Source organism: Pseudohalioglobus lutimaris (assembly GCF_002866825.1).
In the GTDB taxonomy this organism is placed as follows: Bacteria; Pseudomonadota; Gammaproteobacteria; order Pseudomonadales; family Halieaceae; genus Halioglobus; species Halioglobus lutimaris.
The window spans coordinates 114,545-229,887 of the sequence record NZ_PKUS01000008.1; the positions used below are offsets into that span (position 1 = coordinate 114,545).

Genomic DNA, 115,343 nt, shown 5'->3' on the forward strand with positions numbered 1-115,343 from the left:
TGCTTGAGCACCATGCCGATGGAGTAGCGGGCAACCTCGTAACCGAGATGAACCGACTTGTGGAACACTTCTACCTGCTTGCCGCGTTCGGTCAGGTATTCAGCGACACAGGGTGTTTCGTAGTAATCTTCCTGGGAGATGATGGCGACGCGGTCGCCGGTGCTGGCCTTGCCCTGCATCACATCCCAGCCCTGTACCACGTGGGGTAGGTCGATACCGGGAATGTCCTCGGGTACGCGGGGTGTCGACCCCGTGGCGATAACCACTGCATCCGGCTCCAGCGCTTTGATCCCTTCAATTTCTACAGACGTTTCCAGGCGCACATCAACGCCCACACGCTGCATTTCGTTCTCTTCAAAATAAACCTGGTCTTCAAAATCATCGCGCCCCGGGGACCTGGCGGCGATCAACAGTTGCCCGCCCAGGCGCTTGTTCTGGTCCAGCAATATCACCTCGTGGCCGCGCATGGCGGCGATACGCGCAGCTTCACAGCCGGCGAGTCCGCCACCGACCACGACCACGCGCTTGGCCTGCTCTGCCGGCTGGTACTTCTCGCGCCACAGTAATTCCTTGCCGATCACCGGGTTGATGGAGCAGGTGGGTGTATACGGCACCGTTACCGGCTCCGAGGCCTCGTCTATACAACGGGTGCAGCTGATACAGCGGCGAATCTCGCTGAGGCGACCCTCGCGCGCCTTGTTGGCAAATTCGGGATCGGCGATACCGGCACGTACCATACCCACCAGATCGCAGATTCCATCTCTCAGTAGCTCCTCCGCCAACACCGGGTCATTGCAGCGGCCGGTAAAAAGCACTGCCGGACGAGGCTCCATTTCCGCAAGGTCGGCCATCGCCGCCTTGCCAAATTCGCGGAACTGGGCGTGGGCGTAGTAAGAATTAGGCACGTAGGAGGGCGCACCCCAGCAGTGGCCGGCGTCGATGTCGACGAAATCAAGCAGTCCGGCTTCAGCGATGCAATAGAGCATCTCGCGCAGTTCCATATTGTCGTAGCCCTGGTGCCGGAATTCAGCTCCGGCAATCCGGATGCCCAGGGCCATGGAGTCGCCCACCCGTTCGCGTACTCTTCGAAGTGCTTCCAGCACAAAGCGTACGCGATCGGCAGGACCGCCGCCCCAGTGGTCATCGCGGCGATTGGTCACCGGTGAGAGGAAGCTGTAGGCAAGGGTTTCATGGGCGCAATGTATTTCAATTCCATCGGCACCCGCCTTCATTGCCACTTCTGCGGCATCGGCGTAGGTATTGAGGCAGAACTCGATTTCTTCCTCGCCCATGATGTGTGGAGTGTAGTCCTGGGCCGCGATGATCGGTACCGGGGAGGGCGCCCAGATCGCGTTGAGGTGTGTCAACTGTACAACAGCTACCGACCCATGCCCGTGTATCTCCTCGCAGAACCTGGCCATGTCTTCGGCGAAACCAGGGTCCTGATAAGTTGCGTAGTGAGAGGAGAAGCCGACGCCAAGGCCGATCTCATCGGGGCATTCAGGAGGGAACGGCAGGTTGAGCAACCATGTTTCACTGCCAATCCAGCCCGTACCGCCTCTTGCTTTGGCGCCGTGGTGCTCAATAAAGTGCTCGTCCAGTCGGCCTGGCGTCATCGAGGAGTTGATTGTATTGGTGGTCTCGCAGATGCGATTGGGGACCCGCATTGGTCCCACCTGCAAGGGTTCGAACAGGTGTTCGAATTTCACGTTGCTCATGGCGGTCTTCTCCTGATTATCTCGATGATCACGTGCTAACAGCGCATAGACAGTCTAGAAACTATACTTGGGATAGAACAAAGGCGAGTTTATTCATTTCGGGCCTAAAGCGTTCCTTTTGCGGACAGCTGCGACGGCGCCGGGTTACAGAGGGCATGTGGCCGCACGCAGATGGTCCGGCAGCGGCGGCGCGCGCGGCGGGTGAAGCCGTGCGCGCAGCACTGCATCAGCTTGCTACTCTGGCGGTTAACTCAAAGCCTCGGCCGGGCCCGTGGGGGTCAGGATTTTCACCGCAAAGGGCCTGTCGGTCTGAGACTGGAAGTAGCCCCACGGAGGGAACATGGCAATCAGCTTTGGCCAGAGGGCCTCGCGTTCCTCGTCGCTTGCGTCGCGGCTGGTCGCGGTCATTCTGTTGGCATCGCATTGCACGATGCACTCCGGTGTGGCGTTCAGGTTGAGCACCCAGGCCGGGTGTTCGTCATAGCCAGCCAGCGAGCCTACTACGACCATCTCCTCGCCGTGTTGCAGGAATACCAATGGCGTGGTGCGCTCCTGTCCGGTCTTGCGCCCGACCACGGTCAGCAACAGTGTGGGCAGCCCTGAGGGCCCTGCGCCAGTGGCACGGCCCTCGGGGTTGGCCAGGTAATCGGCCACGTCTGCCTTGGCATCGCCGATAATACGGTCCATTGATGCAGTTGCGCTTTTCAGGTTTTCCCAGTCTTCATCGGACATAAAGTCCGGCTTCACCATTGCGTTGCGATTCTTTGTTGCCATCGTCAGCCCTTCCATCTGTGATTTGGTGGATAACTGAAAACGAGTCTAGGCAGTCTTGCGTTTCATCTCAACCGGCCTATGCGCTGTCCACCGTGCCGTCAAACGCGGGCATAATGCTAAAACGCTTTTAACAGCAATGGCTTGCGGCGCATTTGTGATTTCTGCCGCGCACTCCCTGTCCGAAAAAGAGATGTTGAAGGCCAGCATTGATTCTATGCAAGCTGGTGAGGGTGGCGATTAGTCATTAGACTTTTCCCAAGATTGGCCGTCTCTGCTGTGGCGTTCAATACCGGGAGCAATGCGCGGTAACGGTATAGTTTTTTATGAGCAATCGCCTTATTCGTGGGTGCATTGATGCAGACAGCATAGGTGCCCGCACGAGGCGACGGCAATCGAGTCCGCCTGGCGTATAATCCGGGCAACAGCAGGGCTGGGGAGTGACGCCCCCACCGGATAAGAATCAGCCGAATGATATGGGGAGACCCGATGAAACCCGCACCATTTGATTATTACGCTCCCGAGACTCTGGAAGACGCAGTCGCGCTTCTCGAGAAGCTTGAGGACGACGACGTCGAGGCCAAGATCCTGGCGGGCGGACAAAGCCTGATGCCGATGCTCAGTCTGCGCATGGCCAGGCCGGAAGCGCTGGTTGATCTGGGTAAAATCAAGTCCCTGGACTATATTCGCGAGGAAGGCGGCAATATCAGTATTGGTGCGATGACCAGTAAACGAGCAGTAGAAGACTCTGCGCTGATTCGTGAGAAACAGCCACTTTTGCACGCGGCTACCCTGCACATTGGTCATCGCCAGATTCGCAACCAGGGCACGGTGGGCGGCTCTTTTGCCCACGCGGACCCCGCGGCGGAATATGGCGCTATCGCCCAGGCGTTGGGTATGGAGATGGTCGTGGTCGGGCCTGACGGCGAGCGTGTGGTAGTGGCGGATGATTTTTACATTTCGTTTCTGACTGCCGATATCGATAGCACGGAGGTGCTCACAGAAGTGCGCGCTCCGGTTATGGCAGCGGGCACCGGATGGGCATTTCAAGAGATCTGTCGCCGCCAGGGTGACCTGGCGATTGCCGGCACGGCTGTCACCCTGCGCCTGGAGAACGGCAATTGTACCGACGTGGTCATCGCCGTTTTCGGAGTTAACGCCATCGCGGCTCGCCTGGGTGATGCCGAGCAATTGCTCAATGGCAAGGCACCGTCAGAGGCGCTTTTCCGTGAGGCCGGCAGGGTGGCATCCGCCGAACTCGACGAACCGATCAGTGATGTGCATGCCTCCGGGGAATATCGTCGTGACCTGGTTGCAACGCTGGTCAGACGTTGTCTGCTGGAGGCGGTCGAGCGGGTCGGGTAGTTTAACGCGGTAACAGGTTCAACAGTTTAAGAGGTCTTTTCGATGACGGCACCACAACAACAAGTACAAGTCACTGTTAACAGTGTCAGCTACGAGCGCGTGATTGATCCGCGCACCACTCTGGTCGATTTTCTGCGCCACGAACTGGGGTTGACCGGAACGCATGTGGGATGCGAGCACGGCGTATGTGGTGCCTGCACAATTCTCAAGGACGGTCAGGCAGTGCGTTCCTGTCTTATGCTGGCTGCCCAGGCAGACGGTGCGAACCTGCAAACAGTGGAGAGTTTGCGCAATGTCGAGACCGGGGAACTGCACCCAATCCAGCAGGCGTTCATTGATGAGCACGGTCTGCAGTGTGGTTTCTGTACCCCCGGGTTTCTGATGAGTACGCTGGACTTACTGGCGGAAAACCCGGATCCCAGCGACGAACAAATCAAGGATGCCCTGGATGGCAACCTGTGTCGCTGTACCGGATACCAATCGATAATTCGCTCGGTACGCCTGGCAGCTGCCAGGGTCCGGGGCGGAAAAGTTGCCGGTGCGCATGGCAGCGCCTGATACACAAGAATGCTTACGAGGCTAGATATGGCGATTACAATTCCAGGCTCGCCCCAGGACATGCCGACCACTGCGCCGCGCTACGTCGGGAAAGAGGTCAAAAGGATCGAGGATCCCGCGCTGGTAACCGGCACGGCGGAGTTCATTGACAATTTCGCCCTACCCGGAATGGCCCATGCGGCCATCCTGCGCAGTCCACATCCGCATGCAAAAATTCTACGCGTTGATACGTCAGCTGCGGAACAGATGCCCGGCGTGGTGGCGGTATTGACCGGCGCGGATATTAAGCGCTGGTGCAATGTAGGCACCACCGCCCCCGAGGGTTGGGGCAGTACGCCGATGGCGGTGGACAAGGTGCGCTTTGTCGGTGAGCCGGTCGCTGCTGTAGCGGCCACCAGTCGTTACGTCGCCGAAGACGCCCTGGAACTTATCGAGGTTGAGTACGAGAGCTTGCCAACGGTCAGAAATCCGCAGGATGCCGTGGCGGCGGATGCCCCCCTGATTTTCGACAATCAGCCCAGCAATGTGATTCAGGACCGCACCTACACCTGGGGAGAGGTGGACCAGGTTTTTGATGACGCGGATCATGTATACACGGAGAAGTTTCGCTGGAATCGAGTCGGCGCCAACCCGATGGAGACCTTTGGGTGTATCTGTCACTGGGATGTGGTCAACAACAGCCTGACCTGTTACGGGTCGTACCAGACACCGAGTTTTATCGCCCTTGGACGTGCAGCCTCGTTGAACCTGCCCTCCAACAGAGTGCGGGTTGTTTCTCACCCTCATGGTGGCAGCTTTGGCGGCAAGGGTGGACCTCGTGGAACCGACATCGCGGCTCTGTTGTCGCGCAAGGCCAACGGGAAACCGGTGAAGTATATCGAGGACCGCGTAGAGTACCTGCTCGCGGGCGCGGGACAATCCTGGGATCGCTATTACCAGGCCTCTCTGGCGGTGACGGCGGATGGTAAGCTGACGGGTTTCAAGGTCGACCTGGTGGATGACCAGGGCGCGGGTGCTGAGGGTTATGGCACTATTTCTGCCGCCAAACCACTGGCGGCTTTCACTGGCTGTTACACCATCGAGGCCGCCCAGTATCATATGAAACTGGTGGCAACTAATCGTGCGCCCACCTATGCCTATCGCGGTTACGGACCGCCTCCTCACAATGTTGTGCTGGAGTCGATGGTCGATATTGCTGCGCGCGATCTGGGCATGGATCCGGTTGATATCCGGCGACGCAATTATATTCAGCCGGATCAGTTTCCCTATACGATTCCCAGCGGCAATGAATATGACAGCGGCAGTTACGCAGCCGTTCTCGATAAAGTCATCAACATGTCTGAGTATCAGGCCATGCGCCAGCAACAGCGTGAGGCCCGCGAGCAGGGGCGCTTGCTGGGCATAGGGGTGGTGAATACCGTAGAGCCAGGCGTGTTCGACTGGAATGCCTACTCGACGGTGGGCGTTCCCGGCGTCGGCGTCCCCGAGGGTGTCAAAGTCGCTATCGATATTCTTGGTCATATCACCGTGACGCTGGGCTTTACCCTGGAGGGGCAGGGTCAATACACCCTCGCAGCGCAACTGGTGGCGGACTACTTTGGTGTGGAGATGGATTCCGTGCGTGTGACCTATGCCTCTACGGACGTCGCCCCGCCTCACTTCGGTCATGGCGGCAGCCGTCTCGGGGTGGCCCTTAGCGGCGCCATTATGGGCGCCTGCAAGAAGATTGAAGAGAAGTTTCGACTGGTGGTGGCAGGCCTGATGCAATGTGAGCCTGACCACGTGGAATTGATGGACGGACATATGCGGGTGCAGGGCATGCCCGGGGCGGAGATGCCGGTTGCCCAGGTTGCCGGGACCATGCTCGGCCGCAGCGATCTGCTGCCCCCCGGTATGGAGCCCAGCCCTGAAGCGACCTACGTATGGACTGCAGATGATCGCAACGAGCCTGACGACCAGGGGCGCTGCAAGAGCTACCTTACCGCAGCTAACGCCTGTCATATCGCCCTGGTGGAAGTTGACCGAGACACGGGCATCACGCAGATACTCAAATATTTCATAGTCGATGATTGTGGTACGCGGCTCAATCCCGCCAATGTAGAAGGACAAATTCAGGGTAGTGTGGCGCAGGGAGTGGGTGCTGTGCTTTACGAGGAGTATGTGTATTCCGAAGCAGATGGACAGCCGCTGGTTTCGCTTTTTTCAGACTACCTGTTGCCGGGGATACACGAAGTACCGATGACCGAAAAGGCGTTTATAGAAACACCCTCGCCAGTCGCGCCGCTGGGCGCTAAAGGCTGTGGTGAGGGAGCGATTCATACGACACCAGCGACTATTGTTTGCGCAGTTAACGATGCTATCGCGCACCTGGGTGTGCAAACCAGGGAGACGCCGATTTCTCCCAATCGATTGTGGAAGCTGTTGCAGGATGTCGTAGAAGAAAACTGAAATCGTGTCCCGTGCAGGCGGGGCCGAAACAAATAAACCTATCCGTTATGGGGCGTTAAATGGCTATAGAGCTGGAAGAAGTATTTGAAATTGCGGCACCGATAGACCAGGTGTGGATGTTTCTCATGGATCCGGAGCGAATGATTCCCTGTTTGCCGGGGGCTTCGGTGACAGAGATCGTCAGTAAGGAGCAGTTTGTCGGCACCGTCAAGTTGAAGATAGGGGCCATCACCGCGAAGTACGACGGTACGATCACCTACACCACCGCTGACCAGGGCACGTATACCTGTGTGATGCTGGCCGAGGCAAAAGAAAAGGGCGGCGGCACGGTGTCTGGCACCATTACTACCCAACTTGTGGAAAAGGACGGCGTGGTGCAGACGACGGTAAGATCCAATATCGATATGACCGGGCGCGTGGTGCAAGTAGGTCGCGGCATGATCGAGGGCGTCGCCTCGCAGATTATTGGCAAGTTTGTAAAGAACATTAAGAAAACTCTGGAGGTGGTCCCCGCAGTCGAGGGAGAGGAGGGTGGGCCCCAGGTCCCTGGGGCTGCAGTTCAGTCCCCCCCGGAATTCCACCGCGACGCCGAGGACGAATCGATCAATGTCCTGGCGGTGGTGTTCAAGGTTATGTGGCAGGGCATCGTCAACTTCTTCAAGCGACTGTTTGGTAAAGCCAAGTAGGTCAATAGCGGCCTGAATCTGGCCAGCGCGCCAGCTGGCCTGGATTCACTCGGGTGAGCCGCTTACCTGCGGCTCAATCAACCGTAGAATCAATTGCATCAATCAAGCCCCACTCCAGTGCGGTTGTCGCTCTGATGCGCCTGGCGGAAAGGGCCAGGTAGGCCATACGCTGGCGGCCAATCCTCTTTAGAATACTCACCGTACCCCCCGCACCGGGTATCAGGCCCATGGTGATCTCCGGCAGGTGGAAAAAGGTGTTCGGTTTGGCGATGACGCTGCCGGCAAAGGCCGGCAACTCAATACCTGACCCGATGCAGGCCTTGTGCAGTCGGTATTCAACCCGTTCCGCCAGGGCAGCTACCAGACCGCCTACATGGCGTGAGGAGCGGACTGCATGCGCTTCACTCATATCCGTTGCCAGACCGAATTCCTCCAGAGCGCCACCGCTGCAGAAGCAGTCTCCGGCACCACGAACTATGGTCTTGCTGATCGAGTCGTCCGCGGCCTGCAATTGCAGGCCCTCAAACAGGGCATCACGCATGGCGATCGACCAGGCATTGTGTTGCTGCGGCCGATTGAGGGTAAGGTGCAGTTGGTTGCCCTGGCGAGCCACCAGCACGGCCGGTTCCGGGTTTGGCGGTGGCTCTGGCGGAGAGGGCCTGGTCGCCAGATAGTGGCGGAACTCTCCGCCCGCCTGCAGCGTCGCATAGGCCAGCGATTCGGCCAGCAGTCCATCCTGTACGTTTGCGCGGTCGTTGTGACGAAGCAGTTGTACCAGGGTCATGGCCGCCAGCGGGTGGCGGCTGATATTCCTGATCAGTGGTTCGGCCTCTTGCCGCGATGACACCACTACATCGACCTTGTCTGTCAATTGGCAGCGTTGTCCAGTCGGCGCGACTGCGATTACCGGACAGGACATGTGGGTCAGGGCCAGGCCCAGTGGTTCTCGTTGCTGTTCGGTAACCGGACTGTCTTCGAGCAGGTCCAGCAATACCAGCGGGCAACCTGTGAGTGTGGAGTACTGCGCCGCACTGGCGGGTTGTCGGCACAGTTCTTCCAGCGCTGCGGGGGACAGGGTGTGCGGTGATCTTGGCATGGTTTTCCGTCGCTGGCGGCTGCTTTGAAGGCTGTTTATCCAGTGTCTACACTACACTAATACGCACCTGTCCGGGATCCTTGGAGCGAGCAATTTAGCTGTCCAAAAAAGAGATGTTGTAGGCCGGAATTGATGCCATGCAGGATGGAGGCAGTTGCGCGAAGCCATTAGACTCGAAGCAGATTGGAAGTGTGTGATGGCGAAAACCCGCCAGGTTGCCTTTCCCCGGTCCCACCGTGACTGATGTATGAGGAGATAAGATGAATGCAGCGTTAGATGATGTCATTGTGCTGGACCTGACATCCCGTTTCTCGTCTTCCCTGACCGCGGCGTTTCTAGCGGATTTTGGTGGGAACGTTATCCGTGTTGAATTAGCGACCAGCCCGCAGGAGCGTGGACAGGCGAAGGCCGGCTGGAACCACGAGGCCGACCTGATTCACCGCAACAAACAAAGTGTCCTGATTGACCCGGGCAAGACCCGCGGGCGAGAGTTGCTGGTGGAGCTTGCCAACCAAGCAGATGTCATCATCACCGACTGGCAAACACCCGACCTGGAACAACTGTGCCTGGACTACGCCAGTGTGGCAGCAACTAATCCGGGTGTTGTTTTTGGGCGCACTTCAGGCTTTGGCCCCGTAGGTCCAGACAGCGACCTCCCTGCCATCGACGAACTCGCCGCCTGCCGTGCCGGTGCCATGCCCACCCTGCAACAGCCGGGCGAACCCCCCGTGTATACCGGTGCCGGGGCGATGCATGCGACGGTGTTACTGGCCTTTGGCGTGGTTACCGCGCTGGTACACCGCCAGGCGACGGGTGAAGGCCAGGAGGTGGATACCTCGCTGTTTGCGGCCAATATGTATGGAGCCAGCCTGGATTTACAGGCTTTTCTGGCGATAGACGAGAAGCAGCGGGAACGCCTGATGCACCCCATCTCACGCCTGGATGTTTCCAACCCGATATCTGGCGCCCTTTATCCGAGTTCCGACGGCCGCTGGGTTACTCTGACCATGCCGGACACCGATCGGTGGTGGCCGCTGCTGGCACCCGCAGTGGGAATCGATGTCGATGACGAACGTTTCGACAGCCATGATAAACGCTGTGAAATTAACCGGCTGGAATTGATCCATGAACTGGAGGCAAGGTTCCAGCAGCATCCCGGGGCGCATTGGCGTGCATTGTTCGCTGAGCAGCAGATGTCTGCCGACGTCATCGAACAGTTTGACTACCCTGCGCAGGACCCCCAGGTAGCAGCCAACGGGTACATTATGGAGTTGGACCACCCCAGTTTCGGCAAGCTCAATAGCCTCGGCTTTCCCATTTACATGAGCGACAGCCCGGCGCGCCTGCGCAGTCTGGCGCCCTGTATTGGCCAACACACAGCGGGCGTGTTGCACGATCTGCTTGGTTATTCTGAAGATGACATCTATCAACTCACGACCGATGGCGTGATCTAGGAGGTTTCCCGTGGCAAAAGCATTGGAAGGTATTCGGGTTATCGACTTTACGGTCTGGTTCCAGGGCCCGGTTTCAGCGCAATACCTGGCCGATTTCGGCGCAGAAGTGATCAAAGTCGAAAACCCCAAGGGCGGAGACCAGGGGCGCGGTGTACGCAGCATGAAATCCCTCGCGATTGGTGACTGGAACCAGTACTTCCTGGTCATCAACCGCAACAAGAAAAGTATCGCCATTGACTTGAAGAAACCGGAAGGGCAGGAAATCCTGTATCGGATGGTGGAGAAGTCCGATGTATTTCTGTCCAACTTGTCACCCGCGCTGCTGGCCAAAATGAACCTCTCGTTTGACCAGCTCTCTGCCATTAATCCGCGCTTGGTATATGCCACCAACACCGGGTATGGGCGTTTTGGTGGGGTTTCCAAGCCCAGCTTCGATATGACCGTGCAGGCCCTGACGGGCGCTATGGCCCGACTGGGTGAACCCGGTCAGCCACCTATTTATATGGGTATGGGGTCCGGTGATGCCTACGGAGGAATTATGTCTGCGATGGGTATCGCCATGGCCATATACCAACGCAACCGAACCGGGAAGGGTCAGTGTATTGATGCGTCGCTGTACGGTGCGCAACTGTATCTGGCAGCGCCTTACCTGCAGGCCTACCTGGCGGGTGATAAAAAGAGCGCACTGCAACAGTCGCGCAAGGAAGTTGAAAACCCGCTGTGGAATCTCTATCCGACGGCAGGCAAGTGGCTATACCTGTGCGAGGAAAACACGGATCAGCGTTTTGCTTTGCTATGCAATGCGCTGGGTGATGATGGGCTGGCCAGCGATGCGCGCTTCGCCAGTGCGCAGGCACGCAGTGAGAATAATGTCGCGCTGATTGCCGCTATTGATGCCATCACCTCTGGTCGTAGCGATGACCAACTGTTGGCGGAGTTTGAGCGCAACGGTCTGGTCCACAGCCCGGTCAACAGTTACGCCGATGTGGTTGAGGACGAGCAGGCCTGGCAGAACAACTACTTCATGAAGGCATACTGTGAAGAGGTGAAACGTGAGGTGGACGTTCGTGGCTTGCCGGTTACCCTGTCGAAAACACCCGGTGAGGTGAATACATTGGGTCCACAGTTGGGCCAGGACACTGAGTTATTGATGATGGATCTGCTGGAGTATGAATGGGAGCAGATTGAAGAATTCAAAGCCAAAGGCGCTATCCCCTGAGCCCCGGCTCACCTGAGGCAGTAGCGACGTAAACAGAGGTTAGATAGATGGCATGGACTGAATGGAATACCGTGGATGGCGACGGGCTCGATAACTTTGAGCTGATCGCCTATGAGAAAAAGATGCACACTGAACTGGGTGGCGGTATCGCCCGTGTCTCGCTGAACACCCCGGAAAAAATGAATACGCTCACCACGGACACGGTGGACGAAATGTTTCGGGCGTTTTACGACGCCAACCATGACCCAATGATAGGCGTTATCGTGATCGCAGCCCGCGGCAAGCATTTCGGTGCCGGTGGTGACGTGGACTGGGAGCGCTGGGGTCTACGCGAGGCATTTTATAATCGCTATCCGCACAATCGGCTGATGCGAATGTCGCGCAAGCCGATAATTGCCCAGGTGCAGGGCTACTGTATTGCCGGACATAACCATATGGCCTACTGCTGTGACTTCACGATAGCAGCTGATAACGCGATTTTCGGTCAGGCGGGTCCCAAGGTGAGCTCTCCCGCTGACGGCTTTTTCGTGCCTTACCTGACCAAGGTGGTAGGGGCGAAGAAAGCCAGGGAGATGTGGATGCTATGCCGCAAGTACCCCGCCGCCGAGGCACTGCAGATGGGTCTGGTTAACACGGTGGTAGCGCCGGAGGACCTGGAAGCGGAGGTGGACCAGTGGTGTGAGGAAATGCTGGCCAAGAGCCCCGGTTGCCTGGAGGTACTCAAGGCATCGTTTGACCAGGAGATGGACGGGTACAAGGAGTCCTGTGTTACCTCAGCGTCCATGTACCCCGGCTGGTTCGATATGCCCGAGGGTAAAGAGGGCGGCGAGGCCTTTGTAAACAAGCGTCCGCCTAATTTCTGGGCTATTCGTAAACGTGAGGCCGAGATGCGCGAGCAATTACTGGCGGAGTATGACGCCGAACTCGAAAAAACCAGAGAGTAACGTTATGCGCGGGGTGCCGTGAGAGACGGCGCCATACATGAGGTTAAAAAGTGTTTAAAGACATTGCATGTATTGTAGGAATTGGTGAGACGGGATATTGCCGTAAACCAGGTTCGGGAATGAGTGAGGAGCGCCTGCAGTTGCAGGCATCGGTTGCCGCCCTGCACGATGCGGGGCTCAAGGGAAAAGAAATCGACGGTATTCTTGCTTTCCCTAATCTGGGCAAGTCGGAAGCATTTGCGGCGAGCCTGGGTAGCGAAAATTTGCGTTTCGCGGCGACTATACATATGGGGGGCGCTTCGCCGGTTGCCTCATTGAGAATGGCGGCGATGGCGGTAACGCAGGGGGCGGCCAATCATGTACTGATACCCGGCGCATGGAACGGTTACTCCGGGGCCCGGGTGCGGGAGACGGTGACTACTGACAAGAATTCCATTCCCGGCGGTGCGATTGCCTGGGACTATTACCTGCCCCAGGGGCTCACAGTCCCGCCCCAGTGGTACGCCCTGATGTGTAGGCGGCACATGCACGAGTACGGCACCACCCATGAACAGATGGGCGCCGTGGCAGTAGCCATGCGCAAGCATGCCCAGCTCAATCCCGGAGCGTTAATGTGTGGTAAGCCGCTGACCCTGGAGCAGTATATGGCGTCGCCCATGTTGGCGGATCCCTATCGTGTGAACGACTGCTGTCTTGAAACCGACGGTGGTGCGGCCTTCATTGTCACCACCGTGGAGCGCGCTCGTGATCTGGGCAAGACGCCGATCTACATTATGGGGGCCGCGTCAGGACAGCCGTATCCGGCGGATGAGTTCACCACGCGCAAGGACTTTCATCAGACCGGGCTGAGTATCGCCGCGCCGGAGGCGTTTCGCATGGCCGGGGTGACGCCGGCGGATATGGACTTTGCGCAAATTTATGACTGTTTCACCTTTGAAGTGATTCAACAGCTGGAGGAGGCCGGATTTTGTCAACGCGGCGAGGGCGGTTCCTTTGTCGAAGATGGCGGTATCGAGTTGGGCGGTAAGCTTCCGGTTAACACCTCTGGCGGTTTGCTTTCGGAAGCCCACTCTCTTGGCCTGGGGCACGTTGTCGAGGCAGTAAAACAGCTGCGTGGAGAGGCGGGCGACCGCCAGGTTGCCGGCGCTGAGTTGGGCGTGGTAACCGGGTGGGGTGATTTTGGTGATGGCAGTATCGCCATCCTGCGCAGATAAGCTGAAGGAGACGGTGATGAGTGAATACAAAAAGCCTCTGCCCGGGCTCGATGGTTTGACCGGAGAGTTCTATGACTTCTGTAAGCAGGAGGCTCTGCACTTCCAGCGGTGCAGCGCCTGCAATACGTTTCGTCACGTGCCGCGGGAAATGTGCGCAGAATGTAATTCCTTCGAATGGGAGTGGGTCAAGTCCAGTGGCAAGGGCACTATTTTTAGTTGGGTAGTGGTAAACCGCGCCCTGCATCCGGCTTTTTACGACCCGGCGCCGGATGCGGTTCCCATGGCGCCCGTAGTGGTCGAAATGGAAGAAGGTGTGCGCCTGACAAGCAATATGGTGGATTGCCTGCCTGCAGAGCTGGAGATGGATATGCCCGTGGAAGTGGTCTACGAGGTGGTGACCGATACCGTCACCCTGCCACGTTTCCGGCGCATCAAGAACTGAAAACAGCAGCGAAACTATGACAACAGGACGTGAACATGAGCTTACAGATGCCAGAAACATTCAAATACGAGAAGCGTGGCAAGATAGCCATCATGACGGTGAATCGCCCGGACGCAATGAATGCGTTCACCGAGGAAATGCTGTCGGCGATGGACGCGGCCTTCGAGGATTTCCAGAAAGACGATGACCTGTGGGTGGCCATACTCACTGGCGCCGGCGATAAGTCCTTCTGCTCCGGTATGGATCTCGGTGAAGCGATTCCGAAACTCAATGCCGGCGAGCAAATGGGCTACGAGGATCACACCAAGCGGCCGTTCTCCGATGTTTTCAAGCCGATCATCACCGCGGTAAACGGTTTCTGCATTGCCGGTGGTATGGAGTTTATGCAGGGTACCGATATCCGCATCGCGGCGGAGCATGCCACGTTTGGCCTCGGTGAGGTGCGTTTTGGCCTGGTGCCTGCAGGTGGCACACATGTGCGCCTTCCGCGGCAGATACCCTGGGCAGTCGCCATGGAGTTGTTGCTCACGGGTGAAAACCTGGACGCGAAGCGCGCCTATGATATCGGTCTGATTAACAAAATCGTGCCCAAAGAGGAACTGATGGAAGAGGCGATGAAATTGGCGGAAAAGATCTGCATGAACAGCCCGCTTGCGGTGCGCACTGCCAAGGAAATCGCGGTGCGCCAGGCGTCTCTGGAAGCAGGTTTCGTACTGGAGAAGGCGTTGGCGGCGAGGGTTTTCGGTTCCCACGATGCCCAGGAGGGTCCCAAAGCCTTCATGGAACGACGCAAGCCGAACTTTACCGGTAAGTAAGACCGATGCGGGTAGAGACTGTCATGCTGGGACCGGAAAAGTCCCACTATGCGGGTACCGTCCAGAACGTTAGTGAACTGGCCCGCATTGCTGAATCTGCTCGGCAGCTGGAAGCTGTTGGCTTTGATGGCATCACCACTCCGGAAGCGGGTCACGATCCCTATCTGCCCTTGATGATCGCGGCGGAGCACACGCAAACAGTTCGCCTGGGCACCAATATCGCGGTGTCTTTTCCGCGCAGCCCGATGGTCACTGCCCAGGCGGCCTGGGATTTACAGAACTACTCATCCGGGCGTTTTGCACTGGGCCTTGGAACCCAGGTAAAAGCCCATAACGAGCGCCGTTATGCGACCCCGTGGCCGGGTGCACCGGGCCCGCGTATGCGCGAGTATATTCTCTGCCTGCAGTCCATATTCCGGTCCTTCCAGAATCCCAAAGAGCCGTGTTATTTCGAGGGGGAGTTTTACCAGTTCACTCTGCTGCCTACGTTCTTCAACCCCGGGCCGATTGTCCATCCCGATATCCCCATTTACCTGGCCGTGGTCAATAAGTACATGGCCAGGCTGGCGGGCGAGTTGTGCCAGGGTATCCGGCTGCACCCCATCGCTACTTTCGGCTATACCCGTGATGTCATTATTCCGGCCTTGGAGGAAGGTGCCCGGAGCACTGGACGAGCGCGCGAGCAGTTGGATCTGCTGGGCGCACCCTTCCTTGCCGTTGGGCGTGATGAGGAGGCAGTGGACACCGCCGTGAAGGGCTTGCGCCAGCAGATCGCTTTTTATGCTTCCACACCTGCTTATCACCCGGTCCTGCGCTTCCATGGGTGGGAGGATATTGGGCTGGAATTGAATCGCAGGATTAGCGATGGCAAGATCAACACAATCGCTTCACTGATCACTGACGATATGCTCGACGAATGGGCGATTGTTTGCACTTGTGACCAGTTTGCCGACCAGGTGAAAAAGAAGTCGGCCGGTCTCTTCGATAGTATATTGCTGGATCTGCCCCCTGAAGTCCGGGCAGACCAGGACTGGATGCGGCAGATGATCGGGCTGATTCAATCATAGCTCCCCGGGAGTGGGGCGCGTGAAATGCAAAGTTTAATCGACATCGCCCTGCCGCTTGCAGGGCGCCACATCACTGCGCCAGCCACAGATACCGCCGCTGCCTATATGTCACGGGTGTTGCGGTCACTGGGGGCAGAGATCGCAGTGCCCACTGTTTTTTCCTCCCTGGATGTGGCCCGTGACTGGGCAGCATCCGGCCTGGTGCCGTTAACGGGTGGAAATGCCGCGCCACTGCAGGGGCCTGCCGCAATTCCCTCGTCTGCACGGGGTGCGCTGCAGGCCCTGAAGCTACTGCTGAAAGACCCTTCGCGCCTGGATTCCCTGAACGGCGCCAGTCTGCTGAGTGAACGCGCCGCGTTGCTCGACCTGCAGGCAGGTGACCAGGTTTCCGCCAACGGCAGTTGCCGTTTACTAGCCACCGCCGACGGCTGGCTCGCTCTCAACCTGGCCAGAGACGAAGATCGTGAATTACTGCCCGCCTGGCTGCAAGTCGCCGTGGACCCCTCTGACTGGGATGCGGTGGCTGCGCAGGTTGCCATGCAATCCACTGTGGCGCTGGTGGAGCGCGGCAGGTTGATGGGGCTGCCCGTCGCCGATGCCGAATCACGCCGCACTTCTGCTGAAGCCTGGTTTTCCGTTGCCGCGCAGGTGGTGCCGGCTGAGGCCCGCTCCTCATCCGCTCCTCTGGTTGTTGATCTTTCATCCCTTTGGGCTGGTCCTCTGTGTACGCATTTGCTGGAACTTGCGGGGGCGAGGGTGATCAAGGTGGAAAGCAATGCCCGGCTGGACGGTGCTCGCGGGGGTAATCCGGTTTTCTACGACCTGCTTAATGGCAATAAAGAGAGCGTGGTGCTCAACCTGGGCACACCCCTGGGCAGAGAGCAACTTAAAGCACTGATAGCCCGGGCTGACATTGTCGTCGAAGCGTCCCGGCCGCGCGCCCTCAGGCAACTGGGTATTGAGGCCGAACAGATGCTTGCCTCGGTTCCGGGTTTGACCTGGGTGAGTATCACCGGGTATGGCCGAGGCGATCCGGCCGCTGGCTGGGTGGCATTCGGTGATGATGCCGCGGTGGCGGCCGGCGTGGCCATGGCTACCGCGAATCCGCCGCAATTCTGTGGTGATGCGTTGGCAGACCCGCTGGCGGGAATACACGCCGCGCTCGCGGCACAGGCGTTCTGGATGGCGGGTGGTGGTGCCCTGGTTGATATTTCACTTACCGGGGTCACCGCGTATTGCCTGGATTTCTGCCTTGGTATTGACCGCGCAATGGCGGTAAAAGGTGATACTGAAAAAGGCGATGACGGCTGGGCAATGCGTCTTGGGCGGCATACGCTGGCGATAGCAAAACCCGAATATCGGCAGGGGCAAGCCCGTGCTGCGTCCGCTGGTTGCGATACGCGACGTATATTGCAGGAGTTTGGCATCAGATGCTGATACAGAATGCGGAACTGGGTGGGACGCGTGTCGTAGACGTGCGCTGTGATAACGGTCGAGTGACTCGCATTGGTGAACGGCTTGCTGCGTCCCCTGGCGAGCTGTGTATCGATGCCGCTGGTGGTGCGCTGCTGCCGGGCCTTCATGATCATCACTTGCACCTGTTAGCTCTCGCTGCTGCGGAGTCGTCAGTGGTATGCGGCCCGCCCCGGGTCACCACTATGAGGCAATTGGCGCAAGTGCTCAGAGCGCAGGCCGGCAGCGGCTGGATTCGCGGAATCGCCTATCATGAATCGGTAGCAGGCGACATAGACCGCCGGGTGCTGGACCAGTTGGTGGCAGATCGCCCCGTCCGCATTCAGCATCGCAGCGGTAAGCTGTGGATGGTCAATTCGGCGGCAGCGGAGTTGCTGCAGATAGACCGCTATCGACATCTGGAGGGCGTAGAGTGTGATGCCACCGGCGTCGCCAACGGCAGGCTGTTTCGCCTCGATCACTGGCTCAGGACAATGCTCCCCAATGAGGACGCACCGACCCTGGCCAGAGTTTCCAGGCAGTTGGCGAGCTACGGAGTGACGGGCATCACTGATGCCACACCCTCCAATTCGGAGCACAACGCTTCCATCTATACCCGTGCCGTTGACAGCGGGCAACTGCTGCAGCGTTTGTTGCTTATGGGGGACCTGGCACTGAAGAAACCGGATCACCCCGATGTCGGGTTGGGTGCCTGTAAAATACTGCTGGATGAGAATCGGCTTCCACAGTTGGATAGCCTGACCGGGCTTATCCGCGCCGCGCATGATCAACAACGGCCCGTTGCTATCCACAGTGTCACGCGTACCGAACTGATATTCGCGCTGTCTTCACTGATCGCTGCGGGGAAATTTCCCGGCGACCGTATTGAGCATGCGTCGGTGACGCCGGATGAGGCGTTGCCGCTTATGCAGCAGGCGGGTGTCGCGGTGGTTACACAGTTCGGCTTTATCCGTGAACGGGGTGATCAGTATCTCGACGACGTGGAACCTGAATACCAGCAACTGCTTTATCGAGGACAGTCTTTCCTTGGCGCCGGGGTGCCTTTGGCGGGCAGTAGTGATGCGCCTTACGGGTCGCATGATCCCTGGTTTGTGATGCGCGCAGCGGTGGAGCGAACTACTGCCAGCGGACGTCGCGTGGCAGCGAAAGAGGTACTTTCGCCTGAACAGGCACTGGCATTATTTACCACGGATCCGCGAAAGCCGGGGAGTGGTACGCTGGTAGTGGAGCAAGGCGTAGTGGCCGACTTCTGTTTGCTTGATCGCCCGTGGATCAGCGCCAGGGGCCGACTGGACTGCGCTGATGTGCTCGCCACGGTTCGTGGCGGTGAGCTGATATACGAGCGCCCGGCTTAGGGGCGTGACTGAAACAGGCGCAGTAGGCTCAGCTGTCGATTATGGTGATCTTTTCAGCCACCAGTTCTGCCACATCGAATACCTTGCGCTCTTCGGTATGCTTGCTGCTGCTGGAGGTGAGCATCAGATTACAGAATGAACAGGAAGTGGCGATTTTGTCAGCGCCTGTATCGAAGGCTTCCTGCATGCGCACATCACTGACGCGTGCTGTGCCGCCCTGTCCACCCCAGTAGTTGCCACCGCCGGCACCGCAGCAGAAGCTCTCTTTTTTGCTGCGTGGCATTTCGATCAGCTCGCCAACAGAGGCGATAACGTTGCGAGGCGCGTCGACAATGTTGTTATGGCGAGCGAGGTAGCAGGGATCGTGGAAGGTTATCTTCTCGTCGCTTTTCGCAGCCATGACCAGTTTCCCCTGGGCCTGCAGGTCTTCAATAAATACCGAGTGTGGAATGGTCTGCCAGTCAGCTCCCAACTCCGGATAGTAGCGGTCAAAGCTGTTGTAGCAGTGAGCGCACATGGTGATCACTTTCTGGATCTGCTTGTCTTTAAATTCCTCGATGTTGGTCTCGGCGATCTCCACGAACTGCATTTCATTGCCCATCATTTTCGCTGGATCGCCGGTGCAGCCCGCCTCCTCGAAAATACCGTAGGAGACACCAGCTGCCTCGAGTATTTTCACCATTGCCCGGGCAATTTCCTGAGCGCGCTCCTCGTAGGCGACGGAACAGCCTATCCACAGTAGATACTCGGTTATGCCGGGTTGGAAAAATGGCACGTCCAGCCCTTTACGCCAATCCTCGGGGTTGGAGGCGGTGCCGACGAAGGGGTGCCCGCGCGATTCCAGATTGCGGTTGGCTGCGGCCATGGTCTCCGGCATTTCGGAGCGGTCCATCACGAAATGCCTGCGAAACTCAACGATAACCTCCGCCGGGTTGTTACTGACCGGGCATACTTCCACGCAGGCAGCGCAGGTGGTGCAGGCGAACATTGCCTCCTGCCCGAGAACATCTATCAGTGAGTCATCGTCGAATTTATCCTCTTCCATGAATTCGGCGCATACGGCCATTACCCGCTTCGGCGACAGGTCCTTACCCGTTTGTGCTGCCGGGCAAACCTCGTGACAGCGCCCGCACCACAGGCAGGCGGAAGCGTCCAGGAGGTTCTTCTGGGTGAGGTCTGCGAGCTTCGCCGCGCCGAAGCTCATCTCTTCCTCACCATCATCGTCTTCATCGAAGTCGAAGTTGATGGGGGGGAGGTTAATACCCGGCAGTTTGTGGGCGAAAGCGGAGTTGGTTGGCCCCAATAGCATATGAGAAAAAGGGCTATGGGCTATCATGGCGATGAAAGCACAACCCATGAGGCCGTGAACCCACCACATGATCTGCATGCCGAGCATGCTGCCTTCTTCGCCAAAAGTCCTGGACAGAACAGCGCCTATGGCACTGCCCAGAAACTCGCCGTTGCCCGGGGAGACCTCGAAAGCAAGGCGGAAGCCTTCGGTGATAAAACCCGCTATGACTATTACCAGTAGAAACGCTTCCCCGCGCTCAAAGCCCGATCGGGTCTTGCCCCCTGCGGTGAGCCGGTCGGGCGGATTCAGGCGACGAATCAGGAAAAAAGCCACTCCTGTGAACAACAGGATGCCACCTACTTCCCTGCCGAGTTGCAGGAACAGGTAACCGAACCAGCCCTGGTACACATCGATGCCAACGAAATCCAGCATAAACACGGCGTGACCAAAGATGAGTAAAAGAGCACCTATAAACATGATGCCGTGGAAGCTGCCGGCTACAGGGCGCTGCTTCAGGCGGGATGTCATCAACCCGCGCTTGATAAAGGTTGCCGCATTGAAGCGTGCTCTGGCGCCATCCAGCGTAAGCTTTTCACCGAACCAGGGCCTGCCTTGTTCCACGCGTCGCAGGTATTTCCGCAGCCCCAGGTACAGGCTGTAGAGTGCGCCCAGCAGTAGTGCCGCGAGGATGAAGTAGTTGTAGGTTGGAATGATATCCATCGTAAGCTATGCCTTGTTGGAGAACTGGCGCCTGCGGGGTGAGACTGAACCGCCACATCAGCGTGGCTCCAGTTTACTTACATTAAGCCCCCGGTCCAGAGGGGACACAGGATGCCCCGGGGTTGCCCCGGGGCGTGTATGCCGTCGCGCTACCTTTTGAGTATTGCTGCAGTTGCGTTTCCGCCCAGGCCCAGAGTCTGGGCGAGGCCGACTTTTGCATCCGGCACCTGCCGCCCGCCCGCCTGTCCGCGCAACTGCCAGGTGAGCTCGGCGATCTGGAATACGCCCATTGCCGTAGTGGCCTCACCAAATGAAACGAATCCGCCGGAGGGGTTGATTGGCATGCTTCCTGTGGGCGTGGTCTCCCCGGCCATCAGCAGTCGCTCCGATTCGCCCGGTTTGCACAGTCCCCATTCTTCGGGGAAGGCCAGTTCGTAGTAACAGGTATTGTCCTGTAACTCGGTAAAGCTGATGTCCCCGGGGCCGATGGCGGACCTTTCGAAGGCACTTGTTACCGCGTTCTGCGCTTCAGTATGCAGATTGGGGCAGTCGGTTATCGGGTCTGCAAGCCCTCGCGGCAGCATGTCATCAAAGGTCATGGTGGCGACGGTGCTGGTGGCGACGGTGATGGGCTTGCTGGTGAATTGTCTGGCCACTTCCGCAGAACAGATAATCGCGGCGGCGGCACCATTGGATACCGGGCAAATCTGGAACAGCCGCAATGGATTGCTGACGTAAGGCGAGTTCATAACATCTTCCAGACTGATCGCTTTCTGGAATCGCGCGTTGGGATTGTGTACCGAACACTGCCGGGCCTTGACCGCCACCTGCGAGAACTGCTCCTCGGTAGTGCCGTACTCAAACATACGGCGGCGGGCCAGCGTAGACCAGAAAGACGGCCCGGGCATGCCGATACAGCGCTGGCGCAGGAACTCCGGGTCGGTGGCCTCCTCAACACCGGAGGTCTGGATCATCCCCTTGGGCATGACTTCGCCACCGACTACCAGCATGATGTCGTAAACGCCGCCGGCAACCATGGAATAGCCCACGTTGAACGCGTTGCCTCCGGCCGCGCAACCCGCTGACATATTGTAGACCGGGACGCCTGTGGATCCCAGGTCTTCCACCACGTCATTGCCATTGAGCCCCCAGCCCTTGCCGCCAGAAAATCGGGAGCTGGCCGCGGCAACGGCCTGTATCTGTTTCCATTTGACCCCCGCATCTTTCAGTGCGGCATCAACCGCAGTGCGGCACAGTTCGCCAACGGATTTGGTTCCGACGATGTCATCTCCGGTCTTTCCGAAGCGGTGCATTCCCACACCGATTACTGCAACTTCGCGCATGTTGTGCTCTCCTCGTCAGATTTAGATCTGCTTGAACTTCCAGGTAGTTAAGGCTTTGCCGTCTTCGTGGTAAAGGGTGTCGATGATCAGTTGGACCTGGGCATCAACCTTGACTTCCTCGGGTTTCTCTACCATCTGCGCAATCAGGCGCAGGCCGCAATCCAGGTCCACAACGCCCATCACATAGGGTACGAAGGGTTGATCGAACTTGTGCGGGGGCGGGGGAGGGAAGTCAGCAACGGAATAGCTCCAAAGAACACCTTTGCCGCCGAAGTCGAAATCCTCCATGTTTGAATCATCGCAGTCTGGATTGTGGCAGGCTGCGGACCTGGGGAAATAAGGGGTCTGACAGTTGCTGCATTTTGATCCATGCAATACCGCCACACCGTTTTCCTCGCTGAACAAGCCTTCTACGCAGGGGACTCTTTCTTCAGACATTGATAACCACTCCTGTTGTGTGCGGGCCGCCGCTACAGTCGGCCCGTGCGATTTATGCTTTTGCAGCTTTGATAACTTCGGGCAGGATCTCTACACAGTCGCCGACAATGCCATAGCGTGCATAGCGGAAGATCGATGCGTCCGGGTCCTTGTTGATGGCGACAATGGTCTTCGCTGCGGAGCAGCCGGCCATGTGCTGGCTGGCCCCTGATATTCCTGCCGCGAGATAAAGACCCGGTCGGGTGATTTTTCCGGTAAGGCCGACCTGGTGAGAAGAATCCACCCAGCCGTCGTCGACGATTGCGCGGCTGGCACCCGGAAGGCCACCCAGCGCTGCCGCCAGCTCCTTAATGAGAGTATAGTTTTCGGCGGCGCCCAGCCCGCGCCCGCCGGACACTACAACGTCGGCGTCCTCCAGCCTCGGGCCCTCAGTTCTGGGCGACTCGGTGATCTTGAAGCGTTCATCGGTGGCGCTCAGGTCGATACTGAAGGTACGGTTATCGGGGCTGCCAGGCTGTGCAGCTGCCTCGGCGACCACGGTTGTCGTAACGACCGAAACGACGTTGGCTGGACCGCTCAATTGGTAAACACGGTGTGTGTCTCCACCAAATGCCGTGGCCGTCACCTCGAGGCCGTGATCATTGGTGCGGAGATCGAAAGCGTTAGTGACTATGGGCATGCCAAGGCGTCCGGCCAGCCTCGGTGCGATCAGTCGCGCACTGACGCTCTGGTTGAACAGGATGGTTTGCGGGCTTGTCTGCTGACAGTACTGTGCCATTGCTTCAACCAGGCAGTCAGGCCCGAACTGCTGCAGCTTTTCGTCACTGACCCTGTCGATGTGCGCTACACCATATTTCGCCGCGATGTCATTGGCTGAATCTGCCGCCGCACCAATCACCAGCCAGTTTAATTCGACAGCTTTGCTGTTGCTGAGTTTGTGCGCCAGAGACAGTGCTTCCTCGGTGCCGCCCTCTATCGTGTTACCCCATGTGCACAACACTACGCTCATCTTCAAAGGTCCTTGCCAGGTGATTTTGCATTCAGTCTAAAGGCAAAGTAATGCGCCCTCCATAGCGCAGCAGATCATATCCGGCCTACAGGATTTCATTTTTGGACATTCCCTCACTTCCGCTTCCGAAGGTGGGCTTCAGGAACGTGTTTTTCACAGGGAAAATAAGATTAAATGCTTATAATACAGATAGATAGGGTGTTCTCTGCAGGCTCGTAAGGCTGCCCGGGGTGAAATTGCCGGGGCCTTGGATTTGGGTATATGATGGTTTCGACATCGCCGCTTTAGCGTCACGTTGGCCTAGCGGTAAATTTTGGTTGGACCGAATTCAAGTCGCCAAACCCGTTTCAGGATCAAGAGGAAATAGTCATGGCTGAGCAGGATTATTTTGTAGCACTCACGGAATTCCATTTCATGAATCCCCAGACAATGTCGGAGATTGATTACTTCCCGCAAATGCACCGCTTTGGCGAAAGTGTTAGCGGTGTGTTGAAGGCCTGGGCAGGACGCAGCCTGGATGATGAATGGCCTTCACCAACGGCGGAGGCGCTGATTCAATACATGGACGAAGCAGGCTGCGACGTGGCTTTCTGTCTGCGTGAGCCAATGATGGACATCTCCGGCGGCACGGTCTCCATGTCTACCAACGGCTTTATGATGCAGCAGATCGCCCCGTATCCGGAGCGTATGTATCTGGAGGCGAACTGCGGACCCATTATTAAGCGTGGACTGGATAACGCGATCTGGGAGATGGAATACCTGGTCAAGGAGCGCGATGCCAAGCTGTGCAAGATCTACCAGCCTGAAGATGACGGGCCGATCAACGACCGGCGCCTCTGGCCCTATTACGAAAAGGCACAGGAGCTTGGCGTGCCGTTGACTATTCACACCGGTGCGGCCTATGTAAATCCGCAGCCAGGCAGTCATTGTGAAGTGCGTCAACTTGACGACGTGCTTCTGGATTTCCCTGACCTGAACATCATTGCCTATCACGCGGGCTGGCCCAACACTGAGGAACTGATCGGGTTGTGTGGCAAGCACAAGAACCTCTACATGAGCATCTCCGGCATCATTGGCTGGTACGAGCGTGCGCCCTACCGAGGGTATCACGCCATTGGTACCGCGCTGCAGTGGATGCCTTCCGAGCAGATTGTGCTTGGCTTCGACCTGCCCTTCGATGACCTGCCGCGCGTGGTAGATTACATTCGCAACTTCGACATGCCGGAAGAGTTGCAGAAGAACTGGGGCTACCAGCAATTGAGCAATGCGGACAAGGCCAACATCCTGGGCCTGAACCTGGCGAGGCTTACGGGTATTGAACCCACCAAGCGAGTCTAAATAATTGTAACGAGGTTAGTGAGACAAAGATGGCCGAATTAAAAGCGGGAACGCGAATGAAGAGCGCTGTGTGCGCCACGGAAGTCATGGTGATAGCAGCACCAGCGGGTAGTCTCGACATCACCTGCGGTGGTGCTGCGATGGTGGGTAGCGCTGAGGAAGCCGGGGGCGGGTCAGTCGATGCGGCGTTTGCCGAGGGCACCCTGCTCGGCAAGCGGTATGTCAACCAGGCGGGCGACCTGGAGTTGCTGTGCGTTAAACCTGGGGATGGGTCACTGGCCCTTGACGGAGAGACACTGGTATTGAAAGAAGCCAAGGCCTTGCCTTCCTCAGACTGATCAACTGTGGGCGACGCGATATGCGGCGGGTCTGACGCGCACGCTGCTACCGTCTCGTCCCGTCTTTAAGCCGGGATTTATGCAATGAACGTAATGATGCTGCTGGAGATGGCGTCGCAGGGTTTTGGTGACCGTGTGGCTTTCACCAACGGGGATGATTCACTCACTTATCAGGAATTGTTTGACGCCGCCGGCGCAGCCGCCGCTGAAATAAAGAAGTCCGGATGTGATTATGTAGCGATGCTGGATGTCAGTAGCCTGGCGATGCCGGTTGCACTGTTCGCCAGCGCCTGGGCAGGCGTTCCCTATGTGCCCATCAATTACCGATTGACTGGCCACGAGATCAAGGGTCTGCTGGCGCGGGTTGAGCCCTGCATGTTGATTACTGAGTCTGACCGGGCAAAGGATTTCAGTGGCCACGATGAGGTAAGTGTCTGTACCCGCGATGACTTTCTGGCCACGGCGCGCAATGGCGACCCGTTGCAAGAGCCCTGGTCGATGGAGCAGGAAGATACCGGTGTGCTGCTTTTCACCAGCGGCACTACCGGGGCGCCCAAAGCGGCCGTGTTGCGACAGAAACATCTCGTTTCCTACATTCTGGGCTCGGTGGAGTTCATGTCCGCAGGGGAAGACGATGCCGCGTTGGGGTGTGTTCCCCCCTATCATATTGCCGGAATATCTGCGGTAATCAGCTCGGTCTATTCGGGTCGTCGTATGGTGCAGTTGCCCAATTTTGACGCCGCAGACTGGATTGCGCTGGTTAACGAGGAGAAGATTACCAACGCGTTTGTTGTGCCCACTATGCTCGCGCGTATTGTCGAGGCAGTAGCCGACGACCCCGGTATGGAGATGCCCAGCCTGAAGGCGCTGGCCTATGGCGGCGGCAAGATGCCGCTGTCGGTGATCGAACGCGCCATGCAGTTATTTCCCAATGCCGATTTTACCAACGCCTACGGGCTCACGGAAACGAGCTCAACTATCGCCGTGCTCGGTCCGCAGGATCACCGTGATGCCGCCGCCAGTAAGGATGAGGCGGTGCGCCGCAGGCTGGTCTCGGTGGGCCGCCCGTTGCCCGGGGTAGAGGTCGAAATACGTGACGAGGAGGGCAAGCCACTGCCCGCTGGTTCCCGCGGAGAGATTTATGTGCGCGGTGAGCAGGTATCCGGTGAATATGTAGGTCGTGGTAGCCTGCTCGATAGCGCGGGCTGGTTTCCCACTCGCGATGCAGGTTCCATTGATGAAGAGGGTTTCCTGTTCCTCGAGGGCCGGGCTGACGATGTGATTGTGCGCGGTGGGGAGAATATGTCTCCCGGAGAGATAGAGGATCTGCTGCTAGAGCACGATGCCGTCGCTGACGTGGCGGTGGTCGGTGTAGCGGATGAACAGTGGGGTGAAGCCGTTGCCGCGGCCATTGTCCTTAAAGACGGCCACACTGGGGATATCCCGGCCCTGCAGGCCTGGGTCAGGGATAGAATGCGCAGTTCGCGGGTGCCGCAGCTGATTGAATTCTGGAATGAGTTACCCTATAACGAAACGGGCAAGCTGCTGCGCCGGGAGGTTAAGGCCAGGCTGGGCTCCTGACCCGGTGTCCTGGAAAAGCCTTTGGAATATTTTCCTGACCGCCTGATTTTCATATAGAATTTCACGACTATGCCCGAAAATTATCTAAAGACAAATAACAAGTTTTGCTTTTACCTGGAGCGCATGGAAAGCCGGGGCTTCAGTGCTGAGCAGGTGCTGGAAGATACGGGCCTGGATCAGTCGCAAATCAATAGCGACGCATTCTCCCCTACGCCGGACCAGTATCGTGCAGTGATAAACAACATTATCACCCTGACGGGCGATGCGCATATTGGTTTCAAACTTGGAGATGAGTTCAAGGTAAGCAACCTGGGTGTGCTCGGGTACGCTGCGCTCAGCGCCTCCAACCTGTCTCATTCCAGAGAGTTGTTTTCACGATACGACGCCCTTGTCGAGCATATCCTGCTGCCTGCGACAGTGGTAACCGCCGAGCGATGGTGTACCGAGCTCAAGGAGATCTTTCCGCTGGGCGACCTGGTTGTGTTCGCGGTAGAGGAATTTGTCAGCCGCACCTGCGGTCTCGCCCGCGATTTGACCAATAAGCCTTTTCCGGTTTTGGAGATCAGGGTGACCTACCCCGAGCCGGAAGATGTCGAGGTGTACAGAGAGCGCTTCGACTGTCCTATCTATTTTGACCAGCCGCGCACCATGATTCTCTGGGATGTTCACAGTCAGGATAACCGCATAAGCCTGGCCAACGAAGAGGTGTGCAAGCTCTGTGAAAAACAGTGCAAGGCCATCATCGACCAGATGGCTGACGCCGATCTCCTGTCCAGTAAAATTCGTAATGCCCTGGTGAAAAACCCCGGTGAATTTCCGACCCTGGAAGAAATGTCCCGGCGCTTGAACATGGGCTCGCGAACGCTGCGCCGTCGCCTGGTGCAGGAAAACCTGACCTACCAACAGATTCTTGATGAAACGCGTAAAGATCTTGCCCTGCAGTATCTGAAGCATACTCACCTCACGCCCAAAGAGATCGGTTATCTACTTGGTTACAATAGCGTCAGTAACTTCCGTCGGGCATTCAAGGGTTGGACCGGCAATAAGCTGACCGACTATCGGGAATGAGCAATGGACCCGATGCAACTGCCCTGAGTCGCATCCGTGTGCTTGAGCTCTGTGATGACAAGGGCGACTACTGCGGCAAGTTGTTTGCCGATATGGGTGCCGAGGTTGTCAAGATTGAGCCCCCCGGAGGCGATCACGGAAGGATGCTGCCGCCGCGCTGGTCCGGCGGCACAGCTGCTTCGGCGGGCCTCGGCTATCTTTATAGAAACACCAGCAAAAAGAGCATCACTCTGGATATTGGGTGTGCCGATGCGCAAGGCATAATTCGGGAGCTTGCCCGGGGTTGTGACCTGATAATAGAAAGCCTTGCTCCAGGTAAGCTGGCGGCCTGCGGGTTGTCGGTGGAAACCCTGCTGGCGGACAACCCCGCACTGGTGATTACGTCCATTACTGGCTTTGGGCAGTCGGGGCCACATCGAGACTATAAAACATCTGACCTGGTTGCCAGCGCCCTGGGTGGCGCTGCCGCGGTGACCGGGTTTCCCGAGGACCCGCCGGTCAGGCTGGCCGGTTCGCAGTCTTATGTCATGGCATCAACCATGGCGGCTGCCAGCAGCATGATTGCCCTGCGGCACAGTCGACGCACCGGCGTGGGCCAGCACGTGGATATTTCCATCCAGAAATCCATGCTCGCGGTTACCAGTATCTGTGGCGTAGGCAAGTGGCTGGAAGATGGCATCATATCCAATCGTTTCGGGACCAGCCTGTTTGCCTCGGTCCCCTCCGGTACCTATGCCTGTCAGGACGGAAGTGTCTATATCATGGTCAATCGTCCGCTACATTGGCAGGCGCTGGCGCGTTGGGTGCATGAAGTCAGCGGCAATAAAGAAGTACTGGACCCAATGTTTGACGGTCCGTCTTCTGTGCGACAACCCTACCGTGAACTGCTGGATATATTTATTGCCGAATTGACCGAGACATACACTGTGGACGCATTTTATCGCGAAGCGCAGGCGCGTCACCTCGCGGTGACCCCGCTGAGCACTGCGCACAGCATTGTCGCTGACCCACATCTCAATGCCAGGGGTTTCTACGTAGATGTGGAGCATGGTGACTGCGGACGACTCCGCTATCCTGGTCCGCCCTATCGGTTCTCCGTAACACCCTGGCGCATACAGGGCCCCGCACCCTGCGCGGGGGAGCACAATAATGAGCTGGAGCGATTGCTGCAGCGCCGCCCGCCAGCGACAGGCAATAGCACACCTGCGGCGTCCGGCGATGCTCTCCAGGGTCTGCGCGTGGTGGAGTTCACTGCCGGTATGGCGGGGCCATGGATAGGGCGGATAATGGCGTATTGCGGCGCTGACGTGGTGAAGGTTGAATCCAGTGATTTCCCCGATGTGACCCGCCTGTTCGTGCCGCCGAGGTCCCCGGAACTGGGTCTTCAGTCGCAGTTGTCTCCGTGGCTGACCGACTGGAACGCGGGCAAGCGTTGCGTGTCGCTTGACCTGACCCAACCTGAGGCGAAGGAGCTGGCGCTGCAGCTGGTCGCTCGCAGTGATGTGGTCATCGACAATAATGCCAATGGCGTACTGGAAAAGCTCGGCCTGGGCTTTGACAGGCTGCGGCAACTCAAGCCGGAACTGGTGCTATTGAGCAGCACCGGCTATGGCAAGACCGGCCCGGATTCCAGCTATATCTCCTGGGGCCCCAATATTGAAACCTTGTCCGGCCTTTCCGGCTTGTCCGGTTTTGCCCATCGCGACTGCACCATGACCCAGTTCGCCTACCCCGACCCATTGGCGGCCCTCTATGGTCTGTTCGCAACCTTGTGTGCGCTTGACTACCGCGATAGCTCGGGGCCGGGGCAGCAGATCAATATCTCGCAGTTAGAGGCGACCGTTGCCTCTATAGGTGATGTACTGATGGAGGTGCTGGCCAATGATCGTGAGCCGGAAAAACTCGGTAATCGTTCGCTGCACATGGCGCCCCACGGGGTCTATCGCTGTGGTGACGGCGAAGGTGGTGACGATCGATGGTGTGCCATTGTGGTCGCCACGGAAGCCCAGTGGTGCGCTTTCTGTGGCGTTGTGGGTCGCCCCGAGTGGTTGGATGATCCTCGCTTTTGCAGCCTTGCGCAGCGGCTGGCTAATCAGGATCAACTGGATACTGGTATCCAGAGCTGGACGCGGGAGCGTGATCCCTATGAGGTGATGCACAGCTTGCAGGCTGCTGGTATTGCCGCCGGAGTGACCCAGCACGTGGAAGACCAGTGGCTGCGCGACCCGCACCTGCACGCACGCCAGTTTTTCGAGGAGATTACCCATCGTGTCAAGGGCAGCGTGATCGCACCGGGACTGCCACTGGGCCTGTCGGTAACCCCCGGCAGGACACGGCATGCCGGTCAGGCGCGGGGCGGTGACAATCGCGCCGTATTCTGTGATCTGCTGGGCCTGGAGCAGGCAGAATTTGAGCGCCTGGAAAACGCGGGTGTTATCCAGGCACCATGATTCCAGCCACGTCGGAGAGGGTGCATCCGGTATGATCGATACTGTCCCCAAATGACATAGGATCGGCCAAAACTGCACTGTGTTTTCGCCGCCGAAATTCGGTCAGTCCTTTATCTTGAATCCATGGATAGGCGGGCCCTCGCGCAAGTGTGCAAGAGGCCGCCGTGGATAAGTGATTAAAGAGGAATCTCCCATATGGCAGACAGTCATCCCCCCCTGGCCGATTTGCGCATTATCGAAAGCTCCCTGCTGGGGCCGGCTGCGCTAACCACCTCTTTCGCCGACCTGGGCGCAGAGGTCATCAAAGTTGAATCGCCTGCAGGCGATTACATCCGGGAGATGACCTGGCCAATCATCGAAGGCGTCTCACTGATGCACTATCACCTCAACCGTGGCAAGAAAAGCATCGTGCTGGATTTGAAAACGGAAGAGGGTAAAGCCGTTTATAAGGATCTGGTCAAGGATGCGGATGTCGTGGTGGAGACCATGCGCCCCGGCGCCCTGGCAAAATTGGGGCTTGGCTTTGAAGACCTGCGCGAGGTCAACCCTGAAATCGTGTTCATCAATATTTCAGGGTATGGGGCAACGGGGCCTTACCAGCGCATGCCCTCACATGGTATTGCCTATGATACGTGGTCCGGTGCGGTGACACCTGCCTACGATGAAGAGGGCTTCTGCTATATCCCCGAACACGTGTCTGTTGGTATCGCCGCGGCCCCGTTTGTGGGCGGGCTGGCCATGCTGGCGGGGGTGCTGCGGGCCCGTGAGACAGGTGTAGGCTGCGAAATGGAACTTGGGCAAAGTGACGCCGCTGCTTTCTTTGACTGGTATCGCATCGAGAGCCACATGGCCTACGCCCGGCCGGAAGATGTGGTCACCGGAAACAAGGCTGACAATTACAAGCGCCGGCCTGTTGCTACTGCCGGTATGAAAGCGGGCGTACGCTACCAGTTATATGAATCCGCCGATGGTCATGTCCTGTTTATGGCATCGGAGCAGGCATTCTGGAAGAACTTCTGTGCCGGTGTGGACAGGCTTGACCTGTTCGAAAAATGGCCGGGCTCAAAATACGCCGATCACGCGCCGGGGAATCGAGAATTGCAGGCGGAGCTAAGGGATATCTTCAAGACCAGAACATCACAGGAATGGCTGGGGTTCAGCGCCGAGCAGAATACGCCGATTGCACCGGTAAACACGTCTGCAAATATTATTGAAGATCCCCAGTTCCAGGCACGATTCAGGATACTCCCCCACGAGGAGCATGGCGCGGATATGCTCGCATTTCCTGTACATTTTTCTGGAGAGGAGTTGCCAACGCCGTCCCGTGCACCAACCGTTGGTGAGCATACGGAGGAGGTACTGAAAGACGTACTTGGTTATCCACAGAGCCGAATTGATGCCTTGCGCAATGCTGGAGCGATAGGGCCTGACGGTGATGGAGAGCAATGAAAGCGTAGGGATATTTGGCTTCGTAGCGCCACCGCAAAGTGGTGCGCGGGCTGTCCCTTTTTGACATTCTTTCGTCCGGTTCAGACTTGCCCGGGCACTGCCAAAAGAAAGACATCCGGCTAAAATTAACACCACGTCTGAAACGTATAGGTCGGGTTAACTTTTTCTCACCGGAATAGAAACCATTTATCACAGAGACAAAAACCATGAATTTTGAATTTTCCGAAGAAGAGTGCCAGTTCCTCAGAGAGGTCGATGATTTCCTGGAGGAAAACCGTCATATCGATGTCATGGATGTGACCCGTGAGAATATGGCGCAGGTAGCGGATACGCCAGAGCGCCGCGCCTTTATGAAAAAGCTCGCCAGGAAAGGTTGGCTGGGCATTACCTGGCCCAAGGAATACGGCGGCCAGGATGGCGAGGGCTTCTACGAGTTCCTGCTCAACGAGAAACTTTCCTCAGTTGGTGCCCCCCAGATCGGCAAGGGCGTGGGTATTGTCGGTAAGACCTTGATTAACGTTGGTTCGGAAAAGCTGAAAAAGGAATTTCTACCCAAGATTCTCAGTGCTGAAGTTGAATTTGCTGTGGGCTATTCCGAACCCAATGCTGGCTCTGATGCTGCGGCGATGCGCCTAAAAGCTGAGCGTAAAGGTGACGGGTGGGTACTTAATGGCCAGAAGATTTTTACCACGTCAGCACATTTTGCCGACTGGTACTGGGTTGGTGCCCGCACTAACCCCGATGTAAAAAAGCACTTCGGTATATCCCTGTTCCTGATACGCATGGATGATCCCGGCCTGACCATTCATCCCATGCCTACCATGGGTGGTGAGCGCACCAACGGGGTGTTCTTCGACAATGTATTCGTCCACGACGACTACATGGTCGGGGAGGAAAACAAAGGATTTCAATACATAGCCGAAGCCCTGGATATAGAGCGTTTCACGTTGTTTACGATCTCGCCCATTCTCGGGCGGGTCAGGTTGTTGTGCGACTATGTGAAAACGGCAACCCGCGACGGCAAGCCGTTGAAAGATGACGCCGTCATTCGCCAGCGCGTCGCACAGCTGGCTACTCAGTGTGAGGTAGCGCGTCTGTTGGGCGTCAAGTTTGTCGACGCTGCAGTGTCTGGCAGCACGCCAACTTATGAGGCATCTGCCTACAAGCTGTATGCCACGGAACTCTCGCTGCGAGTGGCCAATGCAACCATGGATATTATGGGGCCCGGTGCCCAACTTGCACTCGGCACTGAAGAAGCGCCTGGCAATGGGCGTGCGGAGAGTTGTTACACCTATACAGTAATCGACACTATCGGCGGCGGATCGTCTGAGGTACAGAGGAACATCATTTCCAAGCGCAAGCTGGGTCTGCCGAAAAACTTCTAGTCACACCACCGGATAAGGACTGAGACATGGCTTTTCTGGACGGCCTGACAATTCTTGATTTCGCCAGCGTGGGTCCTGCGGCCCGGGCGTCGCGTATTCTGGCTGATTACGGCATGAATGTCGTCAAGGTGGCCCCGGTTGTGGCCAGCGGTGGAAAACAGATCGACCCGGTCTATCACGCCTACGGCGCTGGACGAGGCATGCAGCGTATTCGCGTTGACCTCAAGTCAGAGGACGGCAGGGCAACTATTTATAAGTTGGCAAGCAGCGTCGATGTGATCATGGAAAGCTACCGCCCCGGAGTGGCCGCACGCCTCGGTGTCGGCTATGAAGATATGCGCAAGCTCAACCCCGCCATCATCTACTGCTCTACCAGTGGCTATGGTCAGGAAGGCCCTTATGCGCAGTGGGCGGGCCACGATATCAACTATCTTGCCGTAGGCGGATTTCTTGCCTGCAGCGGCAAGGACGCCAATGGGCTTCCCGCCATTCCCGGAGCGACAGTCGCGGACAGCGCAGGGGGCGGGATGCATGCCGCGATGGCGATCATGTCTGCACTGCTCAACCGCTTTCGTAACAACGAAGGTGCGTATCTGGATGTCGCCGCGACAGACGGTGTATTGACTCTGATGTCGCTTTACCTGGACCAGTACACGGCAACGGGTGTGGAGACCAGGCCCAATGAAGCTGTGCTTACCGGGGCCTATGCCTGGTATGGCCTGTATGGGACTAAGGACGGCGGGGCTGTTTCCGTAGGCGCCATCGAGCCGCACTTTTTCAGGAACCTCTGTCGTTTGCTTGAACTCGAGGAGTTTAATGACGCGCAGTATGACCACAGCAGGCAGGCGGCGATGAAAGCTGCTTTTCAGCAGAAATTTCTTACGCTCACGCGAGATCAATGGACCGAAAGAATGGCCGCGGAGAACACCTGCGTTGCGCCGGTGCTGTCTGTCTCGGAAGTAGTTGAAGATGAACACCTGCAGGCACGCAATACCTTCATGCGGGCGCATCATCCGCAGGAGGGTGAGTTCCGTCAGCTGGCACCGGTGCTTGCAGGCTGTGAGCGCAGGCAGCCTGTACATCAGGTGTCCGCTGAAGGCAGCACCGATACAGATGAAGTGTTGCTCGCCGCTGGCTTCAGTGATGAAGATATACAGCGCTTGAAAGACAGCGGCTGTGTCGAGTAAGGGGGGCAGCAGAATGCCTGAGACCAACGCGGACATCCCGCAGCAAGTTCTCGATCTCATCGGTAAGCACCAGTACGAAGAGGAGACCGAGTTCGAAATCGAGATGGGGTACGTATACAACACGCTCGCCGCGGTGCAGAACGCTAACCCGCTGTACTGGGATAAGTCCTTTGCAGAACAGGTCGTGGGTGCCCAGATCGCACCGCCGACCATGCTCTCGGTCTGGTTCAGGCCACATTACTGGTCGCCGGGTTTTGAGGGGGAACGCACCGCGCTGCAGTCGCACTTCGATATGAAACGGATTATGGAGTTGCCCGAGGCCATCATAGGCGGGAACGAGAGTATTTTCGGGGTGCCAGTGAAGATGGGTGACAAACTGCGCACCTATCAGGTTCTTACCTCGGTCAGTGAGGTTAAAAAGACACGCGTCGGTACAGGTCGATTCTGGGTTATCGAAGTGCACTGCTTCAATCAGCACGACGAGCATGTGGGCACGGACATCTATAACTGTTTTGGATATCGGAGGCCCGCGCAATGAGTGCAAACCTTAACCCGAAACTTACGGCGGCGCAGGTATCAGTGGGTGACGAGCTGCCTCCTTTGACGGTGCCGGTGACGGCGACAACGGTAGTGCTGGGTGCCCTGGCCAGCCGCGACTGGCGCCCCATGCACCATGACCGGGATTTCGCGGTCAACCGAAATGGCGTAAGGGATATTTTCATCAACACGCCCAATAACGCTGCCTGGTTCGAGCGCTATATCACAGACTGGACAGGTCCTTTCGGCCGGCTGGGCAGAATGAAGTTCAGGATGAACAGCTCGGTTTTTCCCGGTGATGAGATGCTTATGTCCGGCTCGGTGAAGAACGTCAGCACTGACGCAGCAGGCTGCTGCTGGTTGGACCTGAATGTGTGCGTCTCAGTAGACGGAGAAGTGTCGACGTCCTGCGAGGCCAGGGTAGCCATTCCCGAAGACGCAAGTGATAACCCGTGGGCAAGAAAGGGCGACCAGTGGCGTCCATGAACTGAGCAATCAGCCTTGTGCTGCTTAAACCGATAATCGACAGGCCAGAGAATTTCCTGTTACTCAATTCCAGCGAGAGATATTTCAAGAGGCATCATCAATGGATCTCAAATTTACAGAAGAACAGCACATCCTTCGGGACATGGTCCGCAGCATGGTCGAAGATCACAGCACCACGGCGGTGGTGCGTGAGATGGAGCACGACAAAATCGGCGTTCCTACCGGACTCTGGCAGCAGATGAGCGAGATGGGCTTGACGGGGATGATGTTGCCGGAGGAGTACGGCGGCATAGGTCTCGACATGGTCGATTGTGCGTTAATCTACGAAGAACTGGGGCGTGGTCTGGCACCTGGCCCGCATTTCGTCAGCTCTGTCATCGCTGTTGGCGCGATCAGCCGCGGCTGCAGTGAACAGCAAAAGGCCGAACTATTTCCTGCCATGGGCAGCGGTGAGCTAATCGTGGCACCAGCGTGGCTGGAACCTGACAACGGGTTCGGGCCGCTGGGTGTGCAAATGCGTGCGGAGAATGATGGCGATACCTTTGTATTAAATGGCGTCAAGCGCCATGTGTTTTACGCCAGGGCAGCGCAGAAGCTCCTTGTGCTTGCGCGCACCGGCGATGCGGAAGCAGACGTTGACCTGTTCCTGGTGGATACTGATGCTGAGGGTGTCACCCTGGAGCAACAACGCTCAATGGCATACGACACTCAGTACAAAGTCACGTTCACCGATGTTGCAGTACCCGCCGCCAACAAGCTTTCCGGGGGCTGGTCAAACTGGCATGACGTATTGATGGATGGATGCATTCTGCAGGCTGCCTACGCAGTGGGCGCGGCCCAGCAGGCGCTGGATATCACCGTGCGTTATGCTAACGAACGGGAGCAGTTTGACAAACCTATTGGCGCTTTTCAGGCGCTGGCCCACTACATGGCGGATGCGCAGGTCGATATTACCGGCGCACAGGTGCTGGTCTGGGAGGCGGCCTGGGCACACAGAGAGGGCAAGTCCGTTGCCCGTCTGGCGCCGATGGCCAAATTATTCTGCTGCAATGCAAACAGGGATGCCACGGCAAAGTGCGAGCAGATTCACGGTGGCTACGGCTTCACCATGGAATACGATATCCAACTGTATTTCAGACGCGCCAAACAACAGCAGATGAACTGGCTTGATTCGAGGACCCTGGAAGACATGATTTCTGCAGACATTCTCGATACCGACGCTATCACCATCGTGAATCCATTCAAGGTTTAGGTGGGTCAGCGGCGCCTGGCCGAAAGTTCCAGTGACCCGTGGAATGCCAATTGAATAGCAACGCGGAAAATGTCGACAGCGGCAACCAGGGCTACGGTCAGGGTGTATACCGACGCCGTATTCTTCTGCAAAAGACCCGCAGTGGTGTGCGCGCCGAGTTGGAGGATGTCACCCATGCCTTCCGTCTTTTTCTGGCACATGACGGGGCCACCGTCACTGAGGTGATGGCTGAGCCGCTGCGCTACCCTTTCGATACCTGTCCTGCGGCCGTAGAAAAGCTGCACCCCTTGATTGGCAGTGCCCTGGATGTTGACGCATCGTCTTTGCGTGCCCTGCTGGATCCCGGCCAGAACTGCACACACCTTTATGACCTGACCCTGCTTGCGATGGCGCATGCAGTGCGTGAGGCGGATAGCAGGGTGTATGACATAACTGTTCCTGATGATTCCGGTGGCGGCGTGGAAATCGAAGTCGCTTGCGACGGTGTACCCGTTCATCGATGGACGGTACGTGAGCATCAGCTTATTCAGCCATCACCCCATGCGGGCATGACCCTGCAGAAAGGATTCTACCGCTGGGCGTGTGCGGCATTTGCCGACGATTCACTGGAGGCCGCCCAGGTCTTGCAGCGCGGCTACTTTGTTGCCCAGGTACGACGGCAGGACTACATGCGTGCAGGTGGACGCCCGGCAACGGCAGACAATATGCCGGACGGCGCCTGTTATTCATACAATAAAGGGGTGGTGGAAAACGCTGTGCATACGCATGGTATGGCAAGGGACTTTTCCACCGGAGCAGAACAGCTGCTCCGATTTTTATAAACGCAGGTCAGCCAGCATCTTTGGGTGTTAAATGGAAGCGAGGAAATAATATGTCGGGTGGAGCTCTGGCTGGAATAAAGGTTGTCGATTTTGGCCAGATGGTATCGGCGCCATTCTGTGCAAAGTTGTTCAGCGACTACGGTGCGGATGTGATTAAGGTGGAACTGCCAGAGGGCGACGCCGCACGGCGCACGGGACCATTTCCCGACGACGTGCCGCATGCGGAAAAAAGTGGCCTGTATTTCATCAACAATACCAACAAGCGCGGTGTTACCTGCGACGTCACCAACGAGGCTGGCAGGGCGCTATTCCTGGGTCTGTTGGAGTGGGCAGACGTTCTGATCGAGAATAACCTGCCGGGAAAGATGCGGGAGTGGGGCCTGGACTACGAGCAGATATCCCAGGTCAATAAAGACCTTGTCGTCATTTCGATTACCCCTTTTGGACAAACGGGGCCCTACAGTGGTTGGAACGCTTACGACCTTAATGCCTATCATCTCTCCGGCGCCAGCAGTCGTTACTGTGGGCGTCCGGGTGAGATGCCACTAGAGCACGGGACATTTGCTGCCGACTATTTTGGCGCGGTCAGCGGTGCAGCATGGGGAATGGCGGCGGTGTATGGCCGCAAACTGGCCGGGGGAGGGCAGCTGGTGGACGTATCCTGTGCTGAAGCCATAGCCGCTACTTTTGTCGGTGGTCAGAATATCGGGGGTTACGCTCAGGACGGCAGGTTCGACAAGCGTACCGGCATCGGTATGCCACTGGGCGCACCGGCAACGATAATGCCCTGCAAAGACGGACACGTGTGGATGCTCGCTCTGGAGGTGGGCCAGTGGCAGGGACTCAAGAAGGTGATGGGCAACCCGGAATGGGCGGACATGGAGCTGTTCGACGACATGCTGACGCGTGCCCAGAACGCCGACATTATCTACCCCTTTATCGAGGAGTGGACACTGCAACACGGCAAGATGGAAATTATGGAGAAATGCCAGGCGGCGGGTTGCCCTATCAGTGCTGTATTTACAGTCGCTGAGGCCGCGCAACAGGCCCACCTTGCAGCGCGAGATTTCTTTGTTGATATGGAGCATCCCGAGTTGGGCCGGGTGAGAAACATGGGCGCGCCATTCAAGCTGCCGGCGAGTCCGGGCGGACCGAAGACACCGGCGCCATTGCTGGGTCAACACAATCAGGAGGTCTACGCAGAAATTCTCGGCCTGGCGGCTGTGCAGATCGATCAGCTCAGGCGTGAAGGCGCAATTGGGGAGGTAGCAGGCAATGGCTAAGGCACTACCACTTAAAGGTATACGCGTAGTTAACTTCGGTTGGGTCTGGGCGGGTCCGGTGACTGGCCAGACGCTGGCTTTTCTTGGTGCTGAAGTATTGAAGGTCGAGTCCCAGGCGCGCGTGGACATGACCCGCAACCTGCCTCCCTACGCAGAGGGCGAGCCGGGCTTCAATCGCAGTTTGTCCAATCATGCATGTTGGGCGGGCAACGGTTCCGTGTCACTGAACCTGAAGGAACCCGAGGGTAGGCAGCTGGCGCTGGACCTGATTGCCACAGCTGATGTGGTGATTGAGAATTTCGGTCCCGGCGTAATGGAGAACATGGGCTTTGGTTACGCTGAGTTGTGCAAGGTCAAAAAGGATGTCGTTCTTTGCTCCATGCCTGGTGCAGGCTTGTATGGCCCGATGAAAAATGTGCGCACCTATGGCCTCAGTCTGACTTCAATCACCGGTCTGGATAGTCTTGTCGGCTACAAGGGAGGGACTCCGGTGCCTGTGGAGAATGCATACTCCGACCCGTTTGTCGGCATTTTCAGTGCGTTCGCAATACTGGCAGCGCTGAATCACCGCGATAACAGCGGGCAGGGCCAGCACGTGGATTTCTCCCAGCAGGAGGCCATCATGCAGATGATCGGGCCGGACTACATGGACTATGAACTCAATGGCCGGGTTGCAGGGCCAAAGGGAAATGAGCACCCGGTTGCTGCGGCGGCTCCGCACGGTGTGTTTCCCTGTGCGGGTGATGATCGCTGGATCAGTATCGCCGTACCGTCGGAAACGGAGTGGCAGTCCTTGCAGGTGGCAATGGGTAAGCCATGCTGGGCCGACGCCCCCGAGTTCTCGACACTTGTTCAGCGCGTGGAAAATATCGACGCGCTGCACCGCCGGCTGGCGGAATGGACTGCCGCGTCGGATGATTTTCAGCTGGCGGAAGAGCTGCAGGCACACGGCGTGGCGGCAGCCCCGGTGCTCAACATTGCCGACTTGTTGGACAACCCGCACTACCGGGAGAGAGGTACATACGTGGAGGTCACGCACCCGTTAGGATTCAGCGAGACTATCTACGGTGCCTATGTCAAAACCAGTCGTACAGAGGCAGATGTGAAGCCGGGTCCCTGGCTGGGTCAGGACAATGAGCGCGTGTTCAAGGATATTCTCGGCATGGATGCGGAGCGCTACGCAAGCCTGGTCGATGCGAAAGTGATTTATTGAGCGCCACATGCACACAGACATTGCAAGATATGCCATGCGAGCGCCGCACAAGCCGTCAGGCTTAGCGACCAATGAAGAATGTCCAGCTCTCATACAGCTTTGTCCCAATTTGAGATGAGCCGGAGCATTCCTGCAGGCCGACAACAACTAGACTGTTTTTAGTGCGGTGCCCCGGGGCGCTGCATGAACAGTTCAGCTTTATCGGGGAAATAGACTCACTCTGGCTGATGCTTTGGCTTCGTCAGGAACATTGCAAACACATAACTACATTCCAGGGAGAATGATGCTATGAAATTCGCTACCGCAACAAATCAATTGACAGGGGCACCGTTCAGTTACGCCCGATCCTTCCTCTGCACGGCGGTCGTCCTTGGCAGTATGGTGCCTGGTGTGGCTTCGGTTTATGCACAGGAAACCGCTGGTGCGCTGGAGGAGGTTATTGTTACCGCCCGGCGCCGCAGTGAAAGCCTGCAGGATGTCCCCGTTTCGGTTACCTCCTTCAGTCAAGCAGACATTGAGGCGATTGGCATTACCGACGTTGCCGCCCTCAGCGAGCTGACTCCCAACCTCATTGTACAACCCAATACCGGTGGTAACGATGGCGTGCTGATTTGCATGCGCGGTCTCTGTCGTACCGACTTTACGATTACCGAGGACCCCATGGTGGGGATTTACCTGGATGGCGTCTACGTGGGCAAGTCCATCGGCTCGCTGTTCGACGTGACAGAGCTGGAGCGTGTTGAGGTTCTGCGCGGGCCACAGGGCACGCTGTATGGCAAAAATACGCTGGGCGGAGCGGTATTGCTGCACACGCGCAAGCCCAGTGGTGAGTGGGGTGGTACTGCCACGCTGACTGCAGGAAATTTTGACCGGCTTGATGCCAAGGGCTTTATCGAGTTCCCGATCACCGACACGCTGGCAGGCAGCCTGTCGTACCTTTATAAGAGCCGTGACCCCTTTGTGGAGAACACCATGGGTGATGATCGCTGGTCAGAGGATAACCAGGCGATTCACGCAGCACTGCGCTGGTTGCCCGGTGATACCGTAACCATCGATTACGCCTTCGACTGGCAGGAGAAAGATGAAGAACCGCTGGCCTCACAAATTGTCAGCGCGACAGGCGAAGTCGGCGGATTTGGTTTGGGAGACTTGTTTGCCCAGGACGTGCGCCCGGACTACGCCGACAAGGTTCGTACCTTTGGTGCATCCCATAGTGAAGTCGACATGATGGCTCACTCATTGACCATGAATTTCGAACTGCAGGATCGTGGCGGTCTTGAGGGTATGGCGGTCAAGTCGATCACCGGCTATCGCGAGGTTGACAACGACATGCTCAATAACTCCTCCGGTGCCAGCAGCCCCTTTATCTATTCCAACGATATATTTGACTATGACGCTTTTAGTCAGGAAGTGCAGTTCAGCGGTAGCTTTGGCAATGGCTTTGGAGATATCGTTCTGGGCGCTTTCTACTTCAATGAGGAGGGTACCTACACCAATAACCAGGAAATTAACGCATTCGCGGCGCACGTAGAGTATTTGACAGAAATTGACAATACCAGCTGGGCGCTGTTTACCGAAGTGACAATGCATCTCACCGACAGACTGGCGCTTTCGGCAGGCCTGCGTTACACCGACGAGGAGAGGGAACAGAACCACACTGTGACCGATATCCCCAGCGGATTTGTATTCCTGAATACGTATACGCAGACCTTTGGCGGATTCCCACAGGCTTACCCTACAAAGGTGGACGCAACCAATACCTCGCCACGCCTCTCTATAAGCTACGACCTGGGAGAGGACGTGATGGCCTATGCGACCTATGCCAAGGGCTTCAAGAGTGGTGGTTTTAATGCGCGCAGCGCCACACCACTGCAATGGGGCCCCTACGACGACATGGAAGTCGACAGTTACGAAGTGGGTGTCAAATCAATGTTGTGGGATAACCGCATACGGCTGAACGCCACGGCTTTCTACGAGGAGCTCAGCGATATGCAGTCACAGGTCAACGCGGTGGACCCCAGCAACCAGCAGTCCGGGTTCTCATCAGTGATTCAGAATGCCGCAGATGCGACGGTGGCTGGCTTTGAGCTGGAGTTTATTGCGCAGCTGACCCCGGACCTGAATGTCAACGTGGGTTATGGCTACACAGATGCGGACTACGATACCTTCAGTTCATTCGACCCGATAAGCGGAGCAATCAGTGACATCTCCGATGATCGTGCCTTTGAGTTCACGCCCGAGAACAATTACCACGTTTCGGTCAGCTATGCGTTCCCGCAGTTCACTGACAACGGCAGACTTTACGGCCGTGTGGATTGGTCGGGGCAGAGCAAGATCCATGTTACACCGAAAGTGAGTGGTAACGATGACCTCACCCAGAGCAGCTATGACGTTCTCAATGCGCGCCTGACATACGGTGATATTGCAATAGGTGATGGCACTCTGGCCATCGCGGCCTGGGTCAAGAACGCCACCGACGAAGAGTACAGGATCGGCGGTTATGAAGTGGACGGTGGCGACCCTGCCTTTGGTGGTATAGGGCGCGTGGCCATCGGGCAGTTTGGTGAGCCTCGCACTTATGGTGTGGATGTGATCTATCGCTTTGGTACCTTGCAATAGCGGCCAACTGACGCTGGCCCCCTGGCAGGGGCCAGCAGCATGCCCGCAACAATATGGTGATACGTGACACACCTTTTTTAGATTGTTTATACCCGCCAGGCAGGCTTGTACCCGCGTTCAACTCGAACGGAAGCGATAGGCAGAATGCCAGGCTGGTAATGGAAGCGACCTTATGAAAGCAATGAAATTCGCATTGGCGACCCCCGGGCTCCTGAACTACCCGGCGTCCATGGCTCCCTGGGAAAAAACGGCGGCCGGGGATGAAATTTTGCGCTTCGCCAGGGCGGCGGACAAGCAGAAATGGCAGTGGCTGACCGTGCCCGAACACGTATTCATGCCTGAGGATATGTGTGAATCCATGGGCAGTCGTTTTCCCGAAGGCGTCGCTGCCTGTGCGGTGCTGGCCGGTGCGACCGAGCGTATACACTTGCTTACTTACGTGCTGGTGCTGCCTTATCGAAATCCACTCATGCTGGCCAAACAAATATCAACGATCGAATTTATCGCCGGTGGGCGCTTTACCCTGGGCACTGCGCCTGGTCATCTTGAAAAAGAGTTCCAGATGCTGGGTATCCCATTTAAAGCCCGCGGCAAGATTACTGACGAGTACCTGCAGGTTTTGAAAGAATGCTGGACGTCGGATCATCCACATTACTCGGGTTATTATTCGCAGTTTGATCACATTGTGATGGACCCCAAACCCGTACAGAAACCCCATCCGCCGATTTTCATCGGCGGCAACACCAAACTGGCGATGCGCCGCGCGGTAGAGCATGGCGATGGCTGGATTCCCTGGCTGATAACCCATGACCAGTTCGAAGACTGCCTGCAGTATATTCGCGAGCAGCCCGCATATGAGGAGAAGAAAGACCGCTTCGAAATAGTGATGCCTACCACGGAATATCAGGTGGAGGACTACTCTCACCGGGAAACTGCCGATACCCTGATAGAGTCAGACCGTGACGCGGTGATGCGTGAGATCGAGTGGCTTCAAAACGCCGGTGCTACCGTTGCCCAGGTGATGCCACCCAAAGTTGAAACCTTTGAGCAGTGCCTGGACTGGTTGGCCTGGTTCGACGAGGATATTATTCCTAATTTCATCTAGGTGGCGCTGCCCCCTGTTCTGGCTTTTGCAGGTGGTGCCGCGTACGCGCTCGATAGCGGGAGGCCAGCGTTGATCCGGCTGTTTAGTCCTTGATATTCGGTAATGAAACAAAGACTGGAGAAAAGCAATGGCTAGTGAACAAGACATGATCCTGTTTCGTGTAGAAGACAGTGTGGGGATCATTACACTCAATCGTCCGGAGAAGCTTAATGCGGTGAGTTGGGAGTTGGCGGAAGAGTTGTCCCAGCTACTGATATCCTTGCGTTTCAATGATGAGGTGCGCACTATCCTCATCCATGGTGCCGGGCGTGCATTCTGTGCTGGTGGGGATGTCGATTTTATCTCCGGTGACAGCGACCGCCCGATGCCGGGAACCTCTGATCCCTCGCGTCCTATTCCTCGTTCACAGCGTAAAACGCCAGGTGGGCCATTCTTCGAAGTGGCACGCCAACTGATTTATGTCGACAAGCCGGTCATTGCAGCAATACACGGCCCCGCGGTGGGCGCGGGTCTGGCCTACTCGCTGGCCTGTGACCGGCGATTCGGTGATACAACGACAAAAATGGCGGCGATATTCACCAACATTGGCGTCGCGCCAGATTGCGGTATGTCATATTTCCTGCCCAGGATCGTGGGCCTTCCCAACGCACTGATGATGGTGGAAACGGCGCAGATATTTGAAGCTGAACGCTGCAAGGAGTTGGGTCTACTCGACGAACTTGTGGAGGAGGGTAAGGCCTATGACGCGGCGCTGGACTACGCGAAGTCACTGGCGGGCCGGGCCAGTGTGGCGATAGACATGTCCAGAAGAATGATTCATATGTCTGCCCAGGGCGCGACGCTGGAAGACATTCTCGACTATGAGGGAATCGCCGGCGTGATTGTGGCGTCGACCAACGATGCCAGGGAAGGCACGGCTGCCTTCATGGAGAAGCGAAAACCCGAATACAAAGGTAACTAGTCAGCGCGTATGCGCAATCTCGGTACTCGCTCAGCCCCTGATCTCTCGCGGCGCCCGTATCAGGCGCGCTTGGAAAGTGGCCGCTGCTGACCTACCATACGGTTTCCGGGGCGGATGCCCGATAGCCGGAGAATGGAAATGAGCGATACCCTGAAGCGCTGGCATGGATTTGTTGCCAGCGGTGATGCTGAGATGCTGAACGAGCTGATCGCAGATGATTGTGTATTCCTGTCGCCGGTAGTGCATACGCCCCAGGTAGGGGGGGATATTACCCGCCTTTACCTGACCGGGGCGATGCACGTGCTTGAAGACGGCTTCCACTATGTAAAGGAAGTGGTCAGCGGTAATCATGCGGTGCTTGAGTTTGCCTGCGAAATAGATGGCCTGCAGGTGAACGGCGTGGATATCATGACGTTCAACGAAGAGGGTAAGATCAGCGAGTTCAAGGTGATGGTGCGCCCACTCAAGGCCATCAATGCGGTGCACATGAAGATGGGCGAAATGCTGGATCAGTTGTCGGCTTGACGACGGTGGACGTATTTCCAGAGACGGAACATACCGGGAGCGAGCTCATGATTACCATTTCCGCAACGCTGCGAATATTGCTTGTCTCAACCCTGCTGGCCGTGGCCGCGTGTGGTGCTGACAAAGCCCCTTCACCGCTGATACCCGAGGGGGGGAAGGAGAGGCAGATGTCCAGGATCGAAGGCGAAGTATTTTATCGGGAACGCATGATGTTGCCACCCGGTGCGGAGCTGGAAGTGCAGCTGCAGGATATTTCCCGGGCTGATGCCATGGCCACGGTTATTGCTACCGTGATGCAGCAGCTTCAGTCAGCTCCCCCCTATCCCTTTGCGATTGAGTATGACCCCGATTCAATTGATCCACGCATGCGCTATGCCTTGCGCGCAATCATCTCCATGGGTGATCGCCTGCTGTTCACCAGCACGGAATATATCGACCCTTTTACAGGTGGTTCGATTGAGATAATGGTGCAGCGCGTGGCCGAACCGGTCGACAAGGCTGCGGCCGTAGAACAAGCGGCGAGTCCAGAATCGGGAATCGCGAGTACGCCTGCTCGATCCCGGAGCTCAGATGATGAAGTGTCAGCCCCTGCTGTCTGGGAACTGGTGACGCTGGCGGGCGAGCCAGCCCCGACCGGAGCAGATGGCAATCCCGTCCAGCTCTCCATGAACTCAGAAGACAGCACCGCAGCGGGATTCTCCGGGTGCAATCGCTACAGCGGCAAGTTCAGTTCCGAGGGCAGCTCTGCCCATGGGACGCCAATCAAGTTTGGTCCCCTGGCTGGCACGATGCGTTTCTGCGCAGAAGGCGATGAGCTGGAGCGGGCCTACCTCAAAATGCTGGACAGCGTTGATGCATACCGTATGCGGGGCGAGGGCCTTGAACTAATGCAGGGCGACCGGGTGGTGTCTACTTTCAAGCAGCGCCGATGACCAGACGGACCTGACCGGTGGAACTGGACTCGCGGCAAACGCTGATCATCGCCATCCTGGTGCTTTACCTGGGGCGATTCATCAACGGCCGGTTACAACTGCTGCGCGACTACAATATCCCTGAGCCGGTCACTGGTGGCTTGCTGGCCTCACTGGGCTTCACTCTGGTTTATGTCTTTTCCGGTGCTGAAATCAGCTTCGATATGGCCAATCGCGATATGTTACTGATTGTGTTCTTTACCACGATTGGGCTGTCTTCACGGATTGACGTACTTAAGCAGGGAGGCAAGTCGCTACTTGTTTTGCTGGTTCTTGCGGTAATTTACCTGTTTTTACAGAACATGCTGGGTATCGGTATTGCTTCCCTGGCGGGAGCGCCGCCCGGCCTGGGTCTGTTAACCGGGTCGGTCAGTCTCAGTGGCGGTCATGGTACCGCTATAGCGTGGGCCCCCACCTTCGCCAACGACTACGGCATGCCGTACGCTATGGAAGTGGGTCTGGCTTGTGCCACCTTTGGGTTGATCTTCGGCGGTATTCTGGGCGGGCCTATCGCCCGCTTTCTGGTCTGGCGTAATAAACTGGACGTGGGAGGGAGCGGTGACCTTACCGTGGGCTTCCGCTATAAAGAGCACGAAATTATAAATGTGGACGGCATCCTCAAAGTCTTGCTGGTCATTGCCATCGCCATCGGCGTGGGTATCCACCTCAACGAGCTGTTTGTCAGCTGGGGCCTGAGGCTGCCTGATTTTGTTACCTGCCTGTTCGCAGGCATCATCCTTACCAACAGCTTGCCGCGTTTCCTGCCGCGCTACCAGTGGCCCACCGGTACTCGCTCACTGGCGCTGGTGTCTGATGTGAGCCTCGGCCTGTTCCTGTCCATGTCGTTAATGAGCCTGCAACTCTGGGCGCTGGCCGACCTCGCGGGATCGATAGTGATATTGCTGGTAGCCCAGATCGTGCTGATTACGCTCTTTACTATTTTCGTGGTGTTTCGCGCGCTGGGCGCCGACTATGATGCCGCGGTCATCTGTTCGGGATACTCCGGGCTGGCGCTGGGCGCGACCCCAACCGCCATCGCTAACATGACTGCAGTAACGAAGTCTCTGGGGCCCGCGCCCCGCGCTTTCGTTATCGTGCCCCTGGTAGGCGCCTTCTTTATCGACCTGAGCAACGCGCTGATCATCAACACCTTACTGAGATGGTTTGGTTGAAAGTCTGGATAGTCCGCGTAACTTTTTTTGGCGTATACTCCGTTCGCTATGACTGAGTCAGTTTCCACATCTCTGCTGCACAGAAAAACGGCCCTGCCCCTGACGCGAGCGCTGGCCCTGGTCGCGCTATTGTGCGTGGGCGCTCTGCAGGTGCAGGAGGCCGGCCACGGGCACTGGATTGAGCACGACGACACCTCGGTTCAGTGTCTGGTGTGCAAGAACTCAGTCGGCACAGCCCTGCCCCTGGAGGCGCCCGCGGTCCAGCCCATTGGCATCGTTGCCGGTGCCGCTGTACTGCTTGCTCCCGCGCTTTCCGCCGTTGACTTCTCGCCGTCCCTGCCCCGGGCTCCCCCTTACTACTCCTGATAGAACTATTTTTCTATTTAATCAGGAGTTGAACGATGAAGCGTTTTATCCCCCTTGCCGTGGCTGTGGCCGCTGCGAATTCGGCTGCTGCGCAGTCGGAACTTGAACATGTTCTGGTGTCCGTGCCCCTGCACAAAAAGACAGCGGAGACCGCGCTGCCGGTAACCGTGCTATCTGGTGATGAACTGCGCCGGGTAGCGGCAAGCTCTATTGGCGACACCCTCAGCAACACGCCCGGTCTGGCCAATGCCTCCTTTGGCCCTGGCGTTGGCCAGCCGGTTATTCGTGGGCAACAGGGTGCCCGGGTCACCGTATTACAGAACGGCACCAGCAGTGCCGATGCTTCCAATTTGTCGGCAGATCACGCGGTTTCGGTGGAGCCGTTACTGGCAGACAGCATCGAGGTACTGCGTGGCCCGTCGACGCTGCTGTACGGTGGGGGCGCCATCGGCGGCGTCGTCAATGTCCTCGACAATCGCATCCCGACATCGCTGCCAGATGAACCCTCTGGTGGTCTGGAATATCGCCACGACAGTGCCTCAGACATGGATAATGTAGTAGGGCGTCTTGAAGGTGGCAGCGGCAACTTTGCGTTACATGTGGACGCCCTGTATCGCGACTGGAGTGATCTGGAAATCCCCGGCTACGCGGAGCGTGTAGACCACGACGAGGGTGAAGAGCATGGTGAGGAGGAAGCCGGGCGTAAGGGCGTGTTGGAGAACACAGGCGGCCGCACCAGGAGTCTCACCCTGGGCGGCAGTTATCACTTTGAGGACGGTTTCTTCGGCCTCGCGGTGAGCCGGCTGGAGAATACCTATGGTATACCGGCGGGTGCGCATGCGCACCACGGCGAAGAAGAGTACGTGGATGACAATAAGGGCGAAGAGCAGGACGAGGGTGAGGAAGAGGGCGTAACCCTGGATGTAGAGCAGGTGCGCTACGACGCGGCCCTGCACTGGCACGAGCCCGTCGCCGGACTCGAGGTTGTGCGCGGTTTTCTTACTTACACTGACTATGAGCACAAGGAAATCGAAGGCTCCGGCGAAGTCGGCACCACCTATGCCAACGACAGCTGGGAAGGCCGACTGGAACTGGTGCACGAGACCATGGCCAACTTCCACGGTGTATTCGGCCTGCAAATAAAGTCGGCCGAGTTCAGTGCCCTGGGTGAGGAGGCTTTTATACCGGTTACTGATAGCGATGAGACCGGTCTGTTCCTTCTCGAGGACTGGCATCGTGGCGACTGGACCTTCGAATTTGGCGCGCGCTATGACCACGACAAGCGTGACCCCGACTCAGCAGTGGCGCGCAGCACCAGTTTCAATGCGGTAAGTGCGTCCGTGTCCGCGCTTTGGAACTTCGCCGCCGATTGGCAAATAGGTGCCGCCTTGTCCGCCGCCGAGCGTGCTCCCACCATCGAAGAGCTCTATTCCAACGTGGAGGCGAGCAATCAGTCAGAGCTGGTCGTGCATGCTGCGACCAACGCGATTGAGATTGGCAGCGTCGACCTGGAGACCGAGACGTCCAACAACCTGGATGTCAGTATTGATTGGTTGGGTGACGAGCACTATGTGTCCTTCACCGTCTTTTACAATGACTTTGTAGACTATATAGGCCTGCTGGCAACGGGTGAGGAAGTCGACGAGGTAATGGTGTATGCCTACGATCAGGAAGACGCTGAGTTCTATGGTATTGAAATCGACTCTGAGTTCACTCTGGCCGGCCCGGGAGATGGGGATTTACGCCTGCGTCTATTTGGCGACCTCATTCGCGGTGAACTGGACAATGGTGACAATGTGCCGCGGCTACCACCCCGGCGCGTGGGGGCGCGCCTGAGCTGGACCAATGATAGCTGGCAGTTCTGGGGACAGGTCGTCGATGCGGCTGACCAGGATCGTGCCGGTGCGAATGCGGAAGAGACAGACGGCTATACGCGCTGGGACATGGGCCTGGATTACCGGCTGCCGATTGCCGCTGGGGAACTGGTCGCGTTTGTGAATCTCAACAACATCAGTGACGAGGAAATCCGCCTGAGCACCTCCTTTCTGCGCGATGTAGCGCCCGAAGGGGGGCGCTCCATTGAGGCTGGTCTTCGCTACAGCTTTTAACCGCAGTCAGCAGAAGTGCGAACTTTTGACAAGCGACAGTGCGTATCATCCCTGTATAATCCCCGCCCCCCTCTCTGGGGGCGGCTGATTCTGCCGCCCAAGGAAATGACATGTCTTCGCAAACGGCGATAACCAGCTTCGAGCAGCTGGCACTCCCCGCTCCCCTGCAGCAAGCCCTTACCGATGTAGGCTATGAAACCCCCTCGGCGATCCAGGCTGCTACCATCCCAGCCCTGCTGGACGGCAGGGATGTACTGGGGCAGGCGCAGACCGGGACCGGGAAAACCGCAGCATTTGCATTGCCCGTGCTTGCCCGCCTGCAGACCAAGGGAAAGTTACCTCAGGTCCTGGTGCTGACGCCCACACGGGAACTGGCTATCCAGGTCGCTGAGGCCTTCCAGAAGTACGCACGCCACCTCAAAGATTTCCATGTGCTGCCCATTTACGGTGGTGCCGACTACCGCGGTCAGCTGCGGCAGCTGCAACGCGGTGTGCAGGTGATAGTGGGCACGCCCGGGCGGGTGATGGACCATATGCGCAGGGGTTCGCTGGACCTGTCCGCCCTGCGCACCCTGGTGCTGGATGAAGCCGATGAAATGTTGCGCATGGGCTTTATCGATGACGTGGAATGGATTCTTGAGCAGACCCCTGAGCAGCGCCAGTTCGCGCTGTTCTCGGCCACCATGCCCAAGGTGATACACCGTATTGCCACGCAGCACCTGAAGAACCCGGTGGAAGTGGCCATCGAGGTGCAGACGGTGATCAACAAGTCTATTCGCCAGCGCGTATGGATGATGGCCGGCGTACACAAGCTGGATGCCCTGACCCGCATTCTGGAAGTAGAAGACTTCGACGCGGTGATTATGTTCGTGCGTACCCGGCTGGCTACGACTGAGCTGGCAGAGAAGCTGGCGGCGCGTGGTTATGCCGCGGCGGCACTGAACGGCGACATTCCGCAGAAGCAGCGAGAGTTAACCATCGACAGACTCAAAGCTGGCCAGATCGACATTCTTGTCGCCACTGATGTGGCGGCACGTGGTCTGGATGTGGAGAGAATCAGCCACGTCATTAATTATGATATCCCCTACGATGTCGAAGCCTACGTCCACCGTATAGGGCGCACCGGCCGTGCCGGTCGTGAAGGTGACGCTATTCTCTTTGCCGCCAATCGCGAGCGACGACTGCTGCGGGCGATCGAGAGGGCGACCGGCGAAACCATAGAAAAAATGCAGCTGCCCAGCGCGGAGGAGCTGACTGACAAGCGCATGTCCCGCTTCAAGCAGCGGATAACCGAAACGCTGGACACCGCAGAACTGGACATGTTCCGTAAGGTGGTGGAAGAGTATCAGGCCGAGTATGGGGTGCCGGTAATTGACATAGCGGCTGCCCTTGGTGCGCTGGTGCAGGGCACCAGGCCTCTGGTGGCTGAAACCCGTCGTCCGGATCAGGACCAGAATAAGAGTCAGGCCCGGGCCCACGGCAAGAACAAAGAGCAGCGGGTCGAGGGCGAGAAAAAGAAGCCCCGGCGTGACAGCGGGCAAGAACGGGACAAGCGGCGCGCCAGCCCCGATAGCCAGCCGACAAAAGGCATGGAACGCTATCGCATTGAAGTGGGGAGCGAGCATGGCGTGAAACCGGCTAACATCGTCGGTGCAATCGCTAACGAGGCCGAACTGGATGCCGAGTACATAGGTCGCATCGATATATTCGATGACCACAGCACGGTGGATCTGCCGGAGGGTATGCCCAAAGAGATTCTCAAGCACTTACAGACGGTTTGGGTCAGCGGCCAGCGGCTTAAGGCCCGTCGTGTGCAGGACGGCCCAGCGAAGCAGCACAAGCACAAGAAAGCGGCCGCAAAGGGCAAGAAAACAGGCGGACCCAAAAAGCACCCGCGCTGAAATTTTGCTAGAGTGGCTGCTCAATGGGCAGAGCACTGAGCTATGAACAAGCGCATAATTGTCGGTATAAGCGGCGCCTCCGGCATTGTCTATGGTGTGCGAGCGCTGGAGCTGTTGCGTGAGTGCGGTGTGGAAACACACCTCGTACTGAGCAAGTCTGCTGAACTTACCCTGCATCACGAAATGTCGCTTTCCGTCGCTGAACTAAAGTCGCTGGCCAGTGAGGTGCACGCGATCAAAAACGTAGGTGCGTCTATTGCCAGTGGCTCATTTGTAACCGCTGGCATGCTGATCGCCCCCTGTTCTATCCGCAGTATGTCGGAAATCGCCACAGGGGTGACCTCCTCCCTGCTGACAAGAGCCGCAGATGTGGTGCTCAAGGAGCGCCGTAGGTTGGTACTGATGGTACGCGAGACGCCCTTGCACACCGGGCATTTGCGCACTATGACCCAGCTGTCTGAAATGGGCGCCGTGATTGCCCCCCCTGTGCCCGCTTTTTATACCAGCCCTTCGTCTCTGGAGGAGGTTGTTACCCAGGGAGTGGGACGCGTTCTGGATCTCTTCGACCTGCCTGTAGAGCAGGTCAAGCGCTGGCAGGGATAGGGTCAGCGTACTGTGTTGCCGGGCCTTAGCTGATGCCAGTACTTTTCGGAGTTGTCCTGCTGGACCTGATTGGCTTTGGTATCGTCATTCCCATTCTCCCCTTCCTTTCACCGCAGCTCGGTGCCGATAAACTCGATATTGCCCTGATTATTGTTACCTATGCTGCCTGCGCCGGCATATCCGGGCCATTCTGGGGCCGCCTTTCCGACCGCACCGGGCGTAAGCCGGTGATAATGATTTGCCTTGCCGGGGGCGCATTGGCCTATGTGGCGCTGGGTCTGGCGGACGAGTTGTGGATGATCTTCGTCGCGCGTGGCTTTGCCGGTTTGATGGCCGGTAACTTTGGCGTGGCATCGGCGATGATGGCGGATATAACCGGTCCGGAGAATCGCGCCCGCGGGATGGGGCTTATTGGCGCAGCGTTTGGTCTGGGGATGATACTGGGGCCGCTATTGGGCGGGCTGCTGGCCGGGGACAGCGGCAGTTTTGCCCTGCCCTGTATTTTTGCCGGAGTGATGTCGGTGCTGGCAATCATAGCCGCCGCCGTCTTGCTGCCGGAGTCATTGGCCGCTGACAAGCGGCGAGCGAACCGACGGCTGCAGCGTAGCGGAGACCAGCCTTCCACGTATTCCATGCTCAAAAGCAGTGGCACCCGCCTGTTTGTCTTTCAGTACACCGTGCATACTGCCTGTGTCAGCTCCGCCACCTATGTATTCCCCCTGTGGGTGGCCGACCTGCTGGGCTGGACGGCCCGGGACGTGGGGCTGGTGTTTGGTATACAGGGTGCCATTATGGTGCTTTTACAGGGTGGTGCCATGGGTGCGCTGGTGCGCGCGCTGGGTGAGTGGGGTTTGTTGCGCATTGCTATCGTTATGTTCCTGGGTGGTTTCCTGCTGGCCGCTGCTGCTGACTCCATGCCGACGATGGTTGCTTCGATGTTCCTGTCGATGTCGGGTGCCACCTTATGCATGCCTTTGCTGAACACGATTATCACCCAGCGCACACCTGCCGTGTATCGAGGGCGAGTCCTGGGTACGACTGCCGCTGCCTCCTCGTGGGGAAGAGTTTTCGGTCCTTTGTTCAGCGGGCTGGCACTGGGTGTAATCGGTTACTCGGCCACCTGGGGGGTCTGGTCGCTGGTGTTGCTATGGTACCTGGCGTGGGTGATACGCGAGTCCGGCAGCAATTCAGCGTGAATGGATGACAACAAAGGAGAAAATGATGGGTACTGATCTGTTTGATCTGACAGGCAAGATCGCGCTGGTAAGCGGCGCGAGCCGGGGTATTGGTGAATCCGTGGCCAGGCTGCTTGCGGAGCAGGGCGCGCATGTGATCGTTTCAAGCCGTAAGTTGGCCGACTGCCAGACAGTGGCCGATTCGATCAACGCCGCAGGCGGCAGCGCGGAAGCTGTTGCCTGCCATGTGGGCAACATGGAGGACATCACTGCGATTTTCGACCACATCCGCCAGCGACACGGGCGGCTTGATATCTGTGTGAACAACGCGGCGGCCAATCCCTATTTCGGCCACATCCTTGACACCGACCTCGGTGCCTTCAACAAGACAGTGGAAGTGAACGTTCGCGGCTATTTCTTTATGTCCATCGAGGCGGGCAAACTGATGCGCGGAAATGGCGGTGGCGCCATCGTCAATACCGCCTCGGTTAACGCGCTGCAGCCCGGGCCTATGCAGGGCATTTATTCGATAACCAAAGCGGCGGTGGTCAATATGACCAAAGCTTTTGCCAGGGAGTGCGCGCCGTCGGGAATCCGCTGCAATGCACTGCTGCCCGGTTTGACCAGGACCAAATTTGCTGGCGCACTGTTCACTCACGATGAAATCTACCAGGAGGCGATGAAGGGCATTCCCATGGGCCGTCACGCGGAGCCTGACGAGATGGCCGGTACGGTGCTTTACCTGGTGTCGGATGCGTCCAGCTATACCAACGGTGAGTGCATAGTGGTAGATGGTGGAATGACCATTTAGTGTTTGCCAAAGCTTGTAGGCGGTGGCTAGAGTAATAGCAGTAGCAAGAAAGGACTGATGCTATGAGTGTGCCGGAAATTCATCCGCAGTTGTTGCGGGACTGTCACTATCTCGGAACGCTGCCGGCAACTGCGTTGCTATTGCACCGCAATGCCAGCCTGCCCTGGTTTATCCTGGTGCCTGACACACGCATGGAGGATTACCTGGACCTTCCCGCCGAGCACGGTGGGGCAGTGTTGGCTGACTGCACCGCAGTCTCCGCGTTTATCAAAAACGTGCTGGGTTTTGAAAAGGTTAACTTTGCCGGCCTGGGCAACCTGGTTCCGCAAATGCACTTGCACGTCATAGGTCGCTCCAGGCTCGACCCCTGCTGGCCGCAGCCGGTCTGGGGCAATCTGGAAGACGGAGCACATTATGCGCCGGAACAGTTGCAGGAATGGCAATCCGTGCTGGTGCGTATGCTGAAACTGGAACCTGCACAAACGGAAGATTGAATGCATTCAGACAAAAACAAAAAAGTACTCGTAACCCATCAATTGCCAGGAGATCGCATTCACGATCTGTCGGCCCATTGTGAGATGAACGTGTGGATGGATCCCGGCCTGCTCAGCCCCGAGTCCCTGCGCGAGGAACTCGCCGGCTGCAGCGGGCTGGTCTGCCTGCTCACCGACCGGATAGATGCTGAGTTGATCGCCGCCAATCCGGCGCTGGAGTTTGTATCCAGTATGTCGGTGGGAGTCGATCACATTGATGTGAAAGCCCTGACCGCACGCGGTATACCAGTAGGGCACACCCCTGGTGTGCTGGTCGACACCACGGCGGACACGGCTTTCGCCCTGATGTTGGCCGCAGCCAGGCGGGTGGTGGAGGCTGATCACTTTATTCGCGTGGGTAACTGGACGCAGGAGAACGCCTGGGCTCCGGACTTCTTTACGGGCAAAGATGTCAGCGGGGCCACCCTGGGCATTGTCGGCCTTGGTGAGATCGGTCAGGCGATGGCCCGACGCGCCGCCGGTTTTGGGATGGAAGTACTGGCCTGGAACCGCTCGCCTCGCCAGGTAACTGGAATCACCAGCGTGTCGCTTGACGAACTGCTGCAGCGCAGCGACTTCGTCAGTGTACATGTGGCGCTCAATGATGATACCCGAGGACTGCTCGACGCTCGCCGGATCGGGCTGATGAAGCCCGGCGCTGTGTTGGTCAACACTGCCCGCGGCGGCATTGTCGATGAAGCGGCACTGGCGGCGGCACTCTCCAGCGGCCAGTTATCCGCGGCAGCGATTGACGTGTTCGAGACTGAACCGGTACCCCTGGACAATCCGTTACTGGCTCTGCCCAATGTGGTCGTCGCCCCGCACATAGGCAGTGCCACCACGTTGACGCGGGCAAAAATGGCCGATATAGCTGCGATCAACGCCATAGCCGCGCTCAGCGGAGAACCCATGCCTCACTGCGTGAACCCGGAGGTTTATCGCGGCTAGCTGGCGTCCGGGAGCGAGCTCATTCCCTTGCTGATGCCCTTTTGCAGATTGTTGCGCATGGTGTTCGCATCAACGCGGTTGACGTCATCGACAATCTTGGTGACCACCACGCGCCAGACTTCTTCCTGGCTTTCCATGTCGTTGAACTGAATCGCAATATTGTTGGTGGTTTGTACGCCTGCCAGGGCGTTGGCGTTATCAACCATGGCCTGGTTAATCTGTCGATTGGGCCTGGCAGAGGGAATAGGATCAATCCCTCCGCTGGCATCCTGACTGCTGACGCCCTCGCGCAGGGCGGTGGCCTGCAGGTAGTCCACGCTGAACTGGGCGCGTGCCGGATCCAGAATATAGCCTTTCTTTACCAACTGGGCATTCACCTGCTCGCGGATCATGGGATCCATTGTATAAAGCGGATCCGAGGAGCCTCCCGGATTGTTGAGCGGCTGGCTGCGCCACGTAAAGTACTTGTACTGCCCGGCGACAAACCTGGCGGTGTCTTCAGGGCGGGTTTCGATTGTACTGCATGCCGTCAGGCCAAAGATCAGCATCAGGGTTGCAAGGACGGTGAAGCTACGCATGCAGCGACTCTCTTATGAATTGAACGGTGTATGACCATGTTAGCAGTCTGCGTTGGAGTAAGTGAATTTTTTAATCAGGCCTCCATTTATGTAAATGGCCTGGTTAGCGGGCGCGGCCGGGTAACCGTATGGTTAGTGTGGTAAATTTCTCCTGTAAACTCTTCGTTGAGTTCTGCTAGCATGGAGCAGATAACCAGAAGTTATTTCTGTTGAGTGGCATTAATGATTTCACGAAAGCTGATCCGCACCGATCTGAACCTGTTGGTTGCACTGCAAATCCTGCTGGAAGAGCGCAATGTCACCCGCGCTGCTGAGCGCCTGTCGGTGAGCCAACCTGCGCTGAGCAAGACGCTGCAGAAGCTGCGCGACTCGTTTGAAGACGAGCTGTTTACCCGCACCGCCCATGGCCTTGTGCCGACGCCCAGGGCAGAGGAACTGGGTCTTGAGCTCCCCGCCCTGTTGGAATCTGTGGAGCGCGTGCTGGGCGACGCGGAATTTGATCCGGCGACCTACTGCACCAGCTTCAAGCTACTATTGCCGCCCATACTCTGTGAAGCGCTGCTCCCCGGCCTGGTCGCAGAGTTGCACGAGACTGCCCCCGGTGTGCAGGTGATCACCTCCGAAATTACCCCTGACTATCAGGAAAAGTTGAAAAAGGGGGAGGTGGACTTTGTTGCCTTCCTGGCCCTGGACACGGATCGTGACATTCATGCAGAGCCGATCGCGACACTGGCGCCGCGTTGTTATATGCGGCGCGACCATCCTTTGCAGGACAAGGCCGAACTGGAGCTGCAGGCATTTCTTGCTTACAGTCACCTGCGGCTCTATCTGCCGGGCCTTTCGCGGGAAAATACATCAATGGTGGATGATGTCCTGGGCCAGTATGGCGTGCATCGTAATATCGCTCTGGAGACTACCCAGTTCGCTTCAGCCGTGGGCGTATTGGCACGCACCGACTGCCTGTTGGTTGCCAACGCTGGCTTCGAGGCCAGTGGTCTGTACAGTAACCTGATTCTTGGTCGCGAACTGCCGGCGGAACTGCAGCGCATGATCCGCAATACACACAGCTCCAATCGCGGCAAGATGTCATTGCTGCGCCATACGCGCACTTCACGCAGCGCACCGCACCAGTGGATGCGTACGCTGTTGATGAAGCATCTCAGTGGCCCAGGGGAACCGGCAGAACCCCTGCGACAGCTCAAGGCTATTCAGTAAGGGGACATACCCTGGCCAGCCGTTCCGTCGCGGTGAGGCGTTATTGTTCACCCGCTATCAGCAGGCTGTCGATACCGGTCAGTTTGTCGAAGTCATAGGCACTGATAAGGAACAGGTAGGGATACTCGGAACTGCCGATGAAATGCTGGTCGCCATGCTTGAACAATTGCAGCTCGACCGTGCCTGCCAGTGCCTGCACCTGCAGGATCAATTGAGCCTCTGTACCCATTAGGGCGGTCTGCGTTGCGCGCGGTGCGACACCTTGAATCTGGATATGGCGCAGGGCGTCCAGCAGGGCCTGGAGTTCCCTGGGGTCCGGTGTCGCCCCGCTACCCAGCTGCCAGCTTCCCGAGGTTCGCTGCAGCGTGTAGCCGTCGGCGTTGATTGCCATTGGCGCGCGTATTTGCAGGAGGCTCGGGTCCAGCCATTTGCCGGGATCCACCGGTAAATCGAAGAGGTTGAGTGCCACGGCATAGATGTTATCTGCCGCATCATTGCGCGCATGCACTTTGCGAAAGCCCGGGGAAGTGCCCAGATACACCGTGCCCAGTTCCCGGTCCAGTGCTGACAGGGTCAGTTTGCGTCGATAGTGATAGTGAGCAACCAGGAAGCGTTGACGGGCGGCAAGGCTGTGCGCGACCGACCAACCCGGATCCGCTGCCGTCAGTTGCTGCAGCAACGCTTCGACCCTGGTGGTGTCCGCCGGCAAATTTTCCAGACCGGGCAGCAACCAGCGCTCGCCCGCTCTGTTGAGTTCCAGGGTGGCCCCGCTTTCATCGGTGAGGGATAGTTTGTCAACGATGTAAGCGCCCGGGTCAAGCAAGTTATTGCTGGCGAGGTGATCGCTTTCGGTTATTTCCTCCTGGTACAGCATGGCGACAATGCCCAGCTGCAGCAGCAGGAGGATGAACAGCAGCAGACCGGACCTGTTCACAGGCCTAACTCCCGCATGTAGCGGGCCCGCCGCCTTCTTGACAGCAGCCAGTTCGCGAAACCCAGCGCTAGCAGCCAGGCAAAGGCCGCAGCGTAGTTGACAAGTTCCAGTGCAACGCGAACGTTTTGTGCCATGGGCGGCAGGGTGCGGTTGAAGTGACCACGGGAGCGAATCTCCAGAAGTTGCTCGTCCTGCAGTGCCCAGTCCAGGGTGTTATTGAACAGTTCGATGGGACCCAGGTACTGCGTGCCACTGGCTCGCACCTGGGCGCCAAGCACGCGATCGCTCAGAAAGTCATTGGAAGAAAACACGATAATGCGCGCGGCTTCCGGTGAGCGTTTGACCAGTGTGTTGACCCCGGAACGGTTTGCCCCATCGGTGTTTTGCAAGGCCATCGGGGGAGACTGGAAGAACGAGCGGAAACGGCCATTTATCGATGCTGCAAGGAGGTAGCGCTGGGTAGTTGCCGGTTCTTCCCAGGCCTGGCCATCCTGGGGCGTAACTGCCCTGTCTTCGCTGAGCCAGGCGTTTGGGCTGCTCCAGAGCAACTGGCTTACACGTCGGCCATCATTTCGCTCAACCTCCAGCGGCGATGCCCAGGCCATTGTCAGTTGGGGGAGGTTGCCCACCAGTGGGTGGCGGGCCAGCCCCTGGGCCCGAATATCCAGGAAGTAGGGATAGTCAACAATGCGTACGTCTCGGAACTGGTAGGCACCGCTATCTCGCTTCACCGGCGCCGGAAAACGACCGTGGCGCTTGTCCATGATCAGGCCCTTGCCGATGCGGATACCGTGGTGCTCCAGCCACGCCGGTAACTCGCCGGTGTCACGGTCGCGCAGGGCCAGGCCCCCCTGATCGGGTTCCACCGTGTAAGGAGAGGTGGCGAGGATAACCGTGCCGCCACGCATCAGGAACTGGTCGATAGCGTAGATGGCGGTAGTGCTCAGTCGGCCAGGTGCTACCACAGCCAGGATATCTGCCTCTGGACTGATTTCGCCGTCCTCGAGATTCTCACGCAGAACACTGTAGTCGCGGGTAATGGCTTTCTCCAGGGTGGCGAAGCCCGCTCCGCCCATGTTGTACTGCTCCAGCTGCGGGTTCACCTGGGGTGCGGAGAGCGCAACGCTGCGGGTAAAGTTGCTGGCGAAACGTCTCAGGCCGGAATCGAGCGCCTTGCGAAACTGCCCCGGGTCAAAGTTGGTTGTGGGGAGCTGTACTACCTGGTTGGCGTCCGCCAGGGTGAGGTAGAAATAGAATTCCTGTTCCGCATCCAGGGCATAGGTCATGGGCGAGAAGCCCCACTCGTCCTCAATCATGCGCGCCAGCGCGCCATCTCCCGCTTCGGGGCGTAAGAAGCGGAAACTGAACTTGCCGTCGGAGGCGTCAACAGCCAGCTGCAGTTGTGCCTCAATGGAATCGCGGTAAGCCAGCAACGCATCCGGCAACAGGGCATCGTCAGAAGTATAGGCGATCAACTCAACGGGCTGCTCGATACCGGCGAACAGGTCGCCCCCGGCCCGGTAGTTATACAGCACATCGCGAATTGCACGGGTTATGTCGAACTCCGGATTGCGCAGCTGCACTTCTACCTGTCCATTGGCAGCATTGCGCACTTCGATCATGTCGTTAAAAGGCAAGACCTGGTGCTCGCTTCCATACTGTACCAGCACCGTAAAATAAGCGTTGACCAGCGACGACTGATAGCGGTCGGCAACCTGGAAGGGGGTGGGTTCTATGCCATAGCGGTCTTTGGCTTCCCGCTCTATCTCAGGTTGCTCCAGCGGGTCCACGAATTCAACCCGGACGTTGCCACCGGCAGCCTCGGCGTACTCCAGAACAAGATCTTTCAGCTGTGGCTCCAGCGGGGCCAGTAAAGGGTGGTTGCGAGCGCTGAAGTAACCCCGTATCAGCAGAGGCTCCTGTAGCTGCCCCACCAGTTGGCGACTGGCATTGGAAAGCGAGTAAATACGACCCTCGGTCACATCCCAGCGCAAGCTGTTGATACGCTCTACCCACAGGTTGGCCAGCACCAGGTTGCTCAGCAGCAGGAAAATGAAAATGCGCCAGTGGCGTTGGCGGGGGGTGCTGGCAAAGCGTGCCCAGCCTTCCTTCTCCAGTGTATAGACGTTCAGGCCCAGGAAAGCGATGACCAGCGTAAGGTAGTAAAACAGGTCGCGGAAATCGATGACGCCGCGGGTAATGCTGTCGAAACGCGAGCCACTGCCCAACTGGCGTAATTGATCTGCGCTGCGACTGTCAAAGAACTCGGTAAAGAGACTGCTGCCGACCATGTAGAGCAGCCCACACAGTGCGACGCTCCCCAGCAGGCTGACAATAGAGTTATCGGTGCGTGAGGAGACAAACAGGCCAATGGAGAGATACGTCCCGCCCAGCAGAAGACTGGCCAGGTAGCCCGCCCATACGGGCCCCCAGTCAAGGTCGGCAATAAGCGCTACGGTGATGGGCAGCGGCAGCGTGGTGACCAGGGCCAGCAATAACAGCAGCAGGCAAGCCATAAATTTCCCCAGGACGAAGCGCCAGAGGGGGCAGGGTTGCACCAGTACGTGTTCTAGTGTGCCGCTGCGACGCTCCTCGCTCCACATGCGCATGGTGAGGGCGCTGCACAGAAATATCAGCAGTAGTGGCATCCACTGGAAGAGGGGGCGTACATCGGCGATGTTACGGGCGAAAAAGGACTCCGCCCAGAATACGACAAACAGGCATACCGATGCGAAGCCGCCCAGAAAGAGCCATGCGACCGGGGAGGCGAAGAATAGTCCCAGCTCTTTCTGCGCGATGCGGCTAGTCGCCATTGTTCATTACTTCCTGAAAGACTTCTTCGAGATGTCTCACTCGCGGCTCCAGCGTATAGAGTCGAGCGCCTGCCTGCAGCACACACTGAGAGATATTTCCCGCGGCTGTATTCCGGTCACACCCCTCTCTCAGCTGCAGCACGAACTCATGGCAATCAGAGTCAGTGAGGTTGGCTGTCACATTGACGATCTGGGGTAGGCCCTGTAGCAGTTTTTGCAACTCCGCTGCCTTGTCCGTGCGCAGGACCAGGCTGTCACTGCAGTGCAGGTCTGCCAGATCGCGGTCCAGCGCCAGCTGCCCGTTGCGCAGTATCAGTACCCGGTCACAAACGGCTTCAACTTCCTGCATGATGTGGGTGGAAAGGAGAATCGTGGCGCGACGCGAAAGCTGCTCCAGAAGCTTGCGCATCTGCGCGGTCTGGTGCGGATCAAGTCCGTTGGTGGGTTCGTCGAGGATAAGGAAATGAGGTCGTCCCAGCACCGCCTGGGCAACGCCCACACGTTGCTTCTGTCCGCGGGAAAGTGTGGCGATTTTGTCGACGCCACGGTCTACCATTTCGGTAGCAATCAGTGCCTCGCGCACTGCGCGACTGCGATCTTCCCGGGAAATACCTTTAATGGTTGCCACGTAGTCAAGGTAATCTGCGACCATCATGTCCGGGTAAACGGGCAGGTTTTCCGGCAGGTAACCCAGCTGGCGTTGAATGCAATAGGCGTTCTGCCCGAGGTTTTCACCATTGACGGTCACCTGCCCCGTAGTCGGTTCCAGGTAACCACTGAGCATGCGCATGATGGTGGTTTTACCGGCGCCGTTTGGCCCCAGCAATCCCACTACCTGGTTGTCCCCAATGGAGAAAGAGACGTTGGACACTGCGGTGTTGCGCCCGAACTGCCTGCTCAGGTGGTTTGCTGTGATCATGTTGCCCTGCCGTTAACCGGGTTCAATCTCCCAGCCAGGGTTCCCGCATGGTGACGAACTCCTCTGCGGCGGTGGGGTGAATGCCAATTGTACTGTCGAATACGGCCTTGGTCGCGCCGGCTTTCATGGCGATGGCTATACCCTGCATGATTTCGCCAGCATCCGGCCCCACCATATGCACGCCGACTACCCGGTCGGTAGCTGAGTCCACAATCATCTTCATAAAGCTGCGCTCATCGCGCCCCGAGAGCGTGTGTTTCATCGGCCGGAAGGAAGATTTGTATAGCGTGATGTCGGCGAACTTTTCACGCGCCTGCTCTTCCGTAAAACCGACGGTGCCAATATTGGGCTGGGAGAACACGGCCGTGGGTATGAAGTCGTACTCCGGAGCGGCCTCGAGCTGCCCGAACTCGCGGCGGGCGAATGCCATGCCCTCGGCGAGCGCTACTGGTGTGAGCTCCATACCGCCGGTCACATCGCCCAGTGCGTAAATGCTCGCCTCGCTGGTGCGGAAATTAGCGTCGACGGCGATGGTGCCATTGTCGTTGAACTGCACGGATACATTCTCCAGGCCAAGTCCGGTCAAGTTGGCCTTGCGTCCCGTGGCATAGAGTACGGCGTCTGCTCCGATCACGCTGCCGTCAGTGAGCTGCAATTCCAGGCCATTGGCACTGGAGGTAATCGCGGTGACATTGGTATTGAAGCGCAGGTCCACACCGCTCTTGGCGATTTCCCGGGCTGCATGGTCGCGTATATCCGCGTCAAACCCGCGCAGGAACAGGGGGCCTCGGTAGAGCTGGGTGACCCTGGCGCCCAGGCCGTTGAAGATACCGGCGAACTCCACGGCGATGTAGCCCCCGCCGACGACTACCAGGCGCTCGGGGAACGTCTCCAGGTCGAAGATTTCGTTGGAGGTCACGGCCAGCTCCCTGCCGGGGAAATCAGGGATATGCGGCCAGCCACCGGTGGCAATCAGGATTTTTCCTGCTGTGTACTGTTGGTCGCCTACCGCCACGGTATTGGGTCCGACGATAGTGGCGCGGCCGTCGATCAGCTCCGCCTCTACGCCTGATAGAAGGTTTCGATAGATAGCGTTGAGCCTGGAAATTTCGGTCTTCTTGTTGTCGCGCAGAGTGCTCCAGTCAAAGCCTGGTTGGGTCGCTTCCCAACCGAAGCCCTGGGCATCCTTGAAGCCTTTGCCATATTCAGAGGCGTATACATAGAGTTTCTTGGGCACACAACCCACGTTGACGCAGGTCCCGCCCATATAACGGTCCTCGGCGACTGCCACACGAGCACCAAAACCTGCGGCCATGCGCGCAGCTCTGACGCCGCCTGATCCGGCGCCGATAACAAACAGATCATAGTCGTAATTGGACACGTTGCAGATCCTCATTTGAAAGTGGTTCTAGTCTAACAGCAGCTGTGAGAATGGCTTAACTATCCCGGCTATAAATACCTTTTATCAAGGTTTCGTAGCGCTTTCTGCTCGATTAGAATTGGCGTCCCGATAGCTACGGCCTTTGCAGGCCGAAAACCCACAGGAAAAATCATGAATTTCAGATATGCACATGTACTCCTGGTGCTGATGTCGCTGTTTGTTGCGACCGCAGGTGCCAGCGCAGAAGAAACTCCCCCGACCGAGGCCGCAGCCCTGAACGAGGCAGCGCTCCTGGCCGAAGCAGCGCCCGCGCCTGACGAGGTTGCCCTGACCAATGGATCACGAATCCTGGGTACCGTTACCACGGTTCGTGACGGTGTGGTGACTGTGGAAACGGACTTTGCAGGTACGCTGGAAATTCCAGTTGATATGGTTTCGTCAATGCAGACGGCTAACCCGGTAGTGATGCAGATGGCGGACGAGTCGGTAATCGAAAATCAACCGCTGGTAATCAACAACGATCAACTGGTCGTTGGCGGGGCTTCCCCACTGCCTCTGGAAGACCTGCTGGTGGTCAACCCCGAGCCCTGGGAGCTGGGTTACGGATATAAATGGACCGGCCTGGCCAGCTTTGCCTTCGCCGTGGAACGCGGCAACACCAAAACCGATGAACTGGACTATCGGCTGGAGTCCGTATGGCGTAGCGATGACGACCGCTATACGCTCAAGGCCTTTGGTAATGTGGATAAGGCCAATGACGTCAAAAATGCCGACAACTGGGTAGTGAACGGTAAATACGACTATTTCCTGGAGGGCCCTAACTTCTGGGGCGTCAATGCCTACGCAGAATCTGATGAGTTTGCCGACCTGGACCTGCGCTGGTACGTCGGCCCGTATATTGGCCGGGAATTCTATACGGAACCGGTGTTTATGTTTGAGGCCATGATCGGTATCTCCTACGTCAGCGAGGACTTCATTGTGGCGGAGGACAACGACTATCCTGGTGCCAACTGGGAGCTGCATATGTCCAGCGATTATCTCGGCGGCGATTCCAGGCTGTACTTCGACCAACTGGGTATCCTCAACCTGGATGAGGCCTCGGATGTGGTCATCAATAACACCTTTGGCCTCGCTTTTCCCCTGTTGTTTGGCTTGGAAGCAGCCGCAGAAGTCCGCCTGGACTACAATTCCGGTGCGGTGGCAGGCGTGGACAAGCTCGACGAGCGCTACGCGCTGCGCATTGGTTACACCTGGTAAGTCACTGTCCCTGCATGCGTACCGCAGCTGCGAGTTGTTGCAGCAGCGGTACGCTGTCTTCCAGCGACAGGCAGGCGTCGGTGATGCTCTTGCCGTAGGTCAGCTCGCTGCCATCGCCAATGGACTGGCTGCCCGCTACCAGGTGTGACTCCAGCATGACGCCACGAATGGCGTGTTCTCCGGTCTGTATCTGTTCACACAGGCTGGAGACAACTACGGCCTGCTTTTGCGGGTCTTTGCCACTGTTGCCGTGGCTGCAGTCGACAATGAGCGAGGGTGGCAGATCGGCCGCCGCGAGAGCTGTCGCCGCTGCCTTGACTGCCTCTGCACCATAATTTGGCCCTGTTTGTTTGCCGCCGCGAAGAATGAGATAGCCGTGGGGGTTGCCGGTGGACTCGAGAATAGCGGGTGTCCCCTCCTTGGTCAGCGAGGGGAACCAGTGGCTATGGCTGGCGGAGCGAATGGCGTCGATGGCCACGTCGATCTGCCCATAGGTGCCGTTTTTGAAGCCCACAGGCATCGACAGCCCGGAGGCCAGTTCCCGGTGTATCTGGCTTTCTACTGTGCGTGCGCCGATTGCGCCGAAACTGACCAGGTCGGCATAGTACTGGCCGAAAGTGGTATCGAGAAATTCACTTGCGGCTGCCATGCCCCTCTCGGCTACGTCCAGCAACACCTTGCGTGCCACATGCAGCCCCCGATTGATATGGAAGCTGCCGTCCAGGTCCGGGTCGTTGATAAGCCCCTTCCAGCCGACGACGGTGCGTGGTTTTTCGAAATAGACTCGCAGTACGGGAAAAATTGCATCGGACAGTGGGGCTGCGGCGGCCTGGAAGCGGTCGGCAAAATCCAGCAATGCAGCGGGGTCGTGCACCGAGCAGGGCCCGACGATTGCCAGCAGACGGGGGTCTTTTCCGGCCAGAATCGCCTCGATTGTCGATCTGCTTGCAGCGACGGTCGCGCCGGCGCGCGCGCTCAACGGTAGTTCATCTGCCAGTACCCAAGGCGTGATCAGGGGGCGGGCCTTGCTGATGCGAATATCGTCCGTGCTTTCTTTTTTAGACATTCTGGTGTCCATGTATGTGAGTACTCGCATACTCTGTGTGTCCCAAAAAAGGGCGACTACGTCGCCCTATGTAGTCGCTTGCGGAGTTCAGCGGGCGCCTTTGATCAGGCTGCGGAACCAGTCCGCTATGGTCTCATGTTTGAAGTCGGTGAATTCGCCGGCGTCCATAAACATACCGTGTTCATTACACTCTTCGAACCAGATGTGTGGCTGGTTCGAGTCGGAGCGCTTTTCCATGTCTTTGCCGCAACGTGGGCAGGCGATATCTTCAACGGCATCCCATTTTTTGCCCTCATCGGGATTGCCGCGATCCAGGGCATCGCCCATCCACTTGCCTTTGAGGGCCTCCGCCTCACCGATGTCGAACCAGATGCCCTCGCAATGCGTGCACCGGTCGATGACGACATCGCCACCATAAGTGATTTCATCCATGCCGTGACCGCATTTGGGACACTTCATGCTGTGTTCATCCGGGTTATATTCCATCTGCTTTCCCTGTTTTCGATTTTTTTAAGGTCGCCGGCACGGTTGCCGATACAGAACGCAAGAGTCTAGCCCACGCGGGATCGCTTGTCCTCCCCCCGGCGAAGCAAAAAACACGCGCCGGTTGTGGTTTTTAAGCTACGTTTAATCTTCAGCGCTACCATACGGGGTTATAGCGGACACAAGCGCATTGCCCACGGTAAAGCCCCAGGCCGGAGATCTCCAAATGAAACGACTGCAAAAAACGTTGGCTGCTGCCTTCCTGACCCTGTCCAGCACAGTGGTCTTCGCCCTGGATGACGCGGACGCAGGTAAGGCCCACTACGCCACTTGTGTGGCATGTCACGGCGAAAACGGACAGGGTAATAGAGCGTTGAACGCGCCACGGCTCAGTCATCTGCAAGCCGTTTATGTTACTGCCCAGTTACAGAAGTTTCGCAGTGGTATGCGTGGCGGGGCCAACGATACCGATGCGGCCAGGCAGATGGCGCCTATGGCAGTCACGCTGCCGGACGATGAGGCGTTAACGGATGTTGCGGCATATATCGCCAGCCTGGAGAGTCCGGTATCGGCTGCCATTGTTGAGGGGGACGTGACCCTGGGTGCGGATTATTACAATCAGTTGTGCGGCGCCTGCCACGGTGCTGGTGGTGTAGGTAACCCCGCACTGAATTCGCCGCGACTGGCGGGCAGCGATGACTGGTATCTGGAGGCACAGGTTCTCGCCTTCCGTGCTGGTCAGCGTGGCGCACACCCTGAAGACAAGACCGGCAGACAGATGCGTGCGATGGCGGCCATACTGCCCGACGAACAAGCGATCAAGGACGTGGTCGCCTATCTGCACAGCCTGACGCAGCAGGATTGAACATGAAGCGACTGCTCCCCATGCTGTTTGCCTCGTTAGCCAGCGCCGTCGCCCTGGCCCAGGCGGAGCCGATCGTGCTCAATGCAGACTGCCCCCCCGGATTTGAGCTGAGCACGGGCCAATGCGAACTGCGCAGTCTCTACCAGCTCTACCCCTCGCTGCAGGATGCGGGTGTTGGGGGGCTGAAAACCGGACTACCAGGGTGGCGCGATGGTTTTACGCCGCAGCAGACGGATCTGGGGCGCTACCTGTTCTTTGATCCAGTGTTGTCTCGCGACGGCACGGTAAGTTGTGCCACCTGTCATGCGCCGGACAGGGGGTTTTCCGATGGTCTGGGCAGGAGTGTGGGGATAAATGGCTCCGTTTTACCGCGGTCCGCGCCCTCACTATGGAACGTGGCCTTCCTTAACAGCTTTTTCTGGGATGGTCGTGCCGACTCCCTGGAAGAGCAGATGGTAGGCCCGCTGTTTGACAAGCACGAGATGGGCAGTGACCCGCAACTGTTGCTCGACACGCTCAATGGCATACCCGCTTATCGGCAGCTCTTTGCGCAGGCTTTTCCCGCTGATTTCAAGTCGGGCGATGCAGAGATTCGACTCGATCAGGTCTATGCTGCCATCACTGCGTTCCAGGTCACGCTGGTATCCCTCAACAGCCGCTATGACCAATACGCTCATGGTTACGCCGACGCGCTCACGGAGCCAGAGATAGAGGGCCTCAATATTTTCCGCTCATTCGTTGCCCGCTGTGCTGAGTGCCATACACCACCCCTTTTCACCAACCAGCAGGTTGCCGTGCTCGGTACACCCGAGCCCGAGGGCATGCCCTTTGATCCAGGCGCACAAATACCCATGAACGAACCCAGCCAGCGCGGTGGCTTCAAGGTCCCCAGCCTGCGCAATATCGAACTGACCGCGCCCTATATGCACTCCGGGCGATTTGCTACCCTGCGCGAGGCGGTTTCGTTCTATACCGGCGGCAGAGGCCACGCTGTGCCAGAAGGTGAGGAATTGAAAATTCACTGGCATATTTGGGAGCCCAATCTCACCGAAGATGAACTGGACAGGCTGGTGGACTTCCTCAAGACACTGACCGATGAGAGTTTCAAACCTGAACAACCGCGGCGACTGCCCTCCGGGCTGCAGCCGATGCATCAAGTAATCGCCTATATTGGCGAAAACGACAACGGAGAAGAAGACCATGAATAAGATCGTAGCCGTAGTCGGCGCGCTCGCGCTGCTGGGCGGGGGATATTACCTCGGCAATGCCAATCAGCCGGAGCCTACAGTGATCAAGGTGCCCACAGCACCCAAGGCTGAATTTACCTCAAGTGGGGCGGACGAAGTGTCTGCAGCCTCTGGCAAAGTCAGTGTGCGTGCCTGGGAGACACCAACCAGTGGTGAAGTCATCATCGTCAAGGATGGTGAGTCGATTCAGGATGCGGTGAAGGCCGCACAGCCCGGCGCAGTGATCAAGGTGATGCCTGGCACCTATAAGGAGACCGTGTACGTTGACAAGGACAACATCACCCTGTCAGGCGTGATCGAGCGAGGCGCCTACCCGGTGATGGACGGTGAGGGTGTACGCAACGACGCCGTGTTGTACTCCGGTAACGGCTTCACCGTAGAGAACCTGTACATTACCAAGTACAAGGGTAACGCGATCATGGGGCAGGCGGGCAACAACTACATCATCCGCAACAACATCATTGTTGATACCGGTGTATACGGAATCTTTCCTCAATTGGGCAAGAACGGGATTGTGGCGCACAACGTGATCTCAGGCATAGAGGATGCGGCCATCTATGTAGGTATGTCGGACAACGTAGACGTGGTTTACAACCAGGTCTTTGATAGCGTGGCCGGCATCGAGATCGAGAACAGCCGCTCGGCTCTGGTTGAAGGCAACTTCGTCTACAACAATACAGGGGGCATTCTGGCGTTCATTACTCCCGGACTACCTATCAAGACCTGCAGTGATGTAATCATTCGCAACAACTTCGTTGTCGACAACAATCATGAGAACTTTGCCATTCCCGGATCTCTGGTCTCCAATATCCCACAGGGTACCGGCATGCTGATCATGGCTTGTGATGACGTGGTGGTAGAGCAGAACATCATCACCGGCAATGAGTCCATGGGCATGCTGTTCACTGACTTCTCACTTGCCGGGAATGCCGCCACTGATCCGGATGCGGACCCACGACCAAATCGTCCGAAAATTCTCAATAACATCATGCGTGATAATGGTAAGAACCCTGCACCCATGGTACGCGCGGTCCTGGCCACCCAGATGCTGACGCGCGGCCCCGATGTGATAGATACGGTGGGCATGGATGACGGCTGCATCCTCAACCCTGAGCGCTACCGCACCTTTGGGCTGGAGAAATATGGCGATTGTGAATTTGAAAATACCAAGACGGTTCTCACTTACACGCTGCCCGAGCCGGTGCCGCCACGAGTCAACGAAACTAATATGGACAAGGGTAAGCTTGCCTACTACGGCGTATGTGCCGGCTGTCATGCCTACGGCTCGCGCATGATTGGCCCACCCACGCAGATCATTCAGGCTTTATACATGGATAATCCGGAAGGTATCGCTGCGTACGCCGCCGCGCCTGTCAGGAAACGCGATGACTATCCTGAGATGCCGCCGCAAGGTCACCTCGACGATGAGACGCGCCTGGCTGCTGCGAAGTTCATGCTGGGACTGACCAGGTAAGCGCAATTCACCCGGTAATTTGAGCCACCTTCGGGTGGCTTTTTTCATTGAGGTCAGCACCAGCTAGCCTCGTCGGCAGGATGCTTGAGCAGCTCTTCAATATTTGCATTGAGAATCCGGTAGCCCACATTGCCATAGAGAACCTGTCGGCCGCTATTAAGAATCCAGGTGGGACTGCCATTGACGCCCAGCTCTTTTGCCCGGCACAGGTCACTCATTAGCGCTGCGATAGCGCTGCCGTCGTTCAGGGCAGCAAGAATGGAATCCCTGGCACTCCCCTGTTCTTCCGCGAGATCCAGGAGCAGATCCATGTTGCTAACATTCTGCGCCTCACAGAAGAACGCGCGTCGAATACGCAGTGCGGTTGCCGCCATCGCTTCCGCCGAGTTCGTCAGCGACACAGCGCACAGTAGCAGGTGTGCCTGGGCCGAAGAACGTGGTCGATTTTTTTCCCATAACTCGGGATGAACCGTTGCCATTTCAAAAGGCGCCGCTGACTCCCTGACGTGTTTGCCAAAATTTTCGAAGCCGTCCTTTTCACCCCAGCGCTGCGGGATTTTCAATTCGCAGTCCCCAAAGATATCAACGAAGTGATGCTGCACTTTTATCTGCTTGCCCCATTGCTTCTCCAACTGCTCGAGACGGTGCTGTGCAATCCATGCCCACACGCAGAGTACATCGCTGTAGTAATCAATGATGATATCCGAGTTGTTTGTACTCATTTGCATACTCCTGCTAATGCGCCTGCCTGATCCTTCGAAGGAATAACGATATCAATGAAACAGCGCCACTGACTGATGCAGGTCAAAAAATGTACGTTACTTATTTAGTTTTTCGTCCTACACTGTTTTTGCGGTATCTAAACGACATAACAGAGCGAGTGTAGTAATGCTGGAAAAAGAACTGGCGCAGGCCACCAAGATGGCCTCACAGGCCAATAAAAAAGTAGAGCAGCTTCGCAAGAAGTTGGTATCGGAATCGGAAAAGTCGCATGCCAAAGCCAAACGGGAACTGCAGGCAGCACGCAAGCGTCACACCACGGCGAATGCGCGCTTGAAAAAAGCCCGTACAGCGTTGAAGAAAAAAGCCACTCCCGATAACCAGAAGAAAGTTGATGCGCTGATGAAGCAGGTTCAGGACCTTGCAGAATCAGTGGGCCGAATCACCAAGGCGGCTTATGAAGCGGCACAGCGATACACCTCGGTGAGAGCTGATGTGCTGCTTGAGGAGCGCAAGGCCAAGGCTGCAGACCAGGCCGCTGCGATGGTGGAAAAAGCATCCGCCAAAGCCAAACCAGCAAAAAAGAAAGCAGCTTCCAAAAAGAAGGCACCAGCGAGGAAGAAGGCTGTAGCTAAAAAGAAGGCTGCTCCTAAAAAGAAAGCAGCTCCCAGGAAGAAAGCTGCTGCTAAAAAGAAAGCGGCCCCTAAGAAAAAAGCTGCACCAAAGAAAAAAGCAGCAGCCAGGAAGTAAGGCCGCCGCTGGCGAGTAGACAGGCGCCGGCGTAGTAGCACCCCCATCGCGCGCGGATCTGGCCGCGAGCGATGGGTGATCATCGTATAGTCAGCCCCAGACTCTGTTTTAGTGCCCCCTGCGGAGGCTCTTCCGTTCCCGGAACGGGCTGTGCACACCGGGTGGGTAAGATATTCTTGAATAGTAGCTACAATGAGTCAGAGCAAAGCAGTCGTAGTTAAGGGGGTAAGCTTTCCTCCGCTTCTGTTACTGTGCGTAATGTTGGTGCAGCTCTCTGCTTGTGGTGAGCCTGAGGGCAGAGGTCGCGTGCAAGGCGCAACACTGCCCGATGAGGTTATTGCTGTGCGAGCCGGACGACAGCCGTTAGCGGTGGCCGGACAAGCGCAGCAGATTCTATTCGGCGACCTGCATGTGCATACCACATTTTCGCCCGACGCATTCATCATGGCGACACCGCTTACTGGCGGCACGGGTCTGCATCCGCCGGCCGATGCCTGTGACTTTGCCCGTTACTGCTCCGCTCTCGATTTCTGGTCGATCAATGATCATGCCGAGGGACTTACCCCCCCGCAGGTGGGCTGAAACACGTGAGAGTATTCGTGAATGCAATGCGGCCGCCGGCGACCCCGCGAATCCGGATATGGTTTCTTTCCTGGGTTGGGAGTGGAGTCAGGTCAATACTGACCCCCGAAAACACTACGGCCACAAGAATGTCATTTTCCTGGATACGCAGGAGGGCAGGGTACCAACGCGGGCCATTGCCGCGCCTCGCGAACGTCTGGCGCAGGCCCCTATGGGACGCGTGACCCAGGTGATGATGTCGCTGATGGATTTTGAAAACCGCGATTTCTACCTTGGGATTCAGCAGTATTACGACGAGATCGGCGAGACGCCGATATGTGATCCGGAAACAGATTCGAGAGCACTACCCGCGGACTGCCTTGAAGTCGCGGCGGAGCCGCGACAGCTTTTTGCCAAGCTGGATCAGTGGGGTTTTGACAGTATTGTTATTCCCCATGGTAATTCCTGGGGTATGAACACGCCAGCTTCTACCCGTTTTGACAAGCAGCTGAACTCGCAGCAGCATGACCCGCAGCGTCAGATATTGTTCGAAATCTACTCCGGCCATGGTAATGCCGAGGAATACCGCAAATGGCGGGCTGCGGTAAAAGGCGCAGACGGCGGCCTGGTCTGTCCCGCCCCCTTTGATGACTACATGCCCTGTTGCCACCGCGCGGGGCAGATTATTCGCCAGCGCTGTGAAGCTGCAGGTGAGAGCAAAGCAGAGTGCCAGCGGCGCGAATTTGAGGCGCGACAGAACTTTGTCGATGCAGGCAATTCGGGGCACTTGACCGTGCCGGGCCAGCAGGTCGTCGACTGGCTTAACTGTGGTACCTGCCCCGACTGTTTCAACGAGCCAATGGATCACCGTCCTGCGGCCACCGCGCAGTATGCACTGGCGATTACCGGTTTTGAATCCGGTCAGGGCCCTCTCAATTTTCGCTTCGGCTTTATTGGTTCCAGTGACAACCATCGCAGCCAGCCTGGAACCGGCTACAAAGAAGAGAAACGCAAATTCATGACCGAGTCCTTCGGCGCAGACAATCCACGTCTCGCCAGACGTATCGGTGACCAGCGTGATGCACAACCATTCTCCCTGCCGCTGGATACGGCCAAAAACGTCGGTTTGCAGAATGCCCGTAACATGGGGCGCCAGAACTCGTTCTGGCTGACCGGAGGCCTGGTCGCCACCCATAGCAGCGGCAGGGACCGGCACGCCATCTGGGACAGCTTAAAGCGACGAGAGGTCTACGCGACCTCCGGCGACCGTATCCTGTTGTGGTTTGACCTGCTGCAAGAGGGGCAGCGCCACCCCATGGGCTCACAAGTAAGTGTCCACGCCACTCCGCGCTTCCGCGTCAGTGCCATGGGCGCGTTCAGGCAGCAGCCGGGTTGCCCTGACTATGCCCGCCGGGGCATGGGCGCGGAGCGTGTCGCTTCCCTGTGTGGCGGCGAATGCTATCACCCCGGCGACGAAAGGCTGCGCATGGACCGGATCGAGATAGTACGTATCCGTCCGCAGCAAGTCGCCGATGAGGCAGTTGATCAGCTGATAGAAGATCCCTGGAAGACCTTTCCCTGCGACCCGGACACGCTGGAGTGTGTTGTCGAATTCGATGACGAGGGCTTCCTGGAAGAGCAGCGCGAGGTGATCTACTACGCGCGTGCCGTTCAGGAAACAACAGAGATGATCAACGCCGACAACCTGCGCTGCGAGTACGATGCAGCCGGTGTTTGTATCGCGGTGAATCCCTGTTACGGAGACTTCCGTACCCCTGCTGACGATGACTGCCTGGCGCCTGCGCAGCAGCGCGCCTGGTCTTCCCCCATTTTTGTAGCACCTGTAGAGGGCGCACCATGATCAACACATTGCAAGGCCTTGCCCGTAATCGCGGTTGGGTAAAGTCACTGCTACTGGTCGTTCTCGCCGTGCTGGTTGCCGGTGGACTGTGGCTCTACGTTGATGAGGACGCGGCCAGGGATGTGAAGAAGAAGGCTGAGCTGGTCGCGCTGGAAGCGATCGGTGACGCCGCTACCCGTCGTATTGGCGGCGACAGCGACGGCGAGGCCTCGCACGGTAGTGCGGTGGAACTGATCAAGCGGCCGATCGAAGTTCAGCAGGTGGCAGAGAATGTTTACATGGCGACCGGTGTAGGCAATGTGATAATGGTCACCACCAGCGAAGGTAATGTGCTGTTTGATACCGGTCTTGTACTGCAGACACCCAGGCAACTGGCCGCGCTGCAGGCGGTGTCCGATGCGCCTATACACACCATTGTGTTGAGCCATTCACACGCGGATCATATTGGCGGAACGCGTTTTTTTGCCGGGCAAGACACCAGGATAATCGCCCACAAGCAGTTTAGCGAAGAACAGCGTTACCTGATGGAGCTGGAGCCCTACCAGTACCAGCGCAACCGCACACTTTTTCCGTGGATGCCTGCCTGGGACGAGCGTCCTGATATTGCCATGATGCGCTACGGTGGAATCGAACCTGATCTCACCGTGGATGATTGGGAGCGCTACAGCTTCACCCTGGGTGGCGTGGAGTTCGTGGTGTTGGGTACACCTGGTGCGGAGGGCGCGGATAACGTGGTGATGTGGTTACCGCAGCAGAAAATACTCTTCAGCGGAGACTTCTTCGGCCCCCAGTTTCCCCAGTTCCCCAACGTTTTCACCATGCGCGGAGAGAAAGTGCGCAAGCCGATGGAATACGTAAAATCCCTGGATTTCCTGATGCCACTGGGTGCGGAAATTGTCGTTCCCAGCCACCTTGACCCGACTTACGGTCAGGCACAAATAGGCGCCGATATGCAGCGCATTCGCGATGCCGTACAGTACGTTCACGACCAGACGGTGGCGGGGATGAACTCAGGCAGAACGGTTTACCAGTTGATGCAGGAGATCAAGTTACCCGCGGAGCTGGACCTGGTGCAAAACCACGGCAAGGTGGACTGGGCGGTGCGCAGTATCTGGGACTACTATATGACCTGGTTCCACTTTGAGAGCACCACGGAGCTTTACCCCGTACCGGCCCGCGAGGTGTACGCAGATCTCGCCGCCGTAGCCGGCAGCGAAGGCCTGGTCAGCCTGGCGCGGAACTATTTGCTGCAAGGTGCAGCGGTGAAAACACTTCACGTTGTAGAAGTGGTACTGGCGGCTGAGCCTGCCAACAGCCAGGCACTGGCGCTGCGGCAGCAAGCTTTGTCAGTCCTGCTCAATGCTGCGGAAAATGGCCTGCAGAACGATTACGAAATCTACTGGCTACAGTCGCGCCTGAGTGACACCGCGGCGCGGCTGGACAGTATCTCTTCCCGGCCCTGACTACTCCCCCTCGCCGGTGCGATAGGGCGTTATGCCGGCTCGTTGCCTGGCTTCAGCATGGCGGCTCTGCTGCTCCAGAGTGAAACGATAAGCGATGTAATATTTGTAGATGTTGGCGACGTACTGCACCGTTTCCCTGCCTATTTCCTTTGCCGCGACCAACTCAACGTTATCGAACCAGACATTGGGGTCGTAGCCCATACTCCTTGCCTTGTTGCGCATGTTGATCATGCGGGTCGGGCCTGCGTTATAGGCGGCCAGGGCGAGAAAGATCTGGTTGCGCTCATCAATCTCCGGATCGTTAAAGTAGCGATTGCGCAGGAAGTTGAGGTACTTGATGCCCGCCTCGATATTGGCTTCAGCCTTTTCGATATTGGGTATGCCCACATTTTTGTCGCTCGCCGTGCTGGGCAGCAACTGCATCACGCCGATTGCGCCGGCGTGGCTGCGGGCGCTCTGGTCCAGACGTGATTCCTGGTAGCCCTGGGCAGCGGCCACCAGATAATCGACTTCATACTTTTCCCCGTATTTCTGAAAAAGGTGTTCAAACTCGAGGAAGCGCTGGTAATCCGAATCGTTCAGTGCGTTGGCCGCCCAGTCAAAATCGCGAATGTAGCGGTTCTTCAGCACATTGCCGATCAAGGTGCCTTCCCGGTTCTTTTTCAGGAAACTGTTGACGGCCTCGGCCAGCAGCGGGCTGTTTTCGCGAAATACCCAGGCGGTGCGGCCCCCTTCGCGAAACACAATGTCATCGCGCACCACGGTGTTGGTGAAAACGTCCTTCCACAGCAGGGGCTTGTAGTCATCGACGATAGCCCAGGGCAGCAGGCCCTTGTCCACCATTTCGATCAGGTCGTCATCCTCCAGAAACTCGGAAACCAACTCGATATCAACCGGTGCCTTACCTGCCTCGGCCAGGCGGCGGTTGAGAATCTCCACGCTCTCCCGGTAACTGCTGGAGTGGCGCAGGTGTATTGTTTCCCCGGAGAGGTCGTCGATGGATGCCAGCGGGCCCGCGCTGGGTCCGGTAATCAGTATTTCTGACAGTGGTTTGCTGAAGGGGATACTGAAATCGACGATCTCGTCCCGCTCTGGCGTGATCGACAGACCGGCGATAATGATATCCCCGCGGCCCGCGAGTAGTGCCGGTATGAGCTGGTTGCGTGCCACTGGTAAAATAGCCACGTGCACCTTCACTGTTTTCCGCTGCAGTCGCTGGTTGATAGCGTTTTCGAAGCGGGTGACAATCTCCTTGACCAGACCCTTCTCCTCTCCGCTGTCCTCCAGGTAATAGCGGCCCGGGCTGTACACTGTGAGAACCCGGATGACCCTGCGTTCCTCCATCACATCAAGGTCGCCGGTCCAGGCCTGGAGGGTGCGAGCTGCCGGCAGTTCGTCCTCCCCCGGTTCAGGGGCGAGGGTAGGCGAGTCTTGCGGGTCGGAGGCGTCTGCTGCTGGCGAATCTGCTGAGCCCGCCGTTTCTGTTGGCGTCGCGGCAGGCGCGCCTTGAGGTGCATCGCCACAGGCTGCAAGGCTTAAAAAGCATAACAGTAGAACGAGGGGGTTCAGTTTCTTCATATGGCTTCTCTGTCTACAGTGCTGGGGTGGTGCCGCAGGCGTTCTCATGCGACGGTCATCATCTCCACGACGGTGTTTTCTGGCAACATCTTTTGCGCCGTTCAGCCTGCGGTCTGGGCCCCATCGATGGGCAGCGCTATACCATTGATGAACCGGGCTTCGGCAGAGGCAAGATAGGCCACGGCCGCCGCGATTTCCTCCGGCTGGGCACCATCGGTCAACGGCATGAGCCTGCCCAACAAGTCCATGTCTGCGTTTTCAGGCGTATTGAAGGCCTCGGTGAGCGGGGTCTTGACGAAGCCCGGGCACACCGCGTTGACTCGAACACCCTGCTTGCCATATTCCATCGCCAGGGATTTGGAAAACATCAGTACAGCCGCTTTGGTGGCGCAATACGCAGAGTTGTAGGCCTGGCCTACAAGCCCGGCGGTGGAGGACATGTTGATGATATTGCCCTGGCTCTGCAACAGGTGGGGTATGGCGGCACGGCACATGAAGAATACGCCGTTCATGTTGATGCTGACCGCGCGATGCCACTGCTCATCGGTAATGTCGGCCATGTGTTCGCACAGGGCGATGCCGGCGATGTTACACAGTACGTCCAGCTTGCTAAAGCTGGCAACGCAGGCTTCCACGGCGGCATTGCAGGCTGCGGAGTCGGTAACATTGAGCCGGTGGGTTTCGCTGCGACTGCCGGCTGGCAGGGCGCTGACAGTTTCCACCAGGCCATCGCTATCAATATCGGCGAGGAATACCGCAGCTCCCTCGGTGGCCATGCGAATGGCGGTGGCCCGGCCAATGCCAGAGGCCGCGCCGGTGATCAATGCGACCTGATTTTGCAAGCTATCCATAGTGAGTGATTTCCTGGGTGCGGAGAATGATTTTGCCCATGTGGGCGCCACTTTGCATGTAATCGTGTGCCTGTGCCACATCGGCCAGTTCAAATACGCGGTCGACCACGGGCTTGACGCTGCCGTTTTCCAGGTGCGGGTAGATATGCTCCCGAATCTCCCGGGTCATGACGGTCTTTTGCGCAAAACTCTGGGCTCGCAGTGTTGAGCCGCTGAGGGTGATGCGTTTAATCAGTAGGGGTGCGAAATTGACCTCGGCCTGAAAGCCGCGAATAAAGGCGATATTCACGATGCGGCCTTCTGCGGCGGCAAGGTTGATATTTTTCTGGATAAACTCACCGCCCACCATGTCCAGGATTACGTTAATCCGCTCCTTGAGCCCGGCGTCAGTCAGTGCCTGCTCGAAGTCCTCATCCTTATAGTTGATGGCCCGCACCGCGCCCAGAGCCTCCAGTGCGCTGCATTTTTCAGCGGTACCGGCCGTGGTGTAGACCTCTCCGCCCATGGCATGGACCATCTGTATCCCGAGTGTGCCGATGCCACTGGCACCGCCATGAATGAGCACCTTTTCTCCCCGGCGCATCGCCGCGCGTTGGAAGATATTATGCCAGATCGTGAGCAGGGCCTCGGGCAGGGCCGCAGCCTCCTCCATGCCCAGGTTCGCCGGAATAGGCAGGCACTGGCCTGCCGGGGCAATCGCGTAGTCGGCGTACCCGCCGCCGTGGGTCAATGAGCAAACCGGATCGCCGACTTTCCAGTCCTCTACACCCGCACCCACAGCGCACACCTTGCCGGCAACTTCCAGCCCCATAACAGGCGAGGCATCAGCAGGCGGCGGGTACAGTCCCATGCGTTGCAGCAGGTCGGCGCGATTGAGTCCGGCAGCGGCCACTGCGATCAGCACTTCACCGTCACCCGGGGACGGTGCCGCATCCTGTTCTATGCTGAGACTCTGGTTATCGGGGTCGATGGCCACGTAGCGCCGCCATAGTGTGGGCATTTCAGCTCTCCAGGGTGACCCGCCATCCGTGCGGGTCTTCGGAGGCGCCGCTCTGGATGGCGCACAGTTGCTCGCGTAGTTGCGCCGACCATGGACCCATCTGGCCATCACCGACGCGGATGGTTTCGCCCTCGTAAACCAGTTCGCCCACCGGTGTCAGCACGGCGGCGGTGCCGGTCAGGGCGGCCTCGGCGCCAGGGGCACGCTGGAGTAGCTCTGCCACGGTAAAATCCGTTTCGCGGACGGTGAGCCCGGCATCGGCGGCCAGGGCGAGAATGCTGTCCCGGGTGACGCCCGGCAGGATGGAGCCGTCCAGTGGCTTGGTCAGCAGCTCCTTATCGTCGATGAGGATGAAGTTGGCGGCGCCGGTTTCCTGGATCACGCCACCCGGCGCGAACAGCACCTGGTCGGTACCCAACTCCTGCTTCGCCTGCACAATCTGGCGCATGGCAGCTGCATAGTTACCCCCTGTCTTGACGGCACCGAAGCTGGGTGTGCAACGCTGTGCCTTGTCGTCCACTTTTACGCGCAGGGGCTGTAGGCCGCCGCTGAAGTAATCGCCAACGGGTGAGGTCAGCACGTAGAACAGCGCTTTCTGGGTGGGGCGTGCCGCCGCGCCTATGTCCTCTTCGGTGCCCAGCAGCGTGGGTCGCAGGTAGAGGGCGCCCGGGTAGGCGGGAATCTCCTCGGCAACGGCGGCGACTGCCATGTGCAGGGCGCGGGTAAGTGCGGCCCGGTCAGGCACAGGCAGTAGTAACTGACTTGCGCTGTTGAGCATGCGCTCAACGTGGCGGTCCGGGCGAAACAGGTGAATGTCCCCGGATTCGGTGCGGTAGGCCTTCAGTCCCTCGAAGCACTCACTGGCGTAGTGCAGAACGTGGGTGGCCGGGTGCATGGAGAAAGGTTCTACGGGCACGACCTCAAGGTCGGACCACTGCCCGTCCCTGAATCGACTGGTGACCATTTTCGCCGTGAACTGTGTGCCGAACGCCGCCATGGAATTGCTTCTCGAATGTGTCAGTGAACGCGTAATCATACATTGACTCGTCGCTTTGGGGGTGACCTTGCGCGCACAAAATCTGGAAATTTGTCACAGCGGGTGGCAGCGGTTTATCTGCTCACGCTCGCTCACCTGCGGGGCGCTCCCGGGCCGGCGATTTCTATGATGGTGAAGCCTGTGAGTGATCCCGTGGGTCGAACGCCTGATTGGCGAGGCAGCGAGTGGGCTTCTGGCCTGCAGGGAGGCCATGATGTGGGGGGGTTATGCGCCGTCTTTGCAGATCAAATTGTCGAACAGGCGACGTGCTTCCTCGAGCTTGGCGAAAACAGGGTAGTTTTCATCCATGCACCAGCTGATGGTGATCATGTTGAGTGTGCCGACCACCGTGGTGGCGAGCATATCAGCGGAGAAGTGGTCATTCACATCGCCCAGCTCAACGCCAGATCGAATGAGCTCAGTGAAGCTGGCCATGGCCGAGTTGCCTATCTCCCGCTGTCGCTCCTGGTCTTCTGCGAAGGCGGTGGGGCCCACCAGGACCAGCTGGCGGTCAATGTTGTTCATGCTGGCGAAGCTGGATTCAATATAATCGATCATCGCTTCCAGCCGCCCCCGCGTGGTGTGCTGGTTTGCCATTAATTCCCGCAACATGGTCTCGGAACGGCTGTAGAGCCGGTTGATGCCCAGGCCGCCGAGCAGGGCGTGCTTGTTGGGAAAGTGGCCGTAAAAGGTGCGCCGGGCCACGTCTGCTTCCTGGCAGATATGCTCGATGCTGGTTTCCTCTATACCGTGGCGCTGGAACAGGCGGTAGGCGGCGTCTTCTATGCGCGCGCGAATCTCCTGTTTACGCTTTTCCCGGCGGCCAACCTGCGTCTCAACGATGCCCATGAAAATACCGTAATGCGGTTGCATTCAAGCGGCCATTAAACTATTTTGTATACAAATGTGCAAGTTTGCGCATTTGTCACGTTTTGTGTATTTATCCAGTGGGTGAGAACAATAATGTCAGACAGGTTGCTGGTCGTTTCTACTGACTGCCATGCGGGGCTTCCGATTGCCGACTACAAGCCCTACGTCGAGAGCAAGTATCACGAAATGCTGGACATGGCGGTTCCGGTCACCGTGGATATGATGGACAAATCCGAGGCCATGTTTTTGATCAAGGAGATCAACGACGCCTGGCGGGCCCCGATCGAACAAGAGCTGACCGGCGCCTGGGACTATCAGCAGCGTGTGAAGATGCTGGCTGGTGACGGCATTGCGGCTGAGATTGTATTCCCGGACGGCATCACCGAAAAGAATACGCCCCCGTTCGGCGCTGGCCTCGGGCTGTCGCCCAAGGATATGGTGCCGGAACTGCAATGGGCGGGCGCCATGGCACACAACCGCTGGCTTGCGGAGCTTTGTGCCAATGACCCCGCGCGCCATATTGGCGTGGCTTCCATTCCGCTGCTATGGGATGTGGGCCAGGCGGTGGAAGCCGTGCGTTGGTGCGTGGACAACGGCCTGCGCTCGGTCATGATCCCCACCATGTGGTACACCAACGACGCCTATCACCATGTGAAGTACGAGCCGTTCTGGGAGGTTTGCCAGGACCTGGGCGTGATCATTCATTTTCACTCCGGCCCGGCTCCGCATGCAGAGTATTTCGGCGCCGGCTTCCCGGTAGAGGATGCGCGCGAGCAAATGCCCGGCGCCATGGGCATTTATGTCTCGGAGGTCATGTGGTGGATGTATCGGCCGCTCACCTTCATGATCTGGGGCGGTGTCTTCGAGCGTTTCCCGCGGCTGAAGGCGATGATCGTCGAGGGTGGCACCATGTTCATGCTCCCGCCCTGGCTGAAGCTGATGGACTTCCAGTACAACGAAGGTGATATCTCCGCCAAACTCGGCGACTTCAAGAGTCACCTTTCCATGGCGCCCAGCGAATACTTCGCGCGCAATATCGGCATAGGAGCGTCCTGCGTGAAGCGACCTGATATCGATATGCGCGATGAAATAGGTCTGGAAAAAATCATGTGGGGCAGCGATTTCCCCCATCCGGAGGGCACCTGGCCCCACACCCGGGATTATTACAATGAGACTTTCAGCGGTCTGCCTGAGGCTGACGGCCGTAAAATACTGGGTGAGAACGCCGTGGCATTTTACGGGCTTGACCGTGCAAGACTGCAACAGGTGGCCGACGAGATCGGCCCTGACGTATCCATATTCAACTGAACCCGAGCGAGCGGAGACTGACCATGACCATCGTGGAAGCCTGTGAATCCAAAACCAACACTACCCCTGATTTCCCCATGGGTTGGTATTCTGTAGAACGTTCTCACCAACTGGCCATCGGCGAGGTGAAAGCGATCAAGGTGTTTGACCGGGAGATGGTGCTATACCGCACGCGCTCCGGTAAGGCTGCTGCGCAGGATGCGTTCTGCCCTCACCTGGGCGCGCACCTGGGACATGAAGGACGGGTGGTTGGCGAATCCATTCGCTGTCCCTTTCATGGCTGGCAGTTCAACGCAGACGACGGCAAGTGCTCCCACATTCCCTACTGCGATGAAATTCCCGAGCGCGCCCGCGTGCGTACCTGGCATGCGGAAGAGAAGAATGGTGAAGTTTACGTATGGTTCCATCCGGAAAATACGGGGCCACAGTGGGGGCTCCCCGACCTGCCTGAATTGGGCGACCCCGATTGGACGTCACCACGCTACACCGAGCACCTGGTGCCGGCGCACGTGCAGGACATCTGCGAGAATTCATGCGATCCGGTGCACTTCCAATACGTTCACGGCCAGATGTCGGTGCCTGAGTCTGAGGTTACCATCGACCCGGACGGGCGCACCATGCACCTGCATTCACACATGAAAGATGCGGATCATCCTGGCCACCTGCACGCGACCACGTACAGCCCCGGTTTCGCCATGGTGCGCAACACCTATGGGCCGGGCGCAGAAATGATCATGTACAACAGCGCACAGCCGATTGATGACGGGCAGACGCTGATGCGCTGGACCCTGATCGTGCGTAAGGAGATTGAGGATTTCGCCGGTGACGATGTTATGAAAGGCATTATCGACGGCCTGAGCGACGACTACCCGATCTGGGCGAACAAGGTGCACCGGCGCCGGCCGGTCTTCTGCAAGGGTGATCAAACCCTGGTCATGTTTCGCAAATGGGTGCGCCAGTTCTACGTTACCTCGCAGGACCAGCAGGAGATCGCGTGAAGGACTTCAACGGTAAGGTCGCGGTCATCACCGGCGGCGCCAGCGGTGTCGGCCGTTCGCTGGCTTTCGCGTTGGGGCGGCGTGGTGCGAAAGTCGCGGTAGGGGATGTCGATGCCGACGCCATGCAGCAGATCGCCGTTGACCTGGAAGCGGAGAATATCGAGGCAATTGTGGTGCACTGTGATGTGACATCGCTGGAAAGCCTGAATGCGCTGGCAGATGCGGCCACGGACAAACTCGGCGGTCTGGACCTGGTGTTTGCCAACGCCGGTATTGGTGCCGGCGAGACGGGGGCCATGTGGGACTATTCAGAGAAGGATTGGCAGTGGTGCCTGAATGTCAACGTGTGGGGCGTGATCAACAGTATCCGCGCCTTCATGCCGCGGCTGGTGGCGACCGGAAAGGAAGCGCACTTTGTGGTGACTGGCTCGGGCAACGGCGCCTACCTGATTCTTCCTGATGCGCCGATTTATACGGCCAGCAAGGCCACCGTGCATGCGATTACGGAAAACCTTCACTACCAGTGCCAGGCCGGACAGCTGCCGGTGAAAGTGAGTGCGCTGTTCCCTGGGCCGCATGTGGTGGACACTGGTTTGTTCAATTCCGGCAGGGTGCGCCCCGAGGCCCTGCAAAAGGATACTCAGGGCAATGAGTCTGGCATCAACTCCGTCGATGATATGAAAGAGATGGCCGCGCAATACGGTATCGAGCTGCAGACCACGCACCCTGATGAAGTGGCGGAGATGGCAGTGAAGGGGCTGGAGCAGGACGCGTTCTGGCTGCTGGAGACTACCGAGGACACGGATGCCAAGATTCGCGCTCGCGCTGAGATGATACTGAATCGGACCACGCCGGTGCCGGCCATGCTGGGATAGTCAGTGACAATCGGTATTGGTCCCGCGAGGCGGGGTAATCAGTTATGAACTGTCATTCCTGCGCAGGCGGGAATCCAGCCAGGGGTTAGTAGAGCCTGGCAACTGGATCTCGCAACGGCGGGACACCGCTTACGTGCAGATGACGAAAAGAAAAAAGTCCCCTCCTGTGAGGGTTAGCTATACACAAGGAATAAGAAATTATGACCAATCAATCAGGTGCACCTCAGGGCAATCCCGGCGATATCTTCAACTGGCCCATGCTCAAGATTGTTTATCGCACGGATCCGGAGGCGATTGCCAGGCTATTGCCGCCGGGTATTGATCCTGGCGCCAACCCGAACGTCAATCTGACAATTTATAACTTTCCGGTACCGGACGAGCCCGAGTACGGCATCGTTACAACAGTCGATGCGGACTACAACGGTACTCCCGGCGAGTATACCTTGGGGTATGGTATTGACCAGGAGTCCGCGATTTTTATCAGCCAGGAGACCAACGGCCAGCCCAAGTATCCTTGCACTACAGAATACTACCGTCTGGGGCCCCAGGTAAGCGCGCGCTGCATACACCATGGTTATACCTTCGTTGAATTCAAGGGCGTATCAACTGGCCCTGTAGATTTCGAGGAAGAATGGGTGCAAAACGAATGGTGGTTAAAGTACTCCCGCGCGGTGAGTGTCGGGGGCCCGGCCACCGGTTTTGATTTTCCGCCTCACGTTGTGCATGTGATGAGCAAGTACGGAACCGCGTGGAAAGAAGAAGTGCAGGGTGAACTGGTGCTGCGCGACAGCCCCTGGGATCCCATCGCGAGTTTGCTGCCCCTGCGTGAACAGCTCTCTGCGCACTTGTGGTGGCCTGTTTTTCTCGACCGACAGATTACCCTGGCCGGCGAACTGGATGCAGAGGCGTTCCTGCCGTTCGCGGATACCATCTCCGGCTCGCGTTGGCCAGGAGAGAACGGCGGACCGAAGCGCAGCTAAGACTTCCGGCGGTTTTTCGTGAGCCGCCGCCAGGCCGCCGCGACAACCCTGCGGTTCTGGCTGCCGGCCATGGCAGGTATGACCTGCCTTGGCCTTAGTATTGGCCTGGTGTCCATGTTCGGGTTCTTTGTGCCGCACCTCTCCCGGGAGTTTGGTGTGGGGGTGGCGGCGATCAATATGGCGCCGGTTGTCTTTCTGCTGGCCCCGGGACTGCTGTCTCCCTTTGTTGGCAAGCTGGTTGACCACAGGTCGATACGCGGACTGATGCTGTTGGGCAGCACGGTCTCCATGTTGTCCCTGTTCGTGCTCAGCCAGGCCACGTCGCTGCTGGTGGTCTGTAGTGCTTTCCTGTTGTTTGCCGTGGGCCTGGTGTTCTACGGGCCGCTAGCGGTTAATTCCCTGATGATAAAACTCTACCCCGCACGCGAAGCCCGCGCCCTGGCCGTTGCCTCTCTGGGCATCAGCGTGTCATCTATCACCCTGCCGGTGGCAGCAGGGGCGGTGTTGCAGGTGCTGGACTGGCGCAGCAGCCTTGCGCTGTTGTCGCTGGCAATGCTCGGGGTGCTTTGGCTATGGGTCCTGGCGGTGCTGCCCGCGGGTGTCGTTGCCCAGGCGACAGAACCGCGTGAGAGTGTTGGCAGAGAGATTACCGGACGCGCCGAATTCTGGCTGGTAGGTGCCCTTGTCGCCATGGCCCTGGGGGTGACGCTTGTGCTGGCAATCTGCTATCCGCCGCTGTTGGTCAACCGCGGTTTTTCGCCAGTGCAGGCGGGTTTGTTCCTCTCCGTCGGGGGCGCTGCCGGATTTGGCGGCAAGTTGCTGATAGCGGCCTTTGCCGATACGGCGCGCCACCGCACACGCTGGATCGTGGTCGCCCTGCTGGTGATCATGCTGTCGGGCCTGCTGATGCTGGCGACGGCAGTGAGTACGGCCGTGCTGATCGCCTCCGTTGCGCTGCTTGGCTTTAGTGGTGGTTCCTTTCTGCCTCTGCACCCCTACCTCAACAGCCGCTACTTCAGCCCGGATATCATCGGCAGGGTGAATGGCGCCCAATCACCGTTTTTTCTACCGCTGGGTCTGACCGCGCCACCGCTCGCTGGCTATGTGTTTGACCAGACCGGCAGCTACGAGCTGGTTATCCAGTGCCTGGCGCTACTACCGTTGGTCAGCCTGGGTTTGCTGTTCGCCCTGCCACGCCCAGCGCGCTGATAGACTAATCCGCGGGCAGCTCGGGGTGGGTCAGCGTGAGCATATACTCTGCAGCCGCGCCGACATCGTAGTCCGTCGTATAGTCCGCGTTACCGTGGGCGGGCATCTTCAAATAACCATTCTGGGCATGCTCTACCAGTACCGCATCCCACAGGCTGGAACGCTGGTCCCAGTCGTCTGCCTTGCCAACTACCGGTGCGCCTTCCACTCCCGTTTGGTGACATCCGGCGCAGATCTTCTCATAGGTGCGTTTGCCGTCCTCGAGGCGCTCAGAGGCAGAGGCCATCGGGGCAAAAGCAAACAGTGCGGACCAGACGGCGGCTTGGTAAAGGGAACCTGTCATCGCGCTCTTCCTCGGGGTTATTATGCTAATTGTAGCAGAGCCGGTGATTCACTTCTGTCGTTTGCATGGTAGTAGAATAGGCTGGTTGGGGCTGTGACGGCAGGCATCGTTAATCACTGCGAACCCGGATGGACCGATTGAGAACCATGATGTTGGGAAGCTGAACGTGGATGTGAGGATAGGCATGGACCTGCGCCTCTGGGCGCATGCACCGGGCGTGGAGCAACTGCCGCTGCTGGAGATGCTGGTTGCCCAGGGTTATGAGGGTGTGGAGCTGCCCCTTGCCGGGCAGAGTGCATCCACGCTGAAAGTGCTCGCTATTGCCCTGCGCGACCTTGGCCTTGCCGTAACTGCCAGTACTCGCCTCCCGGCGGGAGCCAATCCGGTATCGCCCGATGCCAGGGAGCGGCAGGCAGCGACTGACTATCTGCATCAACGTGTGGATGAGTGCGCGCTGCTGGGCAGTCGACTGCTTTGTGGTGGTTTCTACCAGGCCCATGGTGTTTTCAGCGGCGAGCCCCCTTCAGATCGCGAGTGGGAGTGGAGCCGTCGTTGCCTGCGCGAAGCGGGAGAGTATGCGGGAAAGCTGGGCATCACGCTCGCCATCGAATTCCAGAGTCGATTTGATGTCCACCTGATTAACACGGCCGCTGCGGCTGCGCGTATGTGTCGCGATGTGGGCCTTGACAACATTGGTGTGGCCTACAATACGTATCATGCCCATCTGGAGGAGACCAACCCGGCCAGGGCGCTGCCGGCAGCCGGGGACCGTTTGCTGCACGTGCGTCTCGCCGAGAGCCAGCGCGGTGCGCTTGGGCGTGGCCAGGTCCAGTTTTCAGAGACGTTCGCGACGCTGGATTTTCTCGATTACGCTGGTTGGCTGGTGGTCGAGGCCCTTGCCCCTGGTGTGGCGCCGGCGCACCCTGAAAATGTCTGGCGCAGCAGTTTTGACAGCCCCCTGCAGCTGAGCGCCGACGCGATACGGCTGGTAAAACAGGTCTTGCGTGCCCAGCGACAGTAAACGTCACTTTTTGCGCCATAGTGCTTGCCGGTTAATGCCGGGTTTGCACTACAATTGTTGGACTGGACAAGTGAACGCTTGCCAGGGGAAGTTTCGCCCCGGTAGAGAAACTCTACGGGGAAACAAGCGCTAAAGAGGGGGTATTATGTTTCTAGCCCGATGTTTCTTGCTTGCCTGCCTCTCACTGGCCCTGACCGCCTGTGGCGGGGGCAGCAGTGGAAGCGGTGGGTCAGCGCGACCCGAGCCAGGCCCCGACCCGGTTCCAGCCCCGGTTCCCGACCCGGACCCGCCACCCTCCACACCCGTACTTTCGGGTATTGAAGCCGCTTCCCGCCTTGCATCCAGAGCCACGTTCGGCATGAGTTATGCTGGTATTGAGGCCATGCACGCGCTGGGGGAGGAGGCCTGGATTGAGCGCCAGTTTCAGCAGCCCATCAGCTATCACGACCCGGTAGTCAGTGAACTGGAACGGCGCCAGGATGCGGGTGACCTGGCAGCCCTGGAAGCGGAGATTAACCAGCCGGAGTTGTTCTTCCGTCGATTGGCCTGGTGGCATCAGACGGTTACAGCAGAGGACCAGCTGCGCCAGCGGGTGGCCTACGCACTAAGCCAGATCATGGTGGTCTCCGACAACCTCGACGACCTGGTGCTGTACCCGCATACCCTGAGTGACTACTACGACACGCTGTTGCAGCACAGTTTTGGCAACTATCGCGATCTGTTGCGGGCCGTAACCCTGCATCCCGCCATGGGGGTTTACCTCAGTCATCTTGGTAATGCCCTGGCGGATCCGGACGCCAATCGCTTTCCCGACGAGAACTATGCGCGCGAAGTGATGCAGCTGCTGACGATTGGCTTGTATGAGCTCAACGTGGATGGCACCGAGAAGCGCGATGCTCAGGGCCAGCTGATTGCGACCTACGACAACGATGATATTCGTGAGTTCGCGCGCGTGTTTACCGGGCTTAACTTCGGTCAAAGCACGGGACCGTGGCAGCGCCGTCAGCCCAATTTTACGGCGCCCATGGAAATGTTCGAGGCCTTTCACGACCCGGGTGAGAAGCGCCTCTTACGGGGCCAGATAGTGCCAGCCGGGCAGCCCGGGATGGAGGACATCGAAGCAGCGCTGGACAATCTTTTCCAGCACCCAAACGTGGGGCCCTTTATCGGCCGCCAGCTTATCCAGCGGTTGGTGATGTCTAACCCCAGCGCGGACTATGTGCAGCGTGTGGCGGAGGCATTCAATGGCGGCAGTGCCGGTGAGCGCGGTGATATGCGCGCGGTTATCCGCGCGGTTCTACTCGACCCCGAGGCCAGGGCCTTACCTGACGTCAATGCTACTGGTGGTAAATTGCGGGAGCCACTGCTGCGGGCTATAGCCCCTATACGCCAGCTCAATGTGACCAGCCCCGACGGCTTCTATGCCAACAGTGGTTTCGCGGTGCAACAAACTATCGGTCAACACCCGCTGTCTGCCCCCAGCGTGTTTAATTTCTATCTGCCTGGCCATAGCCCATTGGGTGATATTGCCGCGCAGGATCTGGTTGCGCCGGAGTTCCAAATCACCAACAGCACCACTGTGGTATCAATTTCCAACCTGCTGGATGCGGCCGTGCTGGCGGGTCAATGGAATGACCTGGCCATTCCCCCGTTTCAGCCCGCGCGAGCTGATCTCGGCGAGTACCTGGCGGTGGCTGATGATCCCCGCGCGTTGCTCGATCGCATTGACCTGGTTATGGCCTACGGCACACTGTCGGAGTCCACCCGGGAGAGCATTCTTGCCTCGATCGAGTTGATTGAGGACCTCGAAATCAGAGTCAGGGCGGCGATTTACCTGGTGTTGGTTTCGCCCGACCAGGCCGTGGAATTATGAGGAGTCTACGATGATGAAGCGCCGGACATTTCTAGCTCATGGCTGTGGTCTGGCCACCGTCACTGCAGCCTCTTCCCTGCTGCAACTGGGCCTCGCACGCAGCGTGGCCGCCCAGGGAGCGCAGGACTACCGTGCCCTGGTCTGCATTCTGCTGGCGGGCGGTAACGACTCGTTCAACATGCTGGTGCCTACAGATAACGACCAGTATGGCGAATACCGCTCTATTCGTTCCGATCTGGCGCTGCCTCGGGACACGCTTTTGCCATTGCCCGGCGCGTCGGCGAATGGACGCAGCTACGGTCTGCATCCGGGCATGGAAGGTTTGCAGCAATTGTTTGCCGAGGGCGACGCCGGGCTGATCTGTAATGTCGGCACCTTGCTGGAGCCGTTTGATGCCGAGGCGATTTCCTCGGGCGCTGCGCGCGCGCCGCTGGGATTGTTCTCCCACTCCGACCAGATACAGCAGTGGCAGACCGCTATCTCTGATCAGCGCAGTGCTCAGGGTTGGGGCGGTCGAATCGCCGACTTGATGCAAGGCCCGAATCCCGCTAACGGTATCTCCATGAACATATCGCTATCGGGCAACAACGTTTTCCAGAGTGGTGCCTCTGTTGCTGAATACAGCGTGGAGGCTCAGGGGAATGGTGCCATCGGCCTCAACGGATACAATGATGGCTCGGAGGTGGGTGAATTGCGTCGGCAGTTTATCGACGGTCTATTGGCTGCCCGGCCGGATCATATTCTGCGTCGCGAGTATCGCAATCGACTGGCGGGCAGTATCGACGCGCAGCAATTTTTTGTAGCGGCAATGGAGGGCGCGCCGCTGCTCAGTACCCCTTTTACCGGTGACCCTTTATCCGCCGCCCTGCGCCAGATAGCGAGAGTCATTTCCATCCGCGAGCAGATCGGTGCGCCGCGGCAGGTGTTTTTCGTTACTGCTGGCGGTTGGGACCATCACGACGACCTGCTCGGTAACCAGGCCCTCATGCTGCCCACGGTGAGCCGGGCGCTGTTATCGTTCCGGGATGCCTTGCAGGAGCTAAACGTCGCGGATCAGGTTACCACGTTCACCACGTCAGACTTCGGCCGCACACTTACCTCCAACGGTAAAGGATCTGACCATGGCTGGGGCGGACACCATATCGTCATGGGAGGTGCCGTTAACGGCGGGACTTTTTATGGTGAGTACCCCGAGATCTACCCTGGCAATGGTCTCGATGTGGGACGCGGCATCTACGCGCCGACTACAGCGGTCGAGGAATACTTCGCAGAACTGGCACTGTGGTTTGGCGTTACACCCGGCGAACTCGACATTGTCCTGCCCAATGTCCGCCGTTTTTACAGCCCTGAATCACTTAAGAGTCCGCTGGGCATTCTCAGTTGAACTAGCGGGGTTTCTCAGCGGGCATGGCCCGAGAACCCAAGCTCGGCGCCGTTTTTTCCTGTTACTATTACGCCCGACTTTGGGAAACTACAAGGATTCAGTCATGTCGTTGTCTATTCGCTCGATTCGACACCGCGCCTTCCTTGCGATGCTGCGTGTGTTGACCCCGTTCATGGGTGATGCCCGCAATATTGCTTTTGCTGGGCCAGGCTGCAGTCGTCAGCTCTGCCAGCATATCGCCAGCCTGGGTGCTACCAGGCTGTTGGTCGTTACCGATAAACCGCTGCGCGATCTGGGCATTGCTGACCAGGCAACCTCAGCCCTGGCTGACGCCGGGCTGCCGGTGGCCTGGTTTGACGGCGTACTTCCCGACCCCACCTATGAGCAGGTGGAGGCGGGACTTGCTGTGCTCCGGGCGGAACAGTGCGATGTGGTACTGGCGATCGGCGGCGGATCTGCGATAGATACCGCCAAGATGATTGCCGCCTGTGCGACGTCCAGTGAAGATCCCCGAAAGTGGAAGGGGCTGGGCAAGGTCAAGCACGAGGCCCTGCCTATCTATGCGATCCCCACCACTGCTGGCACGGGCTCCGAGGTCACCTCCGGTGCGGTGGTCAAGGATGCCGCGACACAATCCAAGAGCATCATCTCCGGCCCTTCAATGCTGCCCAAGGCGACCGCGCTGGATGCGCAGTTGATGTTGGGCCTGCCGCCGCACATCACTGCTGCCACGGGGATGGATGCGCTGACGCATGCCATCGAGGCCTATATTGGGGTCTGGGAACGGGGATCGCGCCTTGAGGACGGGCGCATCGCGGTCAAGCTTATTTTCGAGCACCTGGTGAATGCCTACCAGCAAGGTGATGACCTGGCTGCCCGCGAGGGCATGGCACTGGCTGCCTATTATGCCGGGATGGCGATCAATCTGGTGTCCGTGGGCAGTGTACATGCCATCGCTCACCAGCTTGGTGGCAAGTATGGTATTCCCCACGGGTTGGCCAACGCGCTGGTCCTGCCACATGTGCTGGAATACTGCCGGGAAGAGGCAGAATCGCGCCTTGCAGAGTTGGCTGTGGTTATCGGGGTGGGCAAGCAGGGTGAGCCCGCGTCACAGCTGGCGCACAAGTTTATTGCGGAAGTGCGTGAACTGCGCACCCAGGTGGGTATTCCGGATCGCTCTGACCTGATCCAGCGTGGGGACCATGGTGAACTGGCCGCCGCCGCTGCCGCTGAGTGTATGGATTACCCAGTGCCCCGGCTGCTGGACGAAGCGGGTGCACTGCGCATACTTGACCAGATAACCGCCTAAAAGACGCTGGCGCCCGACTCAGCGTCGCTGACGGCGCGGCGCATAAAACCAAACAGCTCGCGGCCGGTACCCTGTTCTGCATCCTCGGTGCAGCGGGTGGCGGGGGTGCGCTGCGCCCACTCCGCATCCGGCACCAGGCAGCGCAACTCCCCTGTCTCGGCATCGAGTCGCAGCATGTCGCCATCACGAACCAGGGCAATTGCACCTCCGGCCAGTGCTTCAGGGGTAAGGTGAATCGCCGCAGGTACTTTGCCGGATGCGCCGGACATGCGCCCATCGGTTACCAGGGCAACGCGAAAGCCCCGGTCCTGAAGTACGCCAAGGTAAGGCGTGAGCTTATGCAATTCAGGCATGCCATTGGCGGCAGGCCCCTGAAAGCGCACCACGGTAATCACGTCGCAGTCCAGTTCGCCGGCCTCGAAGGCCTGTTTCAACGCTACCTGGCTGTCGAATACGCGGGCCGGTGCTTCAACGATTCGATGCTCGGTGGCCACCGCGGACACTTTGATGACGCTGCGTCCCAGGTTGCCTTGCAGTAGGCGCAGGCCACCCTCGACGGAAAAGGGCTGGCTGGCCGGACGCAGGACTTCGGTGTCGGCACTGTGCGTGGCGCCGTCGATGTAGTGCAGTCTGCCCTCTTCGAGTTGCGGTTCCCGTGTGTAGTGCCCCAGGCCATGTCCCCAGTTGGTGGTGACGTCCTCATGCAACAGGCCGTTCTCAAGTAATGTGCGAATAACAAAACCGGCGCCGCCGGCGGCATGGAAGTGATTTACATCGGCACTGCCATTGGGGTACACCCGCGCGACCAGCGGAATGATTGCGGACAGCTCACTGAAGTCCTGCCAGTCGATGAGCACGCCCGCGGCCCGGGCGATAGCGACCCAATGGATGCTGTGGTTGGTCGAGCCACCGGTGGCCAGCAGGGCGACTATCGCGTTGATGATACTCCTTTCATTCACCACCTCTGCCAACGGGGTGTATTCATTGCCCAGTGTAGTTATACGGCACAGACGTTCGGCGGCGCCACGGGTCAATGCATCGCGCAGGGGCGTACCCGGAGGTTCAAAGGCCGCTCCGGGAATATGAATGCCCATGACTTCCATCAGCATCTGGTTACTGTTGGCGGTGCCATAGAACGTACAGGTGCCTTCGCTGTGATAGGCGGCGGACTCCGCTTCCAGCAGTTCGTCACGGCCAACTTTGCCCTCGGCAAATTTTTGCCGTACGGCCGATTTTTCCTTGTTGGAAAGGCCAGATGTCATCGGCCCCGCCGGCGCGAAAATGACTGGCAAGTGGCCAAAGGAGAGGGCGCCAATCAGTAACCCGGGCACGATTTTGTCGCAGACGCCCAGGCAAAGCGCGCCGTCGAACATGTTGTGGGACAGCGCAATTGCGGTAGCGCCGGCGATCATGTCGCGGCTGAACAGGCTCAGTTCCATTCCCGCCGTGCCCTGGGTCACGCCGTCGCACATGGCCGGCACTCCTCCTGCTACCTGGGCGGTGCAGCCCAGCGAGTGTGCCGCCTCTTTGATCAGGCGGGGATAGGTTTCCAGTGGTTGGTGTGCCGACAGCATGTCGTTGTACGCGTTGACGATGCCGATGTTGGCGGCTTCGATCAGCTTCAGGGTCTGTTTGTCGCCAGCATTGCAAGCGGCAAAGCCGTGGGCGAGGTTGGAGCAGGACAGGGTCCCGCGCCGCGGCCCCTGTGCCCGCTGGTCATCCATCCGCGCCAGGTACGCTGCGCGGGTACTGCGGCTGCGCTCAACAATGCGTTGTGTGATTGCGTTCAATCGGGGATCGGTCATCAGGGCGCCCACCAGATAGTTGCTTCGTTGTCGTACTGCCCGGTCACTGCGGCAACCGGGTAGTGCTTCTCTGCGGCTTGTTCGAGTACCGCACGTTTTTCATCACCGGTGATATGCAGGATGATGTCGGTGGCGCTCAGCACCGCCGCCAGGGTCAGTGTCATGCGCTGGTGTGGCGCCGTGACTGGATTGCAAGTTCCCACCAGGAGATCGCTTTCAGGGTCCAGCAAGTGCTGCAGGTTGGCTGCGCGGGGAAACCATGAGGCGGTATGCCCATCGTTGCCCATGCCCAGCACCACACAGGTAAAGGGGAGCGGCATGCGTTCCAGTTTTGCGTTCATTTCCCCCAGTGCATGGTCGGCATCATCGTGCCCGGACTTCATGCCGGTAAAGTGCGCTGAAGCGGCGGGACCGCGCATTAACGTTTCACGCACCAGCCGCTCATTGGAATCCGGGCTGCTCGCATCCACCCAGCGTTCATCGACCAGCGTGATGTGTACGCGATCCCATGGAATCACCTGACTCGCGAGACAGGTAAACATGCCACGGGGGGTACTGCCGCCGGACACCGCCAGGCTGGCCGCGCCACGCTGCGCGATGTCTTCTTGCAGCTGCCTGGCAATGTGTTCAGCAAGGCTCCGGTCCAGGGCCGCCCGATCCTCAAACAGCCGCTGCTCACTCATGCCAGCTGCGCCCATCGACCGCCACCAACGCCGTTGCCGCATTGGGTCCCATGGTGCCCGCGTTGTAAGGCTTCACCGGTGTGCCGTTCTCATCCCAGGCCTCGATGATGGAGTCGATCCAGCGCCAGGCGGTTTCCACTTCATCGCGGCGCATGAACAGCGTCTGGTCGCCGTGCAGGGCGTCCAGCAACAGCCGCTCATAAGCGTCGTAACTGCTGTGCTTTTCCTGGGAATCATCCGTCAGGTGCAATTCCACTGGCTTCAGCCGCAGCCTGCTGGTCAGTCCGGGCTTTTTGTTTACCGTGTGCAGGCTGATGCTTTCCTCAGGTTGTAGATGAACCACGAGCTTGTTGGTGAGTTCCTGGGGATCATTGGCGAACAGTGAAAAGGGCTGACGGCGATACTCGATCACGATCTCCGAATAGCTGCGGGCCAGTCGCTTGCCGGTTCGCAGATAAAAGGGGACGCCAGCCCAGCGCCAGTTATTGATGCTCGCCTTGAGGGCAACAAAGGTTTCGGTATTGTCCGCATCATGGAATGCATCCTCTTCCAGAAACCCTTTGACTGCTGTGCCGCTCACCGCGCCGGCACTGTAGCGTCCGCGTACCGTGCGCTCCTTTGCATTGGCCGTGGTGATGGGCTCCAGACAGCGCAACACTTTCATCTTCTCATCGCGAATATCGGTCGCCTTCAAGCTGGCGGGGGGCTCCATGGCTACCAGCGAAAGCACCTGCAGCAGGTGGTTCTGCACCATGTCGCGCAAGGCGCCGGTGTCGGCGTAGTAGCTGCCGCGGCCCGCGACACCGATGTCCTCAGCCACAGTGATCTGCACGTTGCTGATAAACGTATTGTTCCACATGGGGTGGAACAGCGGATTGCCAAAGCGCAGTGCCAGCAGGTTCTGCACCGTTTCCTTTCCCAGGTAGTGGTCTATGCGAAAGATTGCCTCTTCATCGAATACGGCGGAGACCTCTTCGTTGATTTGCCGGCAGGACGCTAGATCATGGCCAAGGGGCTTTTCCAGTACCACGCGACTGGCCGCATTGACTGAACCGGCGGACTGCAATTGTTGGCAGATCGCGCCATACAGTGAAGGCAGTGTCGCCAGGTAAAAGAGCCGGCCGGGGGCGCCCCCCTGGTCGAGGACGGCGGCTAACCGCTGGTAGTCGTCGCTTTGGCTTGCTTCAATTCTGGCGTATACCAGGCGCTCGCTAAAGCTTGCCCATACGGACTCGTCCCAGTCTCCCTCGGGAAGAAAACGCACCAGGTTTGCCTCAGCATCGGCGCAAAATGTTGCGCTGTCCATGTCACTGCGACCGGTGGCGATGATTCGCCGCAGGCGGCCCGCGAGTTTGTCTCGATGCAACTGGTAAAGTGCGGGCAGTAATTTGCGGGTGGAGAGATCTCCAGTGCCACCAAAAATTACCAAATCAACCATCTGACTCATACACGTCGTTCCTCGGGAGGGCTTAATGTGTTGTTTGTGTCATTACCGCCTGCGGGGGGTGCAGCGCACGCGCACCCGTTACAGCCCTGGCGTGCCGCGCTCCATCCGCCTGAAATCGCGCGGAGAAGAGCCGTGCCAGCGCTTGAATGCGTTGCTGAAATTGCCCGGTGCGCTGTAGCCTAAAAGAATGGAAATCTCCTCCAGCGGCAGTGTGGAAGTGGCCAGGTATTCCTGGGCCAGTTGGTAGCGTACCTCTGCCAGAATGTCCTGGTAGCAGCTGCCTTCGCGGCACAGTTTGCGGCGCAGGGTGCGGCTGGTCATGTTGAGTTTTTCGGCGACGTAGTCGATATCCGGGAAGTAACCTGGCCGGGCCACGATGAGTTGCCGAACCTTGTCGACATAGGTACTGCCGGCTCGCATTCTCGCCAGCAGCAGGCGACACTGCTGCTGGCACATCGCGCTGGTTTCACTGTCGCCCATGGGCAGGGTCTCATCGAGTACTGCGGCGTCGATCTGCAGTTCCGACGCGGGTGCAGAGAAGGTCACCGGGCAGGAAAAATGGCGCTCGTAGAGCTCACGCTGGTGGTCACCGCTGTGCATGAGCTGTATCTGTATCGGTTGCAGTGGCTGGCGAACGGCATTGTGACCGCCACTGACCGCTGCGGTGAGGTCGCGATCCACATAGTAGGTCAGCAGATCCGGTGGGATGGCAATGTCCGGAGAGAAGCGCAGTTTGCCGCGGCCGGACTCCACCAGAAAGCTGACATCGAAGAGAGTGAACGTGAGCGGTCCATAGTTGCGGATCACGATCATTGCCTGTCGCAGTGTAGGGGCACTCATGAACGCGTAACCCAGCAGTCCGTATGACTCCAGCTGGTATTCGCGCCCCAGCAGGAGGCCGAGCATGGGGTTATCGGTGAGCGCGAGCAGGTTGCGGTGGAAGCGGAATTCCTGCTCCAGCGTAAAGGGTATGTCTTTGCTGTTCTCCAGGTCGCGTTGGCGAAGGCCGGTGCCGGTGAGACACTCCGCTGGGTCGAAACCCATCGCGCTCATCGCTCTCAGCGCGGTGGGCAGTGCTTTGATGTGATGGCTGGTATCGCTTTTACTACCCATTTACTGCTTCTCTGTCATAGCACTTTCGAGACTAGGTTAATGACGGCGACAAGACAAGAGCTTGTGTCCTATTTTCATAAGTATTTGTCCCGGGGCCATATTTGCTTCTGGCTCCATACTTTTTAAAGTACGCAGTTATAATCATGGAAAAATGGGTGTGGCAATGCAAGACAGTACAGCGAGACAGAATCCCTCGGTAGCAGTGATCGGGGCGGGTATGACCGGCATACTCATGGCGATCAAACTGCGCGAGGCGGGGATAACAGATATCACCATTCTCGAGAAGGCCGACAAGCTCGGCGGCACCTGGCGTGAGAACACCTACCCGGGCGTCGCCTGCGATGTGCCCGCTCACATGTACACCTACAGTTTCCGCGGTAACCCGGAGTGGAGCCACCGCTTTGCTCGCGGTGCTGAAATCCAGCAATACTTCCAGCAGGTGGCTGACGAGCAGGGCGTCACCGGGCAGGTTCGTTTTAATGAAGCGGTGGAAAGCTGTCACTACGTTGACGGGAAGTGGCAGCTGGGCACCAGTAAAGGCACCCAGCTGGAAGTGGACTTTGTAGTCTCTGCCACCGGCATTCTTCATCATCCGGCCTATCCAGACATTGAGGGGCTGGACAGCTTTAAGGGCGATATGTGGCATACCGCCCGCTGGAACCACGATGTGGACCTCGCCGGCAAGCGCGTTGGTATTATCGGTACAGGCTCTACGGCCTGCCAGGCTATCGGTGAGATTGGCCACACTGCCGGTCACCTGACCGTATTCCAGCGCACGCCGCAGTGGATCATTCGCGTTGCGGATAAATCCTATAGTGAAGCCGACAAGGCCAGGCTGCGCGGCAGGCAGGACAAGTTGGCGGCAATAAGCCGGCGTTACGCTTTTGTATTGCGCAACACCTTCAGCAAAGCGGTCACCGGCAGCAAGCTGCAGCATGCCTATATGTCGTGGACGGCGAAGCGTAATCTACGCAAAAGCGTGCGCGACCCCGAGTTGCGCAAAAAGCTTACGCCGGACTATCCCGTGGGCTGTAAACGCCTCATCATCAACAACACGTTCTATGACGCCGTGCAGCGGGACAACGTGACTGTGGAGACGACCGCGATAGAGCGTATCTGCGACGCCGGGGTGGTCACCAGCGATGGCGTCACCCATGAACTGGACGTGCTGATTCTCGCCACCGGCTTTCACCCCTTCAACTTTATGCGTCCCATGGACCTGCGCGGCCGCAATGGACAGACCATCGATGAGGCCTGGTCGAAAAAGGTGCAGGCGTACCGCTCCTTATGTCTACCCGGTTTTCCCAACTTCTTCCTGATGCTGGGCCCCAACACCCCGATTGGCAACTACTCGGTGATCGCCATGAGCGAGGTGCAGGCGAGCTACATGTTGAAGTTGATCGACCTGTGGCGTCGTGGGGATTTGCCTGTGGTGGAGGCTACCGAGCAGGCCAAACAGCGTTTTAACGCCTACCTGCGCGAGGGGATGAAGAATACGGTTTGGGTTGGTGGTTGCCAGAGCTGGTACCTGGATGCTGATGGCGACCCGGCCATGTGGCCCTATTCCTGGCAGCAATGGGAGAAAGAGTTGCAGCAACCTGAGCTGGACGACTTTGTGCGCGTCGCGCCGGAGGAGGCGGAGCCGTTGCGCCCGGCGGCCTGAGCTTAATCTCCGTAGTCGGCCGTCTCCGGTATCTGCTGGTACCAGTCCACGCCGTGTTCATCCTGTGTACGGGTAATGCGGTGGCGGCCCAACAGACAGTTGAGGTGGGCCAGAGTCTCCCCGGTGGCCAGGCTGATATTGCCGCCGTTGATCTCGCGCTTGAACAGTGCGGGAAAACAGTCCACCGCCCTGCAGGGCTGTTCCAAAAAGTTGAACAGCTTCACCAGGTCCTGTTTGTGTCCCTCGATGATCTGGCTGAGACGTACATGCAGTCCGTGGAATGGTGCTTCGTGAGCAGGCAGTACCAACAGGTCATCTGGCAGGACTTCGCGGATCAGCGCTTGTGAACGCAGCCACTCCTTGAGCGGATCACCTTTGGGTTCGGTGGGATAAACGCTGACGTTGGGCGAAATGCGGGGCAGGATCTGGTCGCCTGAAATAAGGAGCTTGAGCCCCGGGCAATACAGCGCTACGTGCTCTGGCGAGTGTCCACTGCCGACGATAACCTGCCAGTAGTGTTCGCCTATGGTTATGGTCTCCCTGTTGATTAGTCGACGGAAGCTGTCGGGCAGGGCGTGAATCGCGCGGCCGAAATTGCCGAATTTCTTTTTGTACTGTTCCAGCCATTCATCTTTCCAGCCTGCAGCGCGGTAGAAACGCAGGGCCACATCGGGCGCGGGTCGCCCGGTATCTGCAGCCATTGCCCGGCACATGAGAAATTCCTCGCGGGACATCCACAACTCGCAGTTGAAGCGTTCACAGAGCCAGCCGGCGAGGCCGACGTGGTCAGGATGCATGTGCGTGCAGATGACCCTGCTGACAGGCTTGCCTTGCATGAAGTCGCCAAATAGCGATTCCCAGGTCTCGCGAGCTGTTTCTATGCCCAGGCAGGTGTCAACCACCGTCCAGCCCTCGGCGTCTTCCAGCAGCCACAAGTTGATATGGTCAAGGGACATGGGCATGGCGAAACGCACCCAGTAGACGCCCGCGGCAATCTTTAGCGGTTTACCCGGCTCAATCTCGGGCTTGCGTCCAAAAGGGAAGTCGAGTCCGCGATAGGTCTCAGGGGTGTGGTTTTGCATGCGATATCCAGTGTCGGGGCGCGAATCTTATGTTGGTGCCTGGGAGGCCCCCTGTCCAGACTTGTAATTCGCTTTCAGGGACGCTACCAGCTCGCCCACGTCAGGGCGCGCTCCAGCAGGCTTAGGGGGCTGGCGGCCAGAAGCCCGGTGCCCGGGTATCGAGCGTGGTCCGGCGCGGTGTGAGGGTCTTCCGGGGAGATTAGCCTACGCTGCGCTCGCTGCCTTCCCAGTACTGGGCCTTGACCGCTTTCTTGTCCGGCTTGCCTACCGGGGTCAGCGGAATGCCGGTGACGAAGTCCACGGACTTGGGTGCCTGCACTGAACCTTTCCTGTCTTTTACCAGTGCCTGTAGTTCAGCGGCGAGTTCGTCGGAACCTTCCACTCCCGGCCTGGGCACGACCACGGCCTTAACGGCCTCTCCCCATTGCTCATCGGGCACACCTACAACGGCGACCTGGGCGACAGACTCATGGGTGGCGAGAACGTCCTCCACTTCCCGGGGGAACACGTTGAACCCGCCGGTGACGATCATGTCCTTGGTGCGGTCGACAATATAGAGGAAGCCGTCCTCGTCCAGGCGTCCAACATCGCCGGTGTGCATCCAGTCACCGGCGAAGGCCTCGGCGGTCTGTTCCGGCATGTCCTTGTAGCCCTGCATGACCAGTGGGCCGCGCACGCAGATCTCCCCGGGTTCACCTGGCGGAACGGGATTGCAGTCGGCATCCAGCAGCGCAACGTGTACCCAGGGGGTGGGGCGGCCGCAGGATGCCAGGCGCTGCGGTTTGCTCAGGTCGTGGTCGGCCCGGCGCATATTGGCGATTACCATGGGGCACTCGGACTGGCCGAAGAACTGGTAGAAGATCTGACCCCATTTCTCCAGGCCTTCCTGCAGGCGTGCAGGGCTTATCGGTGATGCGCCATAAAAAATGGTTTCCATACTGTCCATAGAGCCGTCAGTGGCACGCGGCGAGTCCAGCAGGAAGTACAACATTACCGGGACCAGCATGGTGCAGGTGATCTTGTGGTCGCGCACCATGTCGAAGAAGTCATCAATGCCAAAGCCCTGCATCACGTAAAACGCGCCGCCGTTCTGTAATACGGGAATGAAGAAGGCGGCAGCAGCGTGAGACAGCGGCGTGGCGATGAGCATGCGCAGTTCTTCCGGAAACTCCCACTCCGCCATCTGTATCTGGGTCATGGTGGCGCTGACCCGGTGCGGGCTCATTACACCCTTGGGTTTGCCGGTGGTGCCGCCCGTGAACATGACGGAGGCGATATCCTCAGGGCCGATATCCGGCGCCTGCAGTGGCTGCGGATCAAAGCTGGCGGCCATTGCGAGGTAATCCTCGCCGACCTCGGTGGGACCAAAGGCGAGCAGGTTCTTCAGCTTGGGTACTTTCGCCTGCAGAGCCTTCGCCACTTCTGAGAATACAGAGGGGTCGAACACCAGGGTATCAATTTCCGCCGCTTCCAGTACGTAGGCGTGATCGTCAACCGAGCCCAGTGGGTGCAGCGGCGTCCCGATGCAACCGGTCAGCTGCATGGCGGCGATATTGGACAATACTTCCGGGCGGTTGGCGGAGATTACTGCCACACGGCTGCCTATGCCCAGGCCCTTGCTTTGCAGTGCCTGCACCAACTGGCTGGTTTGTTCGCGCACGTCACGATAGCTGGCAACCTTGTCTCCCAGGTACAGGCAGGGCTCGTCGTTAAAGCGGTTGAGGCCTTCCACCAGCAGCTGCGGCATAAGGGGTTGTTGATACAGAATCTCTGGGTTCATCGTTTCAGCCTGAATAGGAGTTGTGCAGTGTCTGGACTACGTTGCCCCGGCGGGGCTCGCCTCATCTGCAGCAGAAAGTGCCACAAGGCCGGCGCCCGGACAATGACGCTCGCGATCACATTGTCCTGTTGTTTGCGATCAGGGTGAACACAAATGCCCATCTTTACTGTCCGCTTCGATGGTGGTGGAAACGCCAGTGGTCGGCAATACTATCGCTTTGCCTGATGAGGTGGTGCTGATGAAAATCGATAGTTCGCTGATGTTTGAACCGGCGCGAGTTGCGGCGATGGCGGCCGACCTGGAAGCGGCCGGGTTCGACGGGGCTTATACATTTGAAGGCCAGAGCGATCCTTTTATCACCGTTGCCGCTGCGGCCATGAGCACCTCGAAAATGGAACTGATGACGTCTATCGCCGTCGCGTTTGCCCGCAATCCGATGAACCTTGCATATCTGGGCAACGACCTGCAAAACCTCTCCGAGGGGCGGTTTATTCTGGGCCTGGGTGCACAGGTGAAAGCGCATATTGAGCGTCGCTTCTCCATGCCCTGGAGCAAGCCAGCGTCTCGCATGCGTGAAATGGTGCAGGCGGTACGCGCTATCTGGGACTGCTGGCAGACCGGGGAAAAGCTGCGATTTGAAGGCGAGTTCTATCAGCACACGTTGATGTCGCCGGTGTTTGCTCCCCAGCCTAACGCCTACGGCGTGCCGAAAATATTTGTCGCCGGTGTAGGGCCGGTGATGACGGAAGTGGCGGCCGAGGTGGGGGACGGCTATTTTATGCATCCTTTCAGCACTGCCCGCTCCATGGATGAGCTGTCACTGGCTGCTATTGACCGCGGCCTTGCCGGGGCAAACAAGGATCGCGCTGATTTCCAGGTGGCTGCGCAGGTGATTACTGCCACTGGTCTGGACGAGGAGACGATGGCCGCGGCCATTGCATCCGCACGCAATCAAATCGCCTTTTACGCGTCCACTCCGGCCTATCTGCCGGTGCTGGCGTGTCATGGGTGGGAGCAGTTGCACAGCGATGCGCTGCAGATGATCCGGCAGGGTGAATGGGCACAGCTCAATGACCTCGTCGACGACGAGATTCTCAACACATTCGCCGTGGTGGGCACCCCCGCCGAGGTCGCCGAAAAGATCAGCACCCGTTTCGCCGGCAAGGTGCAGCGCGTCTCTCCGGTGGTGTACCAGCCGGATGTGTCACTGCTTGCTACGCTGCGCCGGGAGCTTGCACGGCGCATTTGAGCCTGAGGGGCAGTCCGGCCGGGTTTTCTGGGCTATCATCCGGTCCAGACCATACCAACCTGGGCCGATGATGAGATCACTATGCGGAATTTTGGGCGCGACCCTTTTGTTATGCCTGATGCAGGCATGTTCCAACGTGGAGCCCCGGCAGGAGGCCACCAGTATGTCGGCTGAGCTGGGCCCCGGTGGCAGGCCGGTAGGAGAGACCTGGTCGCGCAGCCCGGTGTATGGCAGTCGCGGTATGGCCGCCACCGCACATCCGCTGGCGTCGCAGGTGGCGCTGGATATTCTCAAGGAGGGTGGTTCTGCGGTCGATGCAGCGATCGCCGCCAATGCAGCGCTGGGGCTGATGGAGCCAACCGGCAACGGTATTGGCGGCGATATCTTCGTGATTGTCTGGGATCCCAAAACGCGGCAGCTTCACGGATACAACGGCTCCGGGCGGTCTCCACAAGGACAAACCCTGGCGCAACTGCAGTCGCGTATTGATGCGATGAAGACGCGGGGAGAGCTGCCTGGAGACTTCAGGGGCATACCCTCCCATGGCCCCTTGCCGGTATCTGTTCCGGGTACGGTAGATGGCTGGTTTGCGCTGCATGAGCGTTTTGGCAGTCTGCCGATGAACCAGGTGTTGGCGCCGGCTATCGACTACGCTCGCAGCGGTTTCCCGGTGTCACCAGTGATCGCATACTATTTTTCACGCAGTTGGGATTTTTTCAGCAGGATCTATGCCGACAGCCCCCATCTGGATAACATTCGCGACACCTGGTTCAAGGGCGGGCAGTCGCCGCAGCCAGGCGACATATTGACCAATACAGACCTGGCCGACACGCTGGAGACGATAGCGCTGGAGGGCCGCGACGCCTTCTATAGCGGCAGTCTGGCGCGGCAGATGGCTGCCTATTTCGATGACATGGACGGCGGCCTCGCCTACGAGGACCTGGCCGTACACCAGGGTGAATGGGTTGCACCCGGCAGCGTCCACTACCGTGGTTATGATCTTTATGAACTGCCGCCCAACGGTCAGGGCTTCGCGGCATTGCAGATGTTGTCCATCCTCAAGAATGTAGACCTGTCCCAGTGGTCCCGGGGTTCGGCTGAGGTTTTTCACTACATGGTGGAGGCCAAGCGGCTGGCGTTTGAGGACGTTGCGCGTTATTACGCTGATCCGGCGTTTGCGCCCGCGCCGCTCGCCGGGCTGCTGTCGGATGACTACGGTAAGCAGCGCTTCGCCCTGATCGACCCGCGCAGAGCCTCTGCAGAGTTCGGCCCCGGTGAGCCCAAACTGGAAAGTGAAGGGGACACGACCTATCTTACTGTCGCAGATAAGGACGGCATGATGGTTTCCCTGATTCAGTCCAACTACCGCGGCATGGGGTCGGGCATGGTGCCCGATGGCCTGGGCTTTATGTTCCAGGACCGGGGTGAGCTGTTTTCCCTGGAACAGGGGCACGCCAATGTCTATGCACCGGGCAAGCGCCCGTTCCAGACCATTATTCCGGCCTTCCTGATGAAAGATGGTGAGCCGGTGATGAGCTTCGGTCTCATGGGTGGCTCCATGCAGCCGCAGGGTCATGTGCAGATACTGGTGAACATGCTGGACTTTGGTATGAATGTGCAGGAGGCCGGTGATGCCGCACGCTTCCTGCACGATGGTGGCAGGGAGCCGACCAGCGTGGACGGTGACCCCCTGGGGACGCTGTACCTGGAGCCCGGTGTGCCGGCGCAAACGGTCGAACGCTTGCGGGCGATGGGTCATAAAGTTGAAATCGATGCCAGCGGCGTGCGCTTCGGCGGCTATCAGGCGATCAAGGTAGATCGCGAGAAAGGAAGCTACGCCGGGGCCACTGAGATGCGTAAAGATGGCACCGTAGTGGCCTGGTAGGCAGCCTGCCTGGGCAGGTCTTGATACCCGGTAGCCGAGCGGATTTCGCCGCTGGCGATGTCCTGGCACAAACGGGTGCCTGTCTCAGTAGCGGGGAGCTCTGCACCCTGTGCGTCGTGCATCAGGGATATTCAAAACCAATGGTTTCTTCGGTGTACTCCCACAGGCGTTGCGCAGCGTCATCGTCGCGGGCCCAGGGCCTGGGCAGCTTCTGTTTACAGTTGGCAAAATAAGCGCCGCTGACGTCGGCAACCTCATCGCTGGTACACAGGTAGATAGAGGTCTGCGCGCCTTTGTCCGCGGTGCGGAAAAAAGGCCTGAGGAGGGCGGGAAGCAGTCTGGCTACAAGGCCCTTGTTTTGTGCGCCCAGGGAGGTCGCGACGGCACCGGGGTGCAGGCAGTTCACCGTGATGGATTCGCCTTCCAGGCGCGTGGCGAGACTGCGGGTGAACAGTATGTTGGCGAGCTTGGAACGGCCGTACTCGCGGAAGGTTTTGAACCCCTGCTCCGCCTGCATGTCGTCAAAGCCCATGTTTCTGACAAATTCGTGCGCCGCCGAAGCGACGTTGACGATGCGTGCGCCGGGCACTTCCAGCATGTTGGGCAGCAGCAGGCCGGTGAGCAGGAAGGGCGCGAAATGGTTGACCGCCAGGGTCTCTTCGAACCCGTCCACGGTAAGCTTACGTGCCGTGTTTACCACCCCCGCATTGTTGAGCAGGATATCCACCGGGCGACCCGGCGCGAGCACGGCCTGGGCCGCGCTGCGCACGCTTGCCAGGCTGGCCATGTCCATTTCTATCAGCTTGGGTTCGCGGCCTCCGGCCGCGATGATGTCCGCGGCGACGGCAGCGCCCTTTTCCAGGTTGCGGCATAGCAGTGTGAGGTCTGCGCCCTGTTGCGCCAGCGTATGCGCCGAACTCTGGCCGATGCCGGCGGTGGCGCCGGTGATAACAATGTGCTTTCCGGTGATGTCCATGTTCAGGTCCTGCTCGTCGAGTCTGGTTGATAGGAAGGGGCGGTAAGGTCTCGGGTCGTGCGCCAGGTTTGCGGGTCGCAGGCGCAGAGCAGTCCAGGAGTGGATGCGGTTGGACGATATACACTACCGTCGAGTCGCGCGGCAGTGCCGCCTGCTTCTGTGACAATGAGCACACCGGGGGCATGATCCCAGATCAGGGTGCGATAGTAGAATGCAAACTGGTAATGCCCGGTGGCGAGGGCGCGGTAGTCGTAGCCTGCACAGCCGCTGGCGCGTGTGGTGCCGAGCTGCTGCGCACCGGCCAGCGCAGCGGGGGTGAGTTCAGCGGGCAGGTAGCGGGTGGAGAGCGCGCCAGATACGCCATTGGTGCCGCCGGCAAACGGCGTCAGCTGGAGTGGCCGGTCGTCAAGTACAGCCCCCGCGCCCTTTTCAGCTGTCAGCATTGACTCTGATCGAGGGTCATAGATCCACGCGGCGATGGTTTCGCCGCGCTCTACCAGGCAAACCATCACGGCAAAGGGGCCGCTGCCGGAAGCGAAATTGTTAGTGCCATCCAGAGGGTCTATCACCCATACCGGTCGCACGGACTCCAGCGCTGCCATTAACCCGGGATCGGCGTGTACGGCCTCTTCGCCGACTACCAGGGAGCCCGGCAGCAGCGCCGCCAGCTCGTGGCTCAATCGCTGTTCACAGTGCCGGTCAGCATCGGTTACCACGTCGTTGCGACGTTTCTCCTCGACCTGGTGGTCTTCCAGTTTGCGCCACAGCGGCATGATGTCCTCTGCCGCCGCCTCGCGTATCAGTGCGCTGACCTGTGCGTGGTCAATGTTTATCGGCATGGCTTGCCCCTGCTGCGTCCGGCGTCAATGCGAATCCCGGGTAAAGGTCGTCCGGTCGCGCTGATTGACTTGAACGCTGCTACTCAAGCAGTGCGCGGCCCGGGATGGAGCTTAGCAGCTGGCGCGTGTAGTCCTGCTGCGGCCGTTCGAACAGGTCGTCTCCGCTACCCTGCTCTACAATTTTACCCTTGTACAGCACCAGGATACGGTCGGCCAGGTGGCGCACCACTGCCAGATCGTGCGACACGAACAGCATGGTTAAGCCGTATTCTTTCCCCAGGTGCTGCATCAAGTCGAGAATTTGTGCCTGTATGGTCACGTCCAGTGCCGACACTGGCTCGTCTGCCACGATAAACTCAGGGCGCGTTGCCAGGGCCCTGCCGATGGCAATGCGCTGACGCTGACCACCGGAAAACTCGTGGGGGTATTTGCGCACGAAGTTGCGGGCCAGGCCGACGTCGTCCATCAGCTTGAGTACGCCGCTGGCAACTGACTTGCGGGTCTCTATGCCGTGCAGCAGCAGCGGCTCGGCCAGGGTGTCGAAAACAGTCATGCGCGGATTCAGCGAAGCGAAGGGGTCCTGGAATATCATCTGCATACGGCGACGGAAGTTCTTCAGGTCACCGCCCTGCAGGGTGGTGACGTCGGTACCGTCGAAGTTCACGCTGCCTGAGGTAACGGGCACCAGGCGCAGTATGGAGCGGCCGATGGTGGATTTGCCGGAGCCCGACTCTCCCACCAGGCCAAGTACCTCTCCGCGTTTGATGTCGAAGCTGACATCGTTGACCGCCTTTACCGGCTCCTTGTTTTTGCCCTGGTCAAACCAGGTGCACAGATTGCGTACCTCGATCAGGGTTTCCGGTTCGCCTTCCATGGGCGTTTTACTGTCAGCGGGAATGGCGGCCAGCAATTTGCGGGTATAGGGGTGCTCTGCGTGATGGAAAATATGGTCGGAATCGCCCCCTTCGACGATCTTGCCCTGCTGCATCACCACGATCTGGTCAGCTATATCCGCTACCACCGCCAGGTCGTGGGATATAAAGATCACGCCGATGTCGCGCTTGGTCTGCAGCTCGGCGATCAGCTTGAGTATCTGCGCTTGTATGGTCACGTCCAGGGCGGTCGTTGGTTCATCGGCAATCAACAGCTTGGGTTCGTTGATCAGCGCCATGGCGATCATCACCCGCTGGCGCATGCCCCCGGAGAACTGGTGCGGATAGTTGTCGAAGGTGGTCTCCGGATCGCGGATGCCGACTTCTTCCAGCAGTTCCAGCGCGCGCTTTTTAGCCTGCTCTTTGCTTACTTTCTTGTGATAGAAAAGTGGTTCCACCAGTTGCTTGCCGATGGTCATGAACGGGTTGAGGCAGGTCATGGGGTCCTGGAAAATCATGGCGATGTCGCGGCCGCGAATTTCCCGCAGTTGGCTCTCGCTCATTTGCAGCAGGTCCTGTCCTTCAAACAGGGCAGTGCCGCCGTCGATACGTCCCGGGGGCATGGGCACCAGTCCCAGCATGGAGTAGCAGGCGACTGATTTACCCGAACCGGATTCGCCAATAATGGCGGTAATCTTGCCTGTGTCCACGGCAAAGGAAATACCGTCCACGGCTTTGTTGGTGCCCATGCGGGTGACAAAACTGACCGCCAGGTCTTTGACTTCGAGCAGGCTCATCAGTCTTTACTCCTTCTTACATCCAGTGCATCGCGCAGTCCGTCACCGAGGAAGTTCAGTGAAAACAGGGTCACGGTCAGGGCCAGGCCCGGGAAGATCAGTAACCAGGGGAATTCCTCCATGGTCTCCGCACCGTAAGAAATCAGCAGTCCCCAGGAAGTCTGCGGCGGCTGTATACCCAGGCCAAGGAAGCTGAGGAAGGCCTCCAGCAGCATCACCGACGGAATGGTCAGCGTGGTATAGACGATGATGGGGCCCAGTGCGTTGGGGATCAGGTGCCTGCGGATAATCGTGCTGGGTGGCAGGCCCAGGGAGATAGCGGCCTCGACAAACTCCTGCTGGCGCAGCTGCTGAACCTGGCTGCGCATGATACGCGCCATGGTCAGCCATTCCACCGCGCCGATGGCGAGGAACAGCAGCAGGATATTGCGCCCGAAGACTACCATCAGCAGGACGATAAAGATCATGAAGGGCAGGGCGTACATTATGTCCACCAGGCGCATCATCACCGCGTCGACTTTGCCTCCCACGTAGCCGGCAATAGCCCCCCAGGTCACGCCGATAAGCAACGCGACGGAGGTGGCGACGAAGCCCACCGCCAGGGAGACCCTGCCACCGAACATGATTTGTGTGAGCAGGTCGCGGCCGAAAATGTCGGTGCCCAGCCAATGCTGGGCCGAGGGCGGGCTGGCGCCCAGGTCCAGGTTCTGGGCATCGTAGGCGTAGGGCGCGATCCACGGTGTCAGCAGAGCGATAATGGTGAACGCCACCAACAGCATGCCGCCGGCCAGGGCCAGTCGGTTCTTGCGCAGGCGCAGCCAGGCGTCATGCCACAGTGAGGAACCCTGCTCCGCTTCGGTGATGTCTTCGATAATGTCAGTAGTCATGGTGGCCCCTAGTTCTCGCCGAACTGTGCGCGCAATCGGGGGTTCATCCAGGCGGCGAGGATGTCCGACAGCAGGTTAAACAGTACGATCAGGGTCGACAGGAAGACGGTGGTGCCCAAAATCATGGTGTAGTCGCGGTTGAAAGCGGCCTGCACGTAGAAGCGCCCCAGGCCCGGTATCTGGAAAATGGTTTCCACCACGAAGGAACCGGCGAGCAGGCCGGCAAAGGCCGGGCCGAGAAACGCCACAACGGGAATCAGTCCGCCGCGCAGGCCGTGCTTTACCACCACCTCCCATTCCGGCAGGCCTTTGGCCCGGGCGGTGCGGATGTAGTCCTGGGACATCACTTCCAGCATGCCGGCACGGGACAGGCGCGCAATATAGGCGGCATAGCCGGAGCCCAGGGTGATGGCTGGTAGTATCTTGTCGCCGGGAATATCCCCCCAACCCGATACCGGCAGCCAGTCCAGGTAAATGCCGAATACCAGCACCAGCAGCGGCCCCAGCAGGAAGGAGGGCATACAGATACCGATCATTGCCGCGGTCATCGGTATATAGTCTTGGGCGGTATTGGGTTTCAGCGCCGCGATCACCCCGGCAAAGCCGCCGATAATGACCGCCACCAGCAAGGCATAGAATCCCAGTTCCGCGGTGACCGGCAGGCCGGCGCCGATGAGTTCGTTAACACTGCGCCCGGGATACTTGAATGACGGGCCGAACTCTCCCTGGGCCAGATCACCCAGGTAGGCGGTGTACTGCTGGAACAGCGGCAGGTCCAGGCGGTACTGCGCCTCCAGAGCCGCCTTTACCTCGGGCAGTACGGCTTTCTCTGCGGAGAAAGGGCCACCCGGTGCTACGCGCACCAGGAAAAAGGTGACCGTGATCACAGCGAGGATCACGGGAATCGCCTGCAACAGGCGGATGCCGACAAAGCGCCACATTATTGGGGTGTCTCCTGGTTGTCGTTGTTATTGTTTTGGCTCACTGGGTGTTGTCCTTTTCCCAATCGGGGTCCAGCCACACATACTTGAGGTTGAGGGAGTCCATCAGGTTAGACGGCATGTCCCGCACACTGGGGTGCATCAGCTTCTTACTGGTATAGGTGAAGATCGGCAGTATGGGCATCTGCTCCATGAGCATGGTCTCCGCCTCATAGAAGATGCGGTAGCGCTCCTCCTGGGTCTTGGCCTGCGGCGCCAGCTTGAGAATCATCTCGTCGTAGCGCGGGTCGCCAAAGCCGGTGCTATTGTTGCCGCCGTCGGTAATGTACAGGTCCAGGAAGTTGTTGGGGTCCACGTAGTCACCGATCCAGCCACGGCGGGCAATGTCAAAATCCATGGTGTCCACAGAATCCAGGTAAACCTTCCACTCCTGGTTGGATATGGTGATCTTTACGTTGAGTACGTCCTTCCACATCTGCTGCAGCGCCACCGCGAGCTTGCGGTGGCTCTCGTTGGTATTGTAGATCAGCTCAACGTCTGGCCAGCCCTCGCCATCGGGGTAGCCGGCATCGGCGAGTAGTTGCCGCGCCAGCGCCGGGTCATAGTCGAACAGTTTTGGTGGGTTGTAGCCCATGGTGCCGGGTGGGGTGATGCTGTAGGCGGGAAAGTTGGATTTCTGCAGTACCGTGTCGTTGAGCTTGACGCGGTCAATTGCCATTGACAGTGCCTGGCGTACGCGCACGTCATCAAGCGGCGGGCGTTTGGTATTGATCAGGTAAAAGTAAGTGCCCAGGTAAGGGGCCTGCACATAGGGCGTGTTTTCCATGGCCTGGTACGCGGGAACCTTGTCCAGGGGCACTGTGCCGGTGGTGTGCAACTGCCCAACCCTGAACATGCGTTCCTCGGAAACGATATTTTCCGTAGGGTAAAACACCACACCGTTGAGGCGTACCTTGTCCTTGTCCCAGTAGGTGTCGCTCTTCTCGACCACGATACGACGATTCAGCTTCCACTCTTTGATATTGAAAGGACCGTTGTTGACCATATTTCCCACACGGGTCCACTTGGTGTAGCGATCGGTCATGGCACCGTGCTTGAGGATGGTTTCAGGGTGGACGGCGAAGGTTGAGTAGTGGTCCATCAACTGCAGGAAGTAGGGCGTTGCGGCATTGAGCGTGACCTGCAGGGTCTGGTCATCCAGCGCCTTCACCCCGACATCGGAAAAGTCCTCCGTTTCACGCCGGGAAAAGGCCTCTGCGTTGACTACCGGGTAGAGCATGTAGGCATACTGGTTACCCATGGAAGGATGCAGAGCCCGGTTCCAGGACCAGACGTAGTCACCTGCGGTAACCGGGTCGCCATTGGACCATCGGGCTTCCGGGTTGATGTGAAAGGTATAGATTTTACCGTCCGCTGAAATGTCCCACGACTCGGCGACGCCCGGTTCCGGTTCCAGCGTCCATGGGTTCTTCACCGTCAGGCCCTCGAACATGGCACGCACCAGTTTGTTTTCAGGTACGCCGGTGACCACGTGGGGATCAAGCCCCTGGGGCTCTGAGCCGTTGCCGAAGTGAAGCACCCCCGTGCGATTGCCGATTTCGACATTCGATTCGCCGCCGGTGCAGGCAGAGAGGGCTGTAGTAGTAAGCAGGACGGCCAGCAGCCGCGAGAGAAATTTTATCATTCTTTAGCCGGTGTCGTGTTGCGTTTGCCAAGTATAGAGGTAAAACAGTGCTTTAGGTGAGACGAACATACGCCGCCTGACCACAACGCCGATTCTCAGCGAGTTCGATTCGTGGCCTGGCTCAGGTAGCATCGCTATACTGTGGCACAACCTTTGTTTGACTGGACCCGGCTATGACGATTTTGGGACGTACCTTACTTTGCGTTTTGCTGCTCTGCCTGCCGCCGGCCGCGATGTCTTCCCCAGAGGGAGAAAGAGACGTTGAGCGAGAGCACATAGAACTGCAGGACGCCCGTCTGAAAGCGCTGCAGCGGCTTTTCCGTCAGCAGCCGGCGGCGCAACAGGTACTGGAAAACGGCCTGGGCTACGCAGTGTTCTCCAGCGTCGGCCTTGATCTGGGCCTGGTGTCCAACCGGCGCGGAGGAGGTATTTTGCGCATCAATCGCTCCGGCCGCGACGTGTTCTACAAGATGCTTTCCACAAATGGCAGCCAGGAAACCGGTCTGGAAGACTTTGCTGTTATTGTTGTTTTTCAGTCCCCCGATGCTATTGCCCGGGTGGAAGAGGATGGCTGGGCGTTTCCTGGCGAGGCTGAGGCTAACCCGCAGCCTGTGGACCAGGGCGACGGCTCGTTAACAGAGAGTAATGCTGCGCCAGGTACCGCCATCTACCCACTGACTGCCACTGGCACCAGACTGCAGCAGGTGCTGCAGGGCAGCCGCTTTCTTCAAGACGAAGGCCTGAACTGATCCAGCGCTTGTCGTTAAGGCTTGCCAGCTCTGGTGGCGTTAGCCCAGCCTGGCAGGCGCTGCGGGGTAATAACCTGAACGGTTTCGGAGATTGCTGGAGAAGGGGGTGACGCCCCGGGAGGTCGGGGCGTCGAGACATTCAGAAAGTAAAGCGGAAGCCCAGGCCGACTGAGTCGATAGCCTCGTCGGCATCAAAGCGTACATACTCAGCGTAGAGGTCCAGGCTGCCGAAAACATTCAGTGCAACGCCTGCGCCGTAGTAAAGGTCAGTGCCATCTTCATTGAAGTTGCGTGAATCCACATCCCACATTGCAACTCCCGCGCGACCGTAGACGTCCAGAATCCACAGCGGGACGGATACAATGCCGCCAGCGGTCCACATAGTGGTGTCGTACTTTAGTTTTCGGCCGGTATCGAGGCTGTCTGACTTGAACTCACCGATATCCCAGTATGCTGCGTCTACAGCCAGCCATTTGTTAAAACGGTACCCGCCGCCCAGGTTGTAACCTGCTGCCTTGTCATCGAAGAAGGCTTCGATGTCATCATCGAAGTCAATGTCATCGAAGGATGCGTCCAGTTCGGCATAGTTGCCACCACCGGCGATAAAGAAGCCTGTGCTGTCTGCTTGAGCGAGGTTGGTGCCAAGCGCAAAAACGCTGCTCAGCAGCAGGGCCAGGGATAATTGTTTTGACATGATGTGATTCCTTTCATTGCGGATGTATCAATATTTTCAGGGCACTATTCTAGCGCCAGAGTCGTGAGGAGTTGATGTGGGAAGAATGGCATTAATTACCTTGCCAGGGTCCGCCATCTTCCCGGGGGCAACAGGGAGCGCGGCTGGAGCCTGTGACCAGACGTGGCCCCTCGCGCCCGCATGACTTTGATTAACGGCGCCAGCGCCAGAGCAGGCTACACGGGCAGTTCCGTGGTCTGCTTCAATTCCTCCATCACAAAGCTGGCACTGACATCAAACAAGTCGGCCTGGATCAGTTCCTGGTAGAGGGCGTCGTAACCGGCCATGTCTGCAACCACGGCCTTGATCAGGTAGTCCACGTCGCCGCCCATGCGGTAGACCTCGAGCACGCCGGCTATGTTTTCCGTCACGGCCTTGAACCGCGTGGCCCAGGCCTGGTTGTGTGCATTGGTCTTCACCGCAATGAAGACGGTGAGGGGAAGGCCGAGGGCGGACGCGTCAAGCAGGGTGACGCGTTGACGAATAACGCCCTGTTCTTCGAGTTTCTGGACGCGCCGCCAGCAGGCGGACTTGGACATAGCGGTCAGCTCGGCCAACTCTGCGATACTCAGGCTGGCATCGCGCTGCATATGTCGTAAGAGCGCGCGATCGGTGTTGTTCATATTTCTACGAATCCGTTTCTGTGTTAGCTAAAGGAATAATGTTTCATAAATAATAGATTATTAGGATGGATGATTCGAATTATGGTCATATGTCGCCATAATCAGGCACAATGTGCTCGCTGCCCTGGCCTATCATGACGTCCTGTTGAAAGAGGATCAGGTCATGTCCGCACTCATTGAGCGCATTCGCAACGACGTCATTGGTGCCCGCCAGCCGCTGGCGACGCCTTTTGGTGAAAAACCGCTGGTCTACGCCGACTACACCGCCTCCGGGCGCGCCCTGGGTTTCATCGAAGACTACATCCGTAACCACGTGCTTCCCTGGTACGCCAACACGCACTCGGAAGCGTCATTTACCGGTGCCCAGACCACGGCGCTGCGCGAGCAGGCACGGCAGCAGATTCGTCTGGCGGTCAATGGAAGCGTGGAAGACCAGGTGATTTTTTGCGGGCCCGGCGCCACGGCCGCCATCAACAAAATCATCGATATCCTCAACCTGCGCCTGCCGCGGGATCTTGCCGACCGTTGTCAGCTGGAGCAGCACATTCCTGACAGTGAGCGCCCGGTGGTCTTTATAGGGCCCTATGAGCATCACTCCAATGAACTGCCCTGGCGAGAATCCATCGCTGAGGTCATTTCCATTCCGCTAACCCGGGAAGGGCAGTTAGACCTGGAGGTGCTGGCGGCGCAGTTGCGCGCCACCGCTGGCCGTGGGCTGCGTATTGGCAGCTTTTCGGCAGGGTCCAACGTAACCGGAATCAAGACTGATGTTGCCGCCGTCACCGCATTGCTCAAGGCGAACGGGGTACTGGCGTTCTGGGATTACGCCGCGGCCGCGCCCTATGTGGGTATCGACATGCAGGGCGAGTATCCCCTGGATGCGGTGTTTATTTCGCCGCACAAGTTTGTCGGCGGTCCCGGTACGCCGGGCATACTGGTGGTGAACAGGAACCTGCTGAACAACTCTGTGCCGGCTGTTGTCGGCGGTGGCACCGTGGCATACGTCACACCCCTTGATCACCTCTACACTGAGGACCGTGAGCGTCGCGAGGAAGGCGGAACGCCAGCCATTGTTGAGTCGATTCGTGCCGGTCTGGTGTTCAAACTCCAGCAGGAAGTGGGTATTGCCGAGATAGAGGCCCGCGAACATGATTTTGTGCAACGGGCTACAGCGCGTTTTTCCCGGTGTCCCCATGTGGAAATTCTGGGCAACCCGGAGGCGCCGCGACTGTCGATTACCTCCCTGCGAATTCGCCACGGTGATAAAGACCTGCACTATGGGTTTGTGGTGGCCCTGCTCAATGACCTGTTCGGTTTGCAGGTGCGTGGCGGCTGTTCCTGTGCCGGTCCATATGGCCACAGCCTGCTGGGCATGGATATGGCATTCAGTCGCGCCATCGAACAGGAAATAGGTCGCGGTGTCACCATGATGCGCCCCGGCTGGGTGCGACTCAACTTCAATTACTTTCTCGACGAACAGGAATTCGAGTACTTGCTGCGCGCTGTAGAGCTGGTCGCGGAGCACGGCTGGCGACTGCTGCCGTATTATCAATTTGACTTCGCGTGTGGTGCCTGGCGTTACCAGGGCCGGCCCACACAGCTGCTGACCCGTCTCGATGACTGGCAGTTTGACGCGCTGGCGGCAGCTGACGATGCGGCTGCGCCCCGCCGCCTGGAGCTCGAGGGGTATTGTGAACAGGC

Annotated in this window: 99 protein-coding genes (2 of these 99 running past the window's edge); 64 read left to right on the plus strand and 35 right to left on the minus strand. The window is 58.3% G+C overall.

Annotated elements, in window-relative coordinates; translation table 11 throughout:
• Together C0039_RS08880 and C0039_RS08885 are read right to left on the minus strand one after the other, a co-directional pair.
• Positions 1 to 1,718 carry the 5' portion of an oxidoreductase gene (locus C0039_RS08880; RefSeq protein ID WP_101517875.1) on the minus strand. It extends 280 nt beyond the left edge of the window, so the window shows 1,718 of its 1,998 coding nt (coding positions 1–1,718); its start codon is at positions 1,716 to 1,718; its stop codon lies beyond the left edge, outside the window.
• A 246-nt stretch (positions 1,719 to 1,964) separates the two neighbouring features.
• The gene (locus tag C0039_RS08885) at positions 1,965 to 2,492 is read right to left on the minus strand and encodes a nitroreductase/quinone reductase family protein (RefSeq protein ID WP_165787075.1); all 528 of its coding nucleotides are present in this window, start codon (positions 2,490 to 2,492) and stop codon (positions 1,965 to 1,967) included.
• Positions 2,493 to 2,978: 486 nt separating this feature from the next.
• On the opposite strand from C0039_RS08885, the gene C0039_RS08890 reads away from it, so the two are divergent.
• The 4 genes from C0039_RS08890 to C0039_RS08905 are packed head-to-tail and all read left to right on the plus strand — an operon-like array spanning position 2,979 to position 7,546.
• On the plus strand, positions 2,979 to 3,854 hold the full coding sequence (locus C0039_RS08890) for an FAD binding domain-containing protein (RefSeq protein WP_075999941.1): 876 nt from the start codon (positions 2,979 to 2,981) through the stop codon (positions 3,852 to 3,854).
• A gap of 42 nt (positions 3,855 to 3,896) precedes the next feature.
• Positions 3,897 to 4,412: a (2Fe-2S)-binding protein gene (locus C0039_RS08895; protein WP_075999942.1), complete on the plus strand. Its 516-nt coding sequence runs from the start codon at positions 3,897 to 3,899 to the stop codon at positions 4,410 to 4,412.
• Positions 4,413 to 4,439: 27 nt separating this feature from the next.
• Positions 4,440 to 6,860 (plus strand): xanthine dehydrogenase family protein molybdopterin-binding subunit, encoded by a 2,421-nt coding sequence (locus C0039_RS08900; protein WP_165787076.1) that lies wholly within the window; start codon positions 4,440 to 4,442, stop codon positions 6,858 to 6,860.
• A gap of 59 nt (positions 6,861 to 6,919) precedes the next feature.
• The gene (locus C0039_RS08905; protein WP_101517878.1) at positions 6,920 to 7,546 is read left to right on the plus strand and encodes an SRPBCC family protein; all 627 of its coding nucleotides are present in this window, start codon (positions 6,920 to 6,922) and stop codon (positions 7,544 to 7,546) included.
• A 73-nt stretch (positions 7,547 to 7,619) separates the two neighbouring features.
• Here C0039_RS08905 and C0039_RS08910 read toward each other — a convergent pair whose 3' ends face one another.
• Positions 7,620 to 8,642, minus strand: a complete 1,023-nt coding sequence (locus C0039_RS08910) for an enoyl-CoA hydratase/isomerase family protein (RefSeq protein ID WP_101517879.1) — start codon at positions 8,640 to 8,642, stop codon at positions 7,620 to 7,622.
• Between the two features lie 260 nt (positions 8,643 to 8,902).
• On the opposite strand from C0039_RS08910, the gene C0039_RS08915 reads away from it, so the two are divergent.
• The 9 genes from C0039_RS08915 (at position 8,903) to C0039_RS08955 (ending at position 18,625) form a co-directional block, all read left to right on the plus strand.
• Positions 8,903 to 10,096 carry a CaiB/BaiF CoA transferase family protein gene (locus tag C0039_RS08915; protein WP_101517880.1) on the plus strand — a complete coding sequence of 398 codons (1,194 nt, stop codon included), beginning with the start codon at positions 8,903 to 8,905 and terminating at the stop codon, positions 10,094 to 10,096.
• 10 nt (positions 10,097 to 10,106) lie between these two features.
• Entirely contained in the window at positions 10,107 to 11,315 is a 1,209-nt protein-coding gene (locus C0039_RS08920; RefSeq protein WP_075999949.1) for a CaiB/BaiF CoA transferase family protein, read from the plus strand.
• Between the two features lie 47 nt (positions 11,316 to 11,362).
• A complete protein-coding gene (locus C0039_RS08925) occupies positions 11,363 to 12,259 on the plus strand; it encodes an enoyl-CoA hydratase-related protein (protein WP_101517881.1) in 897 nt (298 codons plus the stop codon).
• Between the two features lie 119 nt (positions 12,260 to 12,378).
• Entirely contained in the window at positions 12,379 to 13,473 is a 1,095-nt protein-coding gene (locus C0039_RS08930; RefSeq protein ID WP_198171887.1) for a thiolase family protein, read from the plus strand.
• A 16-nt stretch (positions 13,474 to 13,489) separates the two neighbouring features.
• Entirely contained in the window at positions 13,490 to 13,915 is a 426-nt protein-coding gene (locus C0039_RS08935; RefSeq protein ID WP_075999951.1) for a Zn-ribbon domain-containing OB-fold protein, read from the plus strand.
• A gap of 35 nt (positions 13,916 to 13,950) precedes the next feature.
• Entirely contained in the window at positions 13,951 to 14,730 is a 780-nt protein-coding gene (locus C0039_RS08940; RefSeq protein WP_084179512.1) for an enoyl-CoA hydratase/isomerase family protein, read from the plus strand.
• 23 nt (positions 14,731 to 14,753) lie between these two features.
• A complete protein-coding gene (locus C0039_RS08945) occupies positions 14,754 to 15,797 on the plus strand; it encodes a TIGR03617 family F420-dependent LLM class oxidoreductase (protein ID WP_165787077.1) in 1,044 nt (347 codons plus the stop codon).
• Positions 15,798 to 15,821: 24 nt separating this feature from the next.
• The gene (locus C0039_RS08950) at positions 15,822 to 17,234 is read left to right on the plus strand and encodes a CoA transferase (protein ID WP_101517883.1); all 1,413 of its coding nucleotides are present in this window, start codon (positions 15,822 to 15,824) and stop codon (positions 17,232 to 17,234) included.
• Positions 17,228 to 18,625, plus strand: coding sequence for an amidohydrolase family protein (locus C0039_RS08955; RefSeq protein ID WP_075999954.1), 1,398 nt, complete (start codon positions 17,228 to 17,230; stop codon positions 18,623 to 18,625). Before C0039_RS08950 ends, C0039_RS08955 begins: the two co-directional genes overlap by 7 nt.
• A 28-nt stretch (positions 18,626 to 18,653) precedes the next feature.
• Here the strand turns inward: C0039_RS08955 and C0039_RS08960 are convergent, their stop codons facing one another.
• The 4 genes from C0039_RS08960 to C0039_RS08975 all read right to left on the minus strand — a co-directional run bounded on the left by C0039_RS08960 (position 18,654) and on the right by C0039_RS08975 (position 23,426).
• Positions 18,654 to 20,636, minus strand: coding sequence for a heterodisulfide reductase-related iron-sulfur binding cluster (locus C0039_RS08960; RefSeq protein ID WP_075999955.1), 1,983 nt, complete (start codon positions 20,634 to 20,636; stop codon positions 18,654 to 18,656).
• A gap of 149 nt (positions 20,637 to 20,785) precedes the next feature.
• Entirely contained in the window at positions 20,786 to 21,979 is a 1,194-nt protein-coding gene (locus tag C0039_RS08965) for a thiolase C-terminal domain-containing protein (RefSeq protein WP_075999956.1), read from the minus strand.
• A gap of 21 nt (positions 21,980 to 22,000) precedes the next feature.
• Positions 22,001 to 22,417, minus strand: coding sequence for a Zn-ribbon domain-containing OB-fold protein (locus tag C0039_RS08970; RefSeq protein WP_075999957.1), 417 nt, complete (start codon positions 22,415 to 22,417; stop codon positions 22,001 to 22,003).
• Positions 22,418 to 22,469: 52 nt separating this feature from the next.
• Entirely contained in the window at positions 22,470 to 23,426 is a 957-nt protein-coding gene (locus tag C0039_RS08975; RefSeq protein WP_075999958.1) for an electron transfer flavoprotein subunit alpha/FixB family protein, read from the minus strand.
• A gap of 369 nt (positions 23,427 to 23,795) precedes the next feature.
• On the opposite strand from C0039_RS08975, the gene C0039_RS08980 reads away from it, so the two are divergent.
• From C0039_RS08980 to C0039_RS09115, 28 genes are all read left to right on the plus strand, one after another.
• Complete coding sequence (locus C0039_RS08980; RefSeq protein ID WP_075999959.1) at positions 23,796 to 24,764, plus strand: amidohydrolase family protein; 969 nt, start codon at positions 23,796 to 23,798, stop codon at positions 24,762 to 24,764.
• 29 nt (positions 24,765 to 24,793) lie between these two features.
• Positions 24,794 to 25,102, plus strand: coding sequence for a hypothetical protein (locus tag C0039_RS08985; RefSeq protein ID WP_075999960.1), 309 nt, complete (start codon positions 24,794 to 24,796; stop codon positions 25,100 to 25,102).
• 84 nt (positions 25,103 to 25,186) lie between these two features.
• Positions 25,187 to 26,683, plus strand: a complete 1,497-nt coding sequence (locus C0039_RS08990) for a class I adenylate-forming enzyme family protein (protein ID WP_101517884.1) — start codon at positions 25,187 to 25,189, stop codon at positions 26,681 to 26,683.
• A gap of 69 nt (positions 26,684 to 26,752) precedes the next feature.
• Entirely contained in the window at positions 26,753 to 27,751 is a 999-nt protein-coding gene (locus tag C0039_RS08995; RefSeq protein ID WP_075999962.1) for an AraC family transcriptional regulator, read from the plus strand.
• Positions 27,748 to 30,201, plus strand: a complete 2,454-nt coding sequence (locus tag C0039_RS09000; RefSeq protein WP_101517885.1) for a CaiB/BaiF CoA transferase family protein — start codon at positions 27,748 to 27,750, stop codon at positions 30,199 to 30,201. The genes C0039_RS08995 and C0039_RS09000 overlap by 4 nt, the downstream gene beginning before the upstream one ends.
• A 195-nt stretch (positions 30,202 to 30,396) precedes the next feature.
• Positions 30,397 to 31,650 carry a CaiB/BaiF CoA transferase family protein gene (locus tag C0039_RS09005; protein WP_075999964.1) on the plus strand — a complete coding sequence of 418 codons (1,254 nt, stop codon included), beginning with the start codon at positions 30,397 to 30,399 and terminating at the stop codon, positions 31,648 to 31,650.
• Positions 31,651 to 31,856: 206 nt separating this feature from the next.
• On the plus strand, positions 31,857 to 33,035 hold the full coding sequence (locus C0039_RS09010; protein ID WP_075999965.1) for an acyl-CoA dehydrogenase family protein: 1,179 nt from the start codon (positions 31,857 to 31,859) through the stop codon (positions 33,033 to 33,035).
• Between the two features lie 26 nt (positions 33,036 to 33,061).
• Positions 33,062 to 34,222 carry a CaiB/BaiF CoA transferase family protein gene (locus C0039_RS09015; protein WP_075999966.1) on the plus strand — a complete coding sequence of 387 codons (1,161 nt, stop codon included), beginning with the start codon at positions 33,062 to 33,064 and terminating at the stop codon, positions 34,220 to 34,222.
• A gap of 13 nt (positions 34,223 to 34,235) precedes the next feature.
• Positions 34,236 to 34,760 (plus strand): FAS1-like dehydratase domain-containing protein, encoded by a 525-nt coding sequence (locus C0039_RS09020; RefSeq protein ID WP_075999967.1) that lies wholly within the window; start codon positions 34,236 to 34,238, stop codon positions 34,758 to 34,760.
• On the plus strand, positions 34,757 to 35,245 hold the full coding sequence (locus tag C0039_RS09025; RefSeq protein WP_075999968.1) for a hotdog family protein: 489 nt from the start codon (positions 34,757 to 34,759) through the stop codon (positions 35,243 to 35,245). The genes C0039_RS09020 and C0039_RS09025 overlap by 4 nt, the downstream gene beginning before the upstream one ends.
• Positions 35,246 to 35,345: 100 nt before the next feature.
• Entirely contained in the window at positions 35,346 to 36,497 is a 1,152-nt protein-coding gene (locus C0039_RS09030; RefSeq protein ID WP_075999969.1) for an acyl-CoA dehydrogenase family protein, read from the plus strand.
• Between the two features lie 50 nt (positions 36,498 to 36,547).
• The gene (locus tag C0039_RS09035) at positions 36,548 to 37,318 is read left to right on the plus strand and encodes a DUF2889 domain-containing protein (RefSeq protein ID WP_165787078.1); all 771 of its coding nucleotides are present in this window, start codon (positions 36,548 to 36,550) and stop codon (positions 37,316 to 37,318) included.
• A 50-nt stretch (positions 37,319 to 37,368) separates the two neighbouring features.
• The gene (locus tag C0039_RS09040; protein ID WP_075999971.1) at positions 37,369 to 38,601 is read left to right on the plus strand and encodes a CaiB/BaiF CoA transferase family protein; all 1,233 of its coding nucleotides are present in this window, start codon (positions 37,369 to 37,371) and stop codon (positions 38,599 to 38,601) included.
• On the plus strand, positions 38,594 to 39,814 hold the full coding sequence (locus C0039_RS09045; RefSeq protein ID WP_101517887.1) for a CaiB/BaiF CoA transferase family protein: 1,221 nt from the start codon (positions 38,594 to 38,596) through the stop codon (positions 39,812 to 39,814). Before C0039_RS09040 ends, C0039_RS09045 begins: the two co-directional genes overlap by 8 nt.
• Positions 39,815 to 40,102: 288 nt before the next feature.
• Positions 40,103 to 42,433: a TonB-dependent receptor gene (locus tag C0039_RS09050; RefSeq protein WP_101517888.1), complete on the plus strand. Its 2,331-nt coding sequence runs from the start codon at positions 40,103 to 40,105 to the stop codon at positions 42,431 to 42,433.
• Positions 42,434 to 42,605: 172 nt separating this feature from the next.
• Positions 42,606 to 43,538 carry a TIGR03619 family F420-dependent LLM class oxidoreductase gene (locus C0039_RS09055; protein WP_075999974.1) on the plus strand — a complete coding sequence of 311 codons (933 nt, stop codon included), beginning with the start codon at positions 42,606 to 42,608 and terminating at the stop codon, positions 43,536 to 43,538.
• Between the two features lie 127 nt (positions 43,539 to 43,665).
• Positions 43,666 to 44,499: an enoyl-CoA hydratase/isomerase family protein gene (locus C0039_RS09060; protein ID WP_075999975.1), complete on the plus strand. Its 834-nt coding sequence runs from the start codon at positions 43,666 to 43,668 to the stop codon at positions 44,497 to 44,499.
• A 138-nt stretch (positions 44,500 to 44,637) separates the two neighbouring features.
• Positions 44,638 to 45,024 carry a nuclear transport factor 2 family protein gene (locus C0039_RS09065; RefSeq protein WP_075999976.1) on the plus strand — a complete coding sequence of 129 codons (387 nt, stop codon included), beginning with the start codon at positions 44,638 to 44,640 and terminating at the stop codon, positions 45,022 to 45,024.
• Positions 45,025 to 45,191: 167 nt separating this feature from the next.
• Positions 45,192 to 45,956 carry a YbaY family lipoprotein gene (locus C0039_RS09070; protein ID WP_165787079.1) on the plus strand — a complete coding sequence of 255 codons (765 nt, stop codon included), beginning with the start codon at positions 45,192 to 45,194 and terminating at the stop codon, positions 45,954 to 45,956.
• Positions 45,957 to 45,973: 17 nt separating this feature from the next.
• Complete coding sequence (gene gltS / locus C0039_RS09075; protein ID WP_075999978.1) at positions 45,974 to 47,167, plus strand: sodium/glutamate symporter; 1,194 nt, start codon at positions 45,974 to 45,976, stop codon at positions 47,165 to 47,167.
• Between the two features lie 48 nt (positions 47,168 to 47,215).
• Entirely contained in the window at positions 47,216 to 47,533 is a 318-nt protein-coding gene (locus C0039_RS09080; protein WP_075999979.1) for a hypothetical protein, read from the plus strand.
• A 35-nt stretch (positions 47,534 to 47,568) separates the two neighbouring features.
• Positions 47,569 to 49,641, plus strand: coding sequence for a TonB-dependent receptor (locus C0039_RS09085; protein WP_075999980.1), 2,073 nt, complete (start codon positions 47,569 to 47,571; stop codon positions 49,639 to 49,641).
• Positions 49,642 to 49,751: 110 nt separating this feature from the next.
• Positions 49,752 to 51,542, plus strand: coding sequence for a DEAD/DEAH box helicase (locus C0039_RS09090; RefSeq protein ID WP_101517890.1), 1,791 nt, complete (start codon positions 49,752 to 49,754; stop codon positions 51,540 to 51,542).
• Positions 51,543 to 51,584: 42 nt separating this feature from the next.
• On the plus strand, positions 51,585 to 52,145 hold the full coding sequence (locus C0039_RS09095; RefSeq protein WP_075999982.1) for a UbiX family flavin prenyltransferase: 561 nt from the start codon (positions 51,585 to 51,587) through the stop codon (positions 52,143 to 52,145).
• Between the two features lie 32 nt (positions 52,146 to 52,177).
• A complete protein-coding gene (locus C0039_RS09100; protein WP_101517891.1) occupies positions 52,178 to 53,341 on the plus strand; it encodes an MFS transporter in 1,164 nt (387 codons plus the stop codon).
• Positions 53,342 to 53,366: 25 nt separating this feature from the next.
• Positions 53,367 to 54,131: an SDR family oxidoreductase gene (locus tag C0039_RS09105; protein WP_101517892.1), complete on the plus strand. Its 765-nt coding sequence runs from the start codon at positions 53,367 to 53,369 to the stop codon at positions 54,129 to 54,131.
• A gap of 62 nt (positions 54,132 to 54,193) precedes the next feature.
• Positions 54,194 to 54,625: an HIT domain-containing protein gene (locus C0039_RS09110; protein WP_075999985.1), complete on the plus strand. Its 432-nt coding sequence runs from the start codon at positions 54,194 to 54,196 to the stop codon at positions 54,623 to 54,625.
• The gene (locus C0039_RS09115; protein WP_075999986.1) at positions 54,626 to 55,612 is read left to right on the plus strand and encodes a 2-hydroxyacid dehydrogenase; all 987 of its coding nucleotides are present in this window, start codon (positions 54,626 to 54,628) and stop codon (positions 55,610 to 55,612) included.
• Here the strand turns inward: C0039_RS09115 and C0039_RS09120 are convergent.
• On the minus strand, positions 55,609 to 56,190 hold the full coding sequence (locus tag C0039_RS09120; RefSeq protein WP_075999987.1) for a DUF4136 domain-containing protein: 582 nt from the start codon (positions 56,188 to 56,190) through the stop codon (positions 55,609 to 55,611). The genes C0039_RS09115 and C0039_RS09120 overlap by 4 nt on opposite strands.
• A 222-nt stretch (positions 56,191 to 56,412) precedes the next feature.
• Between C0039_RS09120 and C0039_RS09125 the strand changes: the two genes are divergently transcribed.
• Positions 56,413 to 57,405 carry a LysR family transcriptional regulator gene (locus C0039_RS09125; RefSeq protein ID WP_075999988.1) on the plus strand — a complete coding sequence of 331 codons (993 nt, stop codon included), beginning with the start codon at positions 56,413 to 56,415 and terminating at the stop codon, positions 57,403 to 57,405.
• Between the two features lie 40 nt (positions 57,406 to 57,445).
• On the opposite strand, the gene C0039_RS09130 is transcribed toward C0039_RS09125, so the two are convergent.
• Genes C0039_RS09130 through gor form a run of 4 tightly spaced genes read right to left on the minus strand, consistent with a single transcriptional unit; the run spans position 57,446 to position 63,452 of the window.
• A complete protein-coding gene (locus C0039_RS09130; protein ID WP_101517893.1) occupies positions 57,446 to 58,339 on the minus strand; it encodes a DUF4340 domain-containing protein in 894 nt (297 codons plus the stop codon).
• The gene (locus tag C0039_RS09135; protein WP_101517894.1) at positions 58,336 to 61,152 is read right to left on the minus strand and encodes a Gldg family protein; all 2,817 of its coding nucleotides are present in this window, start codon (positions 61,150 to 61,152) and stop codon (positions 58,336 to 58,338) included. The genes C0039_RS09130 and C0039_RS09135 overlap by 4 nt, the downstream gene beginning before the upstream one ends.
• A complete protein-coding gene (locus tag C0039_RS09140; protein WP_075999990.1) occupies positions 61,142 to 62,071 on the minus strand; it encodes an ABC transporter ATP-binding protein in 930 nt (309 codons plus the stop codon). Before C0039_RS09140 ends, C0039_RS09135 begins: the two co-directional genes overlap by 11 nt.
• Positions 62,072 to 62,093: 22 nt before the next feature.
• Positions 62,094 to 63,452, minus strand: coding sequence for a glutathione-disulfide reductase (gene gor, locus C0039_RS09145; RefSeq protein WP_101517895.1), 1,359 nt, complete (start codon positions 63,450 to 63,452; stop codon positions 62,094 to 62,096).
• Between the two features lie 171 nt (positions 63,453 to 63,623).
• Here gor and C0039_RS09150 point away from each other — a divergent pair, with 171 nt between their 5' ends.
• On the plus strand, positions 63,624 to 64,709 hold the full coding sequence (locus C0039_RS09150; RefSeq protein WP_207796408.1) for a DUF481 domain-containing protein: 1,086 nt from the start codon (positions 63,624 to 63,626) through the stop codon (positions 64,707 to 64,709).
• Between the two features lies 1 nt (position 64,710).
• On the opposite strand, the gene C0039_RS09155 is transcribed toward C0039_RS09150, so the two are convergent.
• Positions 64,711 to 65,775: a 3-deoxy-7-phosphoheptulonate synthase gene (locus tag C0039_RS09155; RefSeq protein ID WP_075999992.1), complete on the minus strand. Its 1,065-nt coding sequence runs from the start codon at positions 65,773 to 65,775 to the stop codon at positions 64,711 to 64,713.
• Positions 65,776 to 65,862: 87 nt separating this feature from the next.
• Entirely contained in the window at positions 65,863 to 66,261 is a 399-nt protein-coding gene (locus C0039_RS09160; protein ID WP_232334938.1) for a TFIIB-type zinc ribbon-containing protein, read from the minus strand.
• A 223-nt stretch (positions 66,262 to 66,484) separates the two neighbouring features.
• Here C0039_RS09160 and C0039_RS09165 point away from each other — a divergent pair, with 223 nt between their 5' ends.
• Genes C0039_RS09165 through C0039_RS09175 form a run of 3 tightly spaced genes read left to right on the plus strand, consistent with a single transcriptional unit; the run spans position 66,485 to position 69,844 of the window.
• Positions 66,485 to 67,123 carry a c-type cytochrome gene (locus tag C0039_RS09165; protein ID WP_101517896.1) on the plus strand — a complete coding sequence of 213 codons (639 nt, stop codon included), beginning with the start codon at positions 66,485 to 66,487 and terminating at the stop codon, positions 67,121 to 67,123.
• Positions 67,124 to 67,125: 2 nt separating this feature from the next.
• Entirely contained in the window at positions 67,126 to 68,331 is a 1,206-nt protein-coding gene (locus C0039_RS09170) for a cytochrome-c peroxidase (protein WP_101517897.1), read from the plus strand.
• Positions 68,324 to 69,844, plus strand: coding sequence for a parallel beta-helix domain-containing protein (locus C0039_RS09175; RefSeq protein WP_075999995.1), 1,521 nt, complete (start codon positions 68,324 to 68,326; stop codon positions 69,842 to 69,844). Before C0039_RS09170 ends, C0039_RS09175 begins: the two co-directional genes overlap by 8 nt.
• A gap of 53 nt (positions 69,845 to 69,897) precedes the next feature.
• Here the strand turns inward: C0039_RS09175 and C0039_RS09180 are convergent, their stop codons facing one another.
• Positions 69,898 to 70,566, minus strand: a complete 669-nt coding sequence (locus tag C0039_RS09180; protein WP_075999996.1) for a DsbA family oxidoreductase — start codon at positions 70,564 to 70,566, stop codon at positions 69,898 to 69,900.
• Positions 70,567 to 70,732: 166 nt separating this feature from the next.
• Between C0039_RS09180 and C0039_RS21060 the strand changes: the two genes are divergently transcribed.
• From C0039_RS21060 to C0039_RS09195, 4 genes are all read left to right on the plus strand, one after another.
• The gene (locus C0039_RS21060; RefSeq protein ID WP_165787072.1) at positions 70,733 to 71,314 is read left to right on the plus strand and encodes a DUF1682 domain-containing protein; all 582 of its coding nucleotides are present in this window, start codon (positions 70,733 to 70,735) and stop codon (positions 71,312 to 71,314) included.
• A gap of 306 nt (positions 71,315 to 71,620) precedes the next feature.
• A complete protein-coding gene (locus C0039_RS20910; protein ID WP_207796409.1) occupies positions 71,621 to 71,896 on the plus strand; it encodes a DUF3604 domain-containing protein in 276 nt (91 codons plus the stop codon).
• Between the two features lie 58 nt (positions 71,897 to 71,954).
• On the plus strand, positions 71,955 to 73,736 hold the full coding sequence (locus C0039_RS09190; protein ID WP_165787080.1) for a DUF3604 domain-containing protein: 1,782 nt from the start codon (positions 71,955 to 71,957) through the stop codon (positions 73,734 to 73,736).
• Entirely contained in the window at positions 73,733 to 75,199 is a 1,467-nt protein-coding gene (locus tag C0039_RS09195; RefSeq protein WP_101517900.1) for an MBL fold metallo-hydrolase, read from the plus strand. The genes C0039_RS09190 and C0039_RS09195 overlap by 4 nt, the downstream gene beginning before the upstream one ends.
• Here the strand turns inward: C0039_RS09195 and C0039_RS09200 are convergent, their stop codons facing one another.
• The 5 genes from C0039_RS09200 to C0039_RS09220 all read right to left on the minus strand — a co-directional run bounded on the left by C0039_RS09200 (position 75,200) and on the right by C0039_RS09220 (position 80,537).
• The gene (locus tag C0039_RS09200) at positions 75,200 to 76,777 is read right to left on the minus strand and encodes an MltF family protein (RefSeq protein WP_101517901.1); all 1,578 of its coding nucleotides are present in this window, start codon (positions 76,775 to 76,777) and stop codon (positions 75,200 to 75,202) included.
• A gap of 101 nt (positions 76,778 to 76,878) precedes the next feature.
• A complete protein-coding gene (locus C0039_RS09205; protein ID WP_101517902.1) occupies positions 76,879 to 77,628 on the minus strand; it encodes an SDR family NAD(P)-dependent oxidoreductase in 750 nt (249 codons plus the stop codon).
• Complete coding sequence (locus tag C0039_RS09210) at positions 77,621 to 78,628, minus strand: NAD(P)H-quinone oxidoreductase (RefSeq protein ID WP_076000001.1); 1,008 nt, start codon at positions 78,626 to 78,628, stop codon at positions 77,621 to 77,623. The genes C0039_RS09205 and C0039_RS09210 overlap by 8 nt, the downstream gene beginning before the upstream one ends.
• Before the next feature lies 1 nt (position 78,629).
• The gene (locus tag C0039_RS09215; RefSeq protein ID WP_076000002.1) at positions 78,630 to 79,664 is read right to left on the minus strand and encodes a branched-chain amino acid aminotransferase; all 1,035 of its coding nucleotides are present in this window, start codon (positions 79,662 to 79,664) and stop codon (positions 78,630 to 78,632) included.
• Positions 79,665 to 79,889: 225 nt separating this feature from the next.
• A complete protein-coding gene (locus C0039_RS09220; RefSeq protein ID WP_076000003.1) occupies positions 79,890 to 80,537 on the minus strand; it encodes a TetR/AcrR family transcriptional regulator in 648 nt (215 codons plus the stop codon).
• Between the two features lie 90 nt (positions 80,538 to 80,627).
• Between C0039_RS09220 and C0039_RS09225 the strand changes: the two genes are divergently transcribed.
• The 5 genes from C0039_RS09225 (at position 80,628) to C0039_RS09245 (ending at position 85,904) form a co-directional block, all read left to right on the plus strand.
• The gene (locus tag C0039_RS09225; protein ID WP_076000004.1) at positions 80,628 to 81,842 is read left to right on the plus strand and encodes an amidohydrolase family protein; all 1,215 of its coding nucleotides are present in this window, start codon (positions 80,628 to 80,630) and stop codon (positions 81,840 to 81,842) included.
• 23 nt (positions 81,843 to 81,865) lie between these two features.
• Positions 81,866 to 82,840 (plus strand): Rieske 2Fe-2S domain-containing protein, encoded by a 975-nt coding sequence (locus tag C0039_RS09230; RefSeq protein WP_076000005.1) that lies wholly within the window; start codon positions 81,866 to 81,868, stop codon positions 82,838 to 82,840.
• Positions 82,837 to 83,715: an SDR family NAD(P)-dependent oxidoreductase gene (locus C0039_RS09235; RefSeq protein ID WP_076000006.1), complete on the plus strand. Its 879-nt coding sequence runs from the start codon at positions 82,837 to 82,839 to the stop codon at positions 83,713 to 83,715. Before C0039_RS09230 ends, C0039_RS09235 begins: the two co-directional genes overlap by 4 nt.
• 200 nt (positions 83,716 to 83,915) lie before the next feature.
• Positions 83,916 to 84,695 carry an acetoacetate decarboxylase family protein gene (locus C0039_RS09240; RefSeq protein WP_101517904.1) on the plus strand — a complete coding sequence of 260 codons (780 nt, stop codon included), beginning with the start codon at positions 83,916 to 83,918 and terminating at the stop codon, positions 84,693 to 84,695.
• An 18-nt stretch (positions 84,696 to 84,713) separates the two neighbouring features.
• Positions 84,714 to 85,904 (plus strand): MFS transporter, encoded by a 1,191-nt coding sequence (locus C0039_RS09245; protein WP_101517905.1) that lies wholly within the window; start codon positions 84,714 to 84,716, stop codon positions 85,902 to 85,904.
• 4 nt (positions 85,905 to 85,908) lie between these two features.
• On the opposite strand, the gene C0039_RS09250 is transcribed toward C0039_RS09245, so the two are convergent.
• A complete protein-coding gene (locus tag C0039_RS09250; RefSeq protein ID WP_076000009.1) occupies positions 85,909 to 86,247 on the minus strand; it encodes a c-type cytochrome in 339 nt (112 codons plus the stop codon).
• Positions 86,248 to 86,413: 166 nt separating this feature from the next.
• On the opposite strand from C0039_RS09250, the gene C0039_RS09255 reads away from it, so the two are divergent.
• From C0039_RS09255 to C0039_RS09270, 4 genes are all read left to right on the plus strand, one after another.
• Positions 86,414 to 87,268 carry a sugar phosphate isomerase/epimerase family protein gene (locus C0039_RS09255; RefSeq protein ID WP_133125969.1) on the plus strand — a complete coding sequence of 285 codons (855 nt, stop codon included), beginning with the start codon at positions 86,414 to 86,416 and terminating at the stop codon, positions 87,266 to 87,268.
• A gap of 145 nt (positions 87,269 to 87,413) precedes the next feature.
• Positions 87,414 to 89,141: a DUF1800 domain-containing protein gene (locus C0039_RS09260; protein ID WP_101517907.1), complete on the plus strand. Its 1,728-nt coding sequence runs from the start codon at positions 87,414 to 87,416 to the stop codon at positions 89,139 to 89,141.
• 10 nt (positions 89,142 to 89,151) lie between these two features.
• Positions 89,152 to 90,525: a DUF1501 domain-containing protein gene (locus C0039_RS09265; RefSeq protein WP_101517908.1), complete on the plus strand. Its 1,374-nt coding sequence runs from the start codon at positions 89,152 to 89,154 to the stop codon at positions 90,523 to 90,525.
• A 103-nt stretch (positions 90,526 to 90,628) separates the two neighbouring features.
• Entirely contained in the window at positions 90,629 to 91,834 is a 1,206-nt protein-coding gene (locus tag C0039_RS09270; protein ID WP_101517909.1) for an iron-containing alcohol dehydrogenase, read from the plus strand.
• On the opposite strand, the gene edd is transcribed toward C0039_RS09270, so the two are convergent.
• The 4 genes from edd to C0039_RS09290 form a co-directional block, all read right to left on the minus strand.
• Positions 91,831 to 93,639 (minus strand): phosphogluconate dehydratase, encoded by a 1,809-nt coding sequence (edd, locus tag C0039_RS09275; protein ID WP_076002228.1) that lies wholly within the window; start codon positions 93,637 to 93,639, stop codon positions 91,831 to 91,833. The genes C0039_RS09270 and edd overlap by 4 nt on opposite strands.
• The gene (gene pgl / locus C0039_RS09280) at positions 93,639 to 94,322 is read right to left on the minus strand and encodes a 6-phosphogluconolactonase (RefSeq protein WP_165787081.1); all 684 of its coding nucleotides are present in this window, start codon (positions 94,320 to 94,322) and stop codon (positions 93,639 to 93,641) included. Before pgl ends, edd begins: the two co-directional genes overlap by 1 nt.
• Complete coding sequence (gene zwf / locus C0039_RS09285; protein WP_101517911.1) at positions 94,315 to 95,769, minus strand: glucose-6-phosphate dehydrogenase; 1,455 nt, start codon at positions 95,767 to 95,769, stop codon at positions 94,315 to 94,317. The genes pgl and zwf overlap by 8 nt, the downstream gene beginning before the upstream one ends.
• A 78-nt stretch (positions 95,770 to 95,847) precedes the next feature.
• The gene (locus C0039_RS09290; protein WP_076000015.1) at positions 95,848 to 96,882 is read right to left on the minus strand and encodes an AraC family transcriptional regulator; all 1,035 of its coding nucleotides are present in this window, start codon (positions 96,880 to 96,882) and stop codon (positions 95,848 to 95,850) included.
• A gap of 163 nt (positions 96,883 to 97,045) precedes the next feature.
• Here C0039_RS09290 and C0039_RS09295 point away from each other — a divergent pair, with 163 nt between their 5' ends.
• Complete coding sequence (locus C0039_RS09295; RefSeq protein ID WP_076002230.1) at positions 97,046 to 98,545, plus strand: flavin-containing monooxygenase; 1,500 nt, start codon at positions 97,046 to 97,048, stop codon at positions 98,543 to 98,545.
• A 2-nt stretch (positions 98,546 to 98,547) separates the two neighbouring features.
• Here the strand turns inward: C0039_RS09295 and C0039_RS09300 are convergent, their stop codons facing one another.
• Entirely contained in the window at positions 98,548 to 99,627 is a 1,080-nt protein-coding gene (locus tag C0039_RS09300; RefSeq protein WP_076000016.1) for an MBL fold metallo-hydrolase, read from the minus strand.
• 199 nt (positions 99,628 to 99,826) lie between these two features.
• On the minus strand, positions 99,827 to 101,407 hold the full coding sequence (locus C0039_RS09305) for an AMP-binding protein (protein WP_076000017.1): 1,581 nt from the start codon (positions 101,405 to 101,407) through the stop codon (positions 99,827 to 99,829).
• A gap of 196 nt (positions 101,408 to 101,603) precedes the next feature.
• On the opposite strand from C0039_RS09305, the gene C0039_RS09310 reads away from it, so the two are divergent.
• Both C0039_RS09310 and ggt read left to right on the plus strand, forming a co-directional pair.
• Positions 101,604 to 102,656, plus strand: a complete 1,053-nt coding sequence (locus C0039_RS09310; RefSeq protein ID WP_243391585.1) for a TIGR03617 family F420-dependent LLM class oxidoreductase — start codon at positions 101,604 to 101,606, stop codon at positions 102,654 to 102,656.
• 163 nt (positions 102,657 to 102,819) lie between these two features.
• A complete protein-coding gene (gene ggt, locus C0039_RS09315; protein WP_101517936.1) occupies positions 102,820 to 104,541 on the plus strand; it encodes a gamma-glutamyltransferase in 1,722 nt (573 codons plus the stop codon).
• Positions 104,542 to 104,662: 121 nt separating this feature from the next.
• Here ggt and C0039_RS09320 read toward each other — a convergent pair whose 3' ends face one another.
• The 6 genes from C0039_RS09320 to C0039_RS09345 form a co-directional block, all read right to left on the minus strand.
• Positions 104,663 to 105,517 (minus strand): SDR family oxidoreductase, encoded by an 855-nt coding sequence (locus C0039_RS09320; protein ID WP_084179524.1) that lies wholly within the window; start codon positions 105,515 to 105,517, stop codon positions 104,663 to 104,665.
• Positions 105,518 to 105,519: 2 nt separating this feature from the next.
• The gene (locus C0039_RS09325) at positions 105,520 to 106,356 is read right to left on the minus strand and encodes an inositol monophosphatase family protein (RefSeq protein ID WP_076000019.1); all 837 of its coding nucleotides are present in this window, start codon (positions 106,354 to 106,356) and stop codon (positions 105,520 to 105,522) included.
• A 79-nt stretch (positions 106,357 to 106,435) separates the two neighbouring features.
• Positions 106,436 to 108,025: an ABC transporter ATP-binding protein gene (locus C0039_RS09330; RefSeq protein WP_076000020.1), complete on the minus strand. Its 1,590-nt coding sequence runs from the start codon at positions 108,023 to 108,025 to the stop codon at positions 106,436 to 106,438.
• Positions 108,025 to 108,912, minus strand: a complete 888-nt coding sequence (locus tag C0039_RS09335) for an ABC transporter permease (RefSeq protein WP_076000021.1) — start codon at positions 108,910 to 108,912, stop codon at positions 108,025 to 108,027. The genes C0039_RS09330 and C0039_RS09335 overlap by 1 nt, the downstream gene beginning before the upstream one ends.
• A gap of 8 nt (positions 108,913 to 108,920) precedes the next feature.
• Positions 108,921 to 109,853, minus strand: a complete 933-nt coding sequence (locus C0039_RS09340) for an ABC transporter permease (RefSeq protein WP_076000022.1) — start codon at positions 109,851 to 109,853, stop codon at positions 108,921 to 108,923.
• Positions 109,854 to 109,893: 40 nt separating this feature from the next.
• Positions 109,894 to 111,537, minus strand: coding sequence for a peptide ABC transporter substrate-binding protein (locus tag C0039_RS09345; protein ID WP_076000023.1), 1,644 nt, complete (start codon positions 111,535 to 111,537; stop codon positions 109,894 to 109,896).
• Between the two features lie 173 nt (positions 111,538 to 111,710).
• Here C0039_RS09345 and C0039_RS09350 point away from each other — a divergent pair, with 173 nt between their 5' ends.
• Positions 111,711 to 112,286, plus strand: a complete 576-nt coding sequence (locus tag C0039_RS09350; RefSeq protein ID WP_101517912.1) for a lipid-binding SYLF domain-containing protein — start codon at positions 111,711 to 111,713, stop codon at positions 112,284 to 112,286.
• A 139-nt stretch (positions 112,287 to 112,425) separates the two neighbouring features.
• On the opposite strand, the gene C0039_RS09355 is transcribed toward C0039_RS09350, so the two are convergent.
• Both C0039_RS09355 and C0039_RS09360 read right to left on the minus strand, forming a co-directional pair.
• Positions 112,426 to 112,980: an outer membrane beta-barrel protein gene (locus tag C0039_RS09355; RefSeq protein ID WP_101517913.1), complete on the minus strand. Its 555-nt coding sequence runs from the start codon at positions 112,978 to 112,980 to the stop codon at positions 112,426 to 112,428.
• A 215-nt stretch (positions 112,981 to 113,195) separates the two neighbouring features.
• A complete protein-coding gene (locus C0039_RS09360; RefSeq protein WP_076000026.1) occupies positions 113,196 to 113,642 on the minus strand; it encodes an Lrp/AsnC family transcriptional regulator in 447 nt (148 codons plus the stop codon).
• Between the two features lie 163 nt (positions 113,643 to 113,805).
• On the opposite strand from C0039_RS09360, the gene C0039_RS09365 reads away from it, so the two are divergent.
• A protein-coding gene (locus C0039_RS09365) for an aminotransferase class V-fold PLP-dependent enzyme (RefSeq protein WP_101517937.1) crosses the window boundary here: on the plus strand, positions 113,806 to 115,343 show its 5' portion. Its footprint extends 142 nt past the window's final position; only the first 1,538 of its 1,680 coding nucleotides appear in the window; the start codon lies at positions 113,806 to 113,808; its stop codon lies beyond the right edge, outside the window.

Bases quoted from the DNA above. Each gene is read 5' to 3' on its own strand.
- C0039_RS09345 (WP_076000023.1), bottom strand. From the start codon at position 111,537: ATGATAAAATTTCTCTCGCGGCTGCTGGCCGTCCTGCTTACTACTACA.
- C0039_RS09350 (WP_101517912.1), top strand. From the start codon at position 111,711: ATGACGATTTTGGGACGTACCTTACTTTGCGTTTTGCTGCTCTGCCTG.
- C0039_RS09210 (WP_076000001.1), bottom strand. From the start codon at position 78,628: ATGCCCACACTATGGCGGCGCTACGTGGCCATCGACCCCGATAACCAG.
- C0039_RS09030 (WP_075999969.1), top strand. From the start codon at position 35,346: ATGGATCTCAAATTTACAGAAGAACAGCACATCCTTCGGGACATGGTC.
- C0039_RS09135 (WP_101517894.1), bottom strand. From the start codon at position 61,152: ATGGCGACTAGCCGCATCGCGCAGAAAGAGCTGGGACTATTCTTCGCC.
- C0039_RS08940 (WP_084179512.1), top strand. From the start codon at position 13,951: ATGAGCTTACAGATGCCAGAAACATTCAAATACGAGAAGCGTGGCAAG.
- C0039_RS09080 (WP_075999979.1), top strand. From the start codon at position 47,216: ATGACTGAGTCAGTTTCCACATCTCTGCTGCACAGAAAAACGGCCCTG.
- C0039_RS08930 (WP_198171887.1), top strand. From the start codon at position 12,379: ATGAGTGAGGAGCGCCTGCAGTTGCAGGCATCGGTTGCCGCCCTGCAC.
- C0039_RS09055 (WP_075999974.1), top strand. From the start codon at position 42,606: ATGAAAGCAATGAAATTCGCATTGGCGACCCCCGGGCTCCTGAACTAC.
- C0039_RS08955 (WP_075999954.1), top strand. From the start codon at position 17,228: ATGCTGATACAGAATGCGGAACTGGGTGGGACGCGTGTCGTAGACGTG.
- C0039_RS09170 (WP_101517897.1), top strand. From the start codon at position 67,126: ATGAAGCGACTGCTCCCCATGCTGTTTGCCTCGTTAGCCAGCGCCGTC.
- C0039_RS09220 (WP_076000003.1), bottom strand. From the start codon at position 80,537: ATGCAACCGCATTACGGTATTTTCATGGGCATCGTTGAGACGCAGGTT.
- C0039_RS09085 (WP_075999980.1), top strand. From the start codon at position 47,569: ATGAAGCGTTTTATCCCCCTTGCCGTGGCTGTGGCCGCTGCGAATTCG.
- C0039_RS09360 (WP_076000026.1), bottom strand. From the start codon at position 113,642: ATGAACAACACCGATCGCGCGCTCTTACGACATATGCAGCGCGATGCC.
- C0039_RS09060 (WP_075999975.1), top strand. From the start codon at position 43,666: ATGGCTAGTGAACAAGACATGATCCTGTTTCGTGTAGAAGACAGTGTG.
- C0039_RS09205 (WP_101517902.1), bottom strand. From the start codon at position 77,628: ATGGATAGCTTGCAAAATCAGGTCGCATTGATCACCGGCGCGGCCTCT.
- C0039_RS09295 (WP_076002230.1), top strand. From the start codon at position 97,046: ATGCAAGACAGTACAGCGAGACAGAATCCCTCGGTAGCAGTGATCGGG.
- C0039_RS09025 (WP_075999968.1), top strand. From the start codon at position 34,757: ATGAGTGCAAACCTTAACCCGAAACTTACGGCGGCGCAGGTATCAGTG.
- C0039_RS09195 (WP_101517900.1), top strand. From the start codon at position 73,733: ATGATCAACACATTGCAAGGCCTTGCCCGTAATCGCGGTTGGGTAAAG.
- C0039_RS09305 (WP_076000017.1), bottom strand. From the start codon at position 101,407: ATGAACCCAGAGATTCTGTATCAACAACCCCTTATGCCGCAGCTGCTG.
- C0039_RS08950 (WP_101517883.1), top strand. From the start codon at position 15,822: ATGCAAAGTTTAATCGACATCGCCCTGCCGCTTGCAGGGCGCCACATC.
- C0039_RS09010 (WP_075999965.1), top strand. From the start codon at position 31,857: ATGAATTTTGAATTTTCCGAAGAAGAGTGCCAGTTCCTCAGAGAGGTC.
- C0039_RS08975 (WP_075999958.1), bottom strand. From the start codon at position 23,426: ATGAGCGTAGTGTTGTGCACATGGGGTAACACGATAGAGGGCGGCACC.
- C0039_RS09260 (WP_101517907.1), top strand. From the start codon at position 87,414: ATGTTTCTAGCCCGATGTTTCTTGCTTGCCTGCCTCTCACTGGCCCTG.
- C0039_RS09200 (WP_101517901.1), bottom strand. From the start codon at position 76,777: ATGAAGAAACTGAACCCCCTCGTTCTACTGTTATGCTTTTTAAGCCTT.
- pgl (WP_165787081.1), bottom strand. From the start codon at position 94,322: ATGAGTGAGCAGCGGCTGTTTGAGGATCGGGCGGCCCTGGACCGGAGC.
- C0039_RS09215 (WP_076000002.1), bottom strand. From the start codon at position 79,664: ATGATTACGCGTTCACTGACACATTCGAGAAGCAATTCCATGGCGGCG.
- C0039_RS09265 (WP_101517908.1), top strand. From the start codon at position 89,152: ATGATGAAGCGCCGGACATTTCTAGCTCATGGCTGTGGTCTGGCCACC.
- C0039_RS08990 (WP_101517884.1), top strand. From the start codon at position 25,187: ATGAACGTAATGATGCTGCTGGAGATGGCGTCGCAGGGTTTTGGTGAC.
- C0039_RS09015 (WP_075999966.1), top strand. From the start codon at position 33,062: ATGGCTTTTCTGGACGGCCTGACAATTCTTGATTTCGCCAGCGTGGGT.
- C0039_RS09120 (WP_075999987.1), bottom strand. From the start codon at position 56,190: ATGCGTAGCTTCACCGTCCTTGCAACCCTGATGCTGATCTTTGGCCTG.
- C0039_RS08960 (WP_075999955.1), bottom strand. From the start codon at position 20,636: ATGGATATCATTCCAACCTACAACTACTTCATCCTCGCGGCACTACTG.
- zwf (WP_101517911.1), bottom strand. From the start codon at position 95,769: ATGAGTCAGATGGTTGATTTGGTAATTTTTGGTGGCACTGGAGATCTC.
- C0039_RS08905 (WP_101517878.1), top strand. From the start codon at position 6,920: ATGGCTATAGAGCTGGAAGAAGTATTTGAAATTGCGGCACCGATAGAC.
- C0039_RS09020 (WP_075999967.1), top strand. From the start codon at position 34,236: ATGCCTGAGACCAACGCGGACATCCCGCAGCAAGTTCTCGATCTCATC.
- C0039_RS08980 (WP_075999959.1), top strand. From the start codon at position 23,796: ATGGCTGAGCAGGATTATTTTGTAGCACTCACGGAATTCCATTTCATG.
- C0039_RS09155 (WP_075999992.1), bottom strand. From the start codon at position 65,775: ATGTCTAAAAAAGAAAGCACGGACGATATTCGCATCAGCAAGGCCCGC.
- C0039_RS09095 (WP_075999982.1), top strand. From the start codon at position 51,585: ATGAACAAGCGCATAATTGTCGGTATAAGCGGCGCCTCCGGCATTGTC.
- C0039_RS09140 (WP_075999990.1), bottom strand. From the start codon at position 62,071: ATGATCACAGCAAACCACCTGAGCAGGCAGTTCGGGCGCAACACCGCA.
- C0039_RS08900 (WP_165787076.1), top strand. From the start codon at position 4,440: ATGGCGATTACAATTCCAGGCTCGCCCCAGGACATGCCGACCACTGCG.
- C0039_RS08915 (WP_101517880.1), top strand. From the start codon at position 8,903: ATGAATGCAGCGTTAGATGATGTCATTGTGCTGGACCTGACATCCCGT.
- C0039_RS08925 (WP_101517881.1), top strand. From the start codon at position 11,363: ATGGCATGGACTGAATGGAATACCGTGGATGGCGACGGGCTCGATAAC.
- C0039_RS09190 (WP_165787080.1), top strand. From the start codon at position 71,955: ATGGTTTCTTTCCTGGGTTGGGAGTGGAGTCAGGTCAATACTGACCCC.
- C0039_RS09335 (WP_076000021.1), bottom strand. From the start codon at position 108,912: ATGACTACTGACATTATCGAAGACATCACCGAAGCGGAGCAGGGTTCC.
- ggt (WP_101517936.1), top strand. From the start codon at position 102,820: ATGTCGGCTGAGCTGGGCCCCGGTGGCAGGCCGGTAGGAGAGACCTGG.
- C0039_RS08995 (WP_075999962.1), top strand. From the start codon at position 26,753: ATGCCCGAAAATTATCTAAAGACAAATAACAAGTTTTGCTTTTACCTG.
- C0039_RS09050 (WP_101517888.1), top strand. From the start codon at position 40,103: ATGAAATTCGCTACCGCAACAAATCAATTGACAGGGGCACCGTTCAGT.
- C0039_RS09040 (WP_075999971.1), top strand. From the start codon at position 37,369: ATGTCGGGTGGAGCTCTGGCTGGAATAAAGGTTGTCGATTTTGGCCAG.
- C0039_RS08970 (WP_075999957.1), bottom strand. From the start codon at position 22,417: ATGTCTGAAGAAAGAGTCCCCTGCGTAGAAGGCTTGTTCAGCGAGGAA.
- C0039_RS08945 (WP_165787077.1), top strand. From the start codon at position 14,754: ATGCTGGGACCGGAAAAGTCCCACTATGCGGGTACCGTCCAGAACGTT.
- edd (WP_076002228.1), bottom strand. From the start codon at position 93,639: ATGACCGATCCCCGATTGAACGCAATCACACAACGCATTGTTGAGCGC.
- C0039_RS08890 (WP_075999941.1), top strand. From the start codon at position 2,979: ATGAAACCCGCACCATTTGATTATTACGCTCCCGAGACTCTGGAAGAC.
- C0039_RS08935 (WP_075999951.1), top strand. From the start codon at position 13,490: ATGAGTGAATACAAAAAGCCTCTGCCCGGGCTCGATGGTTTGACCGGA.
- C0039_RS09090 (WP_101517890.1), top strand. From the start codon at position 49,752: ATGTCTTCGCAAACGGCGATAACCAGCTTCGAGCAGCTGGCACTCCCC.
- C0039_RS09125 (WP_075999988.1), top strand. From the start codon at position 56,413: ATGATTTCACGAAAGCTGATCCGCACCGATCTGAACCTGTTGGTTGCA.
- C0039_RS09250 (WP_076000009.1), bottom strand. From the start codon at position 86,247: ATGACAGGTTCCCTTTACCAAGCCGCCGTCTGGTCCGCACTGTTTGCT.
- C0039_RS08965 (WP_075999956.1), bottom strand. From the start codon at position 21,979: ATGCGCGAAGTTGCAGTAATCGGTGTGGGAATGCACCGCTTCGGAAAG.
- C0039_RS08910 (WP_101517879.1), bottom strand. From the start codon at position 8,642: ATGCCAAGATCACCGCACACCCTGTCCCCCGCAGCGCTGGAAGAACTG.
- C0039_RS09340 (WP_076000022.1), bottom strand. From the start codon at position 109,853: ATGTGGCGCTTTGTCGGCATCCGCCTGTTGCAGGCGATTCCCGTGATC.
- C0039_RS09160 (WP_232334938.1), bottom strand. From the start codon at position 66,261: ATGGAATATAACCCGGATGAACACAGCATGAAGTGTCCCAAATGCGGT.
- C0039_RS09000 (WP_101517885.1), top strand. From the start codon at position 27,748: ATGAGCAATGGACCCGATGCAACTGCCCTGAGTCGCATCCGTGTGCTT.
- C0039_RS09300 (WP_076000016.1), bottom strand. From the start codon at position 99,627: ATGCAAAACCACACCCCTGAGACCTATCGCGGACTCGACTTCCCTTTT.
- C0039_RS09165 (WP_101517896.1), top strand. From the start codon at position 66,485: ATGAAACGACTGCAAAAAACGTTGGCTGCTGCCTTCCTGACCCTGTCC.
- C0039_RS08885 (WP_165787075.1), bottom strand. From the start codon at position 2,492: ATGGCAACAAAGAATCGCAACGCAATGGTGAAGCCGGACTTTATGTCC.
- C0039_RS09330 (WP_076000020.1), bottom strand. From the start codon at position 108,025: ATGAGCCTGCTCGAAGTCAAAGACCTGGCGGTCAGTTTTGTCACCCGC.
- C0039_RS09105 (WP_101517892.1), top strand. From the start codon at position 53,367: ATGGGTACTGATCTGTTTGATCTGACAGGCAAGATCGCGCTGGTAAGC.
- C0039_RS09355 (WP_101517913.1), bottom strand. From the start codon at position 112,980: ATGTCAAAACAATTATCCCTGGCCCTGCTGCTGAGCAGCGTTTTTGCG.
- C0039_RS09240 (WP_101517904.1), top strand. From the start codon at position 83,916: ATGACCAATCAATCAGGTGCACCTCAGGGCAATCCCGGCGATATCTTC.
- C0039_RS09115 (WP_075999986.1), top strand. From the start codon at position 54,626: ATGCATTCAGACAAAAACAAAAAAGTACTCGTAACCCATCAATTGCCA.
- C0039_RS08895 (WP_075999942.1), top strand. From the start codon at position 3,897: ATGACGGCACCACAACAACAAGTACAAGTCACTGTTAACAGTGTCAGC.
- C0039_RS09230 (WP_076000005.1), top strand. From the start codon at position 81,866: ATGACCATCGTGGAAGCCTGTGAATCCAAAACCAACACTACCCCTGAT.
- C0039_RS09070 (WP_165787079.1), top strand. From the start codon at position 45,192: ATGTCCAGGATCGAAGGCGAAGTATTTTATCGGGAACGCATGATGTTG.
- C0039_RS21060 (WP_165787072.1), top strand. From the start codon at position 70,733: ATGCTGGAAAAAGAACTGGCGCAGGCCACCAAGATGGCCTCACAGGCC.
- C0039_RS09290 (WP_076000015.1), bottom strand. From the start codon at position 96,882: ATGGGTAGTAAAAGCGATACCAGCCATCACATCAAAGCACTGCCCACC.
- C0039_RS09045 (WP_101517887.1), top strand. From the start codon at position 38,594: ATGGCTAAGGCACTACCACTTAAAGGTATACGCGTAGTTAACTTCGGT.
- C0039_RS09150 (WP_207796408.1), top strand. From the start codon at position 63,624: ATGAATTTCAGATATGCACATGTACTCCTGGTGCTGATGTCGCTGTTT.
- C0039_RS09005 (WP_075999964.1), top strand. From the start codon at position 30,397: ATGGCAGACAGTCATCCCCCCCTGGCCGATTTGCGCATTATCGAAAGC.
- C0039_RS09110 (WP_075999985.1), top strand. From the start codon at position 54,194: ATGAGTGTGCCGGAAATTCATCCGCAGTTGTTGCGGGACTGTCACTAT.
- C0039_RS09175 (WP_075999995.1), top strand. From the start codon at position 68,324: ATGAATAAGATCGTAGCCGTAGTCGGCGCGCTCGCGCTGCTGGGCGGG.
- C0039_RS09270 (WP_101517909.1), top strand. From the start codon at position 90,629: ATGTCGTTGTCTATTCGCTCGATTCGACACCGCGCCTTCCTTGCGATG.
- C0039_RS09100 (WP_101517891.1), top strand. From the start codon at position 52,178: ATGCCAGTACTTTTCGGAGTTGTCCTGCTGGACCTGATTGGCTTTGGT.
- C0039_RS08985 (WP_075999960.1), top strand. From the start codon at position 24,794: ATGGCCGAATTAAAAGCGGGAACGCGAATGAAGAGCGCTGTGTGCGCC.
- C0039_RS09225 (WP_076000004.1), top strand. From the start codon at position 80,628: ATGTCAGACAGGTTGCTGGTCGTTTCTACTGACTGCCATGCGGGGCTT.
- C0039_RS09180 (WP_075999996.1), bottom strand. From the start codon at position 70,566: ATGAGTACAAACAACTCGGATATCATCATTGATTACTACAGCGATGTA.
- C0039_RS09325 (WP_076000019.1), bottom strand. From the start codon at position 106,356: ATGCCGATAAACATTGACCACGCACAGGTCAGCGCACTGATACGCGAG.
- C0039_RS09320 (WP_084179524.1), bottom strand. From the start codon at position 105,517: ATGGACATCACCGGAAAGCACATTGTTATCACCGGCGCCACCGCCGGC.
- C0039_RS09065 (WP_075999976.1), top strand. From the start codon at position 44,638: ATGAGCGATACCCTGAAGCGCTGGCATGGATTTGTTGCCAGCGGTGAT.